Origin of the sequence: Georgenia ruanii (assembly GCF_009193175.1) — a bacterium.
Lineage (GTDB): Bacteria > Actinomycetota > Actinomycetes > Actinomycetales > Actinomycetaceae > Georgenia > Georgenia ruanii.
This window is the reverse complement of record NZ_VUKE01000006.1, coordinates 56,757-172,099: the sequence shown is the minus strand read 5'-3', so window position 1 is coordinate 172,099 and position 115,343 is coordinate 56,757. Positions and strand designations below refer to the sequence as shown.

Here is a 115,343-nt window from a genome sequence, read left to right as displayed (position 1 = left end):
GCCTGGGCCTGGTCAGCGGCGCCGGTTGGCCGCTGCCAACGCCGGCGACACAGCCTTGTCGTCCGCTGGCTTCAGGGTTCGGCCGGGCGCCACGATCTGATCGATGCGGTCGAGGACGTCGTCGGAGAGGACGACGTCTGCTGCCGGAAGCTGCGACTGAAGCTGTTCGACCGTCCGCGGCCCGAGAGTCGCGCTGGTGACGGCCGGGTGGCGGATCGCGAACGCGAGCGCCATCTCGATGAGAGATAGCCCTGCCTCCCCGGCCAGCCCGAACAGCTCCTCTGCGGCTCTGTGCTTGAGCTCGTCCTCGGGAACGGCCTCGGCCGCCCGGCCCATCTTCATACGCACCAGGTCACGATGCGATGGTTGCGCGGCCGCGCCCGGACGGTACCGACCTGACAGGTAGCCGCCCGCCAGGGGACTCCAGACCATGATCCCCAGACCATGCTTGCGCGCGGTGGGAAGCACCTCGGTCTCGACGGACCGCGCGAGGATGGAGTACGGCGGCTGCTCGCAGACGAATCGCGCCAGGGACTGCCGCTCGGACTCCCACTGCGCCTCGACGATCTCCGCACCGCTGAAGGTGGAGGAACCGATGTAACGGACCTTGCCCTGCGCCTGCAGGTGGGTGAGGGCAGCCAAGGTCTCGCCGATGTCCGTGTCCGGGTCGGGGCGGTGCATCTGGTAGAGGTCGATATAGTCCGTGCCGAGACGGCGAAGGCTGGCCTCGACAGCCTCGATGATCCACCGCCGCGATCCGCCGCAGCCAGACCGCCCGCGGAACGGCAGCCCGAACTTGGTCGCGAGGAAGACCTCGGACCGGGAGACACCGGTCAGCGCTCGACCGATGAGCTCCTCGGAGGCACCGTCGGAGTAGACATCGGCGGTGTCGATGACGTTGACGCCGGCGTCCAGCGCCTGCCGGACGATGCTGGTCACCTCATCCTGCGTCGTGCCGCCGAACGGGCCAAAGTTCATCCCACCGAGCGCCAGGGCGCTCACCTTCACACCGGTCCGGCCGAGTGCTCTGTACTCCATCGAGACCTCCTAGGAGCTCGCCGCCTCGCGCTCGCAGGCTCAGTCGAACGGCGGGCTGAAGGGGTTCGACTCGAGGATCGCCAGGTCCTCGCGATCGATCAACGCTGGCAGCTTCGTCCCGTACTCGAGGTAGGCGGGGTGCGACCGGGCGGCCTTGCGAGCCTCGCCAATGGCGTTGGCGTCGGGGATCTGCCAGATGTTGATGACCTCGAAGATGTCCCCGACGATGGTGTGGTAGGACCCTCGGAGCTTCCAGCCCAGCTCCTCGAAGACCGGCACGAGGTGCTGGAAGGCGTCGTTCCACGCGTTGAGGGCGCCGTAGTTGAGCTTGAGGCTGGCCATGAAGAAGGTCTGCGTCACGTAGCTCTCCTTGTTGATAGGGCCCGACGATTGCCGGGAGGTCGGAGGTCCCGCGCGAGCGCGGGTCGTCGCGTGCCGTCGTCCATCGACGACGCCTGTGTGTCAGAGCCAGGACAGCGGGAGCTCTTGCAGGACGATGTTGCCGGCGCTCGCGAGGAGCTGCTTGTCCGTGTCGATCCGGTAGTCCGGGATGAGCCGGTGCCATTCCTCCAAGGTGACGATGAGCTCGGCTCGGGCCAGGTGGGAGCCGAGGCAGCGGTGACGGCTTGCGCCGAAGGCGATGTGCCGGTTCGGGGACCGGCCGAGCTTCACTTGATCGGCGTCCGGGAACGACCTCGGGTCCCGCGCCGCCGCCTGCGTCGACAGCAGCACCATGTCACCGGCCTTCATCGGACATCCGTGGAAGTCGGTGTCGCGCGACACCTTGCGCGCCATGCTTATGATCGGGTAGGCGCGCAGCAGTTCCTCTACGGCGCTGGGGATGATCTCCGGGTCGCGAACCAGCCACGCGCGGTCGTCTGGGGTCTTCGCGAGGTGGTAGAGGCACCAACCCAGTTGGGCCTTCGTCGTGTCCAGGGCGCCGTGGGCGATCGTCACCAGCAGGTCGATCATGTCGCGGTCCGGCAGCACGTCACCGCCGAGGCTCGCCTGCGTGAGGTGCGTTACCAGGTCCGCGCCGGGATCCCTGGGGTATGCCCGGCGATCGTCGATCAGGCCCTGCCAGTACGCCTCGAAGTCGATGCGGCCCTGCTTCATCGCGTCCGTGGCGCTCCCCGCCGAGTGTCCGCTGATCCGGTGCGAGCACTCGCGGATGAACGCTGCGTCCTCCAACGGCAGGCCGAGGATCAGCATGAGTGCGTAGGAAGGGTAGATGTCCGCGTAGTCCGCCATGAAGTCGGTCCGACCCTGGACGGCCAGCTCCCCGATCAGGGTCCGCGCGTGGCTGCGCAGCGCGTCGCGGTGACGTTCCACCGCGGGCGGCGCGAACCAGCTGTTGACCAGCTTGCGGTAGTGCGCGTGGACCGGCGGGTCGGACATGGACGGGAGCATCCGGTAGGACGGGTTGGGATCCACCGCGATCACCGATGCGTTGGTGAAGGTCTCCCAGTCGCGATAGGCCTCGAGGATGTCCTCGTGCCGGGTGAGGACCCAGTACCCGGGGTCGGTGTGGGTGTTCTTGAAGTAGCGGTGCTTCTCGCGCAGCTCATCGATCTCCTGCCACTGCGTCCCGGCGGGTTCGATGCGCCTGCTGGAGAGGTCCAGGTCCACCGTGGGGACGCCCTGGGATTTGTCAGTCATCATGCAGCTCTTTCACGTGTCGCCCTGGACGAGCATGGGCAGTACGGCAGGCGAGGGGACTAAAACTCTATGAACAGACTATCTGAAATTCGACCAATATCAAGAGGTGGTCACTCCAGCAGCATGCTGCCCTGCCAGGTAACCGAAGGTGACCGCGGGGCCCAGCGTTCCTCCCCCGCCGCCGTACACCATGCCGGTCGCCCCGGCCATGGCGTTGCCGACGGCATAGAGGCCGATGATGACATCGTCGAAGGGATCGAGCACCTGACCACTGCTGGTCGTCTTCGGCCCGCCCTTGGTGCCGAGAGCACCGCTGTGGACCGGCACGGCGAAGTACGGCGCCTGCCCCAGATCACCCAGGGTCCGGAGAGCGCCATCGCGGGAGCGCTCCCCCAGCCACCGGTCGTAGGCGCTGACCCCTCGACCGAAGGAGCAGTCGGCCCCCTCGGCGACCATCCGGTTCCACTCCTGCACGGTGCGGGTCAACGCATCCGCATCGAGGTCGAGGAGCGCCGCGAGTTCGTCGAGCGAGTCCGCTTTGGTCAGCCAGTCCGGTACTTGGTCGCCGCGGTGACCCAGAAAGCCGTAGGCCGACCAGTACTGGCTATCGAAGACCAGCCAGGCCGGGAGGTTCGAGTACCGGAACGTGGTCGGGTCGAACTGGTGGAAGGCGCCGCCGAGTGCGTTGTAGTTGGCCGCCTCGTTGGTGAACCGCTGACCCCGGTCGTTGACCATGAGGCAGTGGGGCAGGATCCGTTCCTGCTGGATAACCTGCCGGCGCGGCGGCACGCCTCGGTCGCCCTGGGGGATCTCCACCACGGGAGCCCACCAGGCCTCGCTCATGTTGCCCAGCGCTGCACCCGCGTCCATGGCCATCCGGAGACCGTCACCGGTGTTGGTCTGCACGCCGACGGGATGGGTCATCGGCCCGCGCAGGAAGTCGCGGACTAGCTCGGGGTCCCACTCGAATCCACCGGTGGCGATGATCACCGCCTTGGCGCCCACCGTGACCACACCCTCGGCGGTCTCCACCTCGACCCCCACCACCCGCTCGTCGTCCACCAGGAGCCGACGCGCCCGTGCGGAGGTCCACGGTTCGACGCCGTGCTCCAGCAGCGCCTGGAGCAGCCCGGCGATGAGCGCCGGCCCACCGCCCCGGATGTTGTGGGCCAGGCGCCGCTCCATCTCCTCCGGCGCGACTCCCTGGCCGCCCGTGAGCGCCAGCTCGAGCACCGCGAGGTGCGGGTTGCGGTGCGGGACGACGATCCGGTCCTCCCACGCCCCGAGCGCGTTGAACGCCACGAGGCCGGGCTCGAGTGAGCGACCTCCGTCCGGCTTGCCGCCCGGGTTCTCGGGGTGGTAGTCCGGGAATCCCGCGAGCACGTTGAAGCGGATCGGCGTATGCTGCTCCACCCAGTCGAACGCCTCGGGAGCATAGTCGACGAACGCGGCGACGAGCCCGGGATCGATCCGACCGTGCGACAGCGACTGGAGGTAGGTCAGCGCTTCCTCACGTGAGTCCGTCGCACCGGCTTGGCGCATGTGGCTGTTGTTCGGCACCCAGCACACGCCACCGGAGAGCGCGGTCGCACCGCCCAAGAGGTCACTTTTCTCGATCAGGCCGACGTCGGCGCCGCCGGCGGCCGCCGCCAGCGCCGCTGTCAGGCCCGATGCTCCGGAGCCCAGCACGACGACGTCGTGCGACCGGTGTGACGGTTGGTGGAACATGGAGTTGCTCCTGTCTGGCGCGGAGGTCACGCCTGCTCACGCCACCGGCTGGCGGCCTTCGGCGATCAATGGACCGTGACGGTGCCGGTGCCGCCGTCGACGGTCACGGTCGAGCCGTCCGGGATGTGCAGGGTGGCGTCGGTGACGGCGACGGCGCAGGGGATGCCGAGCTCCCGGCTGACGATGACCGCGTGACTGGCCTGTCCGCCCTCGTCCATGACCACACCGCCGGCGAGCATGAACAGCGGGGTCCATGCCGGATCGGTGACGCGCGCGACGATGATGCCGCCCGGCTCGAGGTGGTCGGCTTCGTACGGGTCGTGGAGCACGCGAGCCGTGCCGGTGACGACCCCGGAGGAGCCAGGCGTGCCGACCATCTGAGTCACCCGCTGGGACGTGCCGGTAGGGGTGGAGGTGGAGTCGGACTTGCGCTTCCACTGTGACAGCGGTGGGACGTTGCCGTTGGCGATGATGAAGGGGGGCTCGAGGTCGAACAGCTCGTCGTAGCCGGCCTTGCGCTTCTTGAGGGTGGCCTCGAACTTGGCCGGGTCGGAAGCGAAGTCGTCGAGCTCGCTGGCGAGCAGCATGTAGATCAGCCGCCAGTCGTCGAGGTGACCGTCGGCGACCGCTCGTCGGCCGAGCTCGCGGAAGACGACCCGAGCCTCGTTGGTCACCTTGGTGCCGCTCGTCTTGGTCCGCTCGCGCCACGCGATGATTCGGCTCGTTGCCACGCCGAGCTCGAACTGCGCGAGGAGCTCAGGACTCGACTGGAGCTGCGCACGGACGGCGGCCAATGTCTCGTCACGGTTGGCCTCGCTCTCCGCCTTCCGGCCCGAGACGGCCGAGTCGTCGGGCTGCCTGCGGAGGCTGACGAGGTACTTCAGGACGAGGGTGGGGGCGATCTCCCAGCTCTCCGAGGCCAGCTCCCACTCGTTGGTGCCGCGGGAGCCGAAATCGAACAGGAAGGCGTCGAGGCGGCGGAGGAACGCCTCCGCATCCGGGGAGTCGCTGGCGCGCAGGCGTACCAACAGGTCGTCGGTGCCGCGGTCGAAGGCGTCGGTCAGCACCGGGGAGGAGCGCAGGAACCGCGACATCTCCCACAGCTCGATGTTGTGCGCCTCGGAGTCCACGTCACCGACGTGCCCGAGGACCCGCATCGCGATCGACGGGTCGCCGATCGCATCCCCAACAGCGCCGAGGACGGCCATCGGCACGGCACCGGCGAACGTCAGGAGGACGTGCAGCCCGAACATGGTGCGCATCGGCGGCAGCAGCGTGCGGGCGTGGTCGACCAACTCCTGGTTGCTCAAGGAGGAGAAGTCCGGTCGGTTCGCGCGGATCGCGTCGATCTTCGCCCGCTCCTCCGCCAGGCCCGGCCACTCCGAGAGAGTCATGATGCGAGCCATGTGCTCGTTCATCTTCTTCGTGAGCTCGGGCTGGTCGTCGTCCGGGTGCGGAACGTACTCCGGCACGTCCGGGTGCGAGCCGAAGAAGGCGCGGTCAAAGTCCTTGACCGTCATTCGGTCGCTGCGCACCGCCTGCATACGTGACGCGGACAGGTTGATGTAGAGACGCCCACCGAAATGGCCCAGCACCGGCGGGTGCTCGCCCTCGACCTCGTGCGGGAACACGGCACCCGTGCCGATGGTGCCGTCCGCCCACCCGGGGGCGAAGGCGCCTTCCCACGCGAACGTCCACCCCAGGGGAGTCGACGGGTCGGGACTGACCTCCCCTACATTCGACCGCGTGTAGTGCACGAAGCGCGTGCTCGGCTCCCAGTCGGTGATCCACTTGTCGGCCATGTCGTCCATCACTCTCCAGGGCGATCAGTCGTCATCCTACTTGTTTGGGTCAGTGCAATCTATTGCTCGACTATCGGGCCGTCAATGATTATTTGTGGTTCTCGTCGCACCACTCGTACCAGGGCACGTCCTTGCGCTGTCCGGGCTGCTGGCCTCGCTTCAAGAGACCACGTGCACACGGGTGCCCGACACCGACGTCGTCAATCGGTCGCCGTGGATCTGCGGCGGAGAGGGCGGACAGGCGGGTCGGATTGCCGTCGCACACGGCGCGAACGGCGGCCTGACCGGTGATGCCGTAGGTGCACAGGCCGTGCAGGATTGTCGGGGGGGGGGGAAGCCGGCCGTCTCGCGACCGAACCAGGCGTCGCTATGGAGGGGTTGCGGTCGCCGGACAGCCGGTAGATGAGCGGCAGCCGCTCGTCGGTGAGTTCATCGATCTCCAGATCGGCGGGCCGGTCAGGGATCTGCACACCGGCTCTGCGCTCAGCCGGTCCTCCCCTGCCGCGGAAGACGATGGTCGTCAGTGTCTAGGCAACGAGTTCGCCGGTGTCGCGATCGAAGCCGCGACCAGCAAGGGCACGATCGCATTGCCTCCCCCTTGGTCCTGCAGCCCCGCGCTCTCCGATACCACCGACAGCTCTCCCACCGGCGAAATCGGCCGGCGCACCCGAACCTCTTGGGAGCCGTGCAGCAGCCGCCCGTTGGAGATCTTGTCGAGCTTGGGCAAAACGTCGAAGCCGGTGGCGACGATCACCGCGAAGGTTGGCAGCACAAGCTGCGGCGCACCGTGTGAGTTCTTCGTGGTGAGGGCGACGTCGTCGCCTCCGCTCCGACGCCGAGCGCGTAGAGCAACGCATCCCGGTCGGTCCAGGTCACGCGCCAGGGCCGGACGTCGCACCCGAGGCTGGCGTCGATCGTCACAATAATGGTCCTCTCAGTCCTGGATGGCGGCACCTGACGCGAGGAGGTCCCGCACCGCAGGAACCTGCCACTCGGTGAGCACCTCCGCGGTGTGCTGACCGCGTCGAGCCGGGGGGCTCTGGACGGCGCCGGGCGTGCGGTCGAACCGCGGTGCGGGGGCGGGTTGCCGGACACCTTGGATCTCGACGAAGGTCTGGCGCGCACGCAGGTGGGGGTGCTCGGCGACTTCCTTCAGGCCCAGCACGGGGGCGACGCACGCGTCGGTCCCCTCGAAGACTGTTTCCCACTCCGCCCTGGTACGCCGGCGAAAACTGTCGGCGATCGCCGCGCGCAGCCGGGGCCACTCATTTGGTCCGGGTCGGCGCACCAGGTCATCGGGCAGGCCCAGCCGTGCCGCGAACTCGGCGTAGAACTTGACCTCCAGGGCGCCCACGGACATCCACCCCCCGTCCGCCGTCTCGTAGACGTCGTACCAAGGACGGCCGGTGTCGAGCAGGTTGACCCCCCGCTCATCGCGCCACCCGCCGGTCGCGAGCATGCCGTGCAACATCGTGGTCAAGGAGGCGGCGCCGTCCACGATGGCGGCGTCGACCACCTGGCCGCGGCCGGACCGTCCCGCCTCCCAGAGCGCCGCGAGCACTCCGGCGACGAGGTAAAGGGATCCTGCTCCGAAGTCGCCGAGCAGGTTGACCGGGACCGCCGGGGGCTCCCCTTGACGACCGAGAGGGTGCAGGGCTCCTGCCAGGGCGATGTAGTTGACGTCATGCCCGGCCATAGTGGCCCATGGGCCGTCCTGACCCCACCCGGTCATGCGTCCGTACACCAGCCGGGGGTTGGAGACATGGCACTGGGCGGGTCCGAGGCCGAGCCGTTCCATGACACCGGGCCGGAAACCCTCGATCAGCACACCGGCCCGGTCGACGAGGTGCCGCAGCGCCTCCACCGCCTCTTCGCAACGCAGGTCCAGGACGATCGACCGCCTCCCCCGCTGGAGGACGTCGGCGGCCGTCGTCCGCTCGTCGGCCACCCGCCCCGGCCGATCAACTCGGATGACGTCGGCTCCCATGTCCGCAAGGAGCATCGCGGCGAACGGCCCCGGCCCGATACCGCCCATCTCGATGACACGCAGGCCGTCCAGCGGCCCCCCTCGGGCCACCTTGCCGATCTCGGTCATCACGCCCTCCTCCCTCTTGCGCACGAAAGTTGATCAGAAGGTAGTTGCGCCGAGACCGGCTTCGGCTGCAGGAGCTGGGCCAGCAATTGCTGGGGACGCACTTTGTGGAGTGCGCCCGCGGGCTCCCCCTTCGCCCGACGCGTACGGACGTCGTCGTTGATCCAGGCTTCGGACACGGCGTGCTCCTCGTGGGCTGTTCCGGTGACGCTGACATGACGATACTCTATGGTTAGAGTATCGATATTCGGTGCACTCTCGTGCGGCTCAGCACATTGCAGGCCCATTCCTGGGGTGGCGAACCGTCTAACCAACTTGCTCCTACTCATGCGCAGACACTCGGTGCGGCTGAGCCGCCGCCCGCGGAACTGCGAGATCGGACGGACCAGATGCCCACTCGAGTCCCGGTGGTCGATTACCTGGTGCTCGGCGACGAGCCACATCTGCGTGCACGGGAGTGCAGCCACTGTGGTGCGCTCTACTTCGACCGGCGCAACGCATGCGCCAAGTGCTTCCGGACGGAGTTCGGGACCCGGGCCCTGTCCAACGAGGGCCGGCTGCGCGCCTTCACCTTTGTCACACGGGCCAAGCGCCCGTATGTGTCGGCGATCGTCGACCTCGAGGGTGGTGGCGTGGTCAAGGCGAACCTGCTCGAGGTGGACCAACCCGGGCAGATCAGGCCGGGACTGCCGGTCGTCCTGGACACCGTGACAGCCGGGACCGACGACGACGGCACCGAGGCGGTGGCCTTCGGCTACCGCCCGCGAGGAGGCGACCAGTGAGCAGCGGCGACGTGTGGATCATCGGCACCGCGATGACGCCTTTCGGGCGCTTCGCCGACAAGGACCTGCTGGACCTGGCGTCCGAGGCGGCGCTCGGGGCGCTCGGAGACGCCGGCATGGACATGGGCGACATGGGCGTCCTCGGCATGGGCAACGTCTACGAGGCGAACTCGCACAATGGGCAGCGGCTCCAGAAGCAGATCGGCCAGACGGGCATCCCCGTGTTCAACGTGGTCAACGCCTGCGCCACGGGCGCGACCGCCGTGCGAGTGGTCATGCTCTCCATCGCCGCCGGTGAGTGCGACACCGGTCTCGCGGTCGGCGTCGAGAAGATGGGGAAGATGGGCCTGCTCGCCGGCGGGGCGAAGGCCCGCGAGGAGCGGAAGGTCTACACTCCCACCGGCCGCTACGGCTCGGTCCTCAAGACCGAGGGCGTGCTGGGCACCAACCTGATGCCCGGCGTGTTCGCCCAAGCCGGGATGGAGTACGCCCTGGCGCACGGAGTGACCACCGAGCAGTTCGCCAAGGTCGCGCAAAAGAACCACGCCCACTCCGTGCTCAACCCCCTCGCCCAGTATCAGAGAGAGTTCAGCCTGGAGGAGATTGTCTCCGCCGAGATGATCTCCTACCCCAACACCCTTCCGATGTGCTGCCCGACGGGGGACGGCGCGGCGGCCGTGGTCCTGGTGTCCGACGCGAAGCTGCGGACGCTCGATCCCGACGTCCGCCGGCGGGCGGTCAAGATCTCCGCCTCGGTGATGACCACGGATCCGTGGACCGAGTCCGACCAGGTCCAACCCGACGTCAACACACTAACGCGCATGGCCGCCGACGCCGCCTACGAGAAGGCCGGCATCGGACCCGAGGACCTCGATCTGGTCGAACTCCACGACTGCTTCGCCACCGCCGAGTTGCTGCACTACGACAACCTCCGGCTCTGCGAGCCAGGAGGAGCCGGGGACTTCATCGACTCCGGCGCCCCGTGGCGCGACGGTCGGACGCCGGTCAACGTGTCGGGTGGGTTGCTGTCCAAAGGACATCCCCTCGGCGCCACCGGCATCGCCAACTTCTACGAGGTCGCCACCCACCTGCGTGGGGAAGCCGGCGACCGACAGATCGCCGGAGCGCGTGTAGGGCTGACCCACGTCATCGGACTGGCCTCGGCGTGCGCGGTTCACGTGCTGGAGGCACCCGTTCGCTGACGCGCCTTGGCTCGGGCGCACGGTCGCGACCGTGCGCCCGAGCCGACCGTCGTGTCGAGGAACCGGGCACCGGGACCACTCCCGCAACCTCCGGGGCGCGAGCCGCAGGCACCCTCGATCCGGCGCGGAGTCGGGAGAATTCACCGCTGTGGCGCGGCGGCGACTTGGCAGTCGCGCCGCCGCGCCAACCGTGGGGATACCCTTGCTACGATAGTTTGACATTAGAGTAATGAGATCGGTGCGCGGCAGCCATAGCAGCACCGTGAGCGGCAAGCCGGCGACGGGAAGCCGTGATCACCGCCCCGCACTTCCACGTGAGGAGCTCCATGAGCGAGACATCCGCCGGGATCCGGGTAACGCGCGCCGACGGCGTCGTCACCGTCACCTTGGACAACCTCGGGCGCAAGAACGCCGTGACGCCAGACGGCTTCCGCCGCCTCCGGGACGTCTTGCGGGGCGTCGACCGGCGGGAGGACCGGGTACTGCTCCTCACCGGGGCCGGTGACGACTTCTGCGCGGGGGCGGACCTGGGTGCGCACACCGACGACACGCTGCACCCGTACGAGCGCATGCGGATCGTGGGTGAGGTCGCGCTCACCCTGCACCGCCTGCCCATCCCCACGGTGGCGAGTGTCCGCGGTGTTGCGGTGGGGGCGGGCATGAGCCTTGTGCTCTGCTGCGATCTCGTGGTCGCCGCAACGACGGCGCGTTTCTCCCAGATCTTCACCCAGCGGGCCCTGTCCCCCGACACCGGCGCGTCATGGCTTCTCCCCCAGCTCATCGGGTTGGCCCGTGCCAAGGAACTGGCCCTACTCGGCGAGATGGTCCCCGCGACGCTGGCCAAGGAGTACGGCTTCGTCCACCGTCTCGCCGAGCCTGACGAGGTCGACTCCGTCGTGCAAGGACTCGTCGAAACCTTCCGTACCGGCCCGACCGTCGCCCTGGGCCTCACCAAGGACCTGCTGAACGGCGCCTTCGACTCCTCGTTGGAACAGGCAGTGGAGGCCGAGGGCAAGGCCGTCGGGATCAACCTCGCCACGCATGACGTGCGGGAGGCGGGTCGCGCCTTCCGTGAGAAGCGCCGACCCCAGTTCCTCGGCCGGTGATCCGGATGCGGCAGCCTGCCGAGACGTCCGACCAGATGGGGTGGTGACAGTGCGAGAGTTACGCGAGACCGAGGTCGTGGAGTGGTTCGAGACCCACGTCCCCAGTGACTGGCAGCGATCGGTCGACTCAATGTCCGCCGAGGAGTACGTGGAGTTCCAGCGGAACTGGCTGCGGACGCTCAACGAGCGTGGGTTCGGCGCCCCGGGTGTTCCCGAGAAGTGGGGCGGCGGCGGCTACAGCCTGCGCGACCAGGCGACGATCTTCGCGGCGGGCGCCCGCGTCAGCGCCCCGCCCACCGACGCGTTCGAGGTGTCCCTGAACCACGTGCCGGCTACGCTCCTCACCGCGGGCACCCCGGCCCAGCAGGAGCGTTACGTCCGTGGTGCTATTGATGGCACCGTCTGGTGCCAGGGCTTCTCCGAGCCGGGCGCCGGCTCTGACCTCGCGGCCCTGGCGGCTCGCGCGGTCCGGGACGGCGACGGCTGGCGGATCACTGGCCAGAAAACCTGGTCGAGCCACGCGGCCCACGCGGAGCATTGCCTGCTGCTGGCGCGGACCGATCCAAACGCACGGCGCCACGCAGGGATCACCTACTTCATCCTCGACATGGATCAGCCCGGGGTCCAGGTGCGACCGATCCGGCAGATCCACGGCCCGGCGGAGTTCTGCGAGTTGTTCCTGGACGGAGCCTGGGTTCCCGACGAGAACGTGATCGGCGAGGTAAACGGTGGCTGGGCGGTCGCCCAGGCCACGCTGGCCGCCGAGCGCGGACCCATCGCCCTGCCCACCATCGAGCGGATCGGCGCAGAACTGGCAGACCTGGCCTCCGGGCTCGGCCCCGTCGAGCCCGCGGACGGCCCCCGTCCCCCGCTGAGCCGGGCGCAAACCGATCTGGCGGCCCTCCTCGCCCGCCAGATCGCAGTGCGCTCGCTCGCCCTGGACACCGTTGATCTAAGCGAGCGGGGTTCCGACGGAGGACAGCTCAACAGCGTGCTCAAGGTCGGCTGGAGCGAATTGCTGCAGGAGGCGACCAGCGCCGCGGTCCTCCTCGCCGGGGAGCGGGCACTGGCTGAGTCGGACTCCGAGCACTTCCTGGGCTATGTCAGTGGCCGGCCGGGCTCCGACTGGCTGGGGTCGTGGGCCGCGACGATCGCCGGCGGCGCCAACGAGATCCAGCTGAACATCATCGCGGAGCGCCTGCTCGGCCTGCCCCGCGATCCCTCGCGCCAGCCGGGAGGCTCCCGATGAACGACCGAGCGCTGCGATACCAGAACCTGCTCGAGACGCAGGAGGACGTCGCCGAAGCCGCCTCGGCCATGTTGGCCGGCGGCGGGCAAGCCGACGTGCACCTCGGCGCCGACCAGGGGTGGTGGGCGGTGGCGATCCCAGAGGCCATGGGCGGCGCGGGCGGCACCGTGGCCGATCTCGCCCCGGTCCTCGAAGAAGCCGGCGCGGTGACGGCGTCCACCGCCCTGCCGTGGACTGCTGGCGTCGTCGCCCCGCTGCTCGCCAGTTCGTCGGAGGACCGGGCCGCAAGCCTGCTCGAGGACATCGCCGCGGGGACGCTGGCCACCAGCGTGCCGGCGAGAGGCCAGCGGCTGGCCAAGGACATCGGTCCGCTCGACCCCGATGACGCGGTCGATGCGTCGGTCCTGGCCCTGGGACCAGCGGAATCGCTGGTCCTGCCGCTCGTGGTGTCGGGCGCCTCGTGCCTCGTCGCTGTGGACCTGGGCACCCCCGGTGTTCGGGCGACGCCCGTCGAGGGCTTCGACGTCAGCCGGCCGTGGACGCGGTACGACCTGAGTGGCGTGGCGCTGGGCAGCGCAGTGGTGGCCCGGGTCCCGGACCTGTTCGCGAGATGGCAGTCAGCCATGGGTGTGATGTGCGGACTGGACTCGGCGGGGGCGGCGCGCGCCGCGCTGGCGCGTACCGTCGAGTACGCCTCCGTGCGCCAGCAGTTCGGGCGTGCGCTCGGCTCCTACCAGGCGTACAAGCACCGGTGCGCGACCGCGCTGGTCGAGCTGAAGCTGGCTCAGTCCGTGGCCCACCGGGCAGCGCAGGCCATCGGCACGCCAGAGGAGCTGCCCTTCGCCCTCGCCAGCGCACTGCAGTCCACCCGCTCGGCCACTGCTGTCTGCGAAGCGGCGATCCAGTTGCACGGGGGCATGGGGTTCAGCTGGGAGTCTGGCCTGCACCGCTACCTACGTCGCGCCCGTGCCAACGAGATCCTGGTCGGCGGCGAGGACAGCGCGGCGATGCTGCTCGAGTCCCTTCCCCGCGGCTGACGGCCGTCGGCGACAGCCTGCTCCGCCCCCGCCTGCCGTCCCGTGGCGGGAGACTCCATGGTCGGCAGCCCGCCGACGTCGCGGAGGTTGAAAGCGCGCGAGCGGGTGGGACAAGCCGGCGGCGGCGACGCGACCGGAGCCACGGCGCGGTGACGAGAGGGCGGCCGTAGCGTCTGGCGTTGCCCCGCCACAACAGGACGAGCTGGGCGGAGCATCGGAGGAAGTACCGGAGCAGTGCGTCGTCGGTCGAAACTCCCTGCGAGCCCCTCGGGACCGACCTGATCGACCGAGCAGGCAAGGGCCCCTGCGGGAGTAGACACGTGCTATCGATCACGGTACGTTCCTCTAACGTTCAATGATCCGCGATTAGACGACCAATGGAGGTCTGTCCGATGCTGGAGACCCGAATCCTGATGGCCGCTCGCCTCAAGGGCCGACTGACGGCGGAGGCGGGAGCCACCTCCGCCGCGGTGACCGTGAGCGAGGCCGCCACGGAGGTGGACCGCCTGCGAGGCCTCGGCTTCGTCAAGGGTGAGGCGACCGTGCGGGCTACCCCCGAGGGAAGGGCGCGCCTCGCCGAGCTGGTGGAGGCTGAGCGCCTCGTGACCGATCAGGACGCTCTGGCCGCGGCGTACGAGGAATTCGACGAGCACAACACCCGGCTGAAGGACGTTGTCAGTGCCTGGCAGGTGCGGGACGGCGCCCCGAACGACCACACCGATGCCGAGCACGACGCCCAAGTCCTGGCACAACTCGACGGGCTGCACCAGCGCTTCCGTCCTCTCATCGTGCGGATCAGCTCGATTGCGCCGCGGCTCGAGCCATACGTCGGTCGGTTCGACTTCGCGCTGGAGCAGGTCAAGGCAGGTGACCACAGCTACATCGCACGGCCGATCACGGACAGTTACCACACGGTGTGGTTCGAGCTCCACGAGGAGCTCATGGGCCTACTAGGCCTGCGGCGCGAGGAAGAAGCGGCCGCCGGCCGGGCCGTCTGAGGAGGCTTTCATGTCGCTGATCTGGCTGGGTGAGCAATCCGACCTCAAGCGCTCCCTCGTGGGAGGGAAAGCGCTGAGCATCAACAAAATGCGGTCCATGGGACTCCCCGTGCCCCCCGCGTTCGTTCTCACCACCGACTTCTGCACCACGGTGCTCGCGAATGGCGGTGATCTCACCGAGACCGTCCTCGCTGCGCTGCGCGTCGGCGTACGCCGGCTCGAGGAGGAGACCAGCCGCAAGCTGGGCGGTGGTGACAGCAAGCGGCCCCTCCTGGTCTCGGTCCGGTCCGGCGGGGCACGCAGCATGCCGGGAATGATGGACACCGTCCTCAACCTCGGGATCAACGACGAGATCGAGGTCGTGCTCGCCCAGGCCACCGGCGACGCGGCGTTCGCCGCAGACACCCACCGCCGATACCGCGAGCAGTTCCTGCGGGTGGTGGGGCATGAGGCGACGGGCGACCCGTGGACGGACCTCGTCACTGCCACGGCCGCGGTCTTCCGATCCTGGACCTCGCCTCGCGCCATCTCCTACCGCCAGCACCACGGCCTCCCCGAGAACGGCGGCACGGCAGTCACCGTGCAGGCGATGGTCTTCGGCAACCTCGACGAGAACTCCGGCACCGGCGTGCTGTTCACCCGGAACCCGATCACCGGCGAGCCGGAGTGTTTCGGGGAGTGGCTCCCCCGGGGCCAGGGTGAGGACGTCGTGTCCGGTCGGTTCGACGCCCAGCCTCTGGACACGCTCAAGGACCAGCTTCCCCAGGTGTACGACGAGCTCATGCGGGCCGCCGAGGTCCTCGAGCACTGGGGCAAGGACGCCCAGGACATCGAGTTCACGGTCGAGCGGGGCAAGCTGTGGCTTCTCCAGACCCGGGCCGCCAAGCGGTCCCCCCAGGCCGCCGTACGGATCGCCGTCACGCTTCACGAGCGCGGGGTCATCAACAAGGAAGAGGCCATCGCCCTGGTCTCCGACGCGCAGCTCGACGCCGTGCTCCAGCCGCACATCGACCCGCTCGCGAGAGCGAGCGCGACGGTGCTGGCGACAGGTCTGCCGGCGTGCCCGGGCGTGGCCGGCGGTCGCGTCGTGACCAGCTGCGAGGAGGCCGAGGATCTCGCCGAGCAAGGCATAGACGTCATCCTCGCCCGGCCGACAACCGATCCCGACGACGTCGCCGGCATGGTCGTCGCGGCAGCGATCGTCACCGAGATCGGCGGGGCGACCTCCCATGCCGCCGTGGTCAGCCGTGAGCTCGGCACCCCCTGCGTCGTCGGCTGCGGCCAGGGCACGCTGACCGGACTCGCCGGTCGAATCGTCACCGTGGACGGCGCCACCGGGGAGGTCTTCGACGGCCAGCTTCCGGTCGTCTCCGGAAAGACCGACGAGCACCAGGCGGCCAAGACGCTCGCCGAGTGGGCGGGCCGGTCCCTTCAGGATGTGTGATGACCTTCGCCGCCGCCCTCGCTGCCGAGCGCCCGGACGAGGTGGCGCTCCGCGACCCGGAGCAGACATTCGGCTGGGCCGACGTCGACGACTACCTGCGCCCGGCGCTCAACGCCCTGCAGGCGGAGCCGCTCAGGGACGAGCGCCGTGTCGCCGTCTTCGCCCCCGAACAGCGCCGATACGCTGCTCGCCCGCGTCAGCTGCACGTTGGCGGGTGCCTCAGAAGTGGCGGTAAACGCCCAGCTCACCGCGGGTAAGCTGGGCTACATCCTCCAGAATGCCGGTGTCGACGTGGTGCTGACCAGCGCCGACCACGCTGCCGTGACAGTGCACGCGGCCACCGAGGCCGGGATCGGACGTGTCGTCGCCTGGGGCGACGGCGACCTGCCCGAGGACGTCGATGCCTGGTCGGAGTGGCGCGCGCGTGCCGGCGACGCAGAGCCGGCGACGGACCTGGCACCGCGGCGTACCGTCGTCTACACGTCCGGCACCACCGGCCGCCCGAAGGGTGTCGCGCTGTCGCACACATCATGGCTCGGGGCAAGGACATCGGGAGCACGTCGAGCGCCTCGGCACCAACCGCATGGTCGAATACGGTCGACATCTCGTCGTCGGCCCGATGCACCACTCCGGCCCCCTGACCAGCACGCGCCTGCTCGTGGCGGGCGTCCCAATCACCGTTCTCGGCAAGCACGACGCCACGAACCTCCTCGCCGCCATCGAGCGAGACCATATCGGCTCGTCGATCATGGTGCCGGCGCACTTCCAGCGGTTGCTCAACCTGCCGGCGGACGTGCGAGACCGGTTCGACCACAGCAGCCCTGAAGTACGTCCTTCAGGTGGGCGCGAAATGTCCCGAGCGCGTCAAGCGGGCGATGATCGACTGGTGGGGCCCGTCATCTGGGAAAGCTATGGCGCGAGCGAGGTCGGCACCACGTGCATGATCAGCGCCGAGGAGTGGATGACCCGCCCGGGCTCGGTGGGCCGCGCCATTCCTCCGTTCGAGGCATTTATCCGAGCGCCGGACGGGTCGGACGCAGGGCCCGGGATCGAAGGTGCGCTCTGGTTCCGTGACACGACGGGCCGAGGCATCACCTACGTCTCCGGCGGCAGCGCCGACAGCGGCGTAGACGGCAGCTTCACGCTCGGGGAGATCGGGCGCATGGATGCAGACGGCTACGTCTGGATCACGGACCGCGCCAGCGACATGGTGGTCTCCGGCGGGGTCAACATCTACCCCGCCGAGGTAGAACAGGCTCTCCTGCAACATCCCCGGGTGACCGACGTCGCGTGCTACGGCGTACCGGACGCAGAGATGGAGTCGCGCTCGTCGTGAGCGACGGTGGCGATCTCGACGAGCAGGAGCTCTCGGCGTTCTACCGTGAGCACCTGGCCCGGTTACAAGTGTCCCAAGGCATGGTCCTTCGCCGACGCGCTCCCCAGGACGGCCGTCGGAAAGATCAACAAGCAGTGGATCCGAGCGAACCATCCCAGCCCGGCCCCTACCGGTGCCTGAGCAGCTCGTGGGCGACCATCTCGCCGACGAGCTGTGAGCAATGCGCAGTCGTCCGGGCGTGCCGGCGGTCACGCTCCTGCGCTCGGACGACCGGGCGTGTCCGTCACCTCGACGCGGGGTGTCGGCGACGGCGGTGGCCGACCGGCTGGTGATCAGCGCCGGTCGGCCCGGCCACGAGGGTTCAGCCGACGAGCTGGCTCCCGAGCCGTTCACGAGTGATGCGTCGCGCCTCGCCGACGATCGTGTCGACCACCTCACGGCAGCTGGCGACCTCGTGGATCAGCCCTTGAGCCTGGCTGGCCCACCACATGCCGCCTTCGACGTCCCCCTGCTCCAGCACGCGTGCCCGGCCGCGTGCTCCGGAGGCGAGGTGCGCGATGTCCTCGAAGGTCGCACCCTCCCGGGCTGAGATCTCCAGGATCTCCTCGGACACCGAGTTCCGGGCGACACGGGCCGAGTTCCGGAACTTCCGGAAGACGATGACGGTGTCTCGCTCGGTGTTGGCGACGATCTGGTCCTTGACCGCCCGATGCACCGGCGCCTCGGTGGTGGCGACGAAGCGGGTGCCCATATTGATCGCATCAGCCCCGAGCGCAAGAGCAGCCACGAGCCCCGCGCCCGTGGCGAAGCCACCGGAAGCGATGATGGGGATCTCCAGTGCTCGAGCAGCGGCGGGGATGAGGACCAGGCCCGGAACGTCGTCGTCCCCTGGATGGCCGGCACACTCGAAACCGTCGATGCTCACCGCGTCGACACCGAGCTCCTGCGCCTTCACCGCGTGCCGGACGGCGACGGCCTTGTGAACGACCTTGACCCCGGCCGCCTTGAACGCCGGCAGGTGGGCCGCCGGGTTCGCGCCCGCCGTCTCCACGACCTTGACGCCGCTGTCGATGATCACGTCGCGGTACTCGTCGTACGGCACCGGATTGATCGTCGGCAAGATGGTGAGGTTGACCCCAAAGGGTTTGTCCGTCATGTCCCGGCAGCGGCTGATCTCCTGGGCGAGCGACTCGGGGGTCGGCTGGGTCAGCGCCGTGAGGAAGCCGAGCGCACCCGCCTCCGCCACGGCACTGATCAGCTCTGCCTTGCCGACGGCGGTCATCCCGCCGCAGACGATCGGGTGCTCGACACCGAAGGTCTCGGTGAAGCGATTGCTGAACATCTGATCTCCTCAGCTGGTGGCAGGCTGGTCGGCCCGCCGCAGTCGTGGGCCCGTCCAGTGGCTCGGGTCCTTCGAGCGCAGGTAGCCCTCCTGGTTGACCGTGGCGACCAGGTCGCCCGCCCGGTTGAACATGCGGCCGGCGGCCAGGCCACGACGGGCGGCCTCTCCGACCATCCGCTTGTCGTAGAGGTGCCAGTCGGAGAGGTCCGGCGGGCGGTGGAACCACATCGCGTGGTCGAGGGAGGCGACAGAGCCTGGGCCGAGGGTCGTGGTCCGGCGGGCCACGAGCACGGGCTCCAGCAACGTCATGTCGCTGACGTAGGCGATCAGACAGGTCTGCAGGAGGGCGTCGTCGGGCACCGGCCCGTCCGCGCGCAGCCACAGCCGGATGACGGGGTCGACGACGTCGGCGTCGTCCAGCTCGTCGAGGGCCGCCCGCGGCGGGGGGTCCACCGGGCGCAGGTCGAAGGGGCGTTCGCGCACCCACCACCCGTCAAGCTCGTCGGCGTACCGCTCGAGACGAGCGGCCACATCCGGCAGCTCCTCCGGGCCACGGACGACCGGAGCCGTCCACCGCGAGGGCCCGCTCTCCTCGGGCTCGGCGAAGGAGCTCGTCATCTCGCAGATCGTCTCACCGTCCTGGATCGCCGAGATGCGGCGCACCGACAGCGATCCGCCATCACGCAGGCGGGCGACGTCGTACACGATCGGTGCCCGGCAATGACCCGGCCGGATGAAGTAGGCATGCAGGCTGTGCGGCAGCCTTCGCACCGGGACCGTGCGGCCGGCAGCCCGGAGCGCCTGGGCGAGGACCTGCCCTCCGAAGACCCGGGGCGGGCTGGCCTGCGGCTGGGAACCGCGGAAGAGCATGCCATCGACCTGCTCGACGTCGAGCAGCTCGATCACCTCGCTCAGGCCGGTCATCGGTCCGTGGACGGCGTCGCGGCCGAACCGAGCCGTTCCGTCCCGGCCCCCGGGGACCGGAAGGAGGTCGGACAAGGGTCGCAGGACGTCATGACCGCAGTCTACTAAATTGTCTAGTGCACAACAATCATCACATCGAGCCGTCCAGTTCTCTACTATCTAACGTCCGTTGGTAGAGTTGCATGGTTGGGTAGCAGGACGCACCCTGACCCTGATCTCGGGCACGACGAGGAGACACCGATGCCGTCAAAGAAGCACGCCCCGACTCAGGGCAACCTTCCTGACATCACCGATCCGGTGGAGTGGGCTGCGTACTACTGGAAGGAGCAGAACCTCGATGGCGACCCCCAGCGCTTCCAGGCCCTGACCTCGCTCCTGCGCTTCGAGCGGATCGTAGCGGACAAGGTCGACACCGAGCTCAAGGGCCACGGTCTCAACATGACCGACTACCTGATGCTGATGACTCTGGAGCTCTCGGAGTCGGGCACCCGGCTGATTTCCAGCCTCGCGAGGAACCTCCTTGTCCACGCCACCACGGCGACCCTGGCCACCGACCGGCTCGAGGCCCGGGGATTCCTCTACCGCAGCCCGCACCCCACCGATCGTCGGGCCACCTGCGTGACCATCACGGACGAGGGGCGTGAGACGGTCGCGAAGGCGACCCGCGCCCTGTCCGAGTCCGGTTTCGGCATGCCGGGGACGACCCCGCGGATGGTCAAGGACCTCATGAAGTCGCTCACCGCCATGCGCGACGCCGCCGGTGACACCAGGCCCAGCGGCAGCCGGGCGCCGAAGAACGCGCACGAGTAAGGACGGAGCCACCGGGTCATCCGAGGTGACGCCCCCTCAGTGAGACCGGGGGGCCGGCAGTGCGCCCGTCGCGGGCGGTCGCCGCGGCCGGCGGCACACGGCAGGTTCGAGGCTCGGGCGGGTCGCCAGCCACAACCCGCCCGTCCCCGCTGGCTCAGCGCGCACTGACCCTGCCGAACAGCCCGGCGATCGGCGCGAGGACGAGGGGGCGGGCGGCGACCCAGGCGGCCACTATCACGACCAACGAGCCGGCGAAGATCCAGAACCCGGTCCAGCTCACCGCGTCCTGCGCTGCATACATGTGATTGAGGTTCCGCAGCGCCCCCGTGGCGAGCACCATCGCGACATGGCCGATGATGAAGGCCACGAAGTACAGCATCACGGGAAAGTGCACGGCGCGCGCCCATTCCACCGGGTACAGCTTGTTCAGCCTCCCGGCGTCCTTCGGCCAGAGGCCCGACATCCGGACGCCGCTGAGGACAGCGAGAGGCGCGGCGACGAAGACCGTGGCGAAGTAGGCGAGTTGCTGAAGGCCGTTGTAGTTGGTCCAGCCGCTCTCCGTCGGCCAGTCGAGCGAGAGATACTGCAGCGCCGCCGACACGGCGTTCGGGAACACGTCCCAGCTGGTCGGCACGATGCGCATCCAGTGCCCCGTGGCGAACAGCAGGACGACGAAGACGACGCCGTTGACCAGCCAGAGAAGGTCCAGCGACTGATGGAACCACAGCTCGAGACTGATCTTCCCCTTCGAGTTCCAGCGCGGGGTCCAGTACGCGCTCGGACGCTTCTCCAGGCGGACACGCAAGCCGCTGCGGATCATCAGCACCATCAGGAAGACGTTGAAGAAGTGCTGCCACCCGAGCCACGCGGGGATCCCCGTGGGCGCCGACTCGGGCAGGTCGTACGTGCCGGGGTAGTCCGCGAGGAAGTTCTCCACAGCACCCACGCCGACCAACCACCGTGCCAGCAGCACCGCCAGCGCCGCGACGACCAGCAGCCCGACCACGCCGAGCGCCGCTGACCCCGCCCACTGGGGAGCGGTGTAGGGACCGTGTCGCCGACCTTCCGGGCGAGCCGTGGCGTGCCGCTTCGCCGGGGGTGTGCGCCCCGCGGACGGGCCCGTGCCGGCCCGGGTGGCGCCGGAGCGGGGAGCCGGCGTGGTCGCCGCCACCGGGGCAGGCCGCGGGTCCGGAGCCGGCGTCGTCGCCGCCGGGGCAGGCCGCGGGTCCGCAGCCGGCGCGGCAGAGGCGCCGGATCGCGGGAGGCCGGTGCGGCGGCCGGAAGACGGCGCGGCGGGCGCTCCTCCCCCGGTCGACGACTCGGTGGCGGGCGCGCCAGCCCGCCCGTGCGATCACCGAGGCGGTCGGGCGTGCGGGAGTCGCCATGGCGGACCTCGAGCTCGTCGAGATCAACGAGGCCTTCGCCAGTGTGGCGATCGCCTCGACGCGCGCCCTCGGCATCGATCCCGAGATCGTCAACGTCAACGGAGGGGCGATTGCGCTCGGCCACCCGGTCGGCATGTCGGGGGCACGCCTGGCCCTCACCCTGGCCCTCGAGCTGCGCCGCCGCGGCGGCGGGCTGGGCGTGGCGTCCCTGTGCGGAGGCGGTGGGCAGGGCGACGCCCTCGTCCTGCGGGTCTGAGCCGCGTCACGCGGCGTCTGCGGCGACCGCTGCCGCCGGGAGAGAAGGAGGTGGTCGATCGTGCCACGCCCGCCGCTGCCGGCCGACCCGATCGCCGAGGCACGTCGGCAATGGCTGTCCCACGGGTGGGAGCGCGCAGCCGACGGGATGGCCGCGGTCACCAGCGTCATGCGTGCGCAGCAGCTGATGCTGGCACGGATCGACCAGGCTCTCAGACCGCATGGATTGAGCTTCGCCCGCTACGAGATGCTCCGGCTCCTCGCGTTCACCCGCGAAGGCCGCCTCCCCATGGCGAGCGCGACCGCCCGCCTGCAGGTCCATCCCGCCAGCGTCACCAACACCGTCGACCGGCTCGAGCGGGACGGCCTCGTCCGCCGTGAGCCTCATCCGCGCGACGGCCGGGCGACATCTTGGTGCTGACCGAGGCCGGGCGGGATCGGGTCGAGGCGGCGACGGCGTCGCTCAACGACGAGGTCTTCGCCCCGCCCGGCCTCGACCAGGAGGAAACGCGGACACTGGTGCGCACCCCGGCGGCGCTCCGCGAACGAGCCGGCGACTTCGCCGAGCCCCGGTCGCTGCTCGCCCCGCGCCGATCGCCGACCGCTTGTTGCGCACGGCTCCGCACACATCACGGGAGAACGGGCGTTCGGCAGCGTCCGCCAGGGGACGGCGTCGGCGCCGTCCGCCTCAGACGACCCAGGACTCCGAACCGACGAGGACGCGTTCGACCGACGCCGCCCACCGCGCGGGGTCTTCGCCACCGGCGGCGGCAATCTGATCGCTGACGCGCTCGTCGTAGGTGGGCCGCTCCACGTCGCGGTAGACGCCGATCGGCACGACGCCGTCCTCGCCGATCGCCAGTCGTGCGAGGGCGAACGCGCGGGCCGGGTTCTCCACGCTCGGGTCGTGCACGAGGGCGGCGCGCGTCGGGTCCTGGCTGGCCTGGAGCTGTCCGTTCTCACCGAGCACGATCTTGCTCTGCCCGCCCGCGCCGAAGGTCAGCGGTGCATCGGCCTGGAGCCGCAGCAGGCGCTGGTCACGGGTGTCCGCGGACTTGATCTCCTCGAAGGCTCCGTCGTTGAAGATGTTGCAGTTCTGGTAGATCTCCACCAGGGCCGATCCGGGGTGCTCGGCGGCGGCGCGAAGCACGGAAGTCATGTGCTCCCGCTCGGAGTCGATGGTCCGCGCGACGAACGTGGCACCGGCACCGAGGGCGAGCGACACCGCGTCCAGGGGCTCGTCCACCGACCCGGCGGGACTCGACTTGGTGATCTTGCCGATCTCCGACGTCGGCGAGTACTGCCCCTTGGTGAGCCCGTAGATGCGGTTGTTGAACAGCAGGATCTTGATATCCACGTTGCGCCGCAGCGCGTGGATGAGGTGGTTGCCCCCGATCGACAGGGCGTCTCCGTCGCCGGTGACCACCCACACCGACAGATCCGGCCGGGTGACCGACAGCCCGGTGGCGATCGCCGGGGCCCGGCCGTGGATCGAGTGCATCCCGTAGGTGTTGAGGTAGTACGGAAAACGGGAGGAGCACCCGATGCCGGAGATGAACACGATGTTCTCGCGCCTCACGCCGAGCTCGGGCAAGAACCCCTGAACGGTGGCCAGGACCACGTAGTCCCCGCACCCCGGGCACCACCGCACCTCCTGGTCAGAGGTGAAGTCCTTGCGCGTCAGCGGCGACGTCGCCCCCGGGACGGAACGGGACAGCTTCAGCTCTGGTGCCACGTGGAACCTGCCATCTCATCATCGGTGTGCGTGCCGTCGATCGAGCGCGTGAGCAGCTCCGCCAGCTCGGCGGGCCGGAACGGCATCCCGCGCACCTGCTGCAGACCTTCGACGTCGACGAGGTACTTGGCCCGGAGCAGCATCGCCAGCTGACCGCCGTAGCCGTAGCCCAGGTTCATCTCGGGCACGATCACCTTGTCGTAGCTCCGGAGCAGTGCGCCCAGGTTTTGCGGGAACGGGTTGAGGTATCGCAGCTGCGCGTGCGCCACCCGGCGCCCGGTGCGCCGCACGCGCCGGCACGCGGCCCCGATCGGTCCGTAGGTCGACCCCCATCCGAGCACCAGCACCGAGGCGCCTGAACCGTCCCTCGCACCCGGGTCCTCGACCTGGACCTGCGGGAGCCGGTCGGCGACGCGGTCCACCTTCTGCTGCCGCAGCGAGACCATCTGCTGGTGGTTGGCCGGGGCGTAGGAGATGTGGCCGGGCCCGTCGGACTTCTCGATGCCGCCGATCCTGTGCTCGAGCCCCGGGGTGCCGGGCACCACCCATGGGCGGGCGAGCGTCAGGTCGTCGCGGAGGTAGGGCCAGAAGACCTCCTCGCCGTCCTCCGTCACGTGGTTCGTCTCGGTCGCGAAGGCGGGCTCGATGACGGGCAGGTCATCGAGGTCGGGAATCTTCCACGGCTCGGCCCCGTTCGCGAGGTACCCGTCGGCCAGCAGGACCACCGGGGTGCGTGAGGCGACGGCGATCCGCGCGGCCTCGAAAGCCGCATCGAAGCAGTCCCCCGGCGACTGCGGTGCGACGATCGGGATCGGCGCCTCCCCGTTCCGGGCGAACATGGCCATGAGGAGGTCGGCCTGCTCCGTCTTCGTGGGGAGCCCGGTCGACGGGCCGCCACGTTGCACATCGACGATGACCAGCGGAAGCTCGAGCGAGACTGCCAGTCCGATGACCTCCTGCTTCAGGGAGAATCCGGGTCCCGAGGTCGTCGTCACGGCGAGCTTGCCGCCGAACGCCGCTCCCAGGGCGGCACCGGCGGCCGCGATCTCGTCCTCCGCCTGGAAGGTCACCACGCCGGCGTGCTTGTGCTTGCTCAGCTCGTGCAGGAGGTTCGACGCAGGGGTGATCGGGTAGGCCCCGACGAACAGCTGGAGGCCCGAACGCGCCGAGGCGGCCATGAGTCCGTACGACAGCGCGAGGCCCCCCGAGATGTTGCGGTACCGCCCCGGGGGCAGCGTCGCCGGCTGCACGATGTAGCCGGATCGGAACGCCTCGGTCGTGTCGCCGTAGTTCCAGCCCGCCTTGAGCGCAGCGACGTTGGCCGCGGCGATCGTGGGGTCCTTGCGCCCGAAGCGGGACTCGATGAAGGAGATCGTGCCGTCCAGCGGACGTTGGAAGAGCCAGGAGACGAGCCCCAGCGCGAACATGTTCTTGACCCGAGCCGCGTCCTTGCGTCCTAGCCCAAGGTGCTCGACCGACGCGGTCGCCAGCTTCGTCATGTCCAGGGAGTGGACGGTGAACCCGCTGAGGGTCCCGTCATCGAGGGGATTCGACTCGTATCCAACCTTCGCCAGGGGACGCGGCTTGAACTCCGCGGTGTCCACGATGAGGTCGCCGCCGGGCCGCAGGTCCTCGAGGTTCGCCCGCAACGCGGCCGGGTTCATGGCGACGAGGACGTCCGGAGCGTCACCAGGGGTGAGGATGTCGTAGTCGGCGAGGTGGATCTGGAAGCTCGACACTCCCGCGAGCGTGCCGGCGGGGGCGCGGATCTCGGCCGGGAAGTTGGGGAGTGTCGACACGTCGTTGCCGAACGTCGCAGCATCGGCCGTGAACCGATCGCCGATGAGTTGCATGCCATCCCCGGAGTCGCCAGCGAATCGCACGACGACGCGGTCCATCTGCGTAGGGCCAGCCATCATCGGCCCATCCCGCCCGGGCGGCCGCGATATCCCCGGTGGGGCGCCCTCGCGCTGGTCATCGCATTCACGAACCACCTCACCTTTTCGTAGCGCACCTAGAGCGAGGCGACGACGGCCGCGTCTCGCTTGAGGGGACCGAACGCGCACGCTCCACCGGGGGAACCGATCTCGGAGAAGAGCTGCGTGGCGGCGGTGCGGAACTTCTCCTCCGACTCGGGGAGATCGTCCTCGTAGTAGATGGCCTCTACCGGGCACACCGGCTCACAGGCGCCACAGTCCACGCACTCGTCAGGCTGGATGTACAACATCCGCTCGCCCTCGTAGATGCAGTCCACCGGACACTCCTCGATGCAGGAGCGGTCCAGCACGTCGACACAGGCTGCGCCGATTATGTACGTCATCGTCATATCCGTTCTCGTCGTCATGACCGCTGGCCCTCGTTGGCTCAAGCAGCGACGCCTGACGGTCGCGCAGCTGTGCATACGGCTCGACCTGCCCCTTGCTGCCCGTCAACACTCTAACAATGAATAACCGGGGATTAGATGTCAAGGGGTGGCGTGCAGGGATCTCGCACGGCACCGCACGCCTACGATGATCGCGTGGACGTCCTTACCATGCACCACCGCGTCGGTGATGGCTGGTAAGGACGTCCGGGGTCTCGCCGGTCTGGCATCCCGCCGACGTCGGCCGGGCACCTCGCCAGACGGACGAAGAGCCGGGTCAGGTCGCCAGCCGGCGGGAGGGGGTCAGCGGGGCGCCATCCGCAACGCGCCGTCCAACCGGATGGTCTCTCCGTTGAGGTAGTCGTGATCGACGAGAGACAGGGCCAGCTGGGCGAACTCCTCTGGGCGGCCCAGACGCTGCGGGAAGGGGACGCCGGCGGCCAGTCCCGCACGGAACTCTTCCGACACTGTGGCGAGCATCGGGGTCTCGATGATCCCCGGAGCAATGGTGAGCACCCGGATCCCGTGCTGCGCAAGGTCGCGCGCCGCTGGGAGCGTGAGCCCCACGACCCCTCCCTTGGACGCCGAGTACGCCGCCTGCCCGATCTGTCCCTCGTACGCGGCGACCGAGGCGGTGTTGATGATGATGCCGCGCTGGCCGTGGTCGAGTTCCGGGACCTCGGCGATCTTCTCCGCGGCAAGGGTCACCACGTTGAACGTGCCGATGAGGTTCACCTGGACGACCTTGGCAAACAAGGCGAGGTCGTGCGGCCCTCTGCGGCCCAGGATGCGCATCGAGGGGCCGATGCCTGCGCAGTTGACGACGGTACGGAGCGGCAGGCCGGCGCCCGCGGCGGTGTCCACGCCGGCCTGGACGGCCGCGGCGTCGGTGACGTCGACCGCGACGTACTCGACCCCGGCGACCGGCGGAGCCTCACCGATCGCCATGGCGAGGTCGAAGGCGAAGACTCGGGCCCCCCGCTGCGCCAGAGCAGAGGCGGTGGCCGCGCCTAGTCCGGACGCCCCACCGGTCACGATCGCGGCGGTGTCGGTGATCTGCATGGTCGATCCAGCTCCTTGTCGTGACATCTCCGGGTGGTTGACGGTGGTGCTCAACGCGTGGCGAACCTGGTGATCAGGGCACGGGCCTCCGGGCCGGCCGCCATCTCGCTGATGATTCGCGCCTCCTCGGCGCCCGCGTGCGCGCGATCCATCTCCCATGCCGCGCGGAGCAGCCGGCGGGACTCCCCCAGGGCTCGGGCCGGACCGGCGGCGAGCGCGGCGGCCAGCTCGCGTGCCCGCACAAGAGCGTCGTCGGACAGCTCGGTGATCAGGCCCCAGGCGAGCGCCGTCGTCGCGGGCAGGGGGGCGCCGTCGAGGGCGAACGAGAGCGCCCGCTGCTGGCCGACGGCGCGTGGAAGGAGGTATGACAGTCCGCAGTCTGGGGTAAGCCCGATGCCGGGGTAGGCGAACGCGAACTTCGTGCCTGTGTCGGCGACGACCCGGTCGCAGCTCAGCATGAGTGCCAGCCCGGCACCCGCGGCGGCGCCGTGCACCCCCGCGACCACGGGCTTGCTGAGCTCGGCCAGCGCACGCATGGCGGCGTCGGCCTCGGTGGCGAGCTGGTGGAGGTACGACTCGGGATCCGCGGCCGCAGCGAAGGACCCCACATCGCCTCCGGCGCAGAACCGCTTGCCAGCTCCCGTGACGAGCACCGCACGGGCTCCGTCGTCGCACCGGGCTCGGCCGACCGCGGCGAGGAGTGCCCTCGCAAGGCTCAGGTCGAGAGCGTTGGCGGTGTCGGGCCGGCGCAGCTCGATGTGCGCGACGCCGTCGGCAACGCGGTAGGTCACCGGCTCGTGAAGCTCGGCCATGAAGATCCTTTTCCGACGTGCTTGCAGGTCCACCAACCGGTCCCACGGGCTTCTCCCCGGCTTCTCACGCTGGTGGTGTGACGGCCGCCCGGTCGTGTGCGTGATTCCATCCGCGGCCCGCTCGCAGACTCAGGGCCGGGAGGCGGGCTCCACGATGGCGTCGGCCGTCGTCGCCTGAAGCGCGCGCAACCTGGGTAGCACCTCGGCCCCGTACAGCTCGAGGAACCGCGCCTGGTCCGGACCGGGCGCGTGGAAGACCAGGGGCCGAAAGCCCAGGTCCACGTATGGTCTGATGCGTTCGACATGCTCGTCCGGATCGTCGGAGACGATCCACCGGGAGGCCGCACGCTCGATCGGGAGGGCGTCGGCCAGGCGTTGCATCTCGACGGGATCCTCGACGCCGGTCTTCTCCTCGGGGGACAGCGCCAGGGCGGCCCAGTGCCGGGTGTCCGCCAGCGCGCGCGCCCGGTCGTGGTCGAAGGACACCTTCATCTCGATCATGAGGTCGAGGTCGCCGATCCGTCTCTCGGCCTTGTCGGCCCCGTCGCGCAGCGCGGGGAGCAACGTCTCGGAGTAGAGCTCGGGCGCCTTGCCCGAGGTGGTGATGAACCCGTCCGCCACCCGCCCGGCGAGCCGGGCCGCCGCAGGCCCGGAGGCGCCGACGTAGATCGGCACCGGTCGCTCCGGCCGGTCGTAGATCGTGGCGTCGGCGGTGCGGTAGTACGTGCCCTTGAAGTCACCCGATCTTGCGTCCAGAGCTGTCGGATCAACGTGATCGCTTCCTTGAGGCGGGCGAAGCGCTCCTTGCCGTCCGGCCAGGTCAGGCCGAGCGGTACCTCGTTGAGCGATTCTCCCGTGCCGATACCGAGCACGATGCGGCCCGGGAACAGCACGCCGAGTGTCGCGAACGCCTGGGCGACGACCGCCGGATGGTAGCGGAACGTGGGTGTGAGCACCGACGTCCCGAGCGTGATCCGCTGCGTCCAGGCGGCCGCCGCACCCAGCCACGGCAGGGCGGCGGGCGCGTGCCCGCCGTCGTGCCGCCACGGCTGGAAGTGGTCGGAGACGAACGCCGTCTCGAAGCCGGCTTGCTCGGCCAGGACGGTGAAGTCCACCAGCTCCCGGGGCCCGAACTGCTCCGCCGAGGCCTTGTACCCCAGTCTCAGGCCCACCATCTCTCCTTTCCTGCCGCCGGACAGACGAGCGTCTGCCGGGCGGTTGCCGTCAGGCGAGGTGGCGCTCGTCGGGGCCGTTGTAGGCGCTGAGCGGGCGGATGAGCGCGTTGGCCTCGAGCTGCTCCATGATGTGCGCCGTCCAGCCGGTCACCCGGCTGGCCACGAACAGCGGCGTGAAGATCTCGGTGTCGAAGCCCATGAGGTGGTACGCCGGGCCCGAGGGGTAGTCGAGGTTGGGCTGGATGTTCTTGCGCGAGACCATGGCGTGCTCGAGGTTGTCGTACAGGGCGGCGAGGTCGGGCCGGTCGTAGTGGGCCACGAGGGTGTCCAGCGCGGCCTTCATGCTCGGCACGCGGGAGTCGCCGTTCTTGTAGACGCGGTGGCCGAAGCCCATGATCTTGCGCTTCTCGGCCAGGGCCTGCTCGAGCCAGGCCTCGGCCTTGTCGGCCGAGCCGATCTCGTCGAAGACGTGCATGACGGCCTCGTTGGCCCCGCCGTGCAGGGGGCCCTTGAGGGCGCCGATCGCCCCGACGACGGCGGAGTACAGGTCGGCCAGGGTGGAGGTGATGACGCGGGCAGTGAACGTGGACGCGTTGAAGGAGTGCTCGGCGTAGAGGATGAGGGAGACGCGGAAGGCGTCGACGACGACGGGCGCGGGCACCTCCCCGAACGTCATCCACAGGAAGTTCTCCGCGTAGTCCAGGTCCTCGCGGGCCGGAACGAGCTCCTGCCCGCGGCGCCGGCGCTGGTCGTAGGCCACGACGGCGGGCAGCTGGGCGAACAGGCGCACCGACTTGGCGAGGTTTGACGAGCGCGAGCTGTCGGCGGTGGCGGGGTCGTTGGCGCCGATGACGCTCACGGCGGTGCGCACGACGTCCATGGGGTGCGCGGACTTGGGCAGCGAGTCGATGGTCGCCCGGACGTTGCCGGCGAGCTCGCGCTGGGCGCGCTCGTCCCGCTGGAAGGCGGCCAGCTCGACCTCGGTGGGCAGCTCGCCGTGCCACAGGAGGTAGGCCACCTCCTCGAACGAGCAGCCGGCGGCGAGCTCCTGGACCGGGTAGCCCCGGTACAGCAGGGAGTTGGTCTCAGGGTTGACCTTGGAGATGGCGGTGGTGTCGACGACGACGCCGGCCAGTCCCTTGCGGATCTCCGGTGCAGCCTGGGTCTGGGTGGTCATGATCGCTCCTTTGCGGTGATGGCTCTGGCGGACGCTGCGGGCGGCGCCCGGCCCCTCAGGGCCGGGCGGTGTAGGTGAAGATCGAGGTGTCGAAGTGGTTGTAGTCGGCGTAGTCGAGCAGCTCGTAGAGCCGGGCGCGGTGCTGCATCTCCTCCACGACCGAGGCGAGCGTGCCCTCCTCGGTGAGCGTGTCCAGGGCCCGTTCGGCCGCGCCCATGGCCACGCGCAGCAGCGAGACGGGGTAGATGACGATGTTGATGCCGACGTCGGCGAGCTGGGCGGTGGTGAACAGCTCGGACTTGCCGAACTCGGTCATGTTGGCCAGCACCGGGACGTCGACGGCGCCGCGCACCGCCTCGAACTCGGCAAGATCACGCATGGCCTCGGGGAAGATGGCGTCGGCGCCGGCGTCGACCAGGGCCTTCGCCCGGTCGATCGCCGCCTGGAGACCGTCCACGGCCCGGATGTCCGTGCGCGCCATGATCAGGAGGTTGGGATCGCGGCGGGCGTCCACCGCGGCCCGGATCCGCCGGACGGCGGTGCCCGCGTCCACCGTCTGCTTGCCGTCGAGGTGGCCGCAGCGCTTGGGGTTGACCTGGTCCTCGATGTGCAGGCCGGCCACGCCGGCGTCCTCGAGCTCCTGGACGGTGCGGGCGACGTTCATCGGCTCGCCGAAGCCGGTGTCGGCGTCGACGAGCGTGGGCAGGTCGGTGACCCGGGCGATCTGCCGGCTCCGGCCGGCCACCTCGCTCAGGGTGGTCAGGCCGATGTCGGGCAGCCCGAGGTCCGCGGACAGCACGGCGCCGGAGATGTAGACGCCCTCGTAGCCCTTGTCCTGGATGAGCTTGGCGGACAGCGGGTTGAACGCGCCGGGAAAGCGCAGCAGCTCCCCGCTGGCGAGCCGCTCTCGCAGCGCGGCCCGCTTGGCCGCGGCGGTGGTCGTGGCGTAGAGCATCAGAAGATCCCCTCCGGGGCTGTGACCGAGGCGAGCAGCCCGGCCGGCGCCGTGACGGTCAGGTCCCCGAGCTCCTCGGCGCGCAGCTCGGGCAGGCGCTGGGCGACGTCGAGGAACCGCTCGATCTCGGCGTCGTCCAGGATGCCGGCGGCCAGCGTGCGGAACTTGTGCACGTATTGCGCGCGGCCGAAGGGCCGGGCGCCGAGCGGGTGGGCGTCGGCGACGGCGATCTCCTCGACGACCTTCGAGCCGTCGGCGAGGGTGATCTCCACCCGGCCGCCGAAGGCCTTCTCCGCCGGGTCGTCGGAGTGGTAGCGCCGGGTCCACTCCGGGTCCTCGGCGGTGGTGATCTTGTTCCACAGCGCCACCGTGTCCGGGCGGGCGGCGCGGGCGGGCGCGTAGGAGTCCACGTGGTGCCAGGCGCCGTCCTGCAGGGCCACCGCGAAGATGTACGGGATGGAGTGGTCCAGCGTCTCGCGGGAGGCGTGCGGGTCGTACTTCTGCGGGTCGTTCGCCCCCGAGCCGATGACGTAGTGGGTGTGGTGGCTGGTGTGGATGACGATCGAGGCGACGTTGGCCGGGTCCGCCAGCTCCGGCCGCTCCCGGTGGAGCTTGCGGGCCAGGTCGATGAGGGCCTGGGACTGGTACTCCGCCGAGTGCTCCTTGGTGTAGGTGTCCAGGATCGCCAGCTTGGGCGCGCCGGGAGCGGGCAGCGAGACCTCGTAGGCGGCGTCGGGGCCGTCGAGGAGCCAGGCGATGACGCCGTCCTCCCCCTCGTAGATCGGGGTCGGGGAGGTCTGGCCGCGCATCGCCCGGTCCACCGCCTCGATGGCGACCTTGCCGGCGAACGCCGGGGCGTGCGCCTTCCAGGTCGAGATCTCGCCCTTGCGGGACTGCCGGGTCGCCGTCGTCGTGTGCAGCGCCTGACCGACGGCCTGGAAGATCGTCTCGGGGTCGAGACCGAGCAGCGTGCCGATGCCGGCGGCGGCGGAGGGGCCCAGGTGGGCGACGTGGTCGATCTTGTGCTTGTGCAGGCTGATCGCGCGCACGAGGTCCACCTGGATCTCGTAGCCGGTGGCGATGCCGCGCACCAGCTGGGCCCCGGTCAGGCCCCGGCGTGCAGCCAGGTGCTGCGCGACGGCGACGATCGGGGGGATGTTGTCGCCGGGGTGGGAGTACTCGGCGGCGAGGAAGGTGTCGTGGTAGTCGAGCTCCCGGATGGCGACCCCGTTCGCCCAGGCGGCCCACTCCGGGCTGACCCGCTGCGTCCGGGGCGGCCCGAAGACCGTCGCCCCGGGGCCGTAGGGGTGCTCGAGCGCCTGGGCCCGGGCCGCGACGGCCGGCCCGCGGGTGAGCGAGGCGGTGGCGACGGCGGCGTTGTCGATGACCCGGTTGATGACCATGTCCGTCACCTCGTCGGTGACCTCCACCGGGTCGGTGGCGACCTCGGCGATCTTCCAGGCCAGCTGGCCGGAGCGCGGGAGGTTGTCCGCGCTGGGGTGGACGCGGACCTGGTGGGTGACCATCTGGTGGGTGATCATCGAGCTGCTGCCTCTCGTACGGGTGTGGGTGGGGTGCCGAGGTCGGTCTCGGCGGGGTCGGTGCCGGTGTCGGGGGCGTTGGCGGGCTCGCTGCCAGGCATGCCCGGCCCCTCCCCGGTCAGGGCGGTGAGGATGTGGGTCAGGCTGGCGCGCAGGTGGACCGCGGTGGCTTGAGCGGCCAGGGTGGCGTCACCCTCGGCGACGGCCCGGGCAATGAGCTCGTGCTCCTGGCTGGCCCGCACGAGCCGGTCGCGGTCGTCCTGGGAGAGGCGGCGGGCCCGCGCCACGTGCGAGCGCAGGGACGCCAGCGCACGCCGGAGGTAGGGGCTGGCCATGGCCTCGTCGATGGCGCTGTCGAGGTCCGCGACGAGCTGGTAGTAGGCGACGTGATCGCGGTCGTCCGCATCGAGCAGGGTGACGGCCGCGGCGAAGCGGTCCGCCAGCGCGGCGAACACCGCCGGGTCGGCGCGCCGGGCGGCGAGCCGCGCGGCCTGGGCCTCGAGCGCCTCGCGCAGCTCGAAGAGGTGGCGCACGTCCTGGGCGGAGATCGAGGACACCACCAGGGTGCGGCCCTTGCCGGCTACCGCGAGCCCTTCCGCGCCGAGCCGGCCGAGCGCCTCGCGCAGCGGCGTGCGGGAGACACCCAGGCGCGCCGCCTGCTCCACCTCACCGAGCACCGACCCCGGCGCAAGGCGCCCCGAGACGATCTCCTCACGGAGTGTCGTGTAGGCGAGCTCGCTAGCCAGCATGTTGGCCAGGCTACCGGCTTCGCTGGCGTTTGTATACATGGTCGGGGGCTTGCTCCGAGCGGGACCCTATCTTCGGGGCGGATGGCAAGGATTTGTATGCAGATGGGCGTCGATACCTATGTCGGCCTGGAGGGTGCCGGCGACGTCACGGCAGTTGCCAACCGGACCGGCATGCATAGCGTCGGGACGGGATGGATACCGATCCGACCAGCCGCGTCGGCGAGATCGCCCTGCCCGCTCCCCCATGAGTCCTGCCGGTCAGACGGTTCTGACGATGTCTTCGACCCGTTCCTTGGCGTCGCCGAAGAGCATGCGGGTGTTGTCCTTGAAGAACAGCGGGTTCTGGACGCCGGCGTAGCCGGTGGCCATGGAGCGTTTGAACACGATGACCTCCTTGGCGTTCCAAACCTGAAGGACCGGCATGCCGGCGATCGGGGAGCCGGGCTCTTCCAGGGCGGCGGGGTTGACGGTGTCGTTGGCGCCGATCACGAGCACGACGTCGGTGGCGCCGAAGTCGTCGTTGATCTCCTCCATCTCCAGGACGATGTCGTATGGCACCTTGGCCTCGGCGAGCAGGACGTTCATGTGCCCGGGCAGGCGCCCCGCGACGGGGTGGATGCCGAAGCGGACCTCGACGCCCTTCTCCCGCAGCTTGCGGGTCATCTCGGCGACGGGGTACTGCGCCTGCGCGACCGCCATGCCGTACCCCGGCGTGATGACGACCGACTTCGCGTCGGCGAGGAGCTGGGCGACCTCGCCTGCCTGGACCTCGCGGTGCTCGCCGTAGTCGCGCGCCTGCCCGGCGACGACGCCGTCGGAACCGAAGCCGCCGGCGATGACGCTGACGAAGGAGCGGTTCATCGCCTTGCACATGATGTAGCTCAGGATCGCACCGGAGGACCCGACCAGGGACCCGGTGATGATCAGCAGGTCGTTGCTCAGCATGAACCCGGCCGCGGCCGCCGCCCAACCGGAGTAGGAGTTGAGCATCGAGACGACCACCGGCATGTCGCCGCCGCCGATCGCGGCGACGAGGTGGAAGCCCAGCCACAGCGCGAGCACCGTCATCACCGCCAGGGGAACGAGCGCGGCGCCCTCGTCGTCGAGGACGAACCAGACCAGCAGGCCCGCCGAGGCCAGCAGGACGGCGAGGTTGAGCCAGTGCCGTCCGGGCAGCACCAGCGGCGCGGACCTCATCTTCGCGCTGAGCTTGAGGTAGGCCACGGCCGATCCGGTGAGCGTGACGGCCCCGATGAACACCCCGAGGAACACCTCGACGGCGTGGATGGTGCCCATCGCGCCGGCGTCGTGGGTGGCCGGCCCGGCCGCGAGGAAGGAGTTGTAGCCCACCAGCACCGCCGCCAGGCCCACGAAGCTGTGCAGCACCGCGATCAGCTCGGGCATGCCGGTCATCTGCACCGTGCGCGCCTTCCAGATGCCGATGACCGCGCCGACCGCCATCGGCGCGGCGATCAGCACCAGCGTGAGCGGCACCGAGGATGAGAAGCCCGGCAGCGCGGTCTGGCGCAGCGCGAGCACGACCGTGGCGACCAGGGCGATGACCATGCCGGTCATGCCGAAGACGTTGCCGCGCTTGGCGGTCTCGTGCCTCGACAGACCCGCCAGGGCCAGGATGAACAGGACGCCCGCGATGATGTAGGCCGCCTGGGCGAGGCCGGCCAGGCGCTCGGAGGCGAGGAGATCGGTCACGGGTCAGCCCTTCCGGAACATATCGAGCATGCGCAGCGTCACGAAGAAGCCTCCGAAGATGTTGATCGACGCCACCAGCACCGCGACGACCGCCAGCGCCGCGAGGACCGGGTTGTCGCTGCCGACCTGGAGGATCCCGCCGACGACGATGATCCCGGAGACGGCGTTGGTCTCGCTCATCAGCGGGGTGTGCAGGGCGTGGTGGACCTTGGAGATCACGTAGTAACCCACCACCACCGCCAGGGCGAACACCGTGAAGTGGCTCAGGAAGGCCGGCGGGGCGGCGGTCGCCAGGGCGGCGAAGGCCGCGGCGGTCAACCCCGCGCCGTACAGCCAGCGCCTGGGGTCCGGCGGCGGCTTGGGGGCGGCCGGCGCGACCTCGGCGGGCGGCGGCGCGGCGGGGGCGGCGGAGACCTGGACCGGCGGGGGCGGCCACAACGCCTCCCCGTCCCGGGTGACCGTGATGCCCCGCTGGACCACGTCGTCCAGGTCCAGGGTAAGCCGGCCGTCCTTCCCGGGGGTGAGCAGCTTGAGCAGGTTGACGACGTTGGTGCCGTAGAGCTGGCTGGTCTGGGCGGCGAGGCGACCGGCGAGGTCGGTGTAGCCCAGGATCGTCACCTGGTTGCCGGTCACGACCCGCTCGTCGGCGACGGTGGGCTCGACGTTGCCCCCGCTGGCCGCGGCCATGTCCACGATCACCGACCCCGGCCGCATGCCCGCCACCGTCTGGGCCGTGATCAGCCGCGGCGCCGGGCGACCCGGGATCAACGCGGTCGTGATGACGATGTCGGCGGCCCGGGCCTCCCTGTCGTACATCGCGGCCGTGGCCGCGGCCTGCGCGGCGGTCATCTCCTTGGCGTAGCCGTCGGTGGAGACCTCCTGCTCCATGTCGACGGTGACGAACTGGGCGCCCATCGACTCCACCTGCTCGGCCACCTCCGGGCGCACGTCAAAGGCGCGCACGACGGCGCCGAGCGCCCCGGCCGCCCCGATCGCGGCCAGGCCGGCCACCCCCGCGCCGACCACGAACACCCGCGCCGGCGGGACCTTGCCCGCCGCGGTGACCTGGCCCGTGAACAGCCGGCCGAACTCGTGCGCCGCCTCGATCACCGCCCGGTAGCCCGCGACGTTCGCCATGCTCGACAGCACATCCATCGACTGCGCGCGCGAGATGCGCGGCACCGCGTCCATCGCCAGCGCGGTCACTCCCGCCGCCCGCAGCCTCTCGACCAGCTCCGGGCTGCGCGCCGGCGCCATCAGGCCGATCACCGTCGCCCCGGGGCGCAGCCGGGCGATCTCCGCCTCGGTCGGGGCGTTGACCTTGACCACCACGTCGCTCAACCACACCTCGGACACGTCGCCGACAGCGATCCCGGCGTCGCGGAACGCCTGGTCGGGCTGATCAGCGGACCGGCCGGCCCCGGCCTCGACCACCACGTCGTACCCGAGCCTCGCCAGCTGCCCCGCCGTCACCGCCGTCGCGGCCACCAGCGTCTCGCCGGGCCGCATCTCGCGGGGGATGCCGATGCGCATCAATCTCTCTCCTCTACTTCATTGGAACGGAGGCGACAGTTCTGGCCGATGCCGCGGTTGAAACTCGGGCGCATCCAACCGCAACGGCACCGTGGATCGGTCAGACCGACCACCAGGCGGCATGCCATTGAGTAGCGCATACACGAGCGCGCCCGCGAACGCGTCTGCCGACGAGGTCACGTGGTCAGCACGATCTTCCCGACGTTGCTGCTCAGCTCCATCATGCGGTGCGCTTCCGCGGCTTCTTCCAGCGGGAGCACGGCATGCACCACGGGTTTGATGCGACCTGCCTCGACCAGCGGCCACACCTCGCGGACAACCTCGTGGCAGATGAGACCCTTCTCCGCCGCCGGCCGTGGCCGCAAGGAGGTGGCCAGGACGGTGGCACGCTTCTGCAGGAGCCTGCCGATGTTGAGCTCCCCCTTGGTCCCACCTTGCATGCCGATGATGGCGAGCCGCCCGCCAGTCCCCAGCACGGTGAGGTTTCGCTGCAGGTAAGAGGCGCCCATGTTGTCGAGGATGACGTCGACCCCCTCGCCGTCGGTGGCTTCCAGGATCACCTCGACGAAGTCGTCCTCGCGGTAGTTGATCGCGACGTCCGCTCCGAGCTCGACGCAGGCCGTGAGCTTGTCGGCGCTACCCGCCGTGGTGAACACGCGGTTGCCCCGAGCCTGGGCGAGCTGGATGGCGAAGGTCCCGATACCACCGCCTCCCCCATGAACCAGGATCGATTCGTGGTCGAGGAGGCCCGCGGCCATGTAGACGTTGGACCAGACCGTGCACGCCACCTCCGGGAGGGCGGCCGCGGACACCACGTCGAGACCGGCCGGCACGGGCATCACCTGGACCGCAGGCACGGCCACCAGCGATGCATAGCCACCACCGGCGAGCAGAGCGCACACGGTGTCCCCGACCGACCATCCGGTGACGTCGTCCGCGACCTCGACGATGGTCCCGCTGCACTCGAGCCCGATGATGTCGGAGACCCCCGGAGGGGGCGGGTAGTAGCCCCGGCGCTGCAGCGTGTCCGCGCGGTTGACGGCCGTGGCAGCGACCTGGATGAGCACCTCGCCCGACCGGAGGACGGGGTCCGCCACGGTCTCGACCTGCAGGACCTCCGGGTCGCCGAAGGTGGGGGCAACCGCTGCTCGCATCTGGCTACTCCTTGACCGGCCGGCGCTTCGACCAGAGCCTACATTCATCATGAGGAATATGCGACCCGGTGAGGCCCGCGTCGGCCTGCCGCCGGCAGGCAATCGGAACGACCACGCCAGGCTGAGCCAGCACCCGCAAGTCGGGACTGCGCCCGGCGCCTCAGACCTCCTGCCACACCAGGAGCCGGCGCTCGGCGAGCGAGAACAGGGCGTTGGTTGCTACTGCGATGATCATCAGGACCACGAGGATCGCGAAGACGGTGTCGATCTGGTAGGACGACGAGTAGAGGACGATGTCCTGACCGAGCCCGTTGGTCGTGGCGATCATCTCGGAGGCGATGACACCGAGCAACGAGTACGTGAAGGTGAGCCGCAGGCCGGCGAACATCGTCGGCACCGCCGAGGGAAGGACGACCTTCCACAGCGTGGCCGTCCTGCTCAGGCCGACGACCCGGGACATGGTCATCAGGTCGTGGTCGACCGACCGCACCGCCGAGCGGGCGTTCTCCGCCAGGATGAAGAACACGATGCTCACCGCGAGCACGACCTTGGCGCTCATGGTCAGCCCGAACCAGGTGATGAACAGCGGTGCGAGTGCGATACGGGGCACGCTGTTCAACGGCGCCAGGAAGGGCCCGATGATCCCGTCGAGGGTTCGGCTCAGGCCCAGCGCCAAGCCCGCGATCGTGCCGGTCACCGAACCGATCACGAATGCGATGGCGATGGCGCCGAAGGTCGCCGTCATGGATGCGCTGGCACGCTCGGACGGGACGTACTCGAGGAACGACGTCACGACTCCGGTAGGGCTGCCGAAGAGCAGGGGGTCGATCCATCCGCTTCGTGCGGCGGTCTCCCATACGGCGAGGAACCCCACGAGGAGCAGCACGCGACCGGTGTGGATGGCTGCTCGGCGCGGCTTGCGCTCGGTCGACCTGCGGCTGGGCGCCTTCGTGCGAGGGGACCCTTCGCGTGGCTGGACGGCGGGCTCGGCTCGAACGGTCGTCGTCATCGCGGCTCTCTCCTGGGTCTTTCAAGGGGATGGACGTGGTGTCACGGGGAGACGATGGCGCCTTCGAGGCACTCGAAGAGCTCGTGCGTCACCGCTTTGAACTCGTCCTCGAACGTCATCTCGCCCAAGTGGTCGGCGCGCGGCCGGGGCAGGTCGACCAGTTTGTCCTGGGCGATACGGCCGGGCCCGGGGAGCATGACGATGACGCGGTCGGCAAGCAGGACCGCTTCCTGCAGATCGTGGGTGACGAAGATGACCGTCTTCCGGCGATCGGGATCCTGGTTCTCCCAGATGCGGAGGAACTCCGATTGCAGCGTGAGCTTCGTCCGGGCGTCGAGCGCCGCGAAGGGCTCGTCCATCAGGAGCAAAGAAGGATCTGCGGCGAGGGTCCGCGCCAGTCCGACGCGCTGCCGCATCCCCTGGGACAGCTGTAGCCGGTACTGCGTCTCTCGTCCCGAGAGCCCCACCAGGTCGAGCATCTCTCGGGCTCGCTCTCTGCGGCGGGCTCGGTCCCAGCCCCGTGTCTCGAGCGGCAGCTCGACGTTGCGCAGCGCGCTGCGCCATGGCAGCAGTGCATCGCGGGCGAACATGTAGCCGATGTCGAGGTTCGGAAGGACGGGACGCCGGCCGTCGAGCGTGATCTGCCCCTTCGTGGGCTCGACGAGACCAGCGAGCATGTTGAGAAGCGTGGTTTTCCCGCAACCGCTGGCACCGACGAGAGCGACGAACTGCCCCTTGGGGATCGAGAGGTTGATCTCCTCGAGCGCCAGGAACTGCGCACTCTTGGCGGAACCGCCATTCTCGGAGCTCTTGCGGAGCTGAAACGTGCGCTCGACGCCCGCGAAGGTGATGAAGTCAGTGGGATCGGCCCGTTGGGTTTGAACGGTACTCATGGAGCCTCCTGCGTCCCGTCTCGCGCCTACCGGCCCGTCTTGTCGTCCACGAGGGACTCGTAGGTCACCGCGCTCGCGCCGCTGAGCACGCCACTCGCCGCGTACCCCTTGAGGGTGACCTCGATGACGTCCTGGGGAAGCTCCGTCGAGTAAGGCTCGTACTGGCTGGAGACGATGAGCGCAGCGATATCGGCCGGCAAGCCGGTGTCGTCCACCAACGCCTCCTCGACGCTGTCCGCGTTCGCGGGGTCCTGCACGTAGTCGATCCCTCGCTGCACCGCCCGGCAGAAGCCAGCCGCGGCCTCGGGTTCGGCCTCGAGCCAGGCCGTGGGAGCTGCCCATCCGCTGCCGTACCAGTCGCGGTATGCCGCCGGCCCGTCGGGGAGGTAGGCGAGGACCTTCTGATTCCCCGACTCCGTCAGGAACTGCGTGCCAGGCGGGCTCGCAATTGCCGCTTCGACGTCGCCGTTGTCGAGGGCCGGGCCGGTGGTCGTGTTGCTCCCGCCGACGTTGACGTACGTGACGTCTGTGACGCCCACTTCCTCGAACGCCGCGGCAGTGATCAGCTGGAACCCCGCTCCGACCGGCACCTGGACGCCGAAAGTCTTGCCGTCCAACGCCTTCAGGACTTCCTCCCAGCTCGCCCCCTCCTCCATGTTGGGAAGATCGGAGTCGATGTTGGCCACGACGCTGGACTGCACCTCGCCGATGTGGCCGCAGAACATCTTGACCTTCTCCCCCGCCTCGGCGGCCTGCGCAACGGTAGCCACGGAGAACTGCCCGACCTGGGACTTCGTCGAGGTCAGGGCTTGGATGCCGGGAAGGTTGTTGGGCTGCGGAATCTCCTTGATCGCCACTCCCTCGTCCTCGAAGTAGCCCTCCTGCTCGGCGATCACGACCGGCAGCCGGTAGGCGACGCCTGGAAACATCATGACCTGGATCTCCGCGAGGTCTTGGCTGGCCGCGCCGCTCGCCCCGCCGGCGCAAGCACTCAAGCCGAGCAGAGAGACGACGGCGAGTGCGACGCCGCAGGTGGTACGCCTTCCGAAGGGCATGGTGAAACTCCTCCACGTTGAGGGGTGCTAATCCGCCACCTTCACGAAGTGACGATCACCACGATGTTTCATCATGAGGAATCGTCTGTCAAGGGGCATGTTTACACCCACCGCCACGTCGACGTCGGGCGTCGGACCGCGAGAGGTTCTTCGACTACCGCGGGCCGGCAGCAGTGCTCGGAAGGCGGTGACCGGCGCCCAAGGGGCGGCGGAGTCCGGCTGTGGCGCAAGACCGTCGGAATGGATCCAGGTCAACGCTGCCTCGATCGAGCCGCCGCCAGCGGTTGAGGTCGAGAGTCACGATCTCCACGGATTCAGGCCATGACCAGCGGCCGCCGACGACGCGGCCAGGACCTCGGGGGTGATCTGGTCGAACGAGTGGAGGCCGAGGAAAGCGAGCGCCACGTGTACCTCGTCCCTCAACAGTCGAGCGACCCGGGCGACCCCGGCAGGGCCAGCGGCCGCCAGACCGTGGAGGTAGGGTCGGCCGACGAGACTCGCTGTGGCACCGAGTGCGCGCATCCGGACGACGTCGATCCCACGGCGGACGCCGCCGTCGACCAGGACTTCGAGGTCACCGGCTACAGCGTCGACGACGCTGCGAACTGCGGAGGCCGTGGACACAACACCGTCCAGGTTGCGCGCGCCGTGGTTGGACACGACAACTGCGTCGACGCCGAGGCTCACCATCTCACGGACCTTGTCAGGCCCCAGTAGACCCTTGACGACCAGCGGTCCGTCCCACCGTGCTCGCAGCCATCCGAGGTCGTCCAGGGTGACCGGCCGGAGTCCGCTCATCGCCGTCTCGAAGCTGTAGTAGGCGCGCCGCGCCGCGGTCAGCGAAAAGCCCGCGCTCTTGTTCCCCAGCACGAAGTTCTTCGCCCACACCGGCCGCGACATACCGGCAAGAGCGAGCCTGGCCGTCACCGTCAGGGGGAACGAGATCCCGTTGCGCATGTCGCGCTCGCGGTACGGCATCATCGGGGTGTCCACGCTGACGACGAGCGCCTGGTAGCGGTTGGCCCGCACCACGCTGATCAGGTCTTCGTTGCGGCGCATGTCCGGGCTCAGGTAGATCTGGTACCAGAGCGGGCCGGTCGCCGCCGCCGCCACCGCGTCGAGCGGCTCGCTCGCTCCACCAGGAACGATGTAGCCGACTCCGGATCGCCCGGCCGCCTCGGCCACGGCGCGCTCGGCTGCCGGGTGGCACATCCGCGCATAGCTGCAGGGCGCGAACATGAACGGCATCGCCATGCGTTGCCCCAGCACGGTGGTCGAGAGGTCGACCTCGCGGACGTCCTCCAGATTCCGCGGCACCAGTCGCATCGCCTCGAGGTCGGCCCGGTTCGCCGCCAAGGTCGTCTCGTCCCCGGCTCCGCCGTCGATCACCTCCAGCACGGCACGAGGCAGCCTGCGTTTCGCCAAGCGGTGAACGTCCGCGAGGTTGAGTACCCGGTCGATTGCTGCCACGCGGTTCTCCCATCATGCGACGTCTTCGTGTCGTGTCCGGCGGAGTGGTGCCAGAGCCAGCGGCTCGGCTGGTGTTGACCAGTCCGGACCAGGACGGCTCGGCCGAGCCTCCCCGACAGCCGGGGCGGCAGCAGGCCTCAGCGCGTGCTCACCCTGCCGAACAGCCCGGCGATCGGCGCGAGGACGAGTGGTCGTGCAGCGACCCAGGCGGCCGCAATGACGACCAACGACCCGGCGAAGATCCAGAACCCGGTCCAGTTGACGGCGTCCTGTGACGCGTACATGTGGTTGAGGTTTCGCAGGGCCCCCGTCGCGAGGACCATCGCGACGTGGCCGATGATGAAGGTCACGAAGTAGAGCATCACCGGGAAGTGGACGGCACGCGCCCACTTGACCGGGTAGAGCTTGTTCAGCTTCTGCGCTTCCTTCGGCCAGATGCCGGACATCCGCACCCCGGTCAGGGCGGCGAGCGGCGCGGCGATGAAGACGGTGGTGAAGTAGGCGAGCTGCTGCAGGCCGTTGTAGTTCACCCAGCCGCTCTCCGTCGGCCAGTCGAGCGACAGGTACTGCAACCCGGCCGACACGGCGTTGGGGAACACCTCCCAGCTCGTGGGCACGATACGCATCCAGTGCCCCGTGGCGACCAGCAGGACGATGAAGACGACGCCGTTGACGAGCCACAGGATGTCGAGCGACTGGTGAAGCCACAGCTGGAGACTGATCTTCTGCTTCGAGTTCCAGCGTGGGGTCCAGTACGCGCTCGGACGCTTCTCACGACGCACCATCAAACCGCTACGGATGATCAGCACGGTGAGGAACACGTTGAAGAAGTGCTGCCATCCGAGCCACGCGGGGATGCCCGTGGGTGCCGACTCCGGCAGGTCGTACGTACCCGGATAGGTGGTGAGGAAGTCGCTCACGGCGTCACGACCGATCAACCACCGGGCGAACAGCACCGCCAGCGCTGCGACGATCAGCAGCCCGGCCACGCCGACGGCGGCCCGTCCTGCCCACTGGAGCGCGGTGTACCGGCCATATCGGCTTCGCTCCGGGCGTGCTGCACCGCTGGGCGCCGCCGACGGGGTGCTCGCCGTCGCCGTGGGAGTGCTGGTCTCCGGCCTGGGCGTAGTGAGACCCGACCGCCGAGTCGAGGGCGACGCCGGCGGCGAGGCGGGAGCCGGTGCCGTGGAGGCGCCGGCACGAGGGAGACCCGCCCGCCGGCCGGGGGCAGCAGCAGCGGGTGCCGCTCCCCCAGCCACCGGCGCCGCGGCCGACGCCGACCCGTCCGACTGACCCGGGCGAGGAAGCCCCTGGCGACGTGTACCAGCTGGCGGGCTCGCGGCAGGAGAGGCTGTCGTCGAACCCGACGACGCCTGCGGCGCCGCGTCAGCGGGGATCGCAGGGTCCGACTTCACACCGGATAGGGGCGACCCGTTCTCCTCGCTCGGCCTCCTGGGCAGCCCACTGCGCCGACGTTCACCGGCGAGCGCTGTGCTGGGCCGCGAGGAGACCCCTGCGGAGGGGACGGGAGCCGCCTGGCTTGCCGAGTCACCATCGGTCCCGGCGGGTCGCGAGGTCGTCCCGTTGCCGGAGGGGTCAGGCCTCCCCGCCTGCGCCGACGGCGCGCTCCCCGCCGCTGGCTGCGCGGCGACGGGGTCCTCCGGATCAGACGACAACGGGTCGCTGGACGCAGTGGACGTCGCCGGCGGCCACTGCTCCGCCCCCGGCCGTCGCGGAAGGCCCCGACGGGGTCGCGAAGCGGTCGTCATTGCTCAGTTCCTCTGCGCCTGGAGCGACTCGATGAGCTGGGGCACCACCGAGAACACGTCGCCGACGACACCGAAGTCCGCGATCTCGAAGATCGGCGCATCGGGGTCCTTGTTGACGGCGACGATCGTCTTGGCGGTCTGCATGCCCGCCCGGTGCTGGATCGCGCCGGAGATCCCGAGCGCCACGTAAAGCTGGGGGGCGACCGCGACGCCGGTCTGGCCGACCTGGTGGGAGTGGGGGACGTAGCCCGCGTCCACGGCCGCCCGCGACGCGCCCACCGCCGCGCCGAGCTCGTCGGCGAGCTGCTCGACGAGGACGAACTGCTCCTTGGAGCCGAGCCCACGCCCACCCGAGACGACCTTGGCAGCCCCCCGAAGCTCGGGCCTGCTCGACGCCACCTTCACCGGCTCGAACCCGTCGATGCGGGCCGCTCGGCGCCCGGACGGGGCGACGTGCAGCCGCTCGATCACCACCGGCTTCCCCTCCGCCCGGGCATCGACGGCACCCTGGCGGATCGTGGCGACGAGGGTTCCGAAGGTGACGGCGGAGTCGACGTTGTAGGCGCCACCGTAGACCGAGTGGTGGGCCACCACGCCCTCGTCGTCCCGGGAGACGCCGACCGCGTCAACCGCCAGGCCCAGCCCCCGGCGGGCGGCCACCGCGGCGGCCACGTCTCGCCCGTCGACCGAGTGCGAGATGAGCACGGCGTCCGGCTGGGTCGCGTCGATCGCGGCGGAGACCGCGTCGATCACCGGGACGCCGAGGCTCGACGAGACGTCAGCGGCTTCGCTGACGAGGACCTTGACCGCACCGAGGTCTGCGGCGGCTTGCGCCGCCTCCTCGTGCGCGCCCGGCCCAGTCACGACAAGGGCGACGGGTGTCCCGATGCCGGCCGCCGCCCCGAGGAGCCCGGCCGTGCTCTTCGCGACACCTCCCTCCGGCGTCACCTCGATGAGGACGAGGACCGCATTCTGCTCTGCGTTCGTCATAGCTGTGCTCCTCAGGCGAGACGGTTGGAGACGAGGAACTCCGCGAGCTGCGCGCCCGCCTCCCCGTCGTCGACGATCTTGACCCCGGCCCCGCGAGCCGGCTGCTCGGACAACCCCACGATGATCGACCGGCCCTTCGCGGTGGCCTCGACGTCGATGCCCAGGTCGGACAGGGTGAGGGTCTCGTACGGCTTCTTCTTCGCCGCCATGATGCCCTTGAAGTTCGGGAAGCGGGCGTCGGGCAGGGCCTCGGTGATCGAGACCACCGCGGGCAGGTCGGCCGAGACGCGGGCGACGCCATCATCCGTGACGCGAGTTCCTGAGACCCTGTCGGGGGCGATCTCCACTGTCGACAGGGAGGTGACGTGAGGGACGCCGAGCAGCTCGGCCAGCATCGCCGGGACTGCCGATCCGGTCCCGTCGGTGGACAGGTTGCCCGTGATGACGAGGTCGAACCCGACGCGCTGCAGTGCCGCAGCCAGGACCTCGGCGGTAAGTCCCAGGTCGGCGCCGAGGAGCGCGTCGTCGGCGACATGGACCGCGGACGCCGCACCCATCGCGAGGCCCTTGCGGATCGTCGCCGCCGCCGACTCAGGACCCATCGACAGGAGGCTGACCTCGACGTCGCCCATCTGGTCCGCGGTGGAGAGCGCGAGCTCGAGCGCACGCTCGCCGATCTCGTCAAGCACTGCGTCGCCGGCGGCCCGGTCGGCAAGTCCGGTCTCCAGGTTCAGCTTCCGGTCACCGTAGGTGTCGGGCACTTCCTTCACCAGTACGACAATCTTCATGGTGGCAACTCCTTCGTCACGTCAAAGCAGGTTCATCGCCGGGCTCGCCCCGCGCCGGTGTCATCGATGGGTGAACTCGGCTGCCCGCTTGCCACGGAACGCAGCCATGCCCTCAGTCTGGTCGTCGAGGGCGAAGGTTGCGGCGAATGCCTGCTTCTCGAAACGCAAGCCTTCCTCCAGCGTCGTCTCCTGGGCGGCCTGGAGCGCGTGCTTCGCGGCGTAGACGACCGGGAGCGACTTCGCGGCGATCGTCTCGGCGACGCGCGCCGCCTCCTCGAGCAGCTCGCCTGCCGGCACGACGCGCGACACCAACCCCGCGCGCTCGGCCTCTTCAGCACCCATCGTCCGGCCGGTGAGCACCAGCTCGGCGGCCTTGTACTTGCCCACGGCCCGCGGCAACCGCTGGGTGCCACCGATGCCCGGGATGACCCCGAGGTTGATCTCGGGCTGGCCGAACTTCGCCGTGTCGGCCGCCAGGATGATGTCGCACATCATCGCCAGCTCACAGCCTCCGCCCAGGGCGTAACCGGCAACGGCGGCGATCACCGGCGTCCGCAGCTTCCCGAAGTCCCCCCACGAGGCGAACGGGTCGTTGAGGAACATGTCGACGTACTGCTTGTCGGCCATCTCCTTGATGTCGGCCCCCGCCGCGAACGCGCGGTCGGAGCCGGTCAGGACGATCGCCCCGACCTCGGCATCGTCGTCGAAGGCCTTCGCCGCATCGACGATCTCGGCCACCGAGGCCGCATTGAGCGCGTTCAGGGCCTCGGGCCGGTTGAGGGTGATCCACCCGACGCGCCCCCGCTTCTCGACGAGGATGGTGGTGTAGTGGGTCATCGCTGAGCTCCCTGGGTTGCCGAGGTGCTGTGCGCACGGATCGTCTGGATGATGCCGGAGAAGTCGCGGTCCGTGCCCTCACCGTTCGCGTAGGCGAGGTACATCTCGCGGGCGAGGCGGCCCATGCGCGCGTCGACGCCGACGAGGTCGATCGCCTGCTCGGCCAGCCCCAGGTCCTTCGACATGAGCGCGCCGGCGAACCCTGGCTGGTAGTCGCGGTTGGCCGGACTGGTCGGTACCGGGCCCGGGACCGGGCAGTTCGTGCTGAGCGCCCAGCACTGGCCCGTGGCGTTGGACGCCACGTCGAACAGCGTCTGGTGCGAGAGCCCGAGTCGCTCACCGAGCACGAACGCCTCCGCGACCGCGATCTGCGAGACCGCGAGGAGCATGTTGTTGCAGACCTTCGCGGCCTGCCCGAGCCCGGGCCCGCCACAGTGGACCACGCGCCGACCCATGGTCTCCAGCAGCGGGACCGCCTGGGCGAAGTCGCGCTCGTCGCCGCCGACCATAAACGCGAGGGTGCCATTCTCCGCCCCGACCACGCCGCCCGACACCGGTGCGTCGAGGGAGCGATGGCCCGCGCCCACGGCGAGCTCGTGCGCGTGGCGCGCCTCGTCGACCGCGATGGTCGACGAGTCGATGAACAGCGTGTCGGGACTGGCGGCGCCGAGAATCCCGGGGTCAGAGTCGGTCCCGCGATAGAGGTCGATGACGTGCCGGCCGGCGGGCAGCATCGTGATGACCACTCGCGCACCCATCACCGCCTCGGCGGCGGACGCGACGACGTCGATGCCGGCTGCGCGAGCCGCATCGAGAGCGGCGGGCGACAGGTCGAAACCGCGGACCTCGTGCCCGGCGGCGCGCAGGTTCTTGGCCATGGGGCCGCCCATGTGGCCGAGCCCGATGAATCCGATCGTGGTCATGAGGTCTCCTTCGACATGACGCGGGCGGAGTGGAACGAGCCCCACGGGGACTCGCGGAAGAACTCCTCCACCATGGATGTGGTGATCTCGCCGAGGTCGGCCGGCCTCCAGGCCGGCGAGCGGTCCTTGTCGATGACCTGGGCACGGATGCCCTCGGCGAAGTCGGGGGCGGACAGATGCCGGGTGGACACCCGGAACTCCTGCTCCAGCGCCTCCTCGAGCGAGTCCAGCGCCCGGGCGCGACGGAGTGCCTCGAGGGCGACGCTGACGGCGGTCGGTGACTTCGCCGCAACCGTCCCAGCGATCTGGCGTGCTGGCTCATCCCCGTCGGCCTCGAGTGCGGCGATGATCTCGCAGACCGTTGCCTGCCCGAAGGTCCGGTCCGTGAGCTCACGCTCGGCCTCGAGCGGGGCCGGTCCGGGGTCCGCTCGCACGGCGGCGATGGCGATGTCGGGCTCCTCGGTGCCCAGCCGGTCGAGCAGAGCCGGGATCAGCTCCGACGGCACGAACTGGTCGGACAGGCCAACGAGGATCGCGTCTGCCGCACCGACGTGAGCGCCGGTGAGCGCGAGCCTCGTGCCGAGCTCGCCGGGCGAGCGCGAGAGCAGCCACGTGCCGCCGACGTCCGGGACGAACCCGATGGTGACCTCGGGGAAGCCGAGGCGCGACCGCTCGGTGACGACGCGGTGGGACGCGTGCGCGGAGATCCCGATACCCCCGCCAAGCACGAGCCCGTCCTGGACCGCCACGATGGGCTTGGGGTAGGTAGCGATCCGCGCGTTCATCGCGTACTCGTCGGCCCAGAACTCCACGGCTGGCTCCGCCGGCCCCTCCACTGCTGCCTCGTAGAGGGCCACGATGTCCCCTCCGGCACACAGGCCCCGTTCCCCGGCACCGGTGATGGCGACGGTTCGGACGGCGTCGTCGTGCTCCCACTCGTCGAGGGCACGGGACACGAGCAGGACCATCTCGTGGGTGAGCGCGTTGATCGCCCGCGGACGGTTGAGCGTGATGAGGCCCAGCACTCCTCGGCGCTCGAGGAGTACTGGTTGGTCCGTCCCGCTCATGACATTCCCTTCGCTCTGCGGAGCACCTCTCGGCCGATGATCACGCGCATGATCTCGTTGGTGCCCTCGAGGATCTGGTGCACTCGTAGGTCACGGACGACCCGTTCGATGCCGTACTCGTGCAGGTAGCCGTACCCCCCGTGCATCTGCAGCGCCGTGTTGGCCACCTGGAAGGCGACGTCGGTGGCGAACCGTTTCGCCTTCGCGCATGCGACCGCCACGTCGGGCGCCTCGTCGTCCATCTTCTGCGCCGCGTGCTGCAGCAGGAGCCGCGCCGCGTGCAGCTCGGTCTCCATGTCCGCGAGCCCGAACACGATGCTCTGGTTCGCCGCCAGCGGGGCACCGAACGCCTCGCGCTCCTGGACGTAGCGCGCCGCCTTCTCGAATGCCCACTGAGCGCCACCGAGGGACGCGGCAGCAACGTTGACGCGGCCGCCGTTCAGGCCCTTCATCGCGATCTTGAAGCCGTCGCCCTCGGCACCGAGCCGGTAGGACACCGGGACACGGACGTCGTCGAACATCACCTGTCGGGTGGGCTGGGCGTTCCAGCCCATCTTCTTCTCGTTCGGCCCGAAGCTCATTCCCGCGGTGCCGGCCGGGACGACGATCGCGCTGATGCCGTCCGGGCCCGGTCCCCCGGTGCGAGCCATGAGGAGGTACACGGCCGACGTGCCGGCGCCCGAGATGAACTGCTTGGTGCCGTTGATGACGTAGTGGTCGCCATCGCGGCGGGCGGACGTCGTCAGCGCCGCTGCGTCGGAGCCGGCGCCGGGCTCGGTGAGGCAGTAGCTGCCGAGGTCCTCCATGGTGACGAGGCGCGGCACCCACCGGTGGCGCTGGTCCTCGTCGCCGAAGCGGTCGATCATCCAGGCAACCATGTTGTGGATGGAGATGTACGCGGCGAGCGTGGTGTCTCCGCGGGCCAGCTCCTCGAAGATGGCGACGGCGTCGGAACGGCTCAAGCCACTGCCGCCGACGTCCTCGCGGACGTACACGCCACCGAGTCCCATCTCGCCGGCTTGCCGGAGCGTGTCGACGGGGAAGTGCTTCTCGGCATCCCACTGGTTGGCGTACGGCTCGAGCTCAGCCTCCGCGAAGTCGCGGACCGCCTCGACGAGCGCCGCACGCTCCTCGGTCATGGTTGTCGCCATGGCTCAGCTCATCGTCGGGATCACGAAGCTGGCGCCTTCCTTGATCCCGGAAGGCCAGCGGCTCGTGACGGTCTTCGTCTTGGTGTAGAAGCGGAAGGCGTCGGGCCCGTGCTGGTTGAGGTCGCCGAATCCGGACTTCTTCCAGCCGCCGAAGGTGTGGTAGGCGATGGGAACCGGGATCGGAACGTTGACCCCGACCATGCCGACGTCGATCCGGGCGGAGAAGTCCCGGGCGGCGTCGCCGTCGCGCGTGAAGATCGCGACACCGTTGCCGAACTGGTGGTTGTTGACCATCGCGACGGCCTGCTCGTAGTCGGCTGCCCGCGCGATCGTCAGGACCGGGCCGAAGATCTCTTCCTTATAGATCGTCATGTCAGGCGTGACGTGGTCGAAGAGGGTGGGGCCGAGGTAGAAGCCGTTCTCGTGCCCGGCGACGGTGTAGCCCCGGCCGTCGGCCAGCAGCGTCGCCCCCTCGTCGATGCCCTGCTGGATGTACGCGCTGACCCGGTCGACCGCGTCTCTCGACACGAGCGGGCCGTAGTCGACGCCCTCTGCGAGCGCCGGCCCCACCTTGAGGTCCTTCACCCGCTCGACGAGCTTCGCGGCCAGCGCCTCGGCGGCCGCCTCCCCGACCGGGACGGCGACGGAGATCGCCATGCACCGCTCGCCCGCGGAGCCGTAGCCGGCCCCGATGAGCGCGTCGACGACCTGGTCCATGTCGGCGTCGGGCATGACGACCATGTGGTTCTTCGCGCCGCCGAAGCACTGTGCGCGCTTGCCGTTGGCTGCAGCCGTGGCGTAGATGTACTGCGCGATGGGGGTCGAGCCCACGAACCCGACAGCCCTGATCCGGTCGTCGTGCAGGATCGCGTCGACCGCCTCCTTGTCGCCGTTGACGACGTTGAGCACGCCCTCGGGCAGGCCCGCCTCGAGGAAGAGCTCGGCGATGCGCAGCGGCACCGAGGGGTCACGCTCGCTCGGCTTGAGCACGAAGGCGTTGCCCGCCGCGAGCGCCGGGCCCATCTTCCACAGCGGAATCATCGCCGGGAAGTTGAACGGGGTGATGCCGGCGACGACGCCGAGGGGCTGACGCATGCTGTAGACGTCGATGCCGGTGCCGGCACCGGTCGTGTACTCGCCCTTGAGGAGGTGCGGCGCACCGACCGCGAACTCGACAACCTCCACGCCGCGCTGGATGTCACCCTTGGCATCGTCGAGCGTCTTGCCGTGCTCCCGGGAGAGGGTGCGGGCGAGGCTCGGCGTGTCCTTGGCGATCAGGTCGAGGAACTTCAGCAGCACGCGGGCGCGCCGCTGGGGGTTGTACGCGCCCCAGACCTGCTGCGCCTCCTCGCTCACCGCGATCGCCGCGGCAACCTCGTCGGCGCTCGCGAGGGGCACCCTTGCCTGCACCTGTCCGGTGCTGGGGTCGAACACGTCGGAGAAGCGACCCGAGGTGCCGCTGACGTGGCGTCCGCCGACGAAATGGGTGAGCTCGCGGGTCGTGGTTGTGGTCATGCTGGCGGTCATGCTGCGGTCCCTCCGTTGGGTGAAGCATCTGCTGCAGGATACTATGACAGCCAACTATATACTATGAAGTCCAAACAGACCCCGCCCGGGCCGCTCCGCCTGTCTGCGGTGGGCTCGACGAAGGAGAAGCCATGACCAGCGTCATCGTCTCGGGAGCCCGCACCCCGATCGGCAAGCTGCTGGGGACTCTCGCTCCCCTCGGCGCCGCCCAGCTCGGGGGGATCGCCATCCGCGCCGCGCTCGAGCGCGCAGGAGTCGAGCCGGGCGATGCCGAGGCGGTCTACTTCGGCAACGTCGTGCAGGCCGGCGTGGGCCCCAACCCCGCGCGCCTCGCCGCCGTCGCCGCGGACGTTCCGCTGAGCGTCCCTGCCACGTCGATCAACAAGCTCTGCCTGTCCGGGATGACCTCCATCGGGCACGCCGACCTCGCGATCCGCGGGGGCCTCGCACAGACCGTCATCGCCGGTGGCACGGAATCGATGACTAACGCCCCGCACCTGACAGACGTGCGCGGCGGGGTGAAGTACGGGTCGGCCGACCTCGCCGACGCGCTCGAGCGCGACGCCCTCGTGTGCGGCATCGACGGTCTGGTCATGGGGGCCGGCACGGAGAAGTATCAGGCCGAGCTGCAGATCACCCGCGACGAGCAGGACGCCTTCGCGGCCCGTTCCCACGAGCGCGCCGCTGCCGCCATCGCGAACGACATCTTCGCCGAGGAGATCGTGTCGGTGACGGTCCGACGCGGCCGCCGCACGGAGGTCGTCACGCAGGATGAGGGCGTACGCCCGGGGACGACAGCGGAGTCACTGGCGGCGCTCCGCCCCGCCTTCGCCCCCGACGGCACCATCACCGCCGGCTCGGCCTCGCAGCTCTCCGACGGCGCCGCGGCTGTCGTGGTCATGGACAAGGCCGAAGCCGAGCGTCGCGGCATCCCGTGGCTCGCCGAGATCGTGTCGTACGCGAGCGTCGCCGGCCCCGATCCCTCACTGCTCCACCAGCCCGCCCGGGCCATCGCGCACGCAACGAAGCGCGCGGGAGTGGCCGTGTCGGACCTCGAGCTCGTGGAGATCAACGAAGCCTTCGCCAGCGTAGCGATCGCCTCGACACGCGAGCTGGGCATCGACCCCGAGATCGTCAACGTCAACGGAGGGGCGATCGCCCTCGGCCACCCGGTCGGCATGTCCGGTGCCCGCCTCGCTCTCACACTAGCGCTGGAGCTTCGCCGCCGCGGCGCCGGCCTCGGTGTCGCCTCCCTGTGCGGGGGCGGTGGCCAGGGTGATGCACTCGTCCTGCGGGTCTGACCCGACCGAGCTGGGTGTTGACGGCACGCGCTACCGCGCGAGGAGGAAATGATCGATGGCGCAACAACAGCCACTACCGGTCGACCCGATCGCTGAGGCACGCCGTCAGTGGTTGGCGCACGGCTGGGAGGACGCCGCGGACGGAATGGCCGCGGTCACAAGTGTCATGCGTGCCCAGCAGCTCATGCTGGCGCGCATCGACCAGGCGCTCAAACCGCACGGGTTGAGCTTCGCCCGCTACGAGATGCTCCGTCTGCTCGCCTTCGCCCGCGAGGGCCGGCTGCCCATGGCAAGCGCGACCGCACGCCTGCAGGTCCATCCCGCGAGCGTGACCAATACCGTTGACCGGCTCGAGCACGACGGCCTCGTGCGCCGGGAACCCCACCCGCACGACGGCCGGGCGACGATCCTGGTACTGACGGACGCGGGAGGGGAGCGGGTAGAGGCGGCCACCGCCTCGCTCAACGACGAGGTCTTCACCCGGCCCGGCCTCACCGAGGACGAGACGCGGACCCTCGTGCGCACGCTCGCGGCGCTCCGTCAACGAGCGGGTGACTTCGCCGAGCCCAGACCAGTGCCCGACCCGCTCTGACCAAACCTACTCCACGTGGCTTCCTCAGCCCGAGGGAAGCAATGGGGCACCTCGCGACGATCCGGAAAGTACCCGATCTACTCGTGCGCGAGAAACACGGCTCACCTACAAACCCGGGCGTAACCGGCGCCGCCGGCGGCGGCGCTCGGTGATGCAGGAGGCTCACCCTCACCGGTGATTGCCTGGGAGAGGCGGACGGAGCTCGCCCGTTGACCGAACGTCCTCGAGATTCACGCTGCGGTCGAGTTTTCTCAACGCTTCCGGCCATTCACGCTACGCAAAGTGTTCGCACCTGCCGCACCGCTCTGTGGACGCCAAAATCGCTAGCGCATGGTCTCCGCCTTGGCCGCGGCCCGCTCGCGACTGGCCGCAACGAACTTGCGCACGCGGGCCTGCGAGTCGGGGTGGCCGACGAGCGTGGCGATGCTGGCAGCCTCCGCCTCGAGGTGCTCCTCATACGCAGCGATCCACGGGGCCATTGCGAGCCGCTTGGTCGGGCCATAGGCCTGCGACGCACCGCGGGCCAGGCGCTCGACCGTCGCTCGCACATGCTCGTCGAACCCTGCCACGTCCGTCACCTCGCCGACGAGGCCCCACGACTCTGCCGTGGCGGCGTCGATCGGCCGACCGCCGAAGAGCAGCGCTGCCGCTCGAACGTCACCCACGGCCCGCGGTAAGAGGTAACTGACACCACAGTCGGGCGACACGCCAATTCCGGCGTACGCCGAGACGAAAGAGGCGGCCGACGACGCGATGACAAGCTGCGCGTTGAGCACCAGCCCTACGCCTGCGCCGGCGACGGCGCCGTTGACCGCGGCGATCACCAGGAGCTCGGAGCGCGCGAGAGCGAGGATCCCGCGGTGCATCGTGCGTGCCAGGTGGCCGGTGAACGCGACGGGGTCATCGGCATCCGCCATGCCGACGACGTCACCGCCCGCGCAGAAGAACGGGCCATTCCCGCTCAGCACGACCACGCGCACCGACGGATCATCGACGGCGCCGTCGACAGCGCGCACGAACTCGTCGGCAAGCGCCTGACTGAGGGCGTTCCCTTCGTTCGGGCGGTCCAACACGATCCACGCGACGCCGGCCTCGTGCGCGACGCGCAAGTACCGGTAGTCGCTACCACCTCCGATCGCTGCCATCAGCGAGGCGCCATCCGGATCGCGCCGTCGAGGCGGATCGTCTCCCCGTTGAGCATCGCGTTCTCGACGACGTGACCGACGAGGGCTGCGTACTCCTCGGGCGTGCCGAGCCGCGCGGGGTGCGGCGTCTGCTTGCCTAGCGACTCGATCGTCTCCGGGGGAAGCGAATCGAACATCGGTGTGTGGAAAAGCCCCGGCGCGACCGTGACGACGCGAATCTTGTACTGGGCAAGGTCACGCGCAATCGGCAGCGTGAGCGCCGCCACCCCGCCCTTGGACGCCGCATACGCGGCCTGACCCACCTGCCCGTCGAAAGCGGCGACCGAGGCCGTGTTGACGATCACGCCACGCTCGTCGCCGTCCATCGCACTGTCCTTCATGCGAACTGCAGCAAGCCGGATCACGTTGAATGTGCCGACGAGGTTGATGTCGATGACCTTCTGGAAAACCTCGAGCGGGAATGCCCCGTTCTTTCCGGCCACTCGTGCCGTCATGGAGACGCCGGCGCAGTTGACGACCACCGTGAGCGGCCCGAGACCCTCAGCGGCGTCGAGCGCCGCCTCGACGTCGGCGGGGCGAGTGACGTCGGCGGGCGCGAACCGCACCCGTTCGCCGAGCTCGGCGGCCACCTCAGCGCCGCGCGATCCCGCGAGGTCGGCGATGACGACGGATGCTCCCCTGTCCAGCAGGAGCTTGACCGTCGCGAGGCCGAGCCCTGAGGCCCCGCCGGTGACCAGTGCCGACGTGCTGGAGATGTCCATGAGAGTCCTCTCAGTTTGCGGGTGCGCCGCGCTCGCGCATGCGCCGATAAGTCGTGGCCGCCACGCCCTTGTGCGGGTGGCAACGCTGCCTCTGAACATTATGAAGTCAAAATACCAATTACCAAGATGTCCGAACGTTTTCCGTCCGAGCGAGCGGGCCGGTCGTGAGCAGCGGGAGGCGGGAACCGCCGCGAGCTCAGCGGCGGCTGGACGCCTCCTCGATCAGGCCAAGCAGTGGCGAGAAGGAATCCTGCGTGCCGGTCGCTGCGGCTCCCACAGCGTGGTCGCCCGCTTGGTAACGCATGGTGTTGACGTTCACCAAGATGAGCTCGTCGGCAAGGTCCGAGTAGTCCTCCAGGCGCGCCAGGCAGTCCTCCCTGGTCCCGGCGATCGTGAGCCTGTCCACCACCGAGTCGCTGACCGCCGATCTCGCCGCGGCCAGGTCGCCCGCTTCGACGGCCTCGCCGACGGCGTCCGCTACGTCGGCGAAGCCCTGCTGTCGCAAGAGGGAGTCGTAGTGCGGGTGGGGCTTGCCCGCATAGAGGTTGACAACTGCCGACCGGGCGGCGTTGCGGGCTCGCTCCCGGTCGTCGTCGACCGAGACGAATGATGCTGCGGTGACAGTGAAGCTCTCACCCGCCGCGCGCTGCCCCTCGGCCCGGGCCTGTGCGACGTACTCTCGGGTGAGCAGGCTGCCGAGTGCCAGCCCGTCCGCCCGCTCATACGCGACCTGTGCCATCTTCGGCGAGGTGGCGGCCAACAGGATGGGGATCCGGCTACGCACGGGACTGACCTGGGGGTGCCAGCCCGACATGCTGTGCCTCGCGCCGACATAGTCGACCCGCTGGCCGTAGCGGGCCTCGACCACGCCGCGCAGAACCGCGAGGTAGTCACGCATCTTCTCCAGGGGCCGGATCACGGGAACCCCTTGGTAGGACTCGTTCGTCACACGGTTCCCGCTCCCCACGCCCAGCACGAGTCGCCCCCCGGACAACTCGTCAAGGTCGACCGCCGACATGCCCGCGATCATCGGTGTGCGCGCGTGCGCGTTGAGGACATAGGGCCCAAGACTGAGGCGACTCGTCGCGACCGCGATCGCCGACAGGGTCACGAATCCCGACCGCCACGCCTCCGGCATGTACACGCCGTCCGCGCCAGCGACTTCGGCGCGGACGGCGAGCGACACCATGTCCGACACGCGCATGCCCCCACCGCCGGCAAGCATGATCGACAGCCTCACGTTCACTCCTCAGCTGGACTTCTATCCGGATGATTGAATGGCGAACAGGGCAAACTCAGGACCCTCCGGCCATCGCGGGCGAACCTCCACCGATCGTCAGTGCGCGGTGACCTTGTCCGGGTCGAGCTTGATGTCGATCAGCACCGGCCGATCCCGTGCGGGCAGCTCAGCGATCACCGCATCGAGCTCGGCGAGGTTGCGCACGGTGTACCCCTTGCCGCCAAGCGCATCGGCCACCGGCGCGAACTCCGGCCAGTCGAAGGTCGAGGAAGTGGGGTCCATGTCCTTGTTCCGGAACTGGATGTGCTCGGCGCCGTAGGCGCCGTCGTTGAACATCACCACGACCAGGTCGAGCTTGTGGCGTACGGCCGTGTTGAACTCGGCGAGCCCACCGAGCATGAACCCTCCATCGCCGGTGATGAGGAGCGTCGGCTTCCCGGAGCCGGTCGCCGCCCCGATCGCCGTCCCCATCCCCAGGCCGATCGAGCCGAAGTTGACCGTGTGGTGGTAGTCGCTCGGGTGCGAGACATGGAACATCGAGAAGCACTTCATGACGAACCGGCCACCATCGAAGACCAGCGTGCGGTCCTGGGGGAAGGCGGCGTCCAGCTTGAGGATCGCGCTGCGGTGGTCGACCGTGCGGTCGGTGCTCGCATCGGTGAAGTCAGCGTCGGAGCGGGCGGCGAGCTTGGCGGCGAGTTCCGGGGATGCGTAGCCGGTCGGCTTCACCTCGGCCTCGTCGAGCAGGTCTCCGATCAGGTCGGCCACCGCGCCCGCATCCCCCTGGACCATCGCATCGACCACCTGGAACCGGCCGAGCGCGGCGCTCTCGCTGTCGACCTGCACCACCGCCTTGTCGGCCAGGATCGAGCCCTCGGCCGTGGTCCAGCGGTTCAGTCCCGCACCGAACGTGATGAGGCAGTCCGCGTCGGTGAGGGCCTGGAGTGCCACCTCGTGCGAGAGCGTGCCGCAGATGCCGAGGTTGTGGGGCTCACCGCGGAACAGGTCGCGGGCGCGCAGGGTCGTGGCGAGCGGAGCCCCGATACGGTCGGCCAGGCGCACGAGAGCGGCGCGTGACTCCTCGCTCGACGCCCCCCGCCCCGCCAGGACGACCGGACGCCTGGCAGACGCGATGATCCCCAGGGCGTCTTCGAGCGCAGCCTGGGAGGGGGCGAGCTGCTGGTGCCCCGACCAACGCGGCCCGGCCGGCGGTGCGTACTTCGCCTCCTGCCACTGGAAGTCGACGGGCACGTTGAGCACCACCGGTCGACGTTCGTTCAGCGCGCGGTGCACGGCGACCGCGACGTCCTCGCACACGGTCTTCACGGAGCGGACCTGCTCGAAGCCGGCGCCCGTCGGGATGGTGACGTCGCGCTGACTGATGTTCTGGAAATTGTCCTTGTCGACCACGGCCGTGTCGCCCGCCACGACCAAGATGGGAGTGCGCTCCCTCACGCCCTCGACCAACGCCGTGACGATGTTGGTGAACGCGGGCCCGTGCGTCACGGACGCGACGCCGACGCCGCCCGTCGCCCGTGCGTAGCCGTTGGCCGCGAGGACCGCACCGCTCTCGTGTGACACCGAGTAGAAGTGGCATCCCGCGTGCCGCTGGAAGCTGTCCATCATGTAGAGGTTCGCGTCGCCCATCACACCGAAGACATCCGTGATGCCGTGGTCCCTGAGCGCCTGCGCGATCACGTCGTGGAAAAGCATGGAGAACTCCTTGTGTGTTGTCGTTGCCGCTTCAAGCGCTCAGCGCTGGCACCAAGTGACCGGCCCGTCGGCGTGCCGCCAGGCCCCTCGCGACCGATCTGGGTAACGCTTCGTAGAGACGCCCGAGACCGACCGGTGGCCTGCTCGGTGTCACCGCTGACGATGTCGAGAGCCGTCTGCGGCCGCGGGCCACCCCGTCGGGGGTCGTGATGGGCTCCGGGGCGAGGAGCGCACGCGCAGTACCGGGGCCCAGGTCCGAGAAAGGCGAGTGACGGGACCACCTCCATCACCCCTCTCTGCCTCGGCGAAGAACTGCTAGCCCGGCAGCCCGTCGTGTTGCCGCCGTGTGAGCGATGACATTGGCATGCAGCGTCACTCGCGTCAATATTCCTCATGATCTTTGCTGGTTCCTGCGAGGGCCACTGAACGGCATGGGCGAGCGCGGGCACGACGGGTGGGACTCCTGCAGGCCACGCCGGACGCCGAATTTCGTGAGGTATATTCGCGGAAGCAGCGGGCGCTCTCCCGGTCTTTCGCGGCCCGCGTGGCCCGCCGTTGGTGGCATCTCGGCCGCCGCGGACCGAAAGAGAAGGTAGTCGTGAGGAGCGCGGTGACAGCGGCCGAAGCCATGGAGATCGTGGACCTCGACAACACTCACTGGTCTCCGGCCGTCGGCGAGGCGTACGCACGCCGTGCGCGCACCACAGTCCTGGTCGGCGTGAGCAGCCAGGCGCTCCCGCCCGAGTCCGCCCATGTCCTCAGTGCCCTCACGCTGACCCTGGCGCCCGACGGACCGGGGCGTTTTTGGGTGGCACCCGAGCCGGACGATCTCGACCTCATCCGTGAAACCGTCACGCGAGCGCCGGGCGCCTCGCGGGCTCTCGCTTCGCTCCTTCCACTGACCGCTCAGCTCGACGTGGCAGACGCGCTCGTGGCGGAGTCGCTCGCGTACTCGATGCTCCTGGCCGGGCCGGACTTCCGGAGCTGGCGCGCCGCGACGCCTCGACGGGAGGTACCCACCGGCGACGATCCCGTGCTGTTCTCACGCGAGGGGGATGTGCTCACTCTCGCGCTGAATCGTCCGGGGCGACACAACGCGTTCGGGCGGGCAGTCCGCGACCGGCTCATCGAGGGTCTTCAGGTGGCACTTCTGGATGAGTCGATCACCCAGGTCGAGCTGCGCGGCATTGGGCCATCGTTCTGCAGCGGCGGCGATCTCGACGAGTTCGGCACGGCGCCCGATGTCGTCGCCGCCCACCAGGTGCGCCTCGAGCAGAGTGCCGGTCTCCACGTGCACCGGATTCGTGAACGGGTCGTGGCGAGAGTGCACGGCGCGTGCATCGGGGCCGGCCTGGAGTTCTCCGCATTCGCCGCCCGGGTCGAGGCGCGCGAGGGAGCGTGGTTCATGCTTCCCGAGCTGTCGCTGGGGTTGGTGCCAGGCGCTGGTGGCACGGTCAGCGTCACCCGCCGGATCGGCCGTTATCGGACCGCCTACATGGCACTGACCGGACGCCGGATCGACCTCGACACCGCGCTCGCGTGGGGGCTGGTCGATGCCGGCGTCTGAGTCGATGCCCGCGTCTGAGCTGGAGCTCTGGGCATGGTCAGGTGCCATGGCGCTGACGGGCAGGGCCGACGGCCCACCGCTGGCGGCGCCTGGTCAGCCCGCGTCCACGACGGCGTCCGGACTCCGACGTGTCGCCGACGCGGCTTTCCGGCGCACCGGCACACGACCGGAGCTGCCTGACGTTCGAGTGCTCGGCGAGCGCGCCGCGATCACCGGGCTCCATCGGAGCGGGCCCTCGTCCTGCGGCGGCGCATTCCGCACCTTCCGGACCAGGGACGGCTGGATGGGGCTCTCGCTGGCCCGCCCCAGCGACCTGGAGCTGGTGCCCGCACTCGTCGAAGACGCCGACGCGTGGGGCTGGCCCTCCGTCCTGGCCTGGGCCGCCTGGGTCGACACCGCGGAGGCCGCCGCACGGGCACGCCTGCTCGGACTTCCCTGCGCCGAGCGGCGCCCCTCGGTGCGGCCGGGTGTCCTGACTGCACGCGGGGGACGACGCAGGTCCGTGGGCGCGCACCCCGTCGTCGTCGACCTGACAGCGATGTGGGCAGGCCCGCTCTGTGCTCACCTGCTGGGCCGCACCGGTGCGACCGTGACGAAGGTCGAGAGCACGTCCAGGCCGGACGGTGCCCGACGCGGCCCGGCCGAGTTCTTCAACCTCATGCACGCGGGCCACGAGATGGTCTCCGTCGACTTCTCGTCCTCCGCAGGGCGAGAGGAGCTCCGGCGACTGGTGCTGTCGGCCGACCTCGTCCTGGAGTCCTCACGTCCACGGGCGCTGCGCCAGCTCGGGCTGGTGGCCGAGGACGTCGTCGAGGCAGGCATCACGTGGCTCTCGATCACAGCAGCGGGACGTTCGTCCAACGCGGTGGGCTTCGGCGACGACGTGGCCGTGGGTGCGGGGCTCTATGTCGAGGACTCCGGTGACGTGCTGCCCTGTGGCGATGCGCTGGGCGACCCCCTCGCCGGCGTCGTCGCAGCGGCTGCCGCGTCAGAGGCGCTGCTGGGCGAGCACGCACTGCTCATCGACGTCTCGATGCACGACGTCGCCGCCGACGCGGCATCGGGGACGATCGAGCCGCACGTCGTCTCACGGGCGTCGGACGGTTGGTGGGTGGAGTCCGCGACGGGCCGCTTTCCCGTCGCCGCGCCGTCGCGGAGACCCATGTGAGCCTCCTGTTGCGGCAGGTTGAGCTCGAGGAAGCGGTAGTCGACGTACGCATCGAAGGCGACCGCATCGTGGAGATCGGCGCGGGCCTGTGCGGCAGCTCGCGCGTGGTCGAGGCTCGAGGCGGGACCCTGCTTCCCGGGCTGCACGACCACCACCTCCATCTCTTTGCGATGGCAGCGGCGATGGCGTCGATCGACTGCTCGGAGTCGCTCGACGCTCTGGCAACCGCCCCCGTGAACGAGGGATGGGTGCGAGGTTTCGGAACCGCCTCCACCCCGGACCGGCACGACCTCGACGCCGTGCGTTCAGACGTGCCCGTGCGCGTGCAGCACCGCAGCGGCGCGCTGTGGATGCTCAATAGCCGCGCCCTGGCCGAGGTCAGCTCCTGGCTGGATGGGACCGCCGACGTCGAACGAGACAAACACGGTGAGCCCACGGGCCGGCTCTTCAGGTACGACGCGCGGCTCCGCGCCGCCCTGCCGTCGACCTTGCCCGATCTCGGCGGCGTGGTGGCGCGGCTCCACCGGTACGGCATCACCGGCGTCACGGACGCCACCCCTGACCTGTCCCCGGCTGCCGTGGAGGCGCTGACGGCACTGAGCGGCATCAGGGTGACGCTGCTCGGCGGACTCACAGGCCCGCGCAAGCTGCTGCTGCGCGACCACGATCTCCCCACGTATGACGACCTCGTCCAGGTCATCGGCGGCACCCACGCCGCCGGCCGGCCCGTTGCGGTGCACTGCGTGACGCCGGAGTCACTCTTGCTGACGCTGGCGGCACTGCGTGAGGTCGGGTCTGTCCCCGGTGACCGCATCGAGCACGCCGCGGTGGTGCCCATTGGCATCGCGGAGGCACTGGCGGCACTCGGGCTTGCCGTGGTGACCCAGCCCAGCTTCCTCCGGCTCCGCGGAGATGAGTACTTGCGCGACCTCGACCGGGAGGACATTGCGCGCCTCTACCCCTATCGCAGCCTCCTTGATGCGGGGGTGCGCGTCGCCGCCTCGAGCGACGCGCCGTACGGCGATGCCGACCCCTGGCGGACCATGGCCGACGCCGCCGCGCGGCGTACTCGCCGGGGCCGAGTGCTCGGCCCCCGTGAGCGAGTGAACCCCGTCGAGGTGCTGACTGGCTACCTCAGCCCTCCAGATGACCCCGGCGGGGCGGCCCGTCGGGTCGAGGTCGGGGCGCTCGCAGACCTCTGTCTGCTGAAGGCCCCACTGCGGTCCGGGGAGCCTCAGGTACGCGCCGTCGTCGTCGGTGGAGAAGCGTTCGAGCAGCCGTGAAGATTCTCTAGGATCCCTCAGTCTCTCTGACGCGAAAGGGATCGGATTCAGTCCGTCCACTTCGCTTGTCCGAATGTCCACACCCCTCACGGTCCGCGTTGTTACGTAGCGACGCTCACGGATCTGCTCTTGACGCCTCAATTATCATGAGGAACCCGCAGTTTCCGCGGGCGCAGCAGGCCCGATCACCGTTCGCAGAGGGGCGTCATGCCACAGGTGCCAGGAACTAGCTCGATCCGCGCGCGACCCAACAACGCCGCCTACGGCGCCGTCAAGCACGGGGTGCTCGGCCTGACGAAAATCGCCGCTGCGGAGTACGGCCAACAACTCGTCCGCGTCAATGCGGTGCTCACCGGTGCCATCGATACCCCGATGATCCGAAAGCCCCGTGAACATGCAGGAGTCGTGGCCCACGACGAGTTCACGCTCAGCCTCTCCGGCCGCCTGGGCACGCCCGACGAGGTCGCCCACGCCAGCCTTTGGCTGTGCTCGGACAGGTCCTCCGTTGCGTCCTCCGTCGTCACCGGACACCGCCTCGCCGTCGATGCAGGATTCCTCGCACGGTGACCCGGCAAGGCGACAATCGGTGGCTGGCAACGGTCCGTAGACCTCTGTACCGAAGAGCATGGGCACTGGGAACCCTTCCCCACCTCGGCTATTGGATGGTGATCCTTACCTTCCAGGGGATGGTGGCGAGCCAGACCGACGCTGACCCGATGGCCCTCGGTCTCTTCTACTTCGCGACACTGGTGCCGTTCCTGCTGGTCTCGCTGCATGCGGGCGTGTGGGCGGACCGGTTCGATCGGCTCCGCCTTCTCGCCGCCTCCCACCTGCTCATCCTGGCGGTGAGCGCGAGCATCGTCACACTCCTCCTTGCCGGTCGCACTGCACCGACGACGTTCATGGTGAGTGGCTTCGTCTTCGGGCTTGCGTTGGCAGCGAGTCAGCCCGCCGGCCAGGCGCTCGTGGCCGAGTCGGTCCCGCGGGGCCTGACAACGACGGCTGTCACGCTGCATAGCTTCGGCATCACGCTGTCCAGGTTCCTCGGACCGGCTCTCGCAGCGATCCTCATCGCAGCCGCGGGAAATTCGCTGACGATGGTCGTCCACTGCGTCTTGTGCGTTGCCATCGTCGCACTGGCCCTGACCACGCGCGCCTCCCAGACACGCGGTTCTGCCGTCTCCTCGAGCTTCTCCCAGTCGATCCGGAGCGGCGCGGCCCATGCCACCGAGAGGTGGCCTTTCATGGCGAGCCTTATGGCAGTCGGCGCGGTCTCCCTTTTCGGGTCGTCCTACCTCTCGCAGATCGCTTCACTGGCAACCCTGGCCACCGACGACAGCACTTGGTTCGCCGTCCTGATGTCCGCGACCGGCCTCGGCGCGATCGTGGGCGTGGTGCTGGCGGCGGTGCCAATGCCGACCTCCTGGGACCTCCGGCGCATATGCACAAGCATGCTGGGACTCGGACTCTGTGTCGGCGCCTTGGGGTGGGCAAGGAGTGAGCCCGTCCAGCTGGTCCTCGTCATGGCCGCGGCCGCTTGCCAGTTCACGACTCTCACGCTGTGCTTTCGCGTGATCCAGGGCTCGATCGCGAACAGCCACCGCGGTCGAGTCATGAGTCTCAACCAGCTCTGCTACGCAGGACTGATTCCCGTGGGCGGCCTGCTCCTCGGTCTGTCATGGGCCTGGGTAGGACCAAGCGCCGCCTTCTCTTCGGCGGGCGCCTTCGTCATCGGCGCGGCGACCGTCCTGATCCTGCGCGTCTGGTCACTCGATCCGCGGTTTCCTCTCGAACAACGGGCATTCTGAGTGGCCCGGGCCTTATGGGTGCCGAGGGCGTTCCTGCGCCGGCTCGTCCCAGGCTGTCGCCGTCGCCTGAGCCGTTGGCTCCCGCGCAGAACGTCGCAGAGGTTGCTCCTCCGCTCCCGGCTCGCGGCGGCGTCCCCACCCAGGAGTTGGTCCGCACACGTTGACGACAGGCGGGGCCCGGCTGCCGGGGGTCTCCTCCTCGTGACGAGGTGGCCACGTCGTTGCGACCACGCCCCGCGGCCGAGAAGGGGGTCATCTGCCGCGAGGTCGTCCGCAAGGTCTTGCCGCCGGTCGGGGCGGGACTCGTCAGGCCGGTGGTCCACGCCGCCCTGCCGCTGGAGGAAGCCACCCAGGCGCACCGCATGGTGGAGCAGAGCAGCAACGTCGGCAAGGTTGTGCTGACGATGTAGCCCGCGCCGGGCGGCGCTCCGCCGCCGCGCTAGAGCCGCTGCAGCACCAGGGCCATGCCCTGTCCCCCGCCCACGCAGAGGGTGGCGAGGCCGATCTCCTTGTCGCTCCACTCGAGACCGTTGACCAAGGTCGTCACCAGACGGGCGCCGGTCATCCCAAAGGGGTGGCCCACGGCGATCGCGCCGCCATGGACGTTGAGGGTCTCGGGATCCACCTCAAGCTCGCGGGCAGATGGGATCACCTGGGCCGCGAACGCCTCGTTCATCTCCACGAGGTCTACGTCTCTGATGGTCATGCCGGCCGCGCGCAGGGCCTTCCGGGAGGACTCCACCGGGCCGAGGCCCATGATCTCCGGTGAGATGCCACTGACGCCGGTCGACACGATTCGCGCCAGCGGCCGGACGCCCAGCTCCGACGCCCGATCGGCCGACATGATCACGAGAGCGGCGGCTCCGTCGTTGAGGGCGCAGCAGTTCCCCGCGGTGACGGTGCCGTCTGTCCGGAAAACCGGTTGGAGCGCAGCCAGCCCCTCGATGGTGACCCCTGGCCGGGGACCGTCGTCCGCGGTGATCAGGTGCCCGTCGGGGGCCGGCACTGGGGTGATCTCGCGCGCCCAGAACCCCTCGGCGAGCGCCCGTGCCGCGCGCTGCTGGCTCAACGCGGCGAACTCGTCCTGATCGGCACGCGAGACGTTGCGCAGCTGCGCAACGTTCTCCGCGGTCTGCCCCATGGTGAGGTAGAGGTTGGGGAGGGATCCAGCGCTCCGCGGGTCGGACCAGGCGCCCCCGGCCTCAGCGTGCTGGGCGCTACGAGCCTGCGCCTCGTCGAAGACGGGATTGTGGGTGCCGGGCAGACCGTCCGCCTTGCCGTGCACGTATCGGCTGACTGTCTCGACCCCCGCCGAGATGAAGACCGATCCTTCCCCGGCCCTGATCGCGTGCAAGGCCATGCGTGTGGTCTGCAGGCTCGACGCGCAGTATCGGTTCACGGTCGTGCCGGGCACCGTGTCGAGACCGGCCAGCACGGCGACGGCGCGGGCGAGGTTGTACCCGGCCTCGCCCGCGGGCTGAGCGCACCCGAGCATCAGGTCCTCGACGTCGGCCGGGTCCAGCTCCGGCACCTTCGCGAGCGCCTCGCGCACGATCGTCGCGGCAAGGTCGTCCGGCCGGAAGTGGGTGAGCGAGCCCTTGGTCGCACGGCCGATCGGGGACCGGGCCGTCGAGACGATGACTGCTTCAGGCACGAGTTGCTCCATGTCGTAGGACGAACGGGTCGTAGGACGAACTGGTCAGGTGACGAGAAGACGCACGGTCTCCGCGACGCAGGCGGGCTTGTTCTGCCCCTTGATCTCGATCGTGTACTGGATGACCGCTTGGATACCGGCCGCCGTGCGCTGGGTCGACAGCAGCGTTGCCACCGCCCTGATGCTCGCGCCAGCGGTCACCGCCTGGGGGAACCGGGCCTTGTTGAGGCCGTAGTTGACCTGCATGTCGCTGCCCTCGACCCGGAAGATCGCTCCGCCGAGCCGCGGGATCAGCGAGAGCGTCAGGTAGCCGTGAGCGATGGGCGCCCCATACGGTCCGGACGCGGCGCGCACGGGATCCACGTGGATCCACTGCCAGTCCTCGGTGACGTCCGCGAAGGCGTTGATGCGCTCCTGGTCGATTGTGAACCATTCACTGGCTCCGATGAGCGTTCCCTCAGCCGCGCAGAACTCGTCGATGCTTGCGAAGACCTTCGTCCCGCCGCTGCCCTCGGTCATCGGGGCATGCCGTTCATCTGGGAGTTGGGGCGTGCCCGCGCAACGAGGTCGGGGACGACGTCGTCCAGCTCGCGCACGTCCCACCTGGCATCCTGGCGAGCTGTCGGGCCCTTGACCCAGGTCTCCACCACCGAAATGGCGCCACCGTTGATGGTGAAGACGCGCCCGGTGATGCCCTCGCTGGCGGGGCTGGCCAACCAGACCGCGAGTGGTGACACGTTGGCCGGCGACCCGACGTCGAACCCGGCGGCCTCGCTGTCCCGCCGGACCTTGTCGACGTACGAGTCCAGTCCGATGGTCATGTCGGTCAGGGCGGTCGGCGCGATGGCATTGACGCCTACGTGGAGACGGGCAAGCTCATCCGCTGCGATGACGGTGAAGGCGGCGATGCCGGCCTTGGCCGCCCCGTAGTTGGATTGCCCCACGTTTCCGAACAGCCCCGACGGCGACGACGTGTTGACGATCCTCGGGGCCTCGACGGGGGTGCCTGCCTTGTTCTGCGCCCGCCAGTACGCCGCAGCGTGGCGGGTGACGCAGAACGTACCCCGCAGATGCACCCGGATCACCGCGTCCCACTGGTCCGGCTCCATGGTGACGACCATCTTGTCCCGCAGGATGCCGGCGTTGTTGACCACCGCGTGCAAGACGCCGAACTCGCTGACGGCAGCGGCGACCAGGGCCTGCGCCCCCTCCCAGGAGGAGATGTCGTCACTGTTGCCGAGCGCGTCGGCCCCCAGCGCGCGGAGCTCCTCGAGCACACCGTCCACCGGCGCGACGTCGTTCACCACCACCCGCGCGCCCTGTCGGGCGAACTCCAGGGCGTGCTCACGGCCGATGCCGTTCGCCGCCCCGGTCACGATCACGACCCGGTCCTGGCAGATTCCCACCATCTTCACCTTTGCCTCATGACCCGGTGGCGAGCCTGGCGCGCAGCTCGCGGCGCAGGAGCTTCCCGGTCTCGTTGTAGGGGAGTTCGTCGACGTAGTGGATCTCGGCCGGGACGCGCGTGGAGCGCAGAGTCTCCCGCACCCAGGTCTGAAGCTCCGCCGTCTGGACGTGCGCACCCGGGGCGAGGACGACGAAGGCCTCGACTCGCTCGCCCCACTCGAGGTCGGGAACGCCGACCACCGCGGCCTCCGCGACGCCGTCGTGCTCGGCCAGCCTGTCCTCGATCTCGGCCGGGGAGAGGTTCTCCCCGCCTCGCACGATGACGTCGTCGGCACGCCCGTGGAGGTACAGGAAGCCATCGGCATCGAGGTAGCCGTGGTCCCGGGTCGGGAACCAGCCGCTGCTCTCGATGGTGCGGTGGGAGAGGTACTCCCCTGAGACCTGGTCGCCTCGCACCCAGATCTCCCCCGGCGATCCTGCCGGCACAGCGTTCCCGTCGTCGTCGCGCACCTCGATCTCGATCGAAGGCAGGGCACGACCGACGGAGCCGAGACGTGCTCGCACCGCCGGGTCCTCGCTGCCCGCTGCCTCACGGTGGTCGTCGGGCGACAGGAGCGTGATCGTCGAGCTCGTCTCGGTGAGGCCGTAGGCGTTCACCAGATCGAGCTCGGGGAGCAGACGCATCGCCCGTTCCACGACCGCGGCCGGCATCCGCCCACCGCCGTACGACAGGTGCCGCAGGGCCGGCAGCCCCTGACCGTCCTCCTCCAGGCAGTCGAGGATGCGGTTGAGCATGGTGGGGACGACCATCGCCTGGGTGACGCGTTCCTCGCGGGCGACGCGCACCCAGTCGCTGGGTTCGAACGCCGCGAGCTGCACCATGCGGCGTCCGGCGTACACCGAGGTGAGCACGGAGCTGATCGCCGCGATGTGGTACGGCGGGACCGACACGAGAATCGCCTCGTCCGGCTCGGCGTTGACGAAGCCGACGGTCTCGAGGACGTAAGGGACCAGGTGCCGGTTGCGCAGCAGGGCGGCCTTGGGCGTGCCGCTCGTTCCACTGGTGAAGAGGAGCACCGCTGGCGCCTCCCCATCAGGATCGACGGGCACGCCGCCTTCCCGCGCGCCGGTGAGGTCGACGCGGGCCACGCCGGGGACATCCGGCACACGGGCCTCGCAGTCCTCGTCGGCCAGGATGGCAACCGGGGCGATCCGGCCGACCGCCTCGGCCAGCTGTGCGGCCGTCCAGCGGTAGTTCAGCGGCGCGTAGGGCAATCCCGCCAAGGAGGCCCCGAACATCAGCGCGACCGCCTCCGGGGAGTTGACGCCCAGGTAGCACACTGCGGAGACGTCACGTCCCTCGAGCGCGGTCGCGTAGCGCCGAGCGCGGTCGAAGAGCTCCGCGTAGGTGAAGTTGCTCCCGCCGGAAGACACCGCGACGCGGTCGGGCTCCGCCTGCGCCACCATCTCCAGCAGCATCGCCAGGTTCATTCGTGCGCCTTTCAGTCCGACGAGGGCAGCTGCTTGCTGACCATCTGCTCAAGAGGCACGCCGGCGATGGAAAGCGTCCCTGCCCCTGGCCGCACGCACAGCACCTGGAGTCCGGACTCGTCATGCGAGTACCGCTTGCCGAGCTCGGTCCCGCCCGCCAGATCTGCGGCTGGCTCGCCGCCTGGACGTTCCCCGCCCGGCGCGAGCATCGGCTGCCCCCCGCAGTCCAGTGCGACGTCCGCGGCTCGGATCACCATGACCTCCGTCTCGCAGACGGAGCTGGCCAGCCGCATTCCTGCTTTCATGTGGTCCTCCTCGGAGCCGTTCGCGCGCATCGATGATGTGGTTCATTCCAAGCTGGGGCCTGCATCAGACCTGACCGCCAAGCAGGTCAACGGCCCGCCGGGCGAGCGGGGCGACCATCTCGCCGCGCTGCCGCATGCGCTCGTCGGACGTCTCGCCGCGGACGCTGCGGGCATAGAGCTGTTGCAGGATGACGGCGGTCTTCCAGCAGCCGAGGGCCTCGTACCAGGTCACGTCCGACAGGTCGAGGCGGCTGCCCTTCGCATACCGTTCGACGATGTCGGATCGGGACGGCAGCCGGAGAGCGCGCGTGGCGGACGCCGCAATGAAGTAGCGAACATCGTCCTCGGTCAAAGTGTGGTCGGGCCAGTAGTTGAGCAGGGTGCCCAGGTCGCACAGCGGGTCGCCCAGGGTCGCCATGTCCCAGTCAAAGACTGAGTACACACGGTCGGGCAGTCCCGCTGTGAACTGGCAGTTGTCGATCTTGAAGTCGTTGTGGACTATTCCCGGGAGCTGACTGGTCGGCTGCTGAGCGAGGAGCCGTGCAGCCACTTCCCGCATCGTTGCGGCTGTCTCATCAGCGCTCGACAGCAAGGAGACCTCCGCGACGTCCGCCCAGCGGCGTGCCCATCCCGAGAGCTGGCGGTCGAGGTAGCCGTCGGGACGGCCCAGGTCACCGAGCCCGCACTTCTCGGCGTTCACCTCGTGCAACTCGGCGAGCGCATCGACCACGGCGAAGCCGACACGCTCGACAGCATCCGGATCGGTGGACAGCGCTTCGGGGACGTGGTCCCACACGATGACCCCGGGCCGGTACTCGGAGACGAAGAACTCGGCGCCGATCACGGCCGGGTCGCTGCAGTACGTCAAGGCGCGCGGGGCGCGGTCGTATGCCGCATGGAGCCGTGAGAGAACGAGGTACTCGCGCCCCATGTCGTGCGACTTGTTGGCCAGCCTGCCGAACGGAGGCCGCCGGACGACGAGCTTCGTGGCGCCGACAGTCACCTGGTACGTCAGGTTCGCCGAGCCCTTCGGGAACTGCAGCACCGAGAAGTCCCCGGTGAGCTGCGGGAGGGCGTCCTTGAGCCAGGCGTCGAGCCTTGCCCAGTCAAGGTCTTCCCCGGGGCGGACAGCCGCGACCTCGTTGTTCGACATTGCGTCTCCCTGGTACGTCGTTACGGGCTCGGGCGTCCCCCAGCCACATCGCAACAGTAATTCCTCATGAGGATTAAGGCAAGCCTTGGCTGCCCCTACCGCTGCCAACCCCTGCCGAAGCGCGCACTCGACGTGCCGCGCATCGTCGCGAGGCCCCGGCGGGCTCGTGGCTGCGAGGGCAGTCCCGCGCCGGCGCGGCGCACGGCCGATCTGCCCGTCGCGAGGGCACGAGTCGCTACGCCCGCACCGATCCAGTCCTGCACGACCGGGTGTCGTCCCGCCCCCGGTCGCGTCGTCACCACCAGCACGCCGTGGCCGAGGCCGGCGCGCTCGGTCGTCCTCACGTGATCCGCGAGCGCGAGGGACACCACGTTGACCCCGCCCACAGTCACATCCCCGGACTCTGGGTGCAGCACCGTGGCGCCCCGGTGCTCAGTGGGGGTGATCCGGCGGGTGCGCACCGCCGACCGCCTCACCAGCGGAGACTGCCCCTCCGCCCGCCGGCATTGTCAACGCCGGTCGAATCTTGACCCCCTGGCGCCGGTTGAAAGTTGACCCCTCTCGGGGTCGTTGATGGTGGTTACTTGCTGGTTCGTGCGGCTGGTGGTGGGCCCGTGCGGTGGGCCCGTGTGCGGTAGGAGTCCCCGTCCAGGGCGATGACCTGGGCGTGGTGGACGAGGCGGTCGATGGTCGCGGCGGCGACGACGTCGTCGCCGAGGGTCTCGCCCCAGCGGCTGAAGGGCAGGTTCGAGGTCACGATCACCGAGCCGGTCTCGTAGCGGTTGGCGATGAGCTGGAAGAACAGCGACGCGGCGGCGGCGTCGAAGGGCAGGTAGCCGACCTCGTCGATGATCAGCAGGCGGAAGCGGTGGATGCGGCGGAGCTCGCGCTCGAGGCTGCCGCGGGCGTGGGCCTCGGCCAGGCGGTTGATCCACCCGGTGGCGGAGTCGAACGCGACGGGGTAGGCCGCCTCGGCGGCCTTGATGCCCAGCGCGATGGCCAGGTGCGTCTTGCCGGTGCCGGGCGGTCCGAGCAGGACCACGTTTTCTCGTTTGGGGATGAAGGTCGTGGTGGCTAGGTGGGCGAGCAGGTCCCGGGTGGCGGCGGGGACGTGGTCGAAGGAGAAGTCCTCGATGGTCTTGGTCGCCGGGAAGTGCGCGGCGGAGATCCGCATCCGGGTGCCGTTGGCGGTGCGTGAGGCGACCTGGCGGCCCAGGACGGCGGCGAGGTACTCCTCGTGGGACCAGGCCTCGGCGCGGGCCTGCTCGCCCAGTTGTGCGAAGGTCTGGGTGATCACCGGGGTCTTGAGCTCGCGGGCCAGGAACGCGACCTCGCCGGCCAGGTCCCGCCCGGCGCCGGCGCTCACTGGCACGCCTCCTCGTACAGCCCGTCGCCGGCGTGCAGGTCGTCCATGGCGCCCAGGGCGAAGAGCTCGTCGTAGTCCGTCAGCGCCCGCATCCCGACCCCGGTCTCCCGGGCGGGCGCAGCGGGGGTGCGGTGGCGGGCCTGGTGCGCCTGGCGCAGCACCGCGGCGGTGGCCACGTGCGCGGGGTCGGTGATCGTCTGCCGGGTGTCCCAGCAGCGTTGGTGGACGGCGACGACATGCCCGGCGCAGGTGACCGTGACGGTGGTCAGGTCCGCCGCGACGTCGACGAACCGGCCGATCACGCTCGGGTCGACGGAGTAGTCGTTGCCCAGTACCCGCACGTAGTAGTCCCGGCCCAGCCGCACCCTCGTGGTCAGCCCCGTCGTCGGGGCCACCGGGGGCAGCTCGGCCATCGCGGCGGCGTCGGTGCCGATCCGGGCGGCGGGCCGGACACCGGTGGGGCGCAGCACCCGGTCGTTGGCCCAGGGCAGCCAGCCGGTCAGCTGGGCGTTGAAGTCCGCCGGCGAGGCGAACGTGCGCCCGGGCATGAACGAGGTCTCGAAGTATCCGTTCGCCCGCTCGATCATCCCCTTGGTCTCCGGATCACGCGGACGTGCCTGGTAGATCCGGGTCCCGAGCGTGCCGGCGAACGCCCGCGCCGGGACCGTCAGCCGGCGGCGCTGGCCGATGCCGGACTCGTTGTCCCACACCAGCGTCTTGGGCACCGCTCCCAGCGTGGCGGAGAGCAACTGCCACATCCCCGCCAGCAGGTCCCCGGTGGTTCGCGTCGGGATCAGCAGCGCCATGATGAATCCCGACCACGCCGCGACCATCGTCAGCACCGGCGGGTCCGCGAGCACGTCGTCCCCGACCGGGACGACCCGACCCGGGAACCACAGGTCGCACTGGACGATCTCCCCGGCCGTGTACTGCGTCCGGTCGGCCGGGTCCGGCGGGACGAACAGCGGGCGCAGCTCGGCGACCCGGGCACGCAGGATCGACGAGGACCGCTCCCAGCCGATGCGCTCGGCGATCACGGTCGCCGGCATGGTCGGCGTCGCGGCGAGCAACGCCCGGATCTGCGGCTCGACCGCGTCGAGCTTCGAGCCGGCGTTCTTGCGCTCATACTTCGGCGGCGAGTCGGACGCCAACGCCGAGCGCACCGTGTTCCGGGCGACGCCCAACTGCCTCGCGATCGCCTTGATCGCCATGCCCTCCGACCGATGCAACCGTCGGATCTCGGCCCAATCTTCCACAGTGATCACTCCCCGAACTGTGTCCGAGGGGGTCAACATTCACTCGGCATCTGGGGGTCAGTATTCACGCGGCGTTGACAGGCATCTTGCGCCGCTGAGACACACGGCAGGGACGGCCGGTCGAAAGTCCCTTCGCGCTCCCAGTTTCGTCAGCAGCCGATCGCCGCATACCCGAGAGAGGTCGCACTGCCGCGAACGGTGCAGTACCGGTGGGCGCCTCAGAGCTCCTGCCGTGCGTCTACGCCGCAAGTGCGATCGAGGGGCGGGAGGGCGCCGTCCCGATCATCGGGTCGTCACGCTCGACGACGTCTACCTGGCGCCGGTGCGGATCCTGCTCGGGTCAGGGCCCGTCGGAACCCGTCGAGGAGCAGGGCCTCAGCACGTGCTCACGCGTTGGATCCAGCGGCAGCGGCAGCGGCAGCGGTCGCTGCCGCTGCGGCGACCCGCAGCATCTCCGCGCGCTTGACGAGCTTGACTCGCGGCCGGGACAAGGGCCGCCCGGTGCGGCGCTCATGGTCGTCGATGGCGTTCCAGCCGGCCAGGTCCAGGTGGTCGGGGATCAGGTCGATGACATCGCGGTCCGGAGCACTGACGAAAAGGCTCCCGTTGACCCAGTCCTCCAAGAGGGCGTCCACCGTCTCCTTGGCGCACTGCTTGTTGGTGCCGATCACCCCGGACGGGCCCCGCTTGATCCAACCTGTGGCATAGACGCCGTTCACTGGCTCGTGCGATCCCACGGCCTGCACGACCCGGCCGCCCACATTGGGCAGCACGGCCCGGCTCTCGTCGAAGGGCAGACCCGGCATCGCGGCTCCGCGGTAACCGACGGACCTCAGCACGAGGCCGCAGCTCAGCTCCTCGGCCCGCTCCGCGGCATGGGCGACAACAGCTCCGTCTTCGAAGGTCTGGGAGTTCCGCATGAAGCGGACCCCCTCGACGCGCTCGTCACCGATGATCTCGGTAGGCGACAAGAGAAAGCGCAGGCTCGCCCGCCGCGACGCCGTCGGCGTCGCGGAGCCGAGCTCCGCGATCATGCGCGCCTTGTAGAGCGCCATCGACTCCTCGCGGCCGACCGACCACTGTCGGGTCGCCTCGTCGATCGACACCTCGTCGGGTGCGACCTGGATGTCGAGCCCGGTCGTCCCGGCGAGCCCGAGGAGCTCTGGCGTCGTGAATGCCGCCTGCGCAGGCCCTCGACGCCCGACGACGACGACCTCGCGAATCCGGCTGGCCGCCAGCTGCTCCAGCGCGTGGTCGGCAATGTCTGTTCGCCGAAGGTCGTCGACGTCACTGAGCAGGACCCGAGCCACGTCCAGGGCGACGTTTCCGTTGCCGATGACGACCGCGCGCTCACCGGACAGGTCGAATGTCCGATCGGCGTAGTCGGGATGGCCGTTGTACCAGGCGACGAACTCGGTGGCGGAGTGGCTTCCGGGGAGATCCTCCCCAGGTATGCCGAGCTGGCGGTCGCCCATGGCACCGACGGCATAGATCACGGCGTGGTAGCGAGCCGCCAGGTCGTCGTGGGTGAGGGTCTTGCCGACCTCGACGTCGAGAAAGAGGCGAAAGTTCTTGCGCCTGGCCGTGCGCGCGAAGTCGTCCGCGGTGGCCTTGGTCTCCTGGTGGTCTGGGGCCACCCCGAATCGCACGAGGCCCCACGGAGCCGTGAGCCGTTCGAACATGTCGACGTGGACGGTCAGCCCTCGTTGGCTCAACAGCTCCTCCGCCGCGTAGCTCGCGGCGGGCCCGGAACCGACGATGGCCACCCGCAGCTGTTCAGACCCGGGCCACTCGCGGCTGGGCCGGCCCGCCTTGGCGGGCACCTGCGGATATCCGAGGTGTGTCGGGTGCCGGTAGTACTGGGCATTGAGGTCGATGTAGGGAAGGAGGTCCGACGGGAGGTCGAAATCGGGCTCGATCGCGCTGACGGGGCAGGCGTCGAGGCACGCTCCGCAGTCGATGCAGACGTCCGGGTCGATGTACAGCATCTCCGCGGTCTTGTACCCGGGCTCGTCCGGGGTCGGATGGATGCAGTTCACCGGGCAGACGGCGACGCACGACGCGTCGTTGCAGCAGTTCTGGGTGATCACGTACGTCATGACCGCTCCTGGTCGCCTGGGCCCAATGGGAGCGCCAGGCTAGCATATTCCTCATGAGGAACTCACGTTCTGGCTGACCGAGCCTGGCCCCACAGCCCTGTCCCGCTTGGCGGTGCGGCCAGCACAGCCCGGCGGCCGAACGCGACCCCGCGGACGAGGTCCTCGTAGGCGGCATTCTGACACCCGGTACCCGCGCCTCGTCACCAGGCCTCCGCACGCACGGCTGGTTGCACGAACCGCTGAGCCCACTCGTCGAGGCGGTCACGACGGGTGCCGTGCGCGCAGAGCCATCCGCGGACGTCCCCGTGCGCAGAGAGGGTGAGTGCCTTGATCACCTCAGTGAACGCCTCCGCAGGCGTGAGGAGCCAGGCCGGGTTGAGCGGCCGCGCCCCGGGTCGTGCGCGGCGCGCGACGCGCTGCACCACGGCGTCCATGTTGTCCGCCGTGCGCAGGTAGTCAGCAAGCACATCGACGGGAGCGACCCCAGCCGCGAGGAGCAGGGCACCGATCACGATGCCGGTACGGTCCTTCCCCGCCGTGCAGTGCACCAGGACGGGGGCAGGGCTGCTGACGACGATGCCGACGGCTGCGGCGACCCGCTCGGGCACCGACTCGAGGATGTGGCGGTATATGGCGCCCAGGTCGGACCCGCGCACGCTGTCTGGTGCCGCCGCCCCATGCAGGGGGTAGGGCACCCGCTCAGCACCCCGAAGCGCGTATGACGTTCGCTCGGCCTCGCGTTCCGTCCGCAGGTCGACGACGGTCGCCGGCGGCCAGTGCGGCACGTGGGCCGGATCGGCGTCCCCGTCGTGCGGGACATCGCTGCGGTAGAGCATTCCGTGGCGCGTCGTCCCACCACCCCCCTTGGCGGGGAGCCCACCGACGTCACGGAGGTTGACGAGCTCTTGGCGGGAAAGGAGGTTCACGGTTTGGCTCCAGTGGACATGACGGTCCGCACTCCCCGGCGGGACTGCGCTCGGGTGCCCACTTCGCGTGTCAATGTCCCGTCGGCTTCCGGCGCGGTCTTCCGCTTGGACACCACGCCTGTGAGCCGCGATCTCGCGACACCGCGCATCACACCCGAGACGGCGAACAGCTCTCCTGCGAGCGCAGCCGGCGCCGCCTGCGAACCCTCCGACAGCTCCGCGAGCAGCCGGCGGATTCGAGCGCCGACGTCAGCAGCGCCGAGTGCACGACGACCGGGCGTGTCGTGGTCGGTCACGAACGTACGACCACCGACACCGTTGAGCACAGGCACGCGCAAGCCTCCTGGAGATGGCCGATTGACGCGACCGGACGTGCCGGGCAGCATACCGAGTCGCACTCCACCGGTTTGCCACCCACGGAGATCTGACCGGTTCTCGCGGCTCGGGAATTCCCCATCACCTCATCGACCGCCGGCCCTTCCGTGTGCTCGCGACGAGCTGGACCGGATTCGGTGGGGCTGCGCCTCGGCGGGCAGGTGCGCACCTATTCATCAGTATGAATGAGGGGCCGTATTGGGTAGCCTCCCCCACATGTCGCCCGAGCACGCCGTCGAGCCCGAACCCGTCACCTACGAGGTTCGCGGCCCCGTCGCAGTCGTCACCCTGAACCGCCCCGAGTACCGCAACGCGCAGAACTCAGCCATGACCTATGCCCTCGACGCAGCCTTTGTGCGGGCAGTGGACGACGACGAGGTCCGGGTGATCGTGCTGACAGGGAGCGGCAAGCACTTCTGCGCTGGGCACGACATCGGCACTCCGGGCCGGGACATCGACCAGACCTTCGAGCGCAAGGCGATCATCCACTGGGACCACGTGGGAAAGCAGGGGGTCGACGCCCGCCTCGCTCGCGAGTCCGAGGTCTACCTGGGCATGTGCCGACGATGGCGCGAGATTCCCAAACCCATGATCGCCATGGTGCACGGTGCGTGCATCGCCGGCGGCCTCATGCTCGCCTGGGCCTGCGACTTCATTATCGCCTCCGACGACGCATTCTTCTCCGACCCGGTTGTCCGGATGGGCATCCCAGGCGTTGAATATTTCGCCCACCCTTGGGTGATGAACCCCCGTGCGGCCAAGGAGTTCCTCTACACCGGCGATCGTTTCCCGGCCGCTCGAGCGCACGAGCTGGGGATGGTCAACCAGGTGGTGCCGCGAGTCGAGCTCCACGACACGGTGATGGCGATGGCCGAACGCATCGCCGGCATGCCCCGCCTAGGCCTCGCGCTCACCAAGAAGGCGGTCAACCAGGCGGAGGACCTCCAGGGCATGCGCGCCGGCATGGACTCGGTCTTCGGCCTGCACCACGCGGCCCACGCCCACAACGCAGAGGTCGGAAGCGACTCCCTGGGCGGCCTTGATGCCAAAGCCCTGGCTCGGCCGCGCGGCTCCGGCAGCTCCTGAGCCCAACACCGCGAGATCTCGCGTGTGACGGGAGGTGCCGCGCCGCCCGTCGCTGTAGCGGGACTGCGTGAAGTCACCTGGGTCCGTACCCGCACCTCCAAGCGCTCCGCGTCACCCGAACCGGACGGCGATGACCCCGGTCAGGCTCCGACGGTGGCGTGCCGTTCGCGGGTTCCCGCGATCCCTCCGCCCACCTCGACACAGGTCATTCCTCATGATAAAAAGCAGGTCAAGAGACTTGGGAGGGAACGTGGAGAAACTGATCGTCGTCGGAGTCGACGGAAGCCTCACGGCCGCGGCATCTGCCCGGCGGGGAGCCGAGCTGGCCCGGGCCACCGGCTGTGCGCTGCACGTGGTCTCGGCGTACGCCGCCGAGGCACCTGATGCCCTGCGCGATGGTGGCGACCACGCCCGCGGGGAGTCCGAGGCCGACGTCGCCCTGCGCATCGCGCGGGGGGCTGCCGAAGAGCTCGCCTCCCTCGTCCCCCAGATCACCTCCGCGGCGGTTCGAGGCACTCCCGCCGACGCCCTGGTGTCCGAGGCAGAGCGCCTCAACGCCTCGATCATCGTGGTGGGCAACCGCCGCGTCCAAGGGATCGCGCGTGTGCTCGGCAGTGTCGCCGGTGGGGTGGCGCATCACGCGCCCTGTGACGTCTTCGTCGTCCACACCCACTGAGCCCACACCGCTCCGTATTTCCGTATTCACGCTAGCACCGCACGAGAGAGGACCGCATGTCTGAACTGACCCACGCGGAGATCGCGGAGCTCGAGCACACGCGTTGGACCGCACTGATGCGCTCCGACCTGGAGCAGCTCGGACGGCTCTACTCCGACGACCTCGTCTACACCCACTCCAACGGTCAGCGGGACACCAAGGAGTCGTTCCTGGAGCTGCTGAGGAGCGGCGCGCTGCGCTATGTGCGGCTGGAGCCGACCGAGCAGCGAACCCGGATCTTCGGTGATCTCGCCGTGGTGTCCGGCGACGTCGCCATCGAGGCTCGCGTGGCGACGGGAAGCCACGAGAGCGTCGTGGGCTATACCGCGGTATGGGCCCGGCAGGGGGAGGACATCAGGCACGTCGCCTGGCACTCCTCCCCCAAGCAAGCCCCGATCGGCTCTTGAGGAAGGGCCGGCCCGTTCCGCGACGTTGCGGCGCCCCGCACACGGCTTGAAGCAAGCGAGAGGGTCCGGGCAACCGCTCAGGGTCCCGCTCATCTCGGCGACGACTGCACGTCGCACACGCTCACGTGCCCAGGGCCGTCACAACCACTCGACCGACCCCTGCAGCCTCACGCCGAACTCGGCACGGTTGATCTCCGCCACCGTGGTCAGGTGGTTCTCCATGATCGAGGCCGCGGCCTCGCTGTCGCCACTGACGATCGCCTGCGCCAGCTGGAGGTGATCGTCCACCAGTGCCTGATGGATGGTGCGGACGTCACCGATCGTGGCCAGGTGGTGCGCCACGAGCTGGCCGTAGGCACGGAACGTCAGCTGGAACACTCGGTTCCCGGCCAACGCGGAGACCGCGCCGTGGAAGCCCTCGTGACCCGAGATGTAGACCTCCAGGTCCGCGTGCTCGATATCCTCCACCTCGCCGGTGAGGTACGGCGTCATGGCACTCTGGCGTGCCTCCGCGTCCGGGTTCGCCGCCGCCATCCTGGCCAGCGTCGACTCGGCGAAGACCCAGGCGGCGAACAGCTCATCGTAGGTAGCGCCCGCCATGTGGAAGAAGAGCGCCTCCATCCGGCCCAGGTTCGCCGAGTCCACGGTGCCGACCACAGGCCCTCCCCCGGGGCCACGGCGGATGCTGATCATCCCTTGCACCTCGAGGAGCCGCAGCCCCTCGCGGAGCGACTCGCGGCTGACACCGTACTGCTTGAGCATCTCAGCCTCGGACGGCAGGTTGTCGCCGGGCTGCAGTCCATCGGCACGGATGCGGCGGACGACCTCACGGGCGACGACCTCGGCCGCCTTCAGCGGTCGCAGGACCGAGCCGCCCGCCGCGATCGGGATGCCGTCCGTGCGGGCCGGCTCCGACAACGCCTTCCCGCTCGTCGCGCCGTTCATCGGTGAAGCGTTGCTCACCATGTCCACCTCAGCATTCTGGGCCGGTCCCTGGGCCACCCCGTGTGGATGGTCCAGTCTCACACCGACCAGGTGTCGGTCTCTGGCAGTGGCGTCCCCGCTTCACCTTAATTCCTTCCGAGGAACCTGACTTCGAGACGGTGACGACCGTCTCGAAGCGACGGGGCCGGCATGTCCGTCAGCGACCCTTGATGGCGTCTTCGAGGATCGCCAGGGGCTGGGTCAGGTCCCGGCAGGTCTCGGGGTCGATGACCCGCCGCTCCGCCAGCGCCGCCCGCGCCTGCACCATCGACCGAGGAAACCCGATCGACAGGTGTGCGGTGATCCGCCCCTCCGTGTCCAGCCAGGCGGCTCCCCACTTCTCCGGGTCTGCATGCTCGCGCAGGACAACGGTGTCCTCCGGCCGGTGCTGCCCGACGTACTGGACCTTCCTGCCGAACTGGTCGGACCAGAAGTACGGCACCTCGTCGGCCCCGCGCGGGGTGCCCAGGATGGTCGCGGCGACCGCCGTGGGGCCGCTCGCGGCCTCGTCCCAGTGACCGCCGTGGACAGGCGCGCCCAGCCGGTCGGACCAGCGAGATGCGACGTCGCCGACCGCGTAGACGTTCGGGTCGCTGGTGCGGCGGTCGGCGTCCACGGGCACCCCAGCGGGGCCGATCACCAGCCCGGAGCCGGCCAGCCAGGCGGTCTCGGGACGCACCCCCACCGCTGTGAGCACCACGTCGGCGGGCACCAGCTCGCCGTCGTCGAGCAGGACGCCTTCGGCGACGACCTCGCGGACCCTGACTCCCAGACTCAGGTCGACGTCGTGCCACCACGGTAGGAACCGGGCCCCGACCTCAACGCCGAGCGGCCCCGCCAATGGCGTCTCCAAGCCCTCCAGACAGGTCACGTGGCACCCCAGGGCGAGCGCGGCCGTGGCGACCTCCGCCCCGATCCAGCCGGCTCCGATGAGCACCACCCGCGCGCCCGGCGCCAAGCGCTCGCGCAGACGGAGCGCATCCTCCACGGTGCGAAGCGACAGCTGAGGTCCGCCGCCGGGCAGCAGCACCGGCGCCGCACCGGTGGCCAGCACGAGCGCGTCGTACGGCTCGGGGCCTGCGTCGGTCAGCAGGGTCCGAGCGGCCAGATCGAGCCCGGTGGCGCGAACGCCGAGGCCGACCTTGACGCCGGACTGCTCCAGCCCAAGGGCGAGATCGGGGTCAGCGCCCTGGGTGAGCACCGTCTTGCTCAGGGGCGGCCGGTCGTACGGAAGGTGGTTCTCGGCGCCCAGCAGCACCAGCTCGCCCGCGAACCCGGCGGAGCGCAGGGCCATGCACGTCCGTCCACCGGCCAGGCCGGCACCGGCGACGACCACTCGCGCGGGCACGCTCACGGCCTGACTCCCTCGGCAGCCAGCACCCGGTCGGCCAGCTCGGCACGAGCCCCGAGCAGGACCTCGTTGCTGCGGGCCTTGCGGAAGTACAGGTGTGCCGGGTGCTCCCAGCTGAAGCCGATGCCGCCGTGCACCTGGACGCTCTCGGCGGTCGCGACGACCGCGGCCCGGGAGGCCGCGAGCATCGCCATCGCGGCCGCGCGGCCCTGCTCGTCCGGTTGGCAGCAGATGGCCCAGACCGCGTGCTCGACCAGCGAACGGGCCAGGTCGACCTCGCACGCCACATCGGCCAGGAGGTGCTTGAGGGCCTGGAACGAGCCGATCGTCCGACCGAACTGCCGGCGCACCCCGGCGTAGGCGACCGCGTCGGCGAGGGCCTGCTCGGCGACCCCCAGCTGCTCCACCGCCACGGCGGTGCGGGCCAGGTCGCCGAGCACGTCGCCCAACGTCTGGTCCCCGGCCTCCGTCAGCGTCAGCGCCGGCGCCGCGGCCAGCCGCAGCTCGGCCAGCTCGCGTGTCAGGTCGAGGCACTCGCGCCGGGTACGCCCGGCGCCGGCGAGGTCGACGGCGAACCAGCGCTCGCCGTCCGGGGTCCGGGCCGGGAGCACGAGGACATCGGCCCCATGCCCGTCGATGACCAGGTCGACGGTGCCAGTGACCTCCCAGGACCCGTCGTCCGACCGGGCCTCCAGGCCGGCGCCGGCCCAGGTGAGCGCGCCACGGGACTCCCCCGCCATCAGGCGCTCCAGCCATGCTTCACGGGCCGGGGTCGCGCCGGAGCGCACCAACGCCTCGATGGCCAGGAAGGTCCCCAGGTACGGCACTGCCGCGGCCCGTCGGCCGACGAGCTCGAGGATCACGGCGGCCTCGGCGAACGTGGCACCGCCACCGTCGAGCTCCTCGGGCACCGTGAGCCCGAGGACCCCGACCTCTCCGCTGAGCCGGTTCCACAGGTCCAGGTCCAGGTGGCCGGCCGCGGCCCGGTCGGCACGGGCCACCACCTCGGCTGGGGGGGAGACCCGGTCGAAGAGGCTGGTCACGATGTCGGCCAGCTCGTTGCGGGTCTCCGTGCCCTCGACGTCGTCCAGGATCATCGCGATCAGGCACCCATCAGCGCGGCGTGGTCAGCCTGCACGGCCGCGAGCACGTCGGCGTACTTGGCCCGCGCCTGCTCGTCGAGACGCAGCGCGTGCGCCGAGGGAAAGAGGTCGGGCGCCGGCTCGACGCCGCGCAACAGCTGCTTGGCCACCTGCTGCTTGTGCAGCTCGGTGGCGCCGTCCGCGATGGCCATGTGGAAGCTCTCCAGCACGAACTTGCCGAACGGCATCTCTGTGGAGATTCCCAGTGAGCCGTGGAGCTGCAGGGCCCGGCTGGCGACGTCGTGCAGCACCTTGGGCATCGCGACCTTCACACCCGCGATGTCCTTGATGACCAGCTTGTAGTCCTTGACCTGGTCGATCTTCCAGGCCGTGCGCAGCACGAAGAGCCGGAACTGCTCCAGCTGCACCCAGGACTCCGCAATCATGTCCTGCACCATCTGCAGGTCGCCGAGCCGCTTGCCACGGGTCTCACGGGACACGGCGCGCTCGAGCATCAGCTCCAGCGATCGGCGCACCAGCGCGACGGTCCGCATGGCGTGGTGGATCCGGCCACCGCCGAGGCGGACCTGCGCCACCTTGAAGCCGTCGCCCTCCTCACCGAGCAGGTGGTCCGCCGGGATCCGGACGTCCGTGTACCGGACGTAGGCGTGCGTCCCTTCGTGGCCCGCGTGGCCGGTGACCCCGACGTTGCGGACGATCTCGATGCCCGGGGTGTCCGCGGGCACGATGAACATCGAGGCCCGGCGGTGCCGCTCGGCGTCGGGATCGGTGACGGCCATGAGGACCAGGAAGGAGGCGAAGCGCGCGTTGGAGGAGAACCACTTCTCGCCGTTGATCACGTAGTGGTCGCCGTCGCGGACCGCGCGGCACTGGAACCCGGTCGGGTCGGAGCCGCCGGTGGGTTCGGTCATCGAGAAGCAGGAGGCGATCTCGCCCTCGAGCAGGGGCTTGAGGTAGCGCTCCTTGAGCTCGGGGCTGCCGAAGTGCGCCAGCGTCTCGGCGTTGCCCGAGTCCGGCGCCTGGGTGCCGAAGACCACCGGGCCGCTGAGCGTCGTGCCGATCAGCTCGTTGAGCAGCGCGAGCTTGAGCTGCCCGTAGCCGGGACCGCCCAGCTCCGGGCCCAGGTGGCAGGCCCACAGCTCCTTCTCGCGGACCTGGGCCTGCAACGGCCTGATGAGCGCGTTGCGGACCGGGTCGGTCATGTCGAGGGGGTGGGCGTACATCCGGTCGGCAGGCTCGACCTCCTCACGGACGAACTGCTCGACCCAGTCCAATTTCTCTTGGTACTCGGGGTCGGTCTGGAAGTCCCATGCCATGGTGCTGCTCCTTGATCACGTGCCGGTCAGTGGGTGCGAGGGGTCGCGTCGTCGCGGGCCGGCTCCCAGTTGGGAAGGATGGTGCCGTCGCCGAGATCGACGAAGGTCACCCGGACGGGGTCCCCCACCGCCAGCGGCGGCCGCCCGCCGAGGTGTCCGAGGAACCGGACGGGTGGTTCACCGGGTCGAGGTTCCACGTCGACGAGCACGGCCGTGTACGGGGTCGGGAAATGCGGGTTGATCTGGTGCTCGACCACGGTCCAGGTGTGCACGGTGCCCACGCCCGGGACGTCGGCCCAGCCGAGGTCGCCCCCTCGGCAGGTACGGCACCGCGGGCGGGGCGGCTGCTGCTGCTGGCCGCAGTCCCGACAGGTCTGCACGACCAGGCGGTGGTCGCGGGCGGCCGCGAAGAACCCGCGGGTGTCGGGGTCGTCGATGACCGGCCGCAGTCCGCCGCCGGTGCCGATGGGGCTGCTCATGACGCCACCAGGAGCAGGGCGCTCGCGCCCGGCGGGGGGGCGGAGGTGACCAGCGAGACCTCGGCTCCCGGCACCTGGGAGGTGGAGGTGCCGCGGATCTGCCGGACCCCTTCGACGATGTGGTTCATGCCGTGGATGTATCCCTCCGAGAGCTGGCCGCCGGCCGTGTTGACGGGGATGGGCCCACCGAGGTCGAGGGAACCGTTCTCAATGTAGTCCGAGACCTCGTCGCGCCCGCAGAAGCCGTAGTCGGCCAGCTGCAGGTAGACGGTGACGGTGAAGCAGTCGTAGATCTGCGCGACGTCGACGTCGGCGGGCGTCAGTCCGGCCCGCTCGTACAGCCGTTGGGCGGTCCGGCGCGAGGTCAGGTCGTTGAGCGACTCCCCCATCAGCACCGGGTACATCTGTCCGGGGCCGACCCGCAGCCCGGTGCCCTGGGCCACCGAGCGGATCAGGGCCGGCTTCTGCGGCAGGTCCCGGGCGCGCTCCGCGGTGGTCACCACCACCGCGGCGGCTCCATCGGTCTCGAGGCAGAAGTCGAAGAGCCGCAGAGGGTCGGAGATCATCCGGGCCGAGTGGTAGTCCTCCAGGGTGAGCGGACGCTCGTACATCTGCGCGGCCGGGTTGGCGTTGGCGCGCTTCCGACTCACCAGGGCGATCTCGGCCAGCGCCGCCTCGGTGAGGCCGTGCTCGCTCATGTGCCGGCGCGCGAGCATGGCGAAGAACTGCCCGGGCGAGGTCACGCCGTAGGGCGAGAAGAGCTCCAGGTAGGACGAGCTGCCGCCCACCCCGCCCTGGACGCTGACCCCCTTGCCGAGGCGCCGCCCGGAGCGCCCGTTCAGGGCGCGGTAGACCAGCACGTTCCTGGCCTGGCCGGACTGCACCGCGGCCACCGCGTGGCCGACCATGGCGGCGGGGCCAGAGCCGCCGGGGCCGTTCTGTCCCCAGTAGGCCAGGTCGTCGATGCCGAGGGCGTCGGCGAGGGCCACCTGCGACACCTCGTCGTAGTCGCTGCGGATCATCCCGTCGATGTCGCCCGGCTCCAGGCCGGCGTCAGCGATCGCGGCCAGCGCCGCCTCGGCGGCCAGCGCGGTCACGCTGACCCCCGACTGCTTGGTGTAGGCGGTGGTGCCGATCCCCACGATCGCGCAGCTGTCGGGCACCCACGTCGCGGTCATGTCCGGGCTCCGTCGAGCACGTCGAGCAGGAGCTCGGTGTGCTCGCCCAGGCGGGGCGGGCGGCCCGGCTGGCCCGTGCCGTAGGAGAACTTGTACGGCGACCCCGGGAACCGCGCCTCGCCACCCCCGGGCAGCTCCACGGGGACGAAGAAGCCGCGCGCGGCCAGGTGCTCGTCCTCCAACAGCTGCTCCGGGGCGAGCACGGGTCCGAGGGGAAGTCCCCGTTCCTGGGCCTCGCGGTAGACCGTCGCGGAGTCCTGCATCAGGAAGAACGACTCCATGATCGTCTGGATGTGGGAGAAGTGTTCCTGCCGGTACGCCAGGGACAGGTAACGCTCCTCACCCAGGTCCAGGTCGAGGCCCACCGTCGCGAGCCAGGCCACCAGGGTCTGCCACGTGCGCGCGTCGCTCAGGATGAGCGCGAAGTACACCTGCACGCCGTCGGCGCACTCGAAGAGCGCGGGCTGGGTCGGGGACGGTTGGGCGTGCCGGCAGGTCTGCCGGGACAACAGCACCTTCGGGTAGAACCAGTAGGGGTTGGCGAGCTCGCCGCTGACCGCGACCGCATCGTGCATCGATACGTCGACGACCTGGCCCAGCCCCGTGGCCTGGCGCTCCAGGAGGGCGAGCAGCACGCCGCTGTGGCCGAAGCTGGCGGCGATCTGGAAGCCCTGGTTGCCCCCCGGGCGGATCGGGGGGAGCGAGTGGTCGTCGTACCCGCAGCTCATGAGGATCCCCCCGGCGGCCAGCGCGACCAGGTCGCTCGAGCGCCAGTCGGCCCACGGCCCGGTCAGGCCGAACGGTGAGACGGAGAGGGCGATCAGGTGCGGGTGCTCGGCCACCAGCGCGTCGAGGTCGAGACCGTCTTCGGCCAGGCGGCGAGGGCCGTCGCTGGTGATCAGCACGTCGGCGTCGGCGATCAGCGCCGCCCGGCGGTCGCGCCCCTCGTTGGTGGAGGTGTCCAGCACGACGCTCTGCTTGCCGGTGTTGTAGGTCCAGAAGTGCAGGCTTGCGTCCGGGTCGCCGACGCGACCGGCGGCGTAAGGCCCGATGTGCCGGCCCCGGGCCCCGGTGGGCGGCTCGACCTTCACGACGTCGGCGCCCTGGTCGGCCAGCAGCTTGCCGACGATCTCCCCCTGCGGGTCCTGGGCCAGCTCCACCACGCGCAGCCCGCTGTAGGTCAGCTCACCGGTGGGTCCCTCCCACATCTCAGATCACCCCTTCGGCTTCAAGCTCGGCGATCTCCTCCTGGGGCAGCCCCAGGAGCTCGCCGAACACGTAGTGGTTGTCCTCCCCCAGCAACGGCGCCGAGCGCCACGTGTGCTGGACGGTGCGCGAGAACCGGATGGGGCTTCCCTCGAACCGGGCCGTCCCGATCACGGGGTGGTCCAGCTCGAAGAAGGTTCCCCGGGCGGCCAGCTGGGGGTCGTGCTCGTTGACGTCCTCCGCGTTCTGGGCGGCGCCGGCCGCGACACCGGCGGCCTGCAGGAGCTCCATCGCCGCGCGGGGGCTGCGATGCCGGGTCCACGTGCTGACGTGCTCGTCCAGCTCGTCCTGGTGCTGGTGGCGCAGCGCCTGGGTGGCGAAGCGGGGGTCACGGGCCCAGTCGGGTTCGCCGATCGCCTGGACGAACCGCTCCCAGTCGGCGTCGTCGAAGACGGCGATCGCGACCCACCGGTCCTCGCCGGCGCAGGGGTAGACGCCGTGCGGGGCGGCCTGTGGGTCGTCGAGTCGGTTGCCCCGCGGGAAGTCGGGACGGCGGGTGACGGCGTCGTTGACCGACACGTCGAGCATGTCGGGCCCGATCATCGAGATGCCCACCTCGGTGGCGGAGACATCGACCTCGGCACCCTGGCCCGTCTTGTGACGCCGCAGGATGGCCATCATCAGGGCGGCGGAGTTGTAGTAGGCGGCCTGGTTGTCCATGTAGGACAGCCCCCATCCGGACGGTTCACGTCCGGGAAGTCCGCTGATGAAGGACAGGCCGCTGACGGCCTGCACGATCGGCCCGTAGGACTTGAAGTGGGCGTGCGGCCCGGAGTGGCCGAAGCCGCTCATCCGGCCGTAGATGACCCCGGGCGAGAGCTCGTCCAGGCGCTCGTACGTCAGCCCCCAACGCTCCATCACGCCCGGCGCGAAGTTCTCCGTCACCACGCTGCTGGCGGCGATCAGCGCGTCCACCAGCTCCCGGCCCCGCCGGGTCTTCATGTCCACGGTGATGCCGAGCTTGTTGCGGCTGTAGTTGTTGTGCAGTCCGCCCCGGTTCGGGTCGGCGTCGGCGATCTCCTCGCCGTAGTTGCGAACCTCGCCCTTGTAGATCGGCAGCAGGCGGGGCCGGTCGATGCGGCGGCGGTTCTCGATCTTGATGACCTCGGCACCGAAGTCGCCCAGCATCCGGGTCGCGACCGACCCGACACCCATCCAGCAGAAGTCGGCCACGCGGATCCCGGCCAGTGGCCCCACACGGGGCACGGGACGACGCGCGGCGACGTGTGGCGCCTGGGAGTGGGCAGTCATCAATAGTCCTTGTCGGTCGTGAGTTCGTGAGGCGTGTTCCGTCAGCCGCCTCAGGGCATGGCGGAGCGACCGCCGTCCACGGGCAGCACCGTGCCCGTGGTGAAGCTGGAGAGGTCGGAGGCGAAGTAGAGGGCGGTCCCGACGATCTCTCCGGGCTGTCCGGCTCGCTGCAGGGGAAAGCCCTGCGCCCGTGCCCGCCACTCGTCGGTGTACCAGGCCTCGCTGATATCCGTGAGGAACGGACCCGCCATGATCGTGTTGCAGCGGACACGGGGTCCGTAGGCCTGAGCGAGGCCCTTGGTCAGGGTGTTCAGTCCGGACTTCGCGGCGGCGTAGATCAGGTCGCTGGCCTTCGGCCGCACCGACGCGATGGAGCTGACGTTGATGATCGAGCCCCCCTCGGCCATGCGGGGGGCGGCGAGCGTGCTCAGCCTGAACGGGCCCTTGAGGTTGACGTCGAGGGTCTTGTCGAAGAGCTGCTCCGTGGCGGACTCCAGGGTCTCGTAGAGCGGCGCGATCCCGGCATTGTTGACCAGCACGTCGAGGCGGCCGAACTCCCGCAGTGTCGTGTCGACAAGACTTTCGCAGCTGGCCCAGTCCCCGACGTGGGCGCCGACACCCAGTGCCCTGACCCCGGTGTCGCGGGTGAGCTCGGCCGCGACCTCCTCGCAGGCCTCCTTCTTGCGGCTGGACACGATCACGGTGGCTCCGGCCCGGGCAAAAGCCCGGGACATCTCCAGGCCGAGGCCGCGGCTGCCGCCAGTGACGACGACGACCCGACCGTCCAGGTCGATCGCGATGCTCATGAGGTCTCCCCACGTGGCTTGGCCGGACGCGGTTCGGGCGGCAGGCCCAGGTGGCGCTCGGCGACGATGTTGCGCTGGATCTGGTCGCTGCCGCCGGCGATCCGATACCCCGGCGCGCCCAGCACGTGCGCGTTCCAGGACCAGGTGCCCGGGTCGCCGAGGTCGGCGATCAGGCGGTCGCCGAGCATGGTGCGGGCGAGCTCGGAGACGAGCTGGAGCTTGGTGACCCACTGCAGCTTGCGCATGGAGCCCGACGCGCCCGGCGGCTGGCCGGTGTCACGGGACCGCTGCTCGCGGTGCAGCGACACCTCGGCCGCCACCTCGCGCATCCGCACCTCGGCCAGCTGCAGCCGGACGTCCCGGTGCTGCAGCGCGCCGGTCCGCCGCGCGAGGTCGACCAGCTGGTCGAACTGCCCCCCGACGCCAGCCTTGTTGGAGGCGTTGGCACGCTCGAAGCCGAGCGTCGCGCGGGTGACGGCCCAGCCGTCGCCCACCGCGCCCATCCGCATGCTGTCGGAGATCCGCACGTCCGTGAGGAAGACCTCGTTGAAGCTGGTGCCCCCGGACATCTGACGGATCTGCCGGACCTCGACCCCGGGCGTGTCCATCGGCACCATGAAGGTGGTCAGGCCACGGTTGCCGGACGAGCCCGGCTCGGTCCGGACGATGGCCTGCCCCCACTCGGCGAACTGCGCGCCGGAGGTCCAGACCTTCTGCCCGTCGAGCACCCACTCGTCGCCCTCTCGGACGCCTCGGGTGGCGACGTTGGCCAGGTCCGAGCCGGCCCCCGGCTCCGAGAAGAGCTGGCAGGCCAGCAGGGAGCCGTCGAGCAGCCCGGGCAGCAGCACGGCCTTGAGCTCCTCCGAGCCGTAGAGCCGCACGGTGGGGGCGATCAGGTTGATGGTCACGGAGAAGAGCTCGTGCCGGGTCAGCGAGACCGCTGCGGACTCCTCGGCCTTGAACGCGTCGGCGTACTCGGTGGGCAGCCCCGCCCCGTGCAGCTCGGCGGGCCAGCTGATGGCGGCGTACCCGGCCTCGAACTTCGCGCGCTGCCACTCTCGCAGCCGCTGCAGGACCTCCAGCTCCGCGTCCCGATCGAGGTGGTGGAACACCGAGACGTCGTACGGGTCGCGTCGGGCGCCTCCGGTCGGGGCGTGCTCAGCGAGCCAGGCGCGAGCCTGCTCCCGGTACTCCCCGAGGGAAGGCGACGAAGACGCAACACCGGTCATTTCTCAGGCCTCGTCCGTCACGGTGAGCGCACGCTCGGGACAGTTGTCGACGGCGGCCGCCAGCGCGGAGATGCCGTCCATGTCGTCGGCGACCACCGCGTTGCGGACCACCGGGAATCCCTCGTCGTCGGGCTCGAAGAGGTGCGGGGCGAGGGTGTAGCAGCGACCGTGGCCGCTGCACTTGCCCATGTCGATGTTGATGCGCTTCATGCTTCCTGCTCTCCTACGTTCTCTCGCACGGTCCGGCGCTGCTCAGCCCCAGGCGAGCTGGAGCTTCTCGATGCCGACCTGCGGGCCGCTCTCGATGAGGCCTTCGGTGTTGGTCACGCGATACTCCGGGATCCGCCTGTGCCACTCCTCGAGCACGATCTGGAGCTCGAGGCGGGCCAGGTGGGCACCCGCGCAGCGGTGGGGGCCACCGGCGAACGAGTAGTGCTTGTTGACCTTGCGGTCCAGCTGGATCTCGGTGGGGTTCTCGTACTCGGCCTCGTCGCGCGATGCGGACGGGTTGGCCACCATCACCATGTCGCCCTTCTTCATCGGGCAGCCGTGGAAATCGGTGTCCTGGGCGACCTGGCGGGCGGTCATCACGATGTTGTGCGCGCGGAGGAACTCCTCGACCGCGTTGGGGATGATCTCCGGCTCGCGCACGATCCACTCGCGGTCGCGCGGGGTGGTCGCGAGCCAGTAGAAGATGTAGCTGAGCTGGCTCTTCACCGTGTCCAGCCCGGCGAGCAGCAAGACCTCGGCGATGTTGAGGAACTCCTCGTCGGTGATCGGCCGGTCGTTGATCTGGGCGCTGGCGATGATGGAGAAGAAGTCGTCCTCCGGGTTCGCCGGGGGGTTCTCCCGGCGGTCCGCGAGCACCCCGGCGAAGTAGTTGCGGATCTCGCGCTGGGCGTTGAGCTGACGCTCGGCCCCCTCCCCGAAGTGGCCCAGGCCCTCGAAGATCGTCTCGACCCACCCCATGAACATGTCGGTGTGCTCCTGGGGCAGGCCGAGGATGCGGAGGAACACCTTCGTGGGGAACACCTTCGCGAAGTCGTCCAGGAAGTCGCACTCCCCCTTGGCGAGGAAGCTCTCGATCGTGTCGACGCAGTCCTGGCGGATCGTCGGCTCGAGCTCCCGGACGAAACGCGGCGAGAAGGCCATGTTGATCATCCGGCGGTACTCGCCGTGCAGCGGCGGGTCGATCATGGTCGGGATCCACGTCCAGTCCGGGTGCGGGACGGTCGGGATGGTCGCGCTGCTGCTGAACACCTCCGGGGTCTGGTACGCCTCGCGGACCAGGTCGGAGGTCAGCAGCATCCAGAAGCCGGGCCCGTAGGTGGAGTACGCCGTGGGCGCCTCATGGCGCAGCTTGTCGAACTCCTCGAAGTAGCTCAGGGCGGGCTTGGGCGTGGTGTAGTCGAAGTGCACCACCGGACAGCCGGCGGCCTTGGCCCGCTCGAGGCGGTCGGCCGCCTCCTGGGCGTCCTGGGGGCTGAGGGTCTCGGTCTGGGATTTCATGTTCGTTCCTGGTCTCTCGAGGTGTGGGCGGGTGCTTCAGTGCCGGACGGCCGGGGGCACATGGGCGCCGCCGGGCGGCGACGTGGTGATCGGGAGGTAGTTGGCGACCATGATCCGGTGGACCATGTGGGCTATCTGCCAGCCCTTGGGCCCGCGAGCCATCTCGAGGTCGTAGGTGGCGGCCATCATCAGCACGGTGCCCGGCTCGTCCGCGATCACCTGGTGCGAGACCAGGTACGCCTGGGCGGATGCCCGATCTCCGTCGATGTCGATGCCGTACGGCGAGACATTGTGGTGCTGCCAGGCCAGGTGAGCGGTGTTGGCGACGATGTAGTCGACGACGGCCTGCGCGCCGTGGACCTGGCTCCGGCCGTTGTGGTAGTCCACTCGCACGTCGTCGGCCAGCACCGCGCGCAGCCTCTCCCACTGCCGGGCGTCGACCAGGGCGGCGTAGTCGGTGATCGCCCGTCGGATCTCCAGCTCGTCGACGACACGCTGGAGCCGACCGGTGACCTCGGCGTCACTGCTGAGCACGACATCCCCCTTCGAGGCTAGACGATGTGCGTGCGATCACACTAATTCCTCATGAGGAAATCGTCAAGGGGCTGGCGTGTGTGACGCGCGCCGAGGCCGGCCTGGCGCCACCGCCACGCCTCGTCAGACGATCGTGGCGCCGCCGTCGACCGGGATGGTGACACCGGTGACGTAGCTGGCGTCATCGCTGTTGAGGAAGGCGATGACATCGCCGATCTCACGTGCCTGCGCGCCCCGGCCGAGCGGCACCGTGTCACGGAAGCCCTTCATCAGCTCGGAGGTGTCCTTGCCCTCCGCCCCGGGGAAGAAGGAGCTGAGCATCGGAGTCTCGACCATGCCCGGGGCGACCACGTTGACCCGGATGCCGCGCTTCCCACCGATCACGGCGAGCGAGCGGGCCAGCGGCAGCAGGGCCCCCTTCGTCATCGAGTAGAGCGGCGATCGGCCCGAGCCGATGATCGCCGCCGCGGTACTGGTGAGCGTGACGCTTCCCTTGCCGCGGGCCTTCTCCAGCAGGTCGAAGCCGAGCGTCGCGGAGTAGAAGGCGGACTTCATGTTGACGTCCATCGCGAGCTGCCAGTCGGCCTCGCCGACCTCCAGGCCCGCGGCCGCCGGGATACCCACCTGATAGTGCACGGCGTGCAGGACGCCGTGCTCGGCGTCGATCCGGCCGAAGAGGGCCTTGAGGGCGTCGACGTCGGTCGCGTCCACACCGACGCCGACCGCCGTGCCGCCGGCGGCGATGATCTCCTCGACCACCGCCTCGGCGCTCTCCTGGTTGCGGTCGGCCACCCACACGTGGCCGCCCTCCGAACCGATTCGCAACGCTGCCGCGCGCCCCATGCCAGAGCCGGCGCCGATGAGGAGGACGACTCGTCCCTCGTACCTGTTCACGTGTCCATTCCAGTCTGTGTATCTGTCCGCCCGCGGTGGACGGAGTGGTGGTGCGGGTCAGTAGTTGCGGGACCAGACGGCCTTGCGCCGCGTGTACTCCTCGAGGGCGGGCGCCCCGAGGCTCCGGCCGTAACCAGAGGCCTTGGCGCCGCCGTAGGAGACCGCCGCGTCGGTGACCTGGTAGCAGTTCAACCAGACGGTGCCGGCGTCCAGCGCGGCCGCCGCCCGGTTCGCCCGGGCGATGTCGGTGGTGAAGACACCGGCCGCGAGCCCGAACTCGGAGTCGTTGGCCAGGCGATACGCTTCGGCCTCGTCATCGAACGGGATGATCGACATCACGGGGCCGAAGATCTCCTCGCGCGCGATGGTCATGTCGTTGCGCACGTCCGCGAAGATGACCGGGGCCTGGTAGTTGCCTCCCGAGCAGCTCACGCTGCCTTCGAAGCGCATGGTCGCCCCCTCGGACTTGCCCAGCTCGACGTAGGAGCGAACCTTCGCCAGCTGAGCGGGGGTGATCAGCGGGCCGAGCTGGCTGGCGGGATCGAAGGCGTTGCCCACCGTGAGGTCCTGGGAGACGCGCACCGCCTCGTCGACGAACTCGTCGTAGATGCTGCGGTGGACCAGCGTCCGGGTGCCGGCCGTGCAGACCTGGCCGGAGTTGTTCCACACGGTGGTGGTCGCCGCGGCGACCGCCGTCTCGAGGTCGGCGTCCGGGAAGACCAGCACCGGGGACTTGCCGCCCAGCTCCAGGTTGACCTTCTTGAAGGTCTGCGCGGCGGCGGCGGCCAGCGCCCGACCGGTGCCCACCGAGCCGGTGAAGGAAAGTCTGTTGACCCCGCGATGGGCGACGAGGGCGCTGCCCACCACGCCGTCCCCGTGGACCACGTTGAACACACCCGGGGGGATGCCGGCCTCCAGGGCGAGGAGGGCCATGTACGTCGCACTGAGCGGGCTGTGCTCGGCCGGCTTGAGCACGACCGAGTTCCCCGCCGCGAGTGCAGGTGCGACCTGCGCGAAGATCGCGCCCGGCCCGTTCCACGGCTTGATGACACCCATGACGCCGATCGGCTCGACCCGCTCCTGCACGACGTAGTCCGGTCCGACCGGCGGGATCTGACCGACCATCTTGGTGGGCCAGCCGGCGTAGTAGCGCAGGGCGTTGGCGGAGTACTGCGAGATGTAGCTCGCGTAGCGGCGCAGGATGCCGGCGTCGAGGGCGTCCAGGTCGCCGGTCACCTCCTTGTGCTGCTCGAGCAGGTCGGCGAGACGGTGCAGCCGCGCCTCCTGCTCGCGCGGCGCCAAGTGGCGCCAGCGGCCGTCGTCGTAGGCCTGCCGTGCGGCCTGGACGGCCGCGTCCAGGTCCTCGGCCGTCCCGTCGGCGACGGCGCCGAAGGTGTTGCCGGTCGACGGGTTGACCAGCTCCCGCTGCCCGCCGGCGATCGACTCGCGTCGTTCGCCGCCGATCACGTGCGGGACCACCCCCGCGGAGATGAATCGAGCGGCCTCGTCGGCGACGGTCGCGCCGTCCACGATCGTGGTCGAGTCACCGGAACTGTGATCGATCACTCCTGCTTGCGTGGTCACGTCTCTCCTCGCTGGGTACTTAGGGGGTGGGACAGGTGCTGCGGGTCAGGCGGGACGGTGCTCGTCGAGCAGCGCCCGTACCTTCTCCATGTAGGGCTCGAGCTCGATCGGGTTGTCGGCGACCCATGCCGGGAACTCGGCATACTCGACAGAGGTGTCGTACCCCAGGTCGGCGACCTTCTCGCGCCACCGTGCCGAGGCCTCCTCGATCTTCGCGACCAGGTCGGGGGCGCCCTCGATCCGGTCGTTGTCGGCCACCGCCGCCAAGAAGGCGGCGTTGCCCCGGTCCAGGGCCTCCTGGGCCTGGTCATCCAGGCCGCCGATGGAGCCGCCCTTGCCGTCGACCGCGCCGAGCACGTCCTCGAACATGCCGAGCAGGCCCCGCATGTTCGACTCCACGAACACGTCGCCGCGGTCGTAGAGCAGCTGCTGCGCGACCAGCGGGAGGTCACCCCACACCGCCTCGCTCATCGCGAGCGCCGACGGCACCTGGCCGAGGCTGACCTGTTTGCCCAGGATCACGTGCGGTGCCACGGAGAGCAGGTCGCCGAGCTGCACGACGGTCGCGCCGGCGAACGCACAGTCCAGCACCCCGCGCTGCAGGGCCTCGTAGACCTCCTCGAAGGCCAGCGAGACCGGGGACATGCCCAGGGCCTGGGCCTCCGCGGCGTGGGCGCTGCCGGAGATGCGGACCTGCGCACCCTTCAGCTCGTCCAGCGAGCGACGCTCGTCGGAGCAGTAGATGCCGTTGATGCCCCCGGTGAAGACCGGGGCCAGGATCTTCAGCCCCTTCGCCTCGAACTCGGCGGTCACCTGCTCGTTCGCCAGCGCCAGCTCGGTCACGTAGCCGTGGGGCACCATCACCATCTCGAGCGGGTTGCCGTTGCCCATGTAAGAGGTGTCGGACAGCGCCGCGTACGCCGGGAAGTTGTCCGAGTCGTAACCGGCCATGACACTGCCGACGTCGAGCCGGCCGTCGGCCAGCGCCTCGTCGACCTCGGGCGCGGCGGCCACGGCGTTGGCCCACGAGACGTTGAACGTGATCTTGCCGTCCGACCACTCCTCGACGGCAGCGAAGTAGTCCTCGAAGTTCTTGCCCACCGGCGAGCCCTTGGGAGCGGGCGACTGGGTGTTGAGAGTGATGGGGTCGATCGACTCGAAGGCCGCTTGGTACTCCTCCATCGAAGCGCCGGCCGCCACCCCCTCCCCGCCGACGGACGCGCGGGAGCTAGCCTTCTCGGCGCAGGCGGTGAGGGTCAGGGCGCCCGCACTGACCAGCAGGGCGAGGGTGGCGCAGCGGACTCGGCCGCTGCGCGTGGGACGGAAGTCTCGCACTATTACCTCTCTCGGCTTAGTGGCGCCGCACAGGGCGAACCTGCCACGCCAGCATATTTCTCATGATGATTTAGTCAAGCGGCGGCGTGCCGTTCCGGTACGGGCGGAGCCCGCCATGACGGCGCTCGGCCTCGCAGTCGCCGGACCGCAGCTCGGCGGCCAGCAGCGGCGCTACTTGCTCGACATCAGGTCCGGAATGAAGGTCGCGACCTCCGGGAAGAAGATCAGCAGCAAGGAGACCAGGACCGCCATCGGCATGAACCAGGTGGCGGCAACGAAGACGTCGCCCATGGTGATCTTTTGGCCGCGGTTGACCTCGGGGTCCTTGACGATGCTGTAGATGATGAACGCGAGGATGCCCACTGGCGGCGAGATCACCGCCAGCTCGCCCATGAACACGGCGAAGACGCCGAACCACAGCAGCGAGATGTCGAGCGCCTGCAGCGTGGGGATGAGGATCGGCACGGTGAGCACGAGCATCGGCAGCGGCTCGAGGAATGTGCCCAGCACCAGGTACACCAGCAGCATCATCAGCAGGAAGCCGACCCGGCCCAGCGCCAACTCGTCGACGAGGTTGGAGAAGCCGGTCGTGATGCCGGTGAGCACCATCATCCGGGAGAGCATCTCCACGCCGACGAGCATGAAGAAGATGGCACCCACGCTGCTCACCGTCGCGACGGCCGCGTCGGCCACGGCTCGCCAGGACCCCGAGTGCCGGCGCCAGATCAGGGTGATGATCAGCGCGAGGAGCGCGGAGGCGGCACCGGCCTCACTGGCGGTGAAGACGCCCGAGAAGGTGCCCCAGACGATCACGGCGATGACCAGGGGCACCGGCCACACCGACAGCAGGGACCTGAAGCGCACGCCCCATGTGTGAGACTCGCGGAGCCCCTCGGGGCCGCGCCCACCCCACTCGGGGCGCAGGGTGGCGAAGGCGATGAGCATGCCGGTGAACATGATCGCGACAAGCACGCCCGGACCGATGCCGGCCATCAGCTGGGGACCCACCGGCACCTCGGCGATGCCGGCGTAGATCACCAGCATGATGCTGGGCGGGATGAGCTGGCCGGGCAGACCGGCGACGATGACGGCGCCGATCGCGAGCCGCTTGTCGTAACCCGCGCGGAGCATCTCCGGCACACCGACGCGGGCCAGGGCGTAGGTGGTGCCGACCGAGGAGCCGCTGACGGCAGCCAGCCCGGCGCCGGCGAGGTTGGTGCCCACGGCCAAGCCGCCCGGCATCCAGCCCAACCATCGCTGTGCCGCCACGTAGAGGGCCTCGGTCAGGCCGGCCTTCCAGAGCAGGAGCCCCATCAGGATGAACATCGGGATGACGCTGAGGCTCCATGTGGCGGTCTGCGCGTACGGCATCGTGGAGAGCGAGGACTCCACCAAGGACCAGCCGCGCATGGCGTACATGCCCAGCAGCGAGGGCAGCATCATCGCGAGCGAGACGGGCACCCGCAGGAAGATCAGCAACAGCATCAGGACGCACGCGATGACGCCCAGGGCCTCGGGCACCAGTGGCATGAACATCGCGGCGGTCAACACCACGAGGCCGCCGATCGACAGGACGAACAGCAGCCGGGAGCCGACGCGACGCCTGCGGGCCCTGCCCTCTTCGGGCACCTGGACCCGGCTGAGCTCGGTCGTCGTCATCAACGCTCCTCGTGCTGGGGTGTGTGCGGGACGCCGTCCTCCAGGTCGACCGACTGCAGCTCGGCCTCCTCGATGGAGAGGCCGACGCCGTGCCGGATGAAGCCGATCGCCGCAGCGACGAACTGGACCGTCATCACGCCGAAGGCCAGCGACGGCAGGAAGTACAGCGGCCATGCCGGCAGCGGGGAGATGCCCGCGTGCTTGCGGATCTCCCAGGCCTTGATCGCTTCGTGCCAGCCGTAGTAGGCCATGCCCGCCAGCGCGACGGCGGCCAGCAGGTACAGGGCGGCGAGCACGGCGCGCTTGGTGCCCCTCGGCAACGCCTGGAAGATCAGGTCCGCGGCGATGTGCTGGCCACGGCGCTGGGCGGCCATGAAGCCGAGGAAGGCCACGACCGGCATGTACCAGTACTGGGTGATCTCCAGCGTGTAGGGAAGGGGCTCCCTGAAGAGGGTCCGCATGAGGGCGTTCGCCGTGATCTGGACCATCATGACCATGGTGACGATCACGGCCGGGACCTCGATCAGTAGATCGACGGCCGAGGATCGTCGTGCCGTGTCCGTACCGGCACCTTGCTCAGACATGCTGTCTCGCCTTCCTGGAAATCGCGGCACTATGACGTGCGTCACGCCGAGTCGGAAGAATCGCAGCGTTCAGCCCGTTGTGTCAACAATTCATCATGAGATATACCGGCCCGGGCTTGACATCCCGCTCAAGCCTCGGCTCGGCGACGTCCTGCGCGCGGTCGCCGTCCGACGCCCGGATGCGGAGCCCTCGCTGGCCCCCTCCTGAGGGACCGCGGCGGCCAGCACGCCGGGGAAGTGCCTCCCGACGCTGAACGAGCCCCAGAAGGTCCGCCGGCCCGTGGGCGCGGTCGGCGTCGCCGCCGACCGCGCCCACGGGCGTCGTGCTGAGCTGCTGCGCAGCGGTGGAGACCTAAGCGGGGCGGGCCTGGTTCATGGCCTTCTCGTAGACCGCGTCGAGGTACGCGCTCAGGTCGTAGCCGTGCTGCTTGTGCCAGTCCGGGAAGTCCGCGAACGCGACGTCGCCGCCGAACCCGAGGTCGTCGGCCACCTTGCTGGCCCATTCCGTCGTGGCCGCGCGCATGTCGTCGACCAGCTTCTGCCCGTCGTCGAGGTTGCTGCTCTCGCGCATGGCCTCGAGGGCCTTGTCGTTGGCCGCCTTCACGGCCTGGCGGGCAGCATCGTCGAAGGTGCTGGTCTGACCGCCCTGCTCAAGAATGGTCGCCAGTCCGTCCACCTGGAACTTGGTGGACCCGGCGATGTTGTTGTCCAGGATGACCCGCGTCTTGTCGAAGAGGAGCTGCTGGGCAACCAGCGGGAGGCTGTCCCACTTGGACTTGCTCAGCGCCCATCCACCGGGGTTCTTGGCCAGGCCGACTTCGTCATCGATGGTGAAGTTGCGAGCCACCTCGTAGGTGCCCATCAGGGTGGCGACGCGCATGGAGTTCAGCGAGCAGTCGACCACGCCGCGCTGGAGCGCCTCGAACAGCTCGGTGTACGGCATCGAGACGGGGCTGGCCCCCAGCGCCTCGAGCTCGAGCGCGTTGACACGGCCGGCAGCCACGACCTGGCGGCCCTTGAAGTCCGCCAGGCTGGAGGTGGGCTCGACACACTGGATACCGTTCGAGTCGCCCGAGAACCAAGGCAGGACGGGAACCATGCCGTTCGACTCGTACTCCTCGCGGAACTGGGGCGTCGACCAAGCAACGTCGTTCATGGCTCCGTGCAACATCAAGGGATTGATGTTCGGGGCCTGGTCGCCGATGAACGAGGCGTCCGCGAGGGCAGCGTTCAGCGGGTACTGGTCCGGCTCGTAGACCGGCAGGACGTTGCCCATGTCGAGACGCCCGTCGCGGAGGGCGTCGTCGACCTCCAGGGTCGCGGCGATGGCGTTGGAGTAGGAGATGTCGAAGGTGATCTTCCCGTCCGACCACTCCTCCACCTCGGCCCAGTACTCCTCGTACATCTTGCCGACGGCCGACCCCTGCGGCGCCGAGCTCTGGGCGACGATGGTGATGGGCGCGACCTCCTTGAAGGCCTCCCGCCACGTCTCGATGGACGCGCCGTAGGCGATACCCTCACTGGCGGTCTGGGCCTGCGACTTCGCGTCCTGCGCGCACGCGGCCAACGCCAGGACGGCACCAATCGCGACGACGGTACCGGCGGCCACGCGGCCGGCTCGCTTCTTCCTGCTCATCTTCAGATTCCTCCTCGAACCCATGACGGCGTGCCCCTCATGGGGCCGTAGAGAGAGACCGTCCCCGGACGTTGCGGTGAACGGTCTGATGGAGTCTGGAACGGTCCGTAGTCGATGTCAAGTATTTCTCATGATCTTTAGCGGCGGAGTTGCGGAGGGACGGGCTCGCGCTTGAGGCCGTGCAGCGGGAGGTCGCCCAAAGCCAGCTCCGGGCGGCTATCCGGCCACCAAGAAACGGTGTCCTGCCGGCCCGCGCTGTTCGGCCACGCCCGAGCCGACGCGGGGGACCGCGGCCGTGCACACCGACATGCGCGGTGTCCGCCGGACGCGAAAGGTCCACCCCAGCGGCGCCGCAAACGGCCGCCGTGGCCCGCTGCGCCGTCGAGCGGCTCGTGCGCGCCCGCCTTCGTGAGATCGCCCGGGAGCGGGCCCAGCAGGGCGACCGCGAGCCAGGGCGCACCCGTCACCGTTGACGCGAGGGGCTGCTTCCAGCGTCTCTACCACGGCAAGGACGCGGTCTCGCCACGCCACCGAGTGCGGTACCGGTGGACGACAACGCCCTCGACCACCATCCGGCGGGCGCGGGGCGGTCGAGCTCGCCGACGACCCGAGAACGGCATCAGCGGCTCGCGCGGCGCTCAGGGCCGCGATCCGCGACGCGCTCGCAGCGTTCCAGCCAAAGAAGCCACTCCTCGGGACACGGGTTTCGATGACCGTTGGGAAGGCATGCCAGGGCTAGTGGACCGCGGCGAACATGATCTTCTCCTCCGTCGCCTCGTCCCCGGAGAACTCCGCGACCACGCGGCCGCCGCGCGCGACCAGCACGCGGTCCGCGAGCGAGAGCACCTCCGGCAGGTAGGAGGAGATCACGATGACCGCGACACCGTCCTCGGCGTACGCGCGGATGGCGGCGTGAATGTCCTCGATCGCTCCGACGTCGACCCCGCGGGTCGGCTCGTCGAAGATCACCACCTTGGGCTTCTTGGTCAGTCCCTTGGCCAGGAGCACCTTCTGCTGGTTCCCGCCGGACAGCTCGACCAGCCTCGCCTTTGCCGGGTTGAGGGTACGCACGTGGAACCGCTCGACCATCTTGGCGCCGAGGCGCTTGCGCCGCCTCGGGCTCATCCACGGCGGCATGGGGTGGGCGGTGCCCAGGTACCCGATGTCGATGTTCTCGTAGATGCTGAGGTCGGAGAAGATGCCGAGCACCTTGCGGTCCTCGGTGATGTAGGCGATGCCCCGCTCGATCGCCTCACGAGGCGTCCGAAACCGGACGGGCTCGCCCTCGAGGCGGATCTCACCGCCGCCGATCCGGCGACGCTTCATCGCTCCGGCCGCGATCATGGCGGCCTCGGTACGTCCTGCACCGACCAGGCCGGCGAGGACCACCACCTGTCCCGGGTACGCGGAGAAGGACATGTTCTGCACCACCCGGCCCATGGTGACGTTGTCGAACTCGAGCGCCGGCCTCACACCGGGAGCCACCGTTCCCGCGTGGCGCTCGTAGGCGACGTCGCGCCCGACCATGAGGCGGACGATCTTCTCCCGGGACATCTCCTCGACCGGGTGGGTCGCCTGCAGCACCCCGTCGCGCATGACGGTGATGCGGTCGGAGTGCCGGAGCGCCTCCTCGAGGTTGTGCGTGATGAAGATGATCCCGACGCCGCGCTGCTTGAGGCTGTGCATGGAGAGGAAGAGCTGTTGCGCCTCCTCCGGGGTCACCGAGGCCGTCGGCTCGTCGAAGATGATCACCTTGGCGTCGCGGTGGACCGCGCGCGCGATCTCCACCATCTGCTTCTGCGCGGCGCCCAGGTTGGCGACGGTGGCATTCGGCTCGATGTGGAAGTTGTGTGACTCGAGCAGATGCCGCGCCTTGCTGTTGAGCTGCGCCATGTTGTTGAGCACCGCGGCATTGGCCAGGAAGAGGTTCTGCGCCACGGTCATCGTGTCGACCAGCGATCCCTCCTGATAAACCATGGCGATGCCCGCGGCGGTTGCCTCGGCGGGGGCAGCGAACTTGACTGGTTCGCCGTCGATCACCAACCTGCCCTCGTCGGGAGGAGCCACCCCCGCAATGATCTTGGCCATGGTGGACTTGCCCGCACCGTTCTCGCCCAGGAGGGCATGAACCTCACCCGGCCGGACATCGAACGTCACCCGGTCCAGCGCGAGCGCCCCGCTGTACCGCTTGGTCACGCCCTCGAGCCGGAAGACGGCGGCATCGGTCGTGGTGCTCATCAGCGATCTTCTCCCAACATGAGGATGGTGCCCGCGCCACGGCAGGCGACCACGACGGATCCGGGTTCGCACTCCAGGACGCCGGTGACGCCGTGCATGCGGCCGTCGGCCCGGGAGTGCGCGCTGGCGACCACCCGGCCCTCGGCGGTCACGCGGAAGACCAGACCGTAGGTCCGCGACGGGGCCCAGGGCTTGATCTCACCCAGCACACGCACCGAGCCGGTCTGCAGCGGTGTGCGGTAGACGTTCTCGATGGCCAGGCTGGGCACCAGCCAGGCCTCCGGTTCCATGGACCCGACCATCTCGGCGAGCAGCTCGTCGTGCTCGAGGATGAGCTCGGTCGCGCGGTTCCGCAGGTAGGGCATAGCGACCCACCACTCCCCGGCTCGTGACGCCGGCGTGATCCGGCCCGGGTAGCCCGGCAGGTTGTCCAGGAGGGGAACTCCCGCCCGGTCGGGGGAGGCCAGCGACCGGCGTTCGATGCGGTGTCCCACGCTGGTCGACAGCAGGAACCCGCCCTCGCCGTCGTCGCACACACCCGACGGCCAGGCCAGCCCGCGATCCAGCTCCTCGACCTGGCCGTCGCTGATCCGCAAGAGCATGCCGGTCGCGGAGTCCCTGGCGACCAGGTTGCGGGCCCACTCGCCGGTCGCCGTGGAGCCGACACAGGCGAGCAGGGACCCGTCGCCCAGGGCGGTGAGCGCCGTGACGCAGGTGTGGAGGCGGGGGTCTGCGGTGATCACCGACACCGTCCCGTCGGGCATGACCGCGCTGAGCCCGTGGCCCTCGACCGCCACGGCCACGCCCTCAGCGGTGGTGGTGAGCGCGCCGGCCGCGGCTGGGAACTCGACGACCGTCGCGAGACCGTCCTCTCCGAGTCGAAGCAAGGACCGCCCAGCGGTCACGACCACGTCACCGCCGAGCAAGGCCACGTCGTCGAACGGGCGCACCTCCGCAAGGACTGTTGCGTCCTCGAGCAGCGTGTTGGGGCGCAAGCCCGCCTCGAGCGGAGGAATCGCCTTGCGCCGGACACGTCCCGGACTGATGAACTCCAGCAGGTCTCTGCGCCAGTGGCTCACACCGGCACCTCCTCGATGGTGGGCGACTGGGGAGCGGCCCCCGTGCCGGGAATCCGATAGGGATCGATCGGCCCCACGTCCTCGGGGTCGAGCTGGACCCGACCGATGCGGTTGTTCTCCAGGCCGCCGAGGTAGAGGAAACCGTTGTACTCGCTCATCGAGGTGACCATCGGGTGCCGCTTCCCGCCCCGGTCCCACAGGACCTTGAGGATCTCGCCGGACTCACTGAACTTCGCGACGCAGGAGACGTTCCACTGAGGCACCACCCAGTCGTCCACCGGCAGCTGCTTGGTCATCCTCAGTCGGAAGTCCGGATGGCGCAGGACCAGGTCGGAGAACGGGGTGCGCATTCCGACGAAGCTGAGCCAGTAGTTGCCGTCCGACGCGCGGTTGACGTTGTCGGGCGCACCGGGAAGGTTCTCCAGGACCGGTTCGAACTGCCCCTGTTTCGGGCCGCTGATCCACAGACGGTCCACGCGGAACATCGTGGTGCTGGCGATCAGGATCGACTGGCCGTCGTGGGCGGTCGCGATGCCGTTGGCTGCCGCGAGGTTGGTCACCACCGTCTCGATCGAACCGTCTGGATCGATCCGCAGCACGCGACCGTTCGGGCGGTACTCCGCGACCACCGCCTGATAGTTTGCGGTGCTCGCCCGGGTGGAGGCGTCGCTGACGTAGATCGAGCCGTCGGGTGCGATGTCCAGGTCGTCTGCGAAGCGCAGGGCGCTGTCGTCGAAGAGCTGCCACCTGGACCGCGGCGCCCGGGTGGCGAGCCACTCGACCTGCCGATCGCCGTCGATCCGGCACACGCCCATGCCACTCACGGCGACGACAAGGTTGCCATCGGTGTCCCACACATGACCGAGCGGGGTGCCTCCCGTGCGGGCATAGATCTCCCCGTGCTCGTAGTTCTCGCCTGAGAACTTCCACACCCACCCTCGGCGGTCCCCGCAGAAGACGCTGCCCTCGGCGTCCGCCACGCAGTCCTCGGCCCCTTCGATCTTGCCCAGGCCGATCGGGAGGGCGTTGGACAGCGCATCGTTGACCGCCCACTTGCTGCGGGGATCGGTGACGTCCTCGAGGGGCCCGGGCTCGTAGCGGAACGGCGAGATGGTCAGCTTCTGCGCGAGGTTGTTGCGGTGCTTGCCCCACTTCTGGTCCAGCACGGCGAACACGAGGAGCACCAGGGCCAGCACGACCGTCTCCATCGCGGTGTCCCACTGCCGCCGGAAGATGGCCTGCCCGATCGCGGCGACGATGAGCGCACCGGTCGTCGCACGGATGACCGAGCCGCGCCCCCCGCGCAGGCTCACGCCACCGAGCACCACGGCCGTCAGTGCGATGATCTCGTACCCCGCCCCGACGCTGGCCGCGGTGCTGCCCTGACGGGACGACATGAACAGACCGGCCAGGGCGCACAGCAGTCCGCTCGCCACGTAGCTGACGAACGACACGGCGTTGACCGGGATGCCGTTGCGCCGGGCCGAGCGGCGGTCGCTACCGACCGCCGTGAGCCACCAGCCCCACCGCGAGCGGGTGAGCGCGATATGGGTGCCGATGAGAATGACACCGAGGAAGAACAGCGCCGTGGGAATTCCGGCGACGGTTCCGTGCCCGATGAACAACCAGTCGATCTCGAAGCGGGGGTAGATCATCCGCTGGCTGTACGCGCCCTGGATCAGCTCGATCAACGCCCGGAAGGTCAGGGCTGTGACGAGCGTCGTGATGAACGGCCGGGTCTTCACGATCGCCACGAAGAACCCGTTCACCGCCCCGAGGAGCGCGCCGCCGACCAGGGTGAGCGTGACCACGACCTCGACCGGGAGCTCGTAGACCCGGAAGAGGATCAGGCTGCCGATGGCAGCCATGCCCATCATCGCGCCGATCGAGAGGTCGAAGCCGCCACCGACGAGCACCAGGGTCAGCGCGATGGCGAGAAGGCCCACCTCAGCGAACTGGGCCATGATGATCCCCCGGTCACCGCCCGAGAGGATCTGCGGCGTGGTGAGGACGGCGACCATCCCGAGGAGGACCGCCAGCCCGATCGGCACCGCCCCTTCCATCCAGGACTTGGACAACAGGTCGCCCAGCGCCCGGCGTGGCGCGAAGCGGGCAACCCACGGACGACCCGTCGTCCGGGTGAAGGCGTCCACTGTGCGGGTGCTCATCTGGCTGCGCCCTCCTGCGTAGCGGCGCGCGTCACGACATCAGTTGACGCCATAGCAGGCTCCCGGCACGTTCTCGTAGTTGTCCTTGTCCGCCAACTCGTGCGGCACGTAGCCCGCGACCCGCCGCGTGCCCGCGGGGGCACCGACCAGGAAGAGCTCCTGCGCGGCGTACGCGGCGGCCACGGCAATACCCGAGGCGTTGTACGCGGCGCCGGCGGTCACCCGGCCGTCGGCGAGCGCCTCGCACCAGACCCGCGAGGCGTCGAAGTTGTAGATCCCGACCTGCCCCTTGAGACCGGCGGCCTCGACGGCCTGGGCGGCACCCAGGGCGGTGATGTCGAAGATGACGGCAAATCCGCACAGGTCCGGGTGCTGCTGCAGGACCACCGTGGCGATCTCATTCGCTCGTGTGGCGTCGTAGTTGCTCTGCTGCTTCGAGACCACCTCGAGGCCGTGCTCCTCGAACACCGGCTCCCAGCCCTTGTCGGCCTCGATGCTGTTGGAGTCGGTGGCGAACCCACTGATGATGGCCACCTTGTCCTTGTTCGCCGCCTTGCAGTCGTCGGCCATGCGCTCGGCGAGGTCCTGGGCCATGGCCGTGTGGTCGGCACCGACGTAGGCGTCGGAGGACTGGGTGCCCTGCACGTTGACGCTGACGACGTAGATGCCCCGCTCGTGCGCGCGCTGCACCTGCTGGGAGAGCACACCGACGTCCGGGTTCTGGATGATGAGCAGGTCGACGCCGTCGTCGATGAGGGAGTCGATCATCCGGACCTGGGTGTCGACGTTGTTGGCCGGGTCGGACTCGGAGTAGTCGGCACCGAGGGACTCGAAGACGCTCCGGAACTGCTGGCCCCACAGCGCTGTCAGCTCGAACTGCAGGCTCATCGGAACGTAGGCGATCTTCTTGTCCGCCACGCTCGCGTGGACCATTGATCGCGCTTTCTCACCGTCGACCGCGACGGGGAGCCCGCCGTCGGACTCGGTGACGGCGGCGACGTCGGCGATCGAGCCTGCGCTCACCGCGCAGCCCGACGTGAACAGGGCCGCGGCCGCCAAGGAGGCGGCGGCCACAGTCTTGAGCTTGTGCTTGCGCATGGGTGCCTTTCCGGGAGATCAGGTCCTGCTGGGGGCTGGGGTCAGAGGTCGTCGGACTTCGCTGTCTCTTCATCGCGTGGATGGAGCCACGCATCGAGCGCCAGAGCGGCGAGGAGGATCGCGCCGCGGATGACCACGCTGGTGACGACGCTCACGTTGAGGAGCGTCATGAGGTTGACGAAGACCGTGATGAACGCGGTGCCGGCGAAGACACCGAAGATGGTGCCGCGGCCGCCGGTGAGGGAGACGCCGCCGATCACCGCCGCAGTGATCGCGTTGAACATCAGGTCTTCGCCAGAGCCGTAGGCCTTGCTGTAGCCCCCGTTGACACCGAGCTGGAGGAGCCCGACGAGGCATGCCAGCAACGCTGCGATCACGAAGGTCCCGACGACCAGCGGCCGCACAGGCACGCCGGTGAGGCGCGCGGCGGCGGGGCTGTCACCGGTGGCCCGGATGAGCTGGCCGTAGGTCGTGTACTTCATGAATGCCCACGCTCCGACCAGAACGGCTGCAGCGAGGAGCGTCGGTACCGACCCCCTGCCCAGTGCCGCGACGATCTCGGAGTCTCGCGGCAGCGGGTAGTTCTGGGTGTCGAGCAGGGTGACGTTGAACAGGCCCTCGAACAGCTTCCAGGTGCCCAGGGTGACGAAGAGCGCCGGGATCTCGACGTAGGCGACCAACCAGCCGTTCAGCAGGCCAATCACCAGCGCCACGCCGATCACCGCCAGGATCGCCTGCCACTCCCCAAACCCGTGCCGGGTCCAGAGCTGGACGGTCGCCATGCCGGCGATGCCGACGATGGCAACAACCGAGAGATCCACGTTCTTGCCCATGATGACGATGGACGACGCCACGGCCAGGATGGCCAACGGGGCGGACAGCCTCGCCATGGTCGTGAAGTTCTCCACCGTGAACATTCCGTCGACGAAGACGGCGCCGATCACCACCATCGCCAGCGTCAGCCCGGCAATGAGCAACCCCTGGTCGATCAGTGCCAGGCGCTGCCTCAGATCTGGCGTGGTCCCCGAGGGCTTCGGTCCGGCTGGTGCCGAACTGAGCGTGGGCGTTACGGAAGACATGGACATCCCTCTCCAGCTCGACGCATCGGCGCGACGAGCTCCACCGACGGCACGGTCGTGAGCAACGCTTCATTGCGACACCGGTCCCCGAAGTATTCATCATGACGATTCGTCTCGTCAACGGTCCTTCTGGGGAGAACTTCGCTGCCCCGCTCCCGAGGCATCACCGCTCCCGTCCCGCGCCGCAATGGCGGGCTCTTGCGGGGCAGCGCGGGCGACGAAGCTGCGTGCGCCGGCTCTCCCGCGACGCAACCGCGCACAGGAAACGACGTGCCCGCCGCCCACATCCGGGCGGCGGGCACGCAGTCCCTCGTGTGGGCCTACTCAACTCCCCCGGGGCCTCGTTTTCCCGGCCCCGGCGAAGGCAAACCTTCGCGGGGCGGCAGCCGACGCGCTCACCTGCCCTGCAGCTCCCGGGATGCTGCGTGCCGCCCGGCGAGGTAGCCGAACACCATCCCGAGCACGATCGTGCCCCCGGCGCCGCCGTAGAAGCCGTGCGTCGCCGCACCACCCACGTTCCCAGCGGCGTACAGACCAGGAATGACGACCCCCTCGGTGTCGAGGACTCGCCCGGTAGCGTCGGTGGCCGGACCACCGATCGTGCCGATCGCGCTCGCCTCGACCTTCACGGCGTAGTACGGCGGGGTGTCGACAGGGCCCAGAGCACCGGTCGGGGGATTGTCCAGGGCGGGTCGCATGATCTTCGCGAGCGAGGGAACGAGCATCTTGCGCATCCGCGCGGGGTTCCGGTCCTTCGCGATGCGGGCCATGACGCGGCCAGCGACTGGGGCGACCGCCGTTGCGGTCGCGAGCCTGGCGCGTTCGGTGGCCGACGGGGCCCACGCGTTCGGGGACCGGCTGCCGAGGAACGGGTTGTGATCGCCGAAGAACCGCTCGAACGTGCTGGTGCCGCGATTGAACCAAGGGTCCCGGCCCTGCGCCGCCAGGGGGTTGAACTCCTCGACGGTACGCACCAGCCCCTCGGGGTCGATCCCGCACTTGCGCGCGAGTTCTTCGAGCGTAGGCGCCTGGACGACGTTGGGCGGGTACATCCCCCCGGGCGGGGTGCTCAGAAAGCCGTAGTGCGAGTGGTAGTACTCGTCGAAGATCATCCACGCGGTGGCATTCGGCATCTCCCCCGTCACCGGGTCGGCCTGCCGCATGATCGCGCCGAGGTCGTTGTAGGACACCGCCTCGTTGGCGAACCGCTCACCGTGACTGTTCACCATGATGGTGTGCGGCAGCGCCCGCTCCCCCTGGACCAGACGACTGATCGGGGCACCGTCCATCTCTTCCCCGGGCACCTGGATTCCTGGCATCCACCACGCCTGGTCGATGGCGACGAGATCGGCGCCCGCCTCTTGCGCCATGCGGACCGCGTCGCCGTGGTGGCCACGCGGGCTGACCTGCACAGGGAAGGGGGCACCGAGGTATTTGGAAGTGAGCTCTTCGGAATCCTCGAACCCGCCGCTCGCGAGAACCACGCCCTGAGAGGCACGTACGGTCCGCTCCTCGCCGCCCGCCCGGACAACGACTCCGGTGACTCCGTGCTCGCCGGCAAGGAGGCGCACGGCACGGGCCTCCACCCGCACGTCCACCCCCCTGCGGAGGCACCCCTCGAGGAGGGCGCCGATCATGGCGTAGCCGGCCAGCCAGACTCCCTGGATCTTGTTGATGACCCAGAGCGGCAGCGGGTTGCGCGCCATGCCGGACTTCTTTGGCGGACGGACAAGCGCAGCAGCCTCGCCCAGGACGTCGGGCGAGAACGGCCCGGGGAACAGGGACCTGTAGTTCGAGGCACCCGGGATGTCGGAGGTGTAGTCCGGCCACACGACGGGGATCCAGCTGAGATACGTGTGCTTCTCGATGAACCGCGCCATCTGCGGGGCTGTGTCGATGAACGTGTCGACGACGTCAGGGTCGAGGACCTTGTCGCGCCCCTCGCCGAGCAGGTACGTGCGTGCCGCCTCGGGCGTGTCCCACGTCTTCAGGGCCTTGTACGAGTATCCATGGTTGGGCACCCAAACCGCACCGCCAGAGATCGCGGTCGTGCCACCCACCAGGGGTTCGGACTCGAGCACCAGGACGCGGGCACCGCCAGTGGCCGCGCTGAGCGCGGCCATGAGCCCCGACCCCCCCGACCCGATTACGACGACGTCGACCTCGTCCGGGAGACCAGCGTCTGCGGCCGAGCCGACGACGCCATTGCCAGCGCTCGTGCGCACGTTCATAGGAGCTTCCTCACTCGCCTTTGATGGTAATTCCTCACGATAAATACCCGGGCGACGGGCGTCAATCCTCAACACACCGCTCCAAGGGCAGCCGACGTCCGTGGGCTTCACGGCCGCTCCGCGCAGCGCGGCCGCCGCGGTGGAGGGCGCCTGGCTGAAGCCGCGCGCACCGGCGAGGTGTGAGGGGATCGGCCGTCACGCTCACCCCGGGCGGGGTTCCACAACGCCTTGGGTGAGCACCCGCGCAGGCCCCCGTCATTCGCCGACATCTTCTCGGGCGATGCCGGGAAGCCCCGCAACGCCTACCACCACTCCGGCCGTCATTCGGTACCAGGACCGCTAGAGGGCTTGAGTCGTCTGGGGATCGGGCTTCCGCGCTCGTGGCCCTGCTGAGCCGCTCGCACAGGGAGGAAGCGGGGACGCCCGCGACTCGTTCAGCGAGCAGCTCGCCGAGGTCAGAGAACCGGTGTTGCCGCCACGACAGAGGCGACGGTGTAACGCACCACGCCGTCCACCTCCGCACGGTCGAGCTCCCCGCGACGCGCGAGGACCTCGAGGTGCGCGGCGGTCTCGCCGACCGCGAGCGTCTGGGCCAGGCCGTCGAGCTCGCTGAGGTGGTGTCCGCGACGGGTCCAGCGCATCGCCTCCGCCGTCTCGAACGCCGTGCTCGCGCCTGCGCCCACTGACGCTGCGCACTCCACCAGCCGCTGCTCGTGGTGCGCGAGCAGCTGGCGGGACCTCTCGTGAAGGCTGTGCCCGACCGGGCCATGGGCGGGCAGGACTGCCAGGTCGGGCAGGTCGAGCATCAGGCGCAGCGACGCGAGGTATTCCTCGAGCGGGTACGGACTGCGGACGTTCTGCAGGCCGATCGAGGGCGTGATGTGGGGCAGCACGTGGTCGCCGGAGAAGAGCATCCCTCCGGCCACGTCGGCGAAGACGAGATGTCCGGTGGTGTGCCCGGGCGTGGGGATGGCGTGCAGCACGCGGTCGGCGAGCGTGACGTCGGTCGGTCCGTCGAGCCAGACATCGGGAGGCTCGTACCGACCTTCGTGCGGCGGGAAGCCGGCGCGCGCCGGCGGCTGCACCACGCCCCACGCCCGCAGGTCTCGCTCGTGCTGCGGCCGCTCGTCGGCGATGAGAGCGTCAACCGACGCCCGCTCGCCCTCCCCGAGCACGATCGGGGTGCCGTGCGACCGTCGCAGGGCCACGGCGAGCGTGTAGTGGTCGAGGTGCATGTGCGTGACCAGCACCCGGGTCACGGACCGGAGTGACTGGCCGATCGTGGCCAGACTCTCGGCGAGCTGGTCGATCGCTCCGTCGACGGCCCAACCGCCGTCGACGAGGCAGACCCCGTCGCCGTCCGCGATCGCATACACGTTAACCGCCCGGAGACGGTCACCCAGCAGCGGTTGGACGAGTCGGTGGACCCCAGGCGCGACCTGGTGTGCACCCGGCTCGTACCAGGGTGCGTCGTGTTCGTGTGTACTCACGCGGTGGCGTCGTCGCCCGCCATAGCGGCGGCCCGGCCGGCCTCGAGGCGGGCGATGGGCACCCGGAACGGGGAGCAGGAGACGTAGTCCAGGCCGGCGCCGTGGAAGAAGTGGATGGACTCGGGGTCCCCGCCGTGCTCGCCGCACACCCCCAGGTGCAGGCGGGGCTTGGTCTTGCGGCCGCCCTCGACGCCGGCGCGGACCAGGGCACCGACGCCGTCGGCGTCGAGGGTCTCGAACGGGGAGATGGTCAGCACCCCGTTCTCGAGATAGTCGGCGAAGAACGCGCCCTCGACGTCGTCGCGGGAGAAGCCCCAGGTGGTCTGGGTCAGGTCGTTGGTGCCGAAGGAGAAGAAGTCGGCCTCCTCGGCGATCCGGTGCGCGGTCAACGCCGCCCGGGGCAGCTCGATCATGCACCCGATCGGCAGGTCCAGGGCGGTGCCGGCCTCGCGGCCGACCTCCGCGAGGATGCCCTCGGCCTCCTCGCGCACGATCTGCAGCTCCCGGACCGAGCCGACCAGGGGCACCATGATCTCCGGGCGCGGGTCCTTGCCCGCCTCGCGCAGCTGCACGGTGGCCTCGGCGATCGCGCGGATCTGGAGGGCGAACAGGCCTGGCACCTTCAGGCCCAGGCGCACCCCGCGCAGGCCCAGCATGGGGTTCTGCTCGTGCATGCGCCGCACCGCGGCGAGCAGCTTGACGTCGCGCTCGTCCGCCTCGCCGTTGGCCTTGGCCAGGGCGACCTTGACCGACAGGTCGGTCAGGTCGGGAAGGAACTCGTGCAGCGGCGGGTCGATGAGCCGGATCGTGGTCGGCAGGCCGTCCATCGCCTCGAGCAGCTCGACGAAGTCGGCCCGCTGCAGCGGCAGCAGCTCGGCCAGCGCCGCCTGCCGGGCTTGCTCCCCCTCGGCCAAAACCACCCGCTCGATATAGGCGCGCCGGTCACCGAGGAACTGGTGCTCGGTGCGGCACAGCCCGATGCCCTCCGCGCCGCGCTCCCGGGCCCGGCGGGCGTCCTCGGCGGTGTCGGCGTTGGCCCGCACCCGCATCCGGCGCACGTCGTCGGCGTGGGTGAGCACCCGGTCCACGGCCTCGACCAGCTCGCGGGTGGCGTCGTCGTCGGCGGCCTCCAGCCCGGCCTGAAGCCCGTCGGAGATGTACCGCATGACCGGGGAGTCCACCACCGGGACCTCGCCGAGGAAGACCTCCCCGGTCGAGCCGTCGATGGCGATCGTGTCCCCGGCGCGGAGCACGGTGCCGTTGACCCGCACCTCCCCGGCCGCCCGGTCCACGTCGAGCTCCTCGGCGCCGACGACGGCGCACTTGCCCATCCCGCGGGCGACCACCGCGGCGTGGGAGGTCTTCCCGCCCCGGGCCGTCAGCACCCCGGCGGCGACGATCATGCCCTGCAGGTCGTCGGGGTTGGTCTCCCGCCGCACGAGGATGACTTGCGCCCCGGCGGCGGTGCGCTCGAGCGCCTGGGCGTTGTCGAGGACGATCTCGCCCACCGCCGCCCCCGGGGAGGCGGCCATGGCCTTGGTCAGCAGCGTGCGCTCGGCGCCGCCGTCGAACTGCGGGAAGAGCAGCTGGGTCAGCTGCGCCCCCGTGGTGCGCCCGATGGCCTCGTCCATGGTGATGAGGTTCTCGTCCACCAGCTGCGTCGCGATCCTGAACGCCGCCCCCGCGGTGCGCTTGCCCACCCGGGTCTGCAGCATCCACAGCTTGCCCCGCTCGATGGTGAACTCGATGTCGCACAGGTCCCGATAGTGCGTCTCCAGCCGGCGCATCGCCTGCATCAGCTCGCCGTAGGACTTCGCGTCCAGCTCCTCCAGGTCCGCCAGCGACAGGGTGTTCCGGATCCCGGCCACGACGTCCTCGCCCTGGGCGTTGGGCAGGTAGTCCCCGTACACCCCCGAATGCCCGGTCGACGGGTCGCGGGTGAACGCCACCCCGGTGCCCGAGGTCTCCCCCAGGTTCCCGAACACCATCGTCACCACGTTCACCGCGGTGCCCAGGTCATTCGGGATGCGCTCCCGGCGCCGGTACAACCGGGCCCGCTCGGTGTTCCACGACCCGAACACCGCCTGGATCGCCATGTCCAGCTGCTCGCGCGGGTGCTGGGGGAACTCCCGCCCGCACTGCTCCTTGACGATCTCCTTGAACGCGCCGACCAGGTCCTTGAGGTCCTCCGCGCCCAGCTCCACGTCCGTGGCCGCGCGCACCTCGGCCTTCTTCGCGTCCAGCGCCGCCGAGAACAGCTCGCCGTCGATGTCCAGCACCGTCTTGCCGAACATCTGGATCAGCCGCCGGTAGGAGTCCCACGCGAACCGCTCGTCCCCGGAGAACTCCGCCAGCCCCTTCACCGAGGCGTCGTTCAGCCCCACGTTCAGGACCGTCTCCATCATCCCCGGCATGGAGAACTTCGCCCCCGAGCGCACCGAAACCAACAACGGCTCGTGAAAGTCCCCCAGGCGGCGCCCGATGTTGTCCTCGATCTCGCGCAGCGCCATCGTGACCTCGACCCGCAGCTCCGCGGGCACCCGCCCGTCGCGCATGTACGCCCGGCAGGCCTCGGTGGTGATGGTGAACCCCGGCGGCACCGGCAGCCCGATCTTCGCCATCTCCGCCAGGTTGGCCCCCTTGCCCCCCAGCAGGTCCTTCTGGTCCTTGCCACCCTCGCTGAATCGGTACACGTACTTGGCCATGACCGCCCCTTCACGATTCGGCGCACCCCCGGCGCCCCTTTGGCGAACACACTAGACGTGGCGCTCGTCACTCCGCTCGGACCGCCGCGTGCGCTGAGTCACACCCGCGGTGCCGGTCGGGCGCGCGCGACGACGACGATCGCCCGCGCCTCCCGGTCACCCGCAGCGCGACATCACCGTAGCGGACCGGCTGGACTGTTGTATACAGGGACCCTCGATCCTCACGAGTGTTTCAGCGGTAAACCCAGCGCGATGCCACGAAGAAAATTGCGTTGCATACACGACGGCACCGCTCGGCGTGGCGAGGCAACCGGGATATAGCCCCTGGGCCTCGATATGCACTGCTGGACCGCGAGGAGGCCCAGCCCGCCCAGCTCGAGGACCCGCCCACGCGAAGAGGTACGCCGCGCCGCCCGGCTCGTGCAGGTCCCGCCAGGAGATGTGTGCTCCGTGACGGGCTGACAGGCCCACGCCGCTCTCCACACGACGGGGCCCCGCGGGAGGCGCTTCTCCCGCGGGGCCCGTCACCTGTGCGCCTACTTGGTGGCGTCCTTGATGTCCTCGCCGGCCTGCTTGAGGTTGGCCTTGGTCTTCTCGGCCTGCCCCTTGGCCTCGAGGCTCTCATTGTCGGTGACCTTGCCGGTGGCCTCCTTGGCCTTGCCCTTTGCTTCCTCGGCGGCGTTGCCGATCTTGTCGTCGAGACCCATGGCGGACTCCTTTCGTCGTCGACTGTTGAACCGTTTTCACGGTACGACCGCCGGTGACCGACCGCATCCGGAAGGCCAGCGAGAGCCCCACAGGGCGGGCGCAACGCTCCCGCGCCGTCGTCCCACTCTCTGAGCAAAGGCTCCGGGCGCCGTCCAGGCTGCGACAGCGCTCCCACGGCCGGGCGCCGAGGTGTTCACTGGTCCCGTGCCCACCAAGCCCTTCGCGCTACTGGCCTCGCGCAGCGAGGACGTCGCCGCGGACGAGGAGTACGCCAGCTTCCTGGCGCACTCCGGCCTGCGGCCGGACGAGCTGGTGCGCATCCGGATGGAGTCGGGCACCTTCACGCCGCTGGACCTCGGCCGTTACGCGGGGGTATTCCTCGGCGGCAGCCCGTTCACCGCGTCGGTGCCGGACGAGCACAAGACGGACGAGCAGCTGCGGGTGGAGACGGAGCTGGGCGCGGTGCTCGCCGAGGTCGTCGAGCGGGACTTCCCCTTCCTCGGGCTGTGCTACGGAGTCGGCGCGCTGGGCCGCCTCACCGGCGCGGTCATCGACGGCACCTACGCGGAGAGGACCGGGGCGGTGGAGATCGCGCTGACGGAGGACGGCGCCGCGGACCCGCTGCTCGCCGGCGTCCCGCGCGCCTTCCACGCCTACGTCGGGCACAAGGAGTCCTGCCGGGTGCTGCCGCCCGGCGCCACGCTGCTCGCCACGTCGGCCGCGTGCCCGGTGCAGATGTTCCGGCTGGGCCGTCACCAGTACGTCACCCAGTTCCACCCCGAGCTCGACCGGACCGCGATGGTGACGCGCATCGACGTCTACCGGAACTCGGGGTACTTCCCCGTCGAGGAGGCCGACGAGGTGATCGTGCGGATCTCGCGCGCGGACGTCAGCCGCTCGCACCGGATCCTGCGCAACTTCGTCGAGCGGTACGCAGCGTAGCGCCGATCAGCGGAGCAGGTCCGCGGGCGTGAACCTCACGGCTACCGGGGCGTCCGTCTCGAGGACCTCGTGCCCGATCGCGTGCGCCACCCCGAAGTAGCCTCCGTCGCGCAGCTCCCACGCGGTGAGCGACGGCTCGTCCGGGTCAACCACCCAGTACGACGGCGTCCCGGCCGCCTCGTAGCGGGCGCGCTTGAGGTGGAGGTCGATGAGGCGGGTGCTCGGGGAGAGCACCTCGACGGCCAGCACCGGCGCCGCGGCCAGGTCGCGCTCGGTGAGGTCTGCCCGCGGGGCGACGAGGACGTCGGGCTCGAGCACCGTGTCCTCGGCGAGCGCGACGTCCAGCGGCGCGACGAAGACCTGGAGGTCCTTGGGACAGGCGCGGTCGAGCAGGACCGCGAGCCGGAGCACGGCCGTCTGGTGCCGCGGCCGGGGCGCCGGGGTCACGACCAGCGC

100 protein-coding genes and 4 pseudogenes (1 of these 104 only partly in view) are annotated in these 115,343 nt (G+C 69.7%); 25 read left to right on the top strand and 79 right to left on the bottom strand.

Annotated features, from left to right (window positions below; all coding sequences use genetic code 11):
• Positions 1 to 12 precede the first annotated feature (12 nt).
• The 7 genes from GD880_RS08510 to GD880_RS08480 all read right to left on the bottom strand — a co-directional run bounded on the left by GD880_RS08510 (position 13) and on the right by GD880_RS08480 (position 8,322).
• Positions 13 to 1,038, bottom strand: coding sequence for an aldo/keto reductase (locus GD880_RS08510; protein WP_152231190.1), 1,026 nt, complete (start codon positions 1,036 to 1,038; stop codon positions 13 to 15).
• 39 nt (positions 1,039 to 1,077) lie between these two features.
• Positions 1,078 to 1,398, bottom strand: coding sequence for an NIPSNAP family protein (locus tag GD880_RS08505; RefSeq protein ID WP_152231189.1), 321 nt, complete (start codon positions 1,396 to 1,398; stop codon positions 1,078 to 1,080).
• A 102-nt stretch (positions 1,399 to 1,500) separates the two neighbouring features.
• Entirely contained in the window at positions 1,501 to 2,667 is a 1,167-nt protein-coding gene (locus GD880_RS08500; protein ID WP_193314419.1) for a cytochrome P450, read from the bottom strand.
• 129 nt (positions 2,668 to 2,796) lie between these two features.
• On the bottom strand, positions 2,797 to 4,425 hold the full coding sequence (locus GD880_RS08495; protein ID WP_152231187.1) for an FAD-dependent oxidoreductase: 1,629 nt from the start codon (positions 4,423 to 4,425) through the stop codon (positions 2,797 to 2,799).
• A 65-nt stretch (positions 4,426 to 4,490) separates the two neighbouring features.
• The gene (locus tag GD880_RS08490) at positions 4,491 to 6,236 is read right to left on the bottom strand and encodes a PEP-utilizing enzyme (protein WP_152231186.1); all 1,746 of its coding nucleotides are present in this window, start codon (positions 6,234 to 6,236) and stop codon (positions 4,491 to 4,493) included.
• A 511-nt stretch (positions 6,237 to 6,747) separates the two neighbouring features.
• Entirely contained in the window at positions 6,748 to 6,999 is a 252-nt protein-coding gene (locus tag GD880_RS20675) for a hypothetical protein (RefSeq protein ID WP_226909479.1), read from the bottom strand.
• A gap of 162 nt (positions 7,000 to 7,161) precedes the next feature.
• Entirely contained in the window at positions 7,162 to 8,322 is a 1,161-nt protein-coding gene (locus GD880_RS08480; RefSeq protein ID WP_152231185.1) for a CaiB/BaiF CoA transferase family protein, read from the bottom strand.
• Between the two features lie 386 nt (positions 8,323 to 8,708).
• Between GD880_RS08480 and GD880_RS08475 the strand changes: the two genes are divergently transcribed.
• The 10 genes and pseudogenes from GD880_RS08475 to GD880_RS21015 all read left to right on the top strand — a co-directional run bounded on the left by GD880_RS08475 (position 8,709) and on the right by GD880_RS21015 (position 17,473).
• Positions 8,709 to 9,101 (top strand): Zn-ribbon domain-containing OB-fold protein, encoded by a 393-nt coding sequence (locus GD880_RS08475; RefSeq protein ID WP_152231184.1) that lies wholly within the window; start codon positions 8,709 to 8,711, stop codon positions 9,099 to 9,101.
• On the top strand, positions 9,098 to 10,303 hold the full coding sequence (locus tag GD880_RS08470; protein ID WP_152231183.1) for a thiolase family protein: 1,206 nt from the start codon (positions 9,098 to 9,100) through the stop codon (positions 10,301 to 10,303). Before GD880_RS08475 ends, GD880_RS08470 begins: the two co-directional genes overlap by 4 nt.
• Positions 10,304 to 10,629: 326 nt before the next feature.
• Entirely contained in the window at positions 10,630 to 11,409 is a 780-nt protein-coding gene (locus tag GD880_RS08465) for an enoyl-CoA hydratase-related protein (protein ID WP_152231182.1), read from the top strand.
• A gap of 76 nt (positions 11,410 to 11,485) precedes the next feature.
• Entirely contained in the window at positions 11,486 to 12,658 is a 1,173-nt protein-coding gene (locus GD880_RS08460) for an acyl-CoA dehydrogenase family protein (protein ID WP_193314418.1), read from the top strand.
• A complete protein-coding gene (locus tag GD880_RS08455; RefSeq protein WP_152231180.1) occupies positions 12,655 to 13,695 on the top strand; it encodes an acyl-CoA dehydrogenase family protein in 1,041 nt (346 codons plus the stop codon). The genes GD880_RS08460 and GD880_RS08455 overlap by 4 nt, the downstream gene beginning before the upstream one ends.
• Positions 13,696 to 14,087: 392 nt before the next feature.
• Positions 14,088 to 14,693, top strand: a complete 606-nt coding sequence (locus GD880_RS08450) for a hypothetical protein (RefSeq protein WP_152231179.1) — start codon at positions 14,088 to 14,090, stop codon at positions 14,691 to 14,693.
• 10 nt (positions 14,694 to 14,703) lie between these two features.
• The gene (locus GD880_RS08445) at positions 14,704 to 16,137 is read left to right on the top strand and encodes a pyruvate, phosphate dikinase (protein ID WP_152231178.1); all 1,434 of its coding nucleotides are present in this window, start codon (positions 14,704 to 14,706) and stop codon (positions 16,135 to 16,137) included.
• On the top strand, positions 16,137 to 16,394 hold the full coding sequence (locus GD880_RS20305; RefSeq protein ID WP_193314426.1) for a hypothetical protein: 258 nt from the start codon (positions 16,137 to 16,139) through the stop codon (positions 16,392 to 16,394). Before GD880_RS08445 ends, GD880_RS20305 begins: the two co-directional genes overlap by 1 nt.
• Positions 16,285 to 16,629 (top strand): annotated as a pseudogene (locus GD880_RS21170) (AMP-binding protein); the annotation flags it as partial. The gene GD880_RS20305 and the pseudogene GD880_RS21170, both read left to right, overlap by 110 nt.
• A 91-nt stretch (positions 16,630 to 16,720) precedes the next feature.
• Positions 16,721 to 17,473 carry an AMP-binding protein gene (locus tag GD880_RS21015; protein WP_264372276.1) on the top strand — a complete coding sequence of 251 codons (753 nt, stop codon included), beginning with the start codon at positions 16,721 to 16,723 and terminating at the stop codon, positions 17,471 to 17,473.
• 361 nt (positions 17,474 to 17,834) lie between these two features.
• On the opposite strand, the gene GD880_RS08430 is transcribed toward GD880_RS21015, so the two are convergent.
• Entirely contained in the window at positions 17,835 to 18,815 is a 981-nt protein-coding gene (locus GD880_RS08430) for an NAD(P)H-dependent flavin oxidoreductase (protein WP_152231176.1), read from the bottom strand.
• A 9-nt stretch (positions 18,816 to 18,824) separates the two neighbouring features.
• Positions 18,825 to 19,739, bottom strand: a complete 915-nt coding sequence (locus tag GD880_RS08425; RefSeq protein WP_152231175.1) for an acyl-CoA thioesterase — start codon at positions 19,737 to 19,739, stop codon at positions 18,825 to 18,827.
• A 240-nt stretch (positions 19,740 to 19,979) separates the two neighbouring features.
• On the opposite strand from GD880_RS08425, the gene GD880_RS08420 reads away from it, so the two are divergent.
• The gene (locus GD880_RS08420; protein ID WP_152231174.1) at positions 19,980 to 20,549 is read left to right on the top strand and encodes a MarR family transcriptional regulator; all 570 of its coding nucleotides are present in this window, start codon (positions 19,980 to 19,982) and stop codon (positions 20,547 to 20,549) included.
• Between the two features lie 154 nt (positions 20,550 to 20,703).
• Here the strand turns inward: GD880_RS08420 and GD880_RS08415 are convergent, their stop codons facing one another.
• Positions 20,704 to 21,555, bottom strand: coding sequence for a cytochrome b/b6 domain-containing protein (locus GD880_RS08415; RefSeq protein WP_152231173.1), 852 nt, complete (start codon positions 21,553 to 21,555; stop codon positions 20,704 to 20,706).
• Positions 21,556 to 21,884: 329 nt separating this feature from the next.
• On the opposite strand from GD880_RS08415, the pseudogene GD880_RS20665 reads away from it, so the two are divergent.
• Together GD880_RS20665 and GD880_RS08405 are read left to right on the top strand one after the other, a co-directional pair.
• Positions 21,885 to 22,190, top strand: a pseudogene (locus GD880_RS20665) (acetyl-CoA C-acyltransferase); the annotation flags it as partial.
• 60 nt (positions 22,191 to 22,250) lie between these two features.
• Positions 22,251 to 22,753 (top strand): annotated as a pseudogene (locus tag GD880_RS08405) (MarR family winged helix-turn-helix transcriptional regulator); the annotation flags it as partial.
• A gap of 124 nt (positions 22,754 to 22,877) precedes the next feature.
• On the opposite strand, the gene GD880_RS08400 reads toward GD880_RS08405, so the two are convergent.
• The 25 genes and pseudogenes from GD880_RS08400 to GD880_RS08280 form a co-directional block, all read right to left on the bottom strand.
• Positions 22,878 to 23,924 carry a 2-oxoacid:ferredoxin oxidoreductase subunit beta gene (locus GD880_RS08400; RefSeq protein WP_193314416.1) on the bottom strand — a complete coding sequence of 349 codons (1,047 nt, stop codon included), beginning with the start codon at positions 23,922 to 23,924 and terminating at the stop codon, positions 22,878 to 22,880.
• Positions 23,909 to 25,843 carry a 2-oxoacid:acceptor oxidoreductase subunit alpha gene (locus GD880_RS08395; protein WP_152231171.1) on the bottom strand — a complete coding sequence of 645 codons (1,935 nt, stop codon included), beginning with the start codon at positions 25,841 to 25,843 and terminating at the stop codon, positions 23,909 to 23,911. Before GD880_RS08395 ends, GD880_RS08400 begins: the two co-directional genes overlap by 16 nt.
• 95 nt (positions 25,844 to 25,938) lie before the next feature.
• Positions 25,939 to 26,244, bottom strand: coding sequence for a ferredoxin (gene fdxA, locus GD880_RS08390; protein ID WP_152231208.1), 306 nt, complete (start codon positions 26,242 to 26,244; stop codon positions 25,939 to 25,941).
• A 345-nt stretch (positions 26,245 to 26,589) separates the two neighbouring features.
• A complete protein-coding gene (locus tag GD880_RS08385; RefSeq protein ID WP_152231170.1) occupies positions 26,590 to 27,348 on the bottom strand; it encodes an SDR family NAD(P)-dependent oxidoreductase in 759 nt (252 codons plus the stop codon).
• A 50-nt stretch (positions 27,349 to 27,398) separates the two neighbouring features.
• Complete coding sequence (locus tag GD880_RS08380; RefSeq protein WP_152231169.1) at positions 27,399 to 28,160, bottom strand: enoyl-CoA hydratase/isomerase family protein; 762 nt, start codon at positions 28,158 to 28,160, stop codon at positions 27,399 to 27,401.
• Positions 28,161 to 28,289: 129 nt separating this feature from the next.
• Positions 28,290 to 29,335, bottom strand: a pseudogene (gene fgd, locus GD880_RS08375) (glucose-6-phosphate dehydrogenase (coenzyme-F420)).
• A 49-nt stretch (positions 29,336 to 29,384) separates the two neighbouring features.
• Positions 29,385 to 30,512 carry a bifunctional 2-methylcitrate synthase/citrate synthase gene (locus GD880_RS08370; protein ID WP_152231168.1) on the bottom strand — a complete coding sequence of 376 codons (1,128 nt, stop codon included), beginning with the start codon at positions 30,510 to 30,512 and terminating at the stop codon, positions 29,385 to 29,387.
• Positions 30,513 to 30,567: 55 nt separating this feature from the next.
• Complete coding sequence (gene prpB, locus GD880_RS08365; RefSeq protein ID WP_152231167.1) at positions 30,568 to 31,467, bottom strand: methylisocitrate lyase; 900 nt, start codon at positions 31,465 to 31,467, stop codon at positions 30,568 to 30,570.
• A complete protein-coding gene (locus GD880_RS08360; RefSeq protein ID WP_152231207.1) occupies positions 31,467 to 32,993 on the bottom strand; it encodes an MmgE/PrpD family protein in 1,527 nt (508 codons plus the stop codon). The genes prpB and GD880_RS08360 overlap by 1 nt, the downstream gene beginning before the upstream one ends.
• A gap of 11 nt (positions 32,994 to 33,004) precedes the next feature.
• Entirely contained in the window at positions 33,005 to 33,757 is a 753-nt protein-coding gene (locus tag GD880_RS08355; RefSeq protein WP_152231166.1) for a GntR family transcriptional regulator, read from the bottom strand.
• A 258-nt stretch (positions 33,758 to 34,015) separates the two neighbouring features.
• A complete protein-coding gene (gene pntB / locus GD880_RS08350) occupies positions 34,016 to 35,467 on the bottom strand; it encodes a Re/Si-specific NAD(P)(+) transhydrogenase subunit beta (RefSeq protein WP_226909478.1) in 1,452 nt (483 codons plus the stop codon).
• Positions 35,468 to 35,470: 3 nt separating this feature from the next.
• On the bottom strand, positions 35,471 to 37,000 hold the full coding sequence (locus GD880_RS08345; protein WP_152231165.1) for a Re/Si-specific NAD(P)(+) transhydrogenase subunit alpha: 1,530 nt from the start codon (positions 36,998 to 37,000) through the stop codon (positions 35,471 to 35,473).
• A gap of 176 nt (positions 37,001 to 37,176) precedes the next feature.
• The gene (locus tag GD880_RS08340; protein WP_152231164.1) at positions 37,177 to 38,154 is read right to left on the bottom strand and encodes an NAD(P)H-quinone oxidoreductase; all 978 of its coding nucleotides are present in this window, start codon (positions 38,152 to 38,154) and stop codon (positions 37,177 to 37,179) included.
• Between the two features lie 160 nt (positions 38,155 to 38,314).
• Positions 38,315 to 39,040 carry an ABC transporter permease gene (locus tag GD880_RS08335; RefSeq protein WP_193314415.1) on the bottom strand — a complete coding sequence of 242 codons (726 nt, stop codon included), beginning with the start codon at positions 39,038 to 39,040 and terminating at the stop codon, positions 38,315 to 38,317.
• Between the two features lie 164 nt (positions 39,041 to 39,204).
• On the bottom strand, positions 39,205 to 40,056 hold the full coding sequence (locus GD880_RS08330; RefSeq protein ID WP_152231162.1) for an ABC transporter ATP-binding protein: 852 nt from the start codon (positions 40,054 to 40,056) through the stop codon (positions 39,205 to 39,207).
• A gap of 26 nt (positions 40,057 to 40,082) precedes the next feature.
• Entirely contained in the window at positions 40,083 to 41,111 is a 1,029-nt protein-coding gene (locus tag GD880_RS08325; protein ID WP_152231161.1) for an ABC transporter substrate-binding protein, read from the bottom strand.
• A 297-nt stretch (positions 41,112 to 41,408) separates the two neighbouring features.
• Positions 41,409 to 42,581 carry an alpha-hydroxy acid oxidase gene (locus GD880_RS08320; protein ID WP_152231160.1) on the bottom strand — a complete coding sequence of 391 codons (1,173 nt, stop codon included), beginning with the start codon at positions 42,579 to 42,581 and terminating at the stop codon, positions 41,409 to 41,411.
• A 137-nt stretch (positions 42,582 to 42,718) separates the two neighbouring features.
• Positions 42,719 to 43,570, bottom strand: coding sequence for a cytochrome b/b6 domain-containing protein (locus GD880_RS20660; RefSeq protein ID WP_226909477.1), 852 nt, complete (start codon positions 43,568 to 43,570; stop codon positions 42,719 to 42,721).
• Positions 43,571 to 44,353: 783 nt separating this feature from the next.
• Complete coding sequence (locus GD880_RS08310) at positions 44,354 to 45,340, bottom strand: electron transfer flavoprotein subunit alpha/FixB family protein (RefSeq protein ID WP_152231158.1); 987 nt, start codon at positions 45,338 to 45,340, stop codon at positions 44,354 to 44,356.
• 11 nt (positions 45,341 to 45,351) lie between these two features.
• Positions 45,352 to 46,128, bottom strand: coding sequence for an electron transfer flavoprotein subunit beta/FixA family protein (locus GD880_RS08305; protein ID WP_152231157.1), 777 nt, complete (start codon positions 46,126 to 46,128; stop codon positions 45,352 to 45,354).
• A 60-nt stretch (positions 46,129 to 46,188) separates the two neighbouring features.
• Positions 46,189 to 46,965 carry an enoyl-CoA hydratase gene (locus tag GD880_RS08300; protein ID WP_152231156.1) on the bottom strand — a complete coding sequence of 259 codons (777 nt, stop codon included), beginning with the start codon at positions 46,963 to 46,965 and terminating at the stop codon, positions 46,189 to 46,191.
• Positions 46,962 to 47,888: a 3-hydroxyisobutyrate dehydrogenase gene (gene mmsB / locus GD880_RS08295; protein ID WP_152231155.1), complete on the bottom strand. Its 927-nt coding sequence runs from the start codon at positions 47,886 to 47,888 to the stop codon at positions 46,962 to 46,964. The genes GD880_RS08300 and mmsB overlap by 4 nt, the downstream gene beginning before the upstream one ends.
• A complete protein-coding gene (locus GD880_RS08290) occupies positions 47,885 to 48,955 on the bottom strand; it encodes an enoyl-CoA hydratase/isomerase family protein (protein WP_152231154.1) in 1,071 nt (356 codons plus the stop codon). The genes mmsB and GD880_RS08290 overlap by 4 nt, the downstream gene beginning before the upstream one ends.
• Complete coding sequence (locus GD880_RS08285) at positions 48,952 to 50,106, bottom strand: acyl-CoA dehydrogenase family protein (protein WP_152231153.1); 1,155 nt, start codon at positions 50,104 to 50,106, stop codon at positions 48,952 to 48,954. Before GD880_RS08285 ends, GD880_RS08290 begins: the two co-directional genes overlap by 4 nt.
• Positions 50,107 to 50,109: 3 nt before the next feature.
• Complete coding sequence (locus GD880_RS08280) at positions 50,110 to 51,633, bottom strand: CoA-acylating methylmalonate-semialdehyde dehydrogenase (protein ID WP_405002736.1); 1,524 nt, start codon at positions 51,631 to 51,633, stop codon at positions 50,110 to 50,112.
• 131 nt (positions 51,634 to 51,764) lie between these two features.
• On the opposite strand from GD880_RS08280, the gene GD880_RS08275 reads away from it, so the two are divergent.
• Positions 51,765 to 52,934 (top strand): acetyl-CoA C-acetyltransferase, encoded by a 1,170-nt coding sequence (locus GD880_RS08275; RefSeq protein ID WP_152231152.1) that lies wholly within the window; start codon positions 51,765 to 51,767, stop codon positions 52,932 to 52,934.
• 55 nt (positions 52,935 to 52,989) lie between these two features.
• The gene (locus GD880_RS08270; protein WP_152231151.1) at positions 52,990 to 53,526 is read left to right on the top strand and encodes a MarR family winged helix-turn-helix transcriptional regulator; all 537 of its coding nucleotides are present in this window, start codon (positions 52,990 to 52,992) and stop codon (positions 53,524 to 53,526) included.
• 323 nt (positions 53,527 to 53,849) lie between these two features.
• Here GD880_RS08270 and GD880_RS08265 read toward each other — a convergent pair whose 3' ends face one another.
• From GD880_RS08265 to GD880_RS08250, 4 genes are all read right to left on the bottom strand, one after another.
• A complete protein-coding gene (locus GD880_RS08265) occupies positions 53,850 to 54,671 on the bottom strand; it encodes an enoyl-CoA hydratase/isomerase family protein (RefSeq protein ID WP_152231150.1) in 822 nt (273 codons plus the stop codon).
• Complete coding sequence (locus GD880_RS08260; RefSeq protein ID WP_152231149.1) at positions 54,671 to 55,432, bottom strand: SDR family NAD(P)-dependent oxidoreductase; 762 nt, start codon at positions 55,430 to 55,432, stop codon at positions 54,671 to 54,673. Before GD880_RS08260 ends, GD880_RS08265 begins: the two co-directional genes overlap by 1 nt.
• A 196-nt stretch (positions 55,433 to 55,628) precedes the next feature.
• Positions 55,629 to 56,672, bottom strand: a complete 1,044-nt coding sequence (locus GD880_RS08255; protein WP_152231148.1) for an LLM class flavin-dependent oxidoreductase — start codon at positions 56,670 to 56,672, stop codon at positions 55,629 to 55,631.
• Between the two features lie 96 nt (positions 56,673 to 56,768).
• Positions 56,769 to 58,370, bottom strand: coding sequence for a thiamine pyrophosphate-binding protein (locus GD880_RS08250; RefSeq protein ID WP_264372275.1), 1,602 nt, complete (start codon positions 58,368 to 58,370; stop codon positions 56,769 to 56,771).
• A gap of 625 nt (positions 58,371 to 58,995) precedes the next feature.
• Here GD880_RS08250 and GD880_RS08245 point away from each other — a divergent pair.
• The 6 genes from GD880_RS08245 (at position 58,996) to GD880_RS08220 (ending at position 64,621) form a co-directional block, all read left to right on the top strand.
• Complete coding sequence (locus GD880_RS08245; RefSeq protein WP_152231146.1) at positions 58,996 to 59,952, top strand: enoyl-CoA hydratase/isomerase family protein; 957 nt, start codon at positions 58,996 to 58,998, stop codon at positions 59,950 to 59,952.
• Between the two features lie 283 nt (positions 59,953 to 60,235).
• Positions 60,236 to 61,120 (top strand): CoA transferase, encoded by an 885-nt coding sequence (locus GD880_RS08240; RefSeq protein ID WP_226909476.1) that lies wholly within the window; start codon positions 60,236 to 60,238, stop codon positions 61,118 to 61,120.
• Positions 61,117 to 62,403 carry an amidohydrolase family protein gene (locus tag GD880_RS08235; protein WP_152231144.1) on the top strand — a complete coding sequence of 429 codons (1,287 nt, stop codon included), beginning with the start codon at positions 61,117 to 61,119 and terminating at the stop codon, positions 62,401 to 62,403. The genes GD880_RS08240 and GD880_RS08235 overlap by 4 nt, the downstream gene beginning before the upstream one ends.
• Before the next feature lie 207 nt (positions 62,404 to 62,610).
• Positions 62,611 to 62,970, top strand: coding sequence for an SDR family NAD(P)-dependent oxidoreductase (locus GD880_RS08230; RefSeq protein WP_152231143.1), 360 nt, complete (start codon positions 62,611 to 62,613; stop codon positions 62,968 to 62,970).
• Complete coding sequence (locus tag GD880_RS08225) at positions 62,889 to 64,211, top strand: MFS transporter (protein WP_319593258.1); 1,323 nt, start codon at positions 62,889 to 62,891, stop codon at positions 64,209 to 64,211. The genes GD880_RS08230 and GD880_RS08225 overlap by 82 nt, the downstream gene beginning before the upstream one ends.
• Positions 64,212 to 64,432: 221 nt before the next feature.
• Complete coding sequence (locus GD880_RS08220) at positions 64,433 to 64,621, top strand: zinc-binding dehydrogenase (RefSeq protein ID WP_226909475.1); 189 nt, start codon at positions 64,433 to 64,435, stop codon at positions 64,619 to 64,621.
• A 29-nt stretch (positions 64,622 to 64,650) separates the two neighbouring features.
• On the opposite strand, the gene GD880_RS08215 is transcribed toward GD880_RS08220, so the two are convergent.
• From GD880_RS08215 to GD880_RS20300, 11 genes are all read right to left on the bottom strand, one after another.
• The gene (locus GD880_RS08215) at positions 64,651 to 65,865 is read right to left on the bottom strand and encodes an acetyl-CoA C-acetyltransferase (RefSeq protein WP_152231140.1); all 1,215 of its coding nucleotides are present in this window, start codon (positions 65,863 to 65,865) and stop codon (positions 64,651 to 64,653) included.
• A 45-nt stretch (positions 65,866 to 65,910) separates the two neighbouring features.
• Positions 65,911 to 66,384 carry a MaoC family dehydratase gene (locus GD880_RS08210; RefSeq protein WP_152231139.1) on the bottom strand — a complete coding sequence of 158 codons (474 nt, stop codon included), beginning with the start codon at positions 66,382 to 66,384 and terminating at the stop codon, positions 65,911 to 65,913.
• Positions 66,381 to 67,274: an SDR family NAD(P)-dependent oxidoreductase gene (locus GD880_RS08205; RefSeq protein WP_193314424.1), complete on the bottom strand. Its 894-nt coding sequence runs from the start codon at positions 67,272 to 67,274 to the stop codon at positions 66,381 to 66,383. Before GD880_RS08205 ends, GD880_RS08210 begins: the two co-directional genes overlap by 4 nt.
• 13 nt (positions 67,275 to 67,287) lie before the next feature.
• Positions 67,288 to 68,763 (bottom strand): class I adenylate-forming enzyme family protein, encoded by a 1,476-nt coding sequence (locus GD880_RS08200; RefSeq protein WP_152231138.1) that lies wholly within the window; start codon positions 68,761 to 68,763, stop codon positions 67,288 to 67,290.
• Between the two features lie 11 nt (positions 68,764 to 68,774).
• Positions 68,775 to 69,098, bottom strand: a complete 324-nt coding sequence (locus GD880_RS08195; RefSeq protein ID WP_226909474.1) for a hypothetical protein — start codon at positions 69,096 to 69,098, stop codon at positions 68,775 to 68,777.
• Between the two features lie 34 nt (positions 69,099 to 69,132).
• A complete protein-coding gene (locus tag GD880_RS08190; RefSeq protein WP_152231136.1) occupies positions 69,133 to 70,221 on the bottom strand; it encodes a phosphotransferase family protein in 1,089 nt (362 codons plus the stop codon).
• 580 nt (positions 70,222 to 70,801) lie between these two features.
• Complete coding sequence (istB, locus tag GD880_RS08185; protein ID WP_193314413.1) at positions 70,802 to 71,593, bottom strand: IS21-like element helper ATPase IstB; 792 nt, start codon at positions 71,591 to 71,593, stop codon at positions 70,802 to 70,804.
• Positions 71,584 to 72,852 carry an IS21 family transposase gene (gene istA, locus GD880_RS08180; RefSeq protein ID WP_193314412.1) on the bottom strand — a complete coding sequence of 423 codons (1,269 nt, stop codon included), beginning with the start codon at positions 72,850 to 72,852 and terminating at the stop codon, positions 71,584 to 71,586. Before istA ends, istB begins: the two co-directional genes overlap by 10 nt.
• Positions 72,853 to 73,229: 377 nt before the next feature.
• Positions 73,230 to 74,942: an FAD-dependent oxidoreductase gene (locus tag GD880_RS08175; protein WP_152231133.1), complete on the bottom strand. Its 1,713-nt coding sequence runs from the start codon at positions 74,940 to 74,942 to the stop codon at positions 73,230 to 73,232.
• A 200-nt stretch (positions 74,943 to 75,142) separates the two neighbouring features.
• A complete protein-coding gene (locus tag GD880_RS08170; RefSeq protein ID WP_193314411.1) occupies positions 75,143 to 75,868 on the bottom strand; it encodes a tyrosine-protein phosphatase in 726 nt (241 codons plus the stop codon).
• On the bottom strand, positions 75,865 to 76,200 hold the full coding sequence (locus GD880_RS20300) for a hypothetical protein (RefSeq protein ID WP_193314410.1): 336 nt from the start codon (positions 76,198 to 76,200) through the stop codon (positions 75,865 to 75,867). The genes GD880_RS08170 and GD880_RS20300 overlap by 4 nt, the downstream gene beginning before the upstream one ends.
• A 259-nt stretch (positions 76,201 to 76,459) precedes the next feature.
• Between GD880_RS20300 and GD880_RS08165 the strand changes: the two genes are divergently transcribed.
• From GD880_RS08165 to GD880_RS08155, 3 genes are all read left to right on the top strand, one after another.
• Complete coding sequence (locus GD880_RS08165) at positions 76,460 to 77,329, top strand: enoyl-CoA hydratase (RefSeq protein ID WP_152231131.1); 870 nt, start codon at positions 76,460 to 76,462, stop codon at positions 77,327 to 77,329.
• 250 nt (positions 77,330 to 77,579) lie between these two features.
• Positions 77,580 to 78,005 (top strand): universal stress protein, encoded by a 426-nt coding sequence (locus GD880_RS08160; RefSeq protein WP_152231130.1) that lies wholly within the window; start codon positions 77,580 to 77,582, stop codon positions 78,003 to 78,005.
• Between the two features lie 56 nt (positions 78,006 to 78,061).
• A complete protein-coding gene (locus tag GD880_RS08155; protein WP_152231129.1) occupies positions 78,062 to 78,451 on the top strand; it encodes a nuclear transport factor 2 family protein in 390 nt (129 codons plus the stop codon).
• Positions 78,452 to 78,589: 138 nt separating this feature from the next.
• Here GD880_RS08155 and GD880_RS08150 read toward each other — a convergent pair whose 3' ends face one another.
• The 28 genes from GD880_RS08150 to GD880_RS08015 all read right to left on the bottom strand — a co-directional run bounded on the left by GD880_RS08150 (position 78,590) and on the right by GD880_RS08015 (position 113,944).
• The gene (locus GD880_RS08150) at positions 78,590 to 79,417 is read right to left on the bottom strand and encodes a FadR/GntR family transcriptional regulator (RefSeq protein ID WP_226909483.1); all 828 of its coding nucleotides are present in this window, start codon (positions 79,415 to 79,417) and stop codon (positions 78,590 to 78,592) included.
• 175 nt (positions 79,418 to 79,592) lie between these two features.
• Entirely contained in the window at positions 79,593 to 80,789 is a 1,197-nt protein-coding gene (locus tag GD880_RS08145; protein WP_226909473.1) for an NAD(P)/FAD-dependent oxidoreductase, read from the bottom strand.
• The gene (locus GD880_RS08140; RefSeq protein ID WP_152231128.1) at positions 80,786 to 81,883 is read right to left on the bottom strand and encodes an acyl-CoA dehydrogenase family protein; all 1,098 of its coding nucleotides are present in this window, start codon (positions 81,881 to 81,883) and stop codon (positions 80,786 to 80,788) included. Before GD880_RS08140 ends, GD880_RS08145 begins: the two co-directional genes overlap by 4 nt.
• A 5-nt stretch (positions 81,884 to 81,888) precedes the next feature.
• Positions 81,889 to 83,205 carry an acyl-CoA dehydrogenase family protein gene (locus GD880_RS08135; protein WP_152231127.1) on the bottom strand — a complete coding sequence of 439 codons (1,317 nt, stop codon included), beginning with the start codon at positions 83,203 to 83,205 and terminating at the stop codon, positions 81,889 to 81,891.
• Between the two features lie 26 nt (positions 83,206 to 83,231).
• A complete protein-coding gene (locus GD880_RS08130) occupies positions 83,232 to 83,684 on the bottom strand; it encodes a Zn-ribbon domain-containing OB-fold protein (RefSeq protein ID WP_152231126.1) in 453 nt (150 codons plus the stop codon).
• Positions 83,681 to 84,862 carry a thiolase C-terminal domain-containing protein gene (locus GD880_RS08125; RefSeq protein WP_152231125.1) on the bottom strand — a complete coding sequence of 394 codons (1,182 nt, stop codon included), beginning with the start codon at positions 84,860 to 84,862 and terminating at the stop codon, positions 83,681 to 83,683. The genes GD880_RS08130 and GD880_RS08125 overlap by 4 nt, the downstream gene beginning before the upstream one ends.
• The gene (locus tag GD880_RS08120) at positions 84,859 to 86,070 is read right to left on the bottom strand and encodes a CaiB/BaiF CoA transferase family protein (protein WP_152231124.1); all 1,212 of its coding nucleotides are present in this window, start codon (positions 86,068 to 86,070) and stop codon (positions 84,859 to 84,861) included. The genes GD880_RS08125 and GD880_RS08120 overlap by 4 nt, the downstream gene beginning before the upstream one ends.
• A 1-nt stretch (position 86,071) precedes the next feature.
• Positions 86,072 to 87,379 carry a CaiB/BaiF CoA transferase family protein gene (locus GD880_RS08115; RefSeq protein WP_152231123.1) on the bottom strand — a complete coding sequence of 436 codons (1,308 nt, stop codon included), beginning with the start codon at positions 87,377 to 87,379 and terminating at the stop codon, positions 86,072 to 86,074.
• A gap of 50 nt (positions 87,380 to 87,429) precedes the next feature.
• Positions 87,430 to 88,185, bottom strand: a complete 756-nt coding sequence (locus tag GD880_RS08110; protein ID WP_152231122.1) for an SDR family NAD(P)-dependent oxidoreductase — start codon at positions 88,183 to 88,185, stop codon at positions 87,430 to 87,432.
• Positions 88,182 to 89,297: an acyl-CoA dehydrogenase family protein gene (locus GD880_RS08105; protein WP_344381802.1), complete on the bottom strand. Its 1,116-nt coding sequence runs from the start codon at positions 89,295 to 89,297 to the stop codon at positions 88,182 to 88,184. Before GD880_RS08105 ends, GD880_RS08110 begins: the two co-directional genes overlap by 4 nt.
• A gap of 120 nt (positions 89,298 to 89,417) precedes the next feature.
• A complete protein-coding gene (locus tag GD880_RS08100) occupies positions 89,418 to 89,624 on the bottom strand; it encodes a ferredoxin (protein ID WP_152231120.1) in 207 nt (68 codons plus the stop codon).
• 42 nt (positions 89,625 to 89,666) lie between these two features.
• A complete protein-coding gene (locus GD880_RS08095) occupies positions 89,667 to 90,923 on the bottom strand; it encodes a cytochrome P450 (RefSeq protein ID WP_152231119.1) in 1,257 nt (418 codons plus the stop codon).
• Positions 90,924 to 90,959: 36 nt separating this feature from the next.
• Positions 90,960 to 91,457 (bottom strand): nuclear transport factor 2 family protein, encoded by a 498-nt coding sequence (locus GD880_RS08090; RefSeq protein WP_152231118.1) that lies wholly within the window; start codon positions 91,455 to 91,457, stop codon positions 90,960 to 90,962.
• A gap of 123 nt (positions 91,458 to 91,580) precedes the next feature.
• On the bottom strand, positions 91,581 to 92,351 hold the full coding sequence (locus tag GD880_RS08085; protein ID WP_152231117.1) for an SDR family NAD(P)-dependent oxidoreductase: 771 nt from the start codon (positions 92,349 to 92,351) through the stop codon (positions 91,581 to 91,583).
• Between the two features lie 57 nt (positions 92,352 to 92,408).
• The gene (locus tag GD880_RS08080; protein ID WP_226909472.1) at positions 92,409 to 93,935 is read right to left on the bottom strand and encodes an aldehyde dehydrogenase family protein; all 1,527 of its coding nucleotides are present in this window, start codon (positions 93,933 to 93,935) and stop codon (positions 92,409 to 92,411) included.
• 45 nt (positions 93,936 to 93,980) lie between these two features.
• Positions 93,981 to 95,270 carry a TRAP transporter substrate-binding protein DctP gene (gene dctP / locus GD880_RS08075; RefSeq protein ID WP_152231116.1) on the bottom strand — a complete coding sequence of 430 codons (1,290 nt, stop codon included), beginning with the start codon at positions 95,268 to 95,270 and terminating at the stop codon, positions 93,981 to 93,983.
• 171 nt (positions 95,271 to 95,441) lie between these two features.
• A complete protein-coding gene (locus tag GD880_RS08070; protein ID WP_152231115.1) occupies positions 95,442 to 96,929 on the bottom strand; it encodes a TRAP transporter large permease in 1,488 nt (495 codons plus the stop codon).
• Entirely contained in the window at positions 96,929 to 97,513 is a 585-nt protein-coding gene (locus tag GD880_RS08065; protein ID WP_152231114.1) for a TRAP transporter small permease, read from the bottom strand. The genes GD880_RS08070 and GD880_RS08065 overlap by 1 nt, the downstream gene beginning before the upstream one ends.
• Positions 97,514 to 97,865: 352 nt before the next feature.
• Entirely contained in the window at positions 97,866 to 99,149 is a 1,284-nt protein-coding gene (gene dctP / locus GD880_RS08060) for a TRAP transporter substrate-binding protein DctP (RefSeq protein ID WP_193314409.1), read from the bottom strand.
• Positions 99,150 to 99,884: 735 nt separating this feature from the next.
• Positions 99,885 to 101,387 carry a sugar ABC transporter ATP-binding protein gene (locus GD880_RS08055; protein WP_152231112.1) on the bottom strand — a complete coding sequence of 501 codons (1,503 nt, stop codon included), beginning with the start codon at positions 101,385 to 101,387 and terminating at the stop codon, positions 99,885 to 99,887.
• Positions 101,387 to 102,466 carry a hypothetical protein gene (locus GD880_RS08050; RefSeq protein ID WP_152231111.1) on the bottom strand — a complete coding sequence of 360 codons (1,080 nt, stop codon included), beginning with the start codon at positions 102,464 to 102,466 and terminating at the stop codon, positions 101,387 to 101,389. Before GD880_RS08050 ends, GD880_RS08055 begins: the two co-directional genes overlap by 1 nt.
• A complete protein-coding gene (locus GD880_RS08045) occupies positions 102,463 to 104,634 on the bottom strand; it encodes an ABC transporter permease (protein WP_152231110.1) in 2,172 nt (723 codons plus the stop codon). The genes GD880_RS08050 and GD880_RS08045 overlap by 4 nt, the downstream gene beginning before the upstream one ends.
• Positions 104,635 to 104,673: 39 nt before the next feature.
• Positions 104,674 to 105,732, bottom strand: a complete 1,059-nt coding sequence (locus GD880_RS08040) for a sugar ABC transporter substrate-binding protein (protein ID WP_152231109.1) — start codon at positions 105,730 to 105,732, stop codon at positions 104,674 to 104,676.
• 41 nt (positions 105,733 to 105,773) lie between these two features.
• The gene (locus tag GD880_RS08035) at positions 105,774 to 106,817 is read right to left on the bottom strand and encodes an ABC transporter permease (protein ID WP_152231108.1); all 1,044 of its coding nucleotides are present in this window, start codon (positions 106,815 to 106,817) and stop codon (positions 105,774 to 105,776) included.
• Between the two features lie 389 nt (positions 106,818 to 107,206).
• Positions 107,207 to 109,042 (bottom strand): FAD-dependent oxidoreductase, encoded by a 1,836-nt coding sequence (locus tag GD880_RS08030; RefSeq protein WP_152231107.1) that lies wholly within the window; start codon positions 109,040 to 109,042, stop codon positions 107,207 to 107,209.
• A gap of 455 nt (positions 109,043 to 109,497) precedes the next feature.
• Positions 109,498 to 110,532 (bottom strand): MBL fold metallo-hydrolase, encoded by a 1,035-nt coding sequence (locus tag GD880_RS08025; RefSeq protein WP_152231106.1) that lies wholly within the window; start codon positions 110,530 to 110,532, stop codon positions 109,498 to 109,500.
• On the bottom strand, positions 110,529 to 113,237 hold the full coding sequence (gene ppdK, locus GD880_RS08020) for a pyruvate, phosphate dikinase (RefSeq protein ID WP_152231105.1): 2,709 nt from the start codon (positions 113,235 to 113,237) through the stop codon (positions 110,529 to 110,531). Before ppdK ends, GD880_RS08025 begins: the two co-directional genes overlap by 4 nt.
• A gap of 536 nt (positions 113,238 to 113,773) precedes the next feature.
• Positions 113,774 to 113,944 carry a CsbD family protein gene (locus tag GD880_RS08015; RefSeq protein ID WP_152231104.1) on the bottom strand — a complete coding sequence of 57 codons (171 nt, stop codon included), beginning with the start codon at positions 113,942 to 113,944 and terminating at the stop codon, positions 113,774 to 113,776.
• Positions 113,945 to 114,149: 205 nt separating this feature from the next.
• Here GD880_RS08015 and GD880_RS08010 point away from each other — a divergent pair, with 205 nt between their 5' ends.
• Entirely contained in the window at positions 114,150 to 114,887 is a 738-nt protein-coding gene (locus GD880_RS08010) for a glutamine amidotransferase (protein ID WP_152231103.1), read from the top strand.
• A 6-nt stretch (positions 114,888 to 114,893) separates the two neighbouring features.
• Here GD880_RS08010 and GD880_RS08005 read toward each other — a convergent pair whose 3' ends face one another.
• Positions 114,894 to 115,343, bottom strand: partial view of a Uma2 family endonuclease gene (locus GD880_RS08005; RefSeq protein ID WP_152231102.1) — the 3' portion only. It continues 99 nt past the right edge of the window; 450 of the gene's 549 nt are visible here — the last part of the coding sequence; the start codon falls outside the window, past its right edge; it ends in the stop codon at positions 114,894 to 114,896.

Excerpts from the sequence above, each read along its gene's own strand:
- GD880_RS08300 (WP_152231156.1), bottom strand. The coding sequence starts at position 46,965 with ATGACCCACTACACCACCATCCTCGTCGAGAAGCGGGGGCGCGTCGGG.
- GD880_RS08100 (WP_152231120.1), bottom strand. The coding sequence starts at position 89,624 with ATGAAGCGCATCAACATCGACATGGGCAAGTGCAGCGGCCACGGTCGC.
- GD880_RS08210 (WP_152231139.1), bottom strand. The coding sequence starts at position 66,384 with ATGACCGAGGGCAGCGGCGGGACGAAGGTCTTCGCAAGCATCGACGAG.
- GD880_RS08230 (WP_152231143.1), top strand. The coding sequence starts at position 62,611 with ATGCCACAGGTGCCAGGAACTAGCTCGATCCGCGCGCGACCCAACAAC.
- GD880_RS08155 (WP_152231129.1), top strand. The coding sequence starts at position 78,062 with ATGTCTGAACTGACCCACGCGGAGATCGCGGAGCTCGAGCACACGCGT.
- GD880_RS08030 (WP_152231107.1), bottom strand. The coding sequence starts at position 109,042 with ATGAACGTGCGCACGAGCGCTGGCAATGGCGTCGTCGGCTCGGCCGCA.
- GD880_RS08345 (WP_152231165.1), bottom strand. The coding sequence starts at position 37,000 with ATGCGCATCGGCATCCCCCGCGAGATGCGGCCCGGCGAGACGCTGGTG.
- GD880_RS08280 (WP_405002736.1), bottom strand. The coding sequence starts at position 51,633 with ATGACCGCCAGCATGACCACAACCACGACCCGCGAGCTCACCCATTTC.
- GD880_RS08190 (WP_152231136.1), bottom strand. The coding sequence starts at position 70,221 with ATGTCGAACAACGAGGTCGCGGCTGTCCGCCCCGGGGAAGACCTTGAC.
- dctP (WP_193314409.1), bottom strand. The coding sequence starts at position 99,149 with ATGAGCAGGAAGAAGCGAGCCGGCCGCGTGGCCGCCGGTACCGTCGTC.
- GD880_RS08115 (WP_152231123.1), bottom strand. The coding sequence starts at position 87,379 with ATGACTGCCCACTCCCAGGCGCCACACGTCGCCGCGCGTCGTCCCGTG.
- GD880_RS08275 (WP_152231152.1), top strand. The coding sequence starts at position 51,765 with ATGACCAGCGTCATCGTCTCGGGAGCCCGCACCCCGATCGGCAAGCTG.
- fdxA (WP_152231208.1), bottom strand. The coding sequence starts at position 26,244 with ATGACGTACATAATCGGCGCAGCCTGTGTCGACGTGCTGGACCGCTCC.
- GD880_RS08510 (WP_152231190.1), bottom strand. The coding sequence starts at position 1,038 with ATGGAGTACAGAGCACTCGGCCGGACCGGTGTGAAGGTGAGCGCCCTG.
- GD880_RS08175 (WP_152231133.1), bottom strand. The coding sequence starts at position 74,942 with ATGACGTACGTGATCACCCAGAACTGCTGCAACGACGCGTCGTGCGTC.
- GD880_RS08055 (WP_152231112.1), bottom strand. The coding sequence starts at position 101,387 with ATGAGCACCACGACCGATGCCGCCGTCTTCCGGCTCGAGGGCGTGACC.
- GD880_RS08420 (WP_152231174.1), top strand. The coding sequence starts at position 19,980 with ATGCCGTCAAAGAAGCACGCCCCGACTCAGGGCAACCTTCCTGACATC.
- GD880_RS08355 (WP_152231166.1), bottom strand. The coding sequence starts at position 33,757 with ATGCTGGCTAGCGAGCTCGCCTACACGACACTCCGTGAGGAGATCGTC.
- GD880_RS08340 (WP_152231164.1), bottom strand. The coding sequence starts at position 38,154 with ATGCGAGCAGCGGTTGCCCCCACCTTCGGCGACCCGGAGGTCCTGCAG.
- GD880_RS08305 (WP_152231157.1), bottom strand. The coding sequence starts at position 46,128 with ATGAAGATTGTCGTACTGGTGAAGGAAGTGCCCGACACCTACGGTGAC.
- GD880_RS08205 (WP_193314424.1), bottom strand. The coding sequence starts at position 67,274 with ATGGTGGGAATCTGCCAGGACCGGGTCGTGATCGTGACCGGGGCGGCG.
- GD880_RS08045 (WP_152231110.1), bottom strand. The coding sequence starts at position 104,634 with ATGAGCACCCGCACAGTGGACGCCTTCACCCGGACGACGGGTCGTCCG.
- GD880_RS08495 (WP_152231187.1), bottom strand. The coding sequence starts at position 4,425 with ATGTTCCACCAACCGTCACACCGGTCGCACGACGTCGTCGTGCTGGGC.
- prpB (WP_152231167.1), bottom strand. The coding sequence starts at position 31,467 with ATGCTCTACGCCACGACCACCGCCGCGGCCAAGCGGGCCGCGCTGCGA.
- GD880_RS08070 (WP_152231115.1), bottom strand. The coding sequence starts at position 96,929 with ATGACGACGACCGAGCTCAGCCGGGTCCAGGTGCCCGAAGAGGGCAGG.
- GD880_RS08430 (WP_152231176.1), bottom strand. The coding sequence starts at position 18,815 with ATGTTCAGCAATCGCTTCACCGAGACCTTCGGTGTCGAGCACCCGATC.
- GD880_RS20305 (WP_193314426.1), top strand. The coding sequence starts at position 16,137 with ATGACCTTCGCCGCCGCCCTCGCTGCCGAGCGCCCGGACGAGGTGGCG.
- GD880_RS08240 (WP_226909476.1), top strand. The coding sequence starts at position 60,236 with ATGGGGCTCTCGCTGGCCCGCCCCAGCGACCTGGAGCTGGTGCCCGCA.
- GD880_RS08310 (WP_152231158.1), bottom strand. The coding sequence starts at position 45,340 with ATGACGAACGCAGAGCAGAATGCGGTCCTCGTCCTCATCGAGGTGACG.
- GD880_RS08135 (WP_152231127.1), bottom strand. The coding sequence starts at position 83,205 with ATGGCATGGGACTTCCAGACCGACCCCGAGTACCAAGAGAAATTGGAC.
- GD880_RS08095 (WP_152231119.1), bottom strand. The coding sequence starts at position 90,923 with ATGAAATCCCAGACCGAGACCCTCAGCCCCCAGGACGCCCAGGAGGCG.
- GD880_RS08120 (WP_152231124.1), bottom strand. The coding sequence starts at position 86,070 with ATGTGGGAGGGACCCACCGGTGAGCTGACCTACAGCGGGCTGCGCGTG.
- GD880_RS08290 (WP_152231154.1), bottom strand. The coding sequence starts at position 48,955 with ATGAGCGGGACGGACCAACCAGTACTCCTCGAGCGCCGAGGAGTGCTG.
- GD880_RS08395 (WP_152231171.1), bottom strand. The coding sequence starts at position 25,843 with ATGATGGCTGGCCCTACGCAGATGGACCGCGTCGTCGTGCGATTCGCT.
- GD880_RS08130 (WP_152231126.1), bottom strand. The coding sequence starts at position 83,684 with ATGAGCAGCCCCATCGGCACCGGCGGCGGACTGCGGCCGGTCATCGAC.
- GD880_RS08445 (WP_152231178.1), top strand. The coding sequence starts at position 14,704 with ATGTCGCTGATCTGGCTGGGTGAGCAATCCGACCTCAAGCGCTCCCTC.
- GD880_RS08200 (WP_152231138.1), bottom strand. The coding sequence starts at position 68,763 with ATGAACCTGGCGATGCTGCTGGAGATGGTGGCGCAGGCGGAGCCCGAC.
- GD880_RS08425 (WP_152231175.1), bottom strand. The coding sequence starts at position 19,739 with ATGACCGGCCTGAGCGAGGTGATCGAGCTGCTCGACGTCGAGCAGGTC.
- GD880_RS08165 (WP_152231131.1), top strand. The coding sequence starts at position 76,460 with ATGTCGCCCGAGCACGCCGTCGAGCCCGAACCCGTCACCTACGAGGTT.
- GD880_RS08475 (WP_152231184.1), top strand. The coding sequence starts at position 8,709 with ATGCCCACTCGAGTCCCGGTGGTCGATTACCTGGTGCTCGGCGACGAG.
- GD880_RS08325 (WP_152231161.1), bottom strand. The coding sequence starts at position 41,111 with ATGCCCTTCGGAAGGCGTACCACCTGCGGCGTCGCACTCGCCGTCGTC.
- GD880_RS08150 (WP_226909483.1), bottom strand. The coding sequence starts at position 79,417 with ATGGTGAGCAACGCTTCACCGATGAACGGCGCGACGAGCGGGAAGGCG.
- GD880_RS08285 (WP_152231153.1), bottom strand. The coding sequence starts at position 50,106 with ATGGCGACAACCATGACCGAGGAGCGTGCGGCGCTCGTCGAGGCGGTC.
- GD880_RS08380 (WP_152231169.1), bottom strand. The coding sequence starts at position 28,160 with ATGGCCGAGCTTCACGAGCCGGTGACCTACCGCGTTGCCGACGGCGTC.
- GD880_RS08455 (WP_152231180.1), top strand. The coding sequence starts at position 12,655 with ATGAACGACCGAGCGCTGCGATACCAGAACCTGCTCGAGACGCAGGAG.
- GD880_RS08370 (WP_152231168.1), bottom strand. The coding sequence starts at position 30,512 with ATGACCACCCAGACCCAGGCTGCACCGGAGATCCGCAAGGGACTGGCC.
- GD880_RS08490 (WP_152231186.1), bottom strand. The coding sequence starts at position 6,236 with ATGGACGACATGGCCGACAAGTGGATCACCGACTGGGAGCCGAGCACG.
- GD880_RS21015 (WP_264372276.1), top strand. The coding sequence starts at position 16,721 with ATGGTCGAATACGGTCGACATCTCGTCGTCGGCCCGATGCACCACTCC.
- mmsB (WP_152231155.1), bottom strand. The coding sequence starts at position 47,888 with ATGACCACGATCGGATTCATCGGGCTCGGCCACATGGGCGGCCCCATG.
- GD880_RS08465 (WP_152231182.1), top strand. The coding sequence starts at position 10,630 with ATGAGCGAGACATCCGCCGGGATCCGGGTAACGCGCGCCGACGGCGTC.
- GD880_RS08035 (WP_152231108.1), bottom strand. The coding sequence starts at position 106,817 with ATGTCCATGTCTTCCGTAACGCCCACGCTCAGTTCGGCACCAGCCGGA.
- GD880_RS08260 (WP_152231149.1), bottom strand. The coding sequence starts at position 55,432 with ATGGACATCTCCAGCACGTCGGCACTGGTCACCGGCGGGGCCTCAGGG.
- GD880_RS08140 (WP_152231128.1), bottom strand. The coding sequence starts at position 81,883 with ATGATCCTGGACGACGTCGAGGGCACGGAGACCCGCAACGAGCTGGCC.
- GD880_RS08270 (WP_152231151.1), top strand. The coding sequence starts at position 52,990 with ATGGCGCAACAACAGCCACTACCGGTCGACCCGATCGCTGAGGCACGC.
- GD880_RS08040 (WP_152231109.1), bottom strand. The coding sequence starts at position 105,732 with ATGCGCAAGCACAAGCTCAAGACTGTGGCCGCCGCCTCCTTGGCGGCC.
- GD880_RS08330 (WP_152231162.1), bottom strand. The coding sequence starts at position 40,056 with ATGAGTACCGTTCAAACCCAACGGGCCGATCCCACTGACTTCATCACC.
- GD880_RS08360 (WP_152231207.1), bottom strand. The coding sequence starts at position 32,993 with ATGGTCACCCACCAGGTCCGCGTCCACCCCAGCGCGGACAACCTCCCG.
- GD880_RS08125 (WP_152231125.1), bottom strand. The coding sequence starts at position 84,862 with ATGACCGCGACGTGGGTGCCCGACAGCTGCGCGATCGTGGGGATCGGC.
- ppdK (WP_152231105.1), bottom strand. The coding sequence starts at position 113,237 with ATGGCCAAGTACGTGTACCGATTCAGCGAGGGTGGCAAGGACCAGAAG.
- GD880_RS08385 (WP_152231170.1), bottom strand. The coding sequence starts at position 27,348 with ATGCAGATCACCGACACCGCCGCGATCGTGACCGGTGGGGCGTCCGGA.
- GD880_RS08110 (WP_152231122.1), bottom strand. The coding sequence starts at position 88,185 with ATGAGCATCGCGATCGACCTGGACGGTCGGGTCGTCGTCGTCACTGGC.
- GD880_RS08450 (WP_152231179.1), top strand. The coding sequence starts at position 14,088 with ATGCTGGAGACCCGAATCCTGATGGCCGCTCGCCTCAAGGGCCGACTG.
- GD880_RS08195 (WP_226909474.1), bottom strand. The coding sequence starts at position 69,098 with ATGCGCGCGAACGGCTCCGAGGAGGACCACATGAAAGCAGGAATGCGG.
- GD880_RS08480 (WP_152231185.1), bottom strand. The coding sequence starts at position 8,322 with ATGACCGAGATCGGCAAGGTGGCCCGAGGGGGGCCGCTGGACGGCCTG.
- GD880_RS08015 (WP_152231104.1), bottom strand. The coding sequence starts at position 113,944 with ATGGGTCTCGACGACAAGATCGGCAACGCCGCCGAGGAAGCAAAGGGC.
- GD880_RS08265 (WP_152231150.1), bottom strand. The coding sequence starts at position 54,671 with ATGGCAGCGATCGGAGGTGGTAGCGACTACCGGTACTTGCGCGTCGCG.
- GD880_RS08065 (WP_152231114.1), bottom strand. The coding sequence starts at position 97,513 with ATGTCTGAGCAAGGTGCCGGTACGGACACGGCACGACGATCCTCGGCC.